This is a genomic window from Reichenbachiella sp. MALMAid0571 (genome assembly GCF_040151475.1).
Lineage (GTDB): Bacteria > Bacteroidota > Bacteroidia > Cytophagales > Cyclobacteriaceae > CAXBNB01.
Window position 1 is genome coordinate 1 of record NZ_JBDKWG010000138.1, and the last position, 115343, is coordinate 115343.

General features: G+C 39.0%; 88 protein-coding genes, 2 tRNA genes and 1 pseudogene (1 of these 91 running past the window's edge). 44 read left to right on the top strand and 47 right to left on the bottom strand.

The genetic code is table 11. From position 1 onward, the window contains the following. Window positions 1-358: 358 nt before the first annotated feature. From AAOP42_RS14460 to AAOP42_RS23790, 4 genes and pseudogenes are all read right to left on the bottom strand, one after another. Window positions 359-613 (bottom strand): type II TA system antitoxin, ParD family, encoded by a 255-nt coding sequence (locus tag AAOP42_RS14460; RefSeq protein ID WP_349529251.1) that lies wholly within the window; start codon window positions 611-613, stop codon window positions 359-361. A 63-nt stretch (window positions 614-676) separates the two neighbouring features. Beyond that, a complete protein-coding gene (locus AAOP42_RS14465; RefSeq protein ID WP_349529252.1) occupies window positions 677-1888 on the bottom strand; it encodes a phage integrase SAM-like domain-containing protein in 1212 nt (403 codons plus the stop codon). Window positions 1889-2597: 709 nt separating this feature from the next. Then, window positions 2598-2822: a hypothetical protein gene (locus tag AAOP42_RS14470; protein WP_349529253.1), complete on the bottom strand. Its 225-nt coding sequence runs from the start codon at window positions 2820-2822 to the stop codon at window positions 2598-2600. 43 nt (window positions 2823-2865) lie between these two features. Further along, window positions 2866-3081 (bottom strand): annotated as a pseudogene (locus AAOP42_RS23790) (response regulator); the annotation flags it as partial. A gap of 259 nt (window positions 3082-3340) precedes the next feature. Between AAOP42_RS23790 and AAOP42_RS14475 the strand changes: the two are divergent. The 11 genes from AAOP42_RS14475 (at window position 3341) to AAOP42_RS14525 (ending at window position 13935) form a co-directional block, all read left to right on the top strand. Further along, window positions 3341-3763 (top strand): Hsp20/alpha crystallin family protein, encoded by a 423-nt coding sequence (locus AAOP42_RS14475; RefSeq protein ID WP_349529254.1) that lies wholly within the window; start codon window positions 3341-3343, stop codon window positions 3761-3763. Between the two features lie 41 nt (window positions 3764-3804). Next, window positions 3805-3987 (top strand): hypothetical protein, encoded by a 183-nt coding sequence (locus tag AAOP42_RS14480; protein WP_349529255.1) that lies wholly within the window; start codon window positions 3805-3807, stop codon window positions 3985-3987. A 92-nt stretch (window positions 3988-4079) separates the two neighbouring features. Next, window positions 4080-5129, top strand: coding sequence for a glycoside hydrolase family 130 protein (locus AAOP42_RS14485; protein WP_349529256.1), 1050 nt, complete (start codon window positions 4080-4082; stop codon window positions 5127-5129). Beyond that, window positions 5126-7636 (top strand): glycosyltransferase, encoded by a 2511-nt coding sequence (locus AAOP42_RS14490; protein WP_349529257.1) that lies wholly within the window; start codon window positions 5126-5128, stop codon window positions 7634-7636. The genes AAOP42_RS14485 and AAOP42_RS14490 overlap by 4 nt, the downstream gene beginning before the upstream one ends. Window positions 7637-7700: 64 nt before the next feature. Then, a complete protein-coding gene (locus AAOP42_RS14495) occupies window positions 7701-8123 on the top strand; it encodes an Hsp20/alpha crystallin family protein (RefSeq protein WP_349529258.1) in 423 nt (140 codons plus the stop codon). 24 nt (window positions 8124-8147) lie between these two features. After that, window positions 8148-8582, top strand: a complete 435-nt coding sequence (locus AAOP42_RS14500) for a DUF2267 domain-containing protein (protein ID WP_349529259.1) — start codon at window positions 8148-8150, stop codon at window positions 8580-8582. Window positions 8583-8756: 174 nt separating this feature from the next. Next, window positions 8757-9722, top strand: a complete 966-nt coding sequence (locus tag AAOP42_RS14505; RefSeq protein WP_349529260.1) for a site-2 protease family protein — start codon at window positions 8757-8759, stop codon at window positions 9720-9722. Window positions 9723-9732: 10 nt separating this feature from the next. Beyond that, window positions 9733-12126, top strand: a complete 2394-nt coding sequence (gene ppsA / locus AAOP42_RS14510; RefSeq protein ID WP_349529261.1) for a phosphoenolpyruvate synthase — start codon at window positions 9733-9735, stop codon at window positions 12124-12126. A gap of 35 nt (window positions 12127-12161) precedes the next feature. Beyond that, window positions 12162-12629 carry a Dps family protein gene (locus AAOP42_RS14515; protein ID WP_349529262.1) on the top strand — a complete coding sequence of 156 codons (468 nt, stop codon included), beginning with the start codon at window positions 12162-12164 and terminating at the stop codon, window positions 12627-12629. 19 nt (window positions 12630-12648) lie between these two features. Then, entirely contained in the window at window positions 12649-13404 is a 756-nt protein-coding gene (locus AAOP42_RS14520) for an SDR family oxidoreductase (protein ID WP_349529263.1), read from the top strand. 15 nt (window positions 13405-13419) lie between these two features. Then, window positions 13420-13935 carry a hypothetical protein gene (locus tag AAOP42_RS14525; protein ID WP_349529264.1) on the top strand — a complete coding sequence of 172 codons (516 nt, stop codon included), beginning with the start codon at window positions 13420-13422 and terminating at the stop codon, window positions 13933-13935. 184 nt (window positions 13936-14119) lie between these two features. Here the strand turns inward: AAOP42_RS14525 and AAOP42_RS14530 are convergent, their stop codons facing one another. The 8 genes from AAOP42_RS14530 to AAOP42_RS14565 form a co-directional block, all read right to left on the bottom strand. Further along, window positions 14120-15334 carry a succinylglutamate desuccinylase/aspartoacylase family protein gene (locus AAOP42_RS14530; RefSeq protein WP_349529265.1) on the bottom strand — a complete coding sequence of 405 codons (1215 nt, stop codon included), beginning with the start codon at window positions 15332-15334 and terminating at the stop codon, window positions 14120-14122. Next, window positions 15276-17147, bottom strand: coding sequence for a CBS domain-containing protein (locus tag AAOP42_RS14535; RefSeq protein WP_502947666.1), 1872 nt, complete (start codon window positions 17145-17147; stop codon window positions 15276-15278). Before AAOP42_RS14535 ends, AAOP42_RS14530 begins: the two co-directional genes overlap by 59 nt. Window positions 17148-17382: 235 nt before the next feature. Beyond that, entirely contained in the window at window positions 17383-17991 is a 609-nt protein-coding gene (locus tag AAOP42_RS14540) for a hypothetical protein (protein ID WP_349529267.1), read from the bottom strand. 91 nt (window positions 17992-18082) lie between these two features. Further along, on the bottom strand, window positions 18083-18706 hold the full coding sequence (locus tag AAOP42_RS14545) for a CDP-alcohol phosphatidyltransferase family protein (protein ID WP_349529268.1): 624 nt from the start codon (window positions 18704-18706) through the stop codon (window positions 18083-18085). A gap of 63 nt (window positions 18707-18769) precedes the next feature. Continuing rightward, window positions 18770-19783, bottom strand: a complete 1014-nt coding sequence (locus AAOP42_RS14550; protein ID WP_349529269.1) for a hypothetical protein — start codon at window positions 19781-19783, stop codon at window positions 18770-18772. Continuing rightward, the gene (locus AAOP42_RS14555) at window positions 19765-20289 is read right to left on the bottom strand and encodes a P-loop nucleotide/nucleoside kinase family protein (RefSeq protein ID WP_349529270.1); all 525 of its coding nucleotides are present in this window, start codon (window positions 20287-20289) and stop codon (window positions 19765-19767) included. Before AAOP42_RS14555 ends, AAOP42_RS14550 begins: the two co-directional genes overlap by 19 nt. Further along, window positions 20274-22958 carry a cation-translocating P-type ATPase gene (locus AAOP42_RS14560; protein ID WP_349529271.1) on the bottom strand — a complete coding sequence of 895 codons (2685 nt, stop codon included), beginning with the start codon at window positions 22956-22958 and terminating at the stop codon, window positions 20274-20276. The genes AAOP42_RS14555 and AAOP42_RS14560 overlap by 16 nt, the downstream gene beginning before the upstream one ends. Further along, on the bottom strand, window positions 22955-23908 hold the full coding sequence (locus AAOP42_RS14565) for a calcium/sodium antiporter (RefSeq protein ID WP_349529272.1): 954 nt from the start codon (window positions 23906-23908) through the stop codon (window positions 22955-22957). The genes AAOP42_RS14560 and AAOP42_RS14565 overlap by 4 nt, the downstream gene beginning before the upstream one ends. 283 nt (window positions 23909-24191) lie before the next feature. Here AAOP42_RS14565 and AAOP42_RS14570 point away from each other — a divergent pair, with 283 nt between their 5' ends. Genes AAOP42_RS14570 through AAOP42_RS14580 form a run of 3 tightly spaced genes read left to right on the top strand, consistent with a single transcriptional unit; the run spans window position 24192 to window position 26699 of the window. Continuing rightward, window positions 24192-24953: an MlaE family ABC transporter permease gene (locus tag AAOP42_RS14570; protein WP_349529273.1), complete on the top strand. Its 762-nt coding sequence runs from the start codon at window positions 24192-24194 to the stop codon at window positions 24951-24953. Further along, window positions 24943-25728: an ABC transporter ATP-binding protein gene (locus AAOP42_RS14575; RefSeq protein ID WP_349529274.1), complete on the top strand. Its 786-nt coding sequence runs from the start codon at window positions 24943-24945 to the stop codon at window positions 25726-25728. The genes AAOP42_RS14570 and AAOP42_RS14575 overlap by 11 nt, the downstream gene beginning before the upstream one ends. Before the next feature lie 2 nt (window positions 25729-25730). Further along, window positions 25731-26699, top strand: coding sequence for an MlaD family protein (locus AAOP42_RS14580; protein WP_349529275.1), 969 nt, complete (start codon window positions 25731-25733; stop codon window positions 26697-26699). Window position 26700: 1 nt separating this feature from the next. On the opposite strand, the gene AAOP42_RS14585 is transcribed toward AAOP42_RS14580, so the two are convergent. From AAOP42_RS14585 to AAOP42_RS14595, 3 genes are all read right to left on the bottom strand, one after another. Then, the gene (locus AAOP42_RS14585) at window positions 26701-27060 is read right to left on the bottom strand and encodes a hypothetical protein (protein WP_349529276.1); all 360 of its coding nucleotides are present in this window, start codon (window positions 27058-27060) and stop codon (window positions 26701-26703) included. A 21-nt stretch (window positions 27061-27081) separates the two neighbouring features. Next, complete coding sequence (locus AAOP42_RS14590) at window positions 27082-27894, bottom strand: baeRF3 domain-containing protein (protein ID WP_349529277.1); 813 nt, start codon at window positions 27892-27894, stop codon at window positions 27082-27084. Window positions 27895-28466: 572 nt separating this feature from the next. Further along, window positions 28467-29750, bottom strand: coding sequence for a DEAD/DEAH box helicase (locus AAOP42_RS14595; RefSeq protein ID WP_349529278.1), 1284 nt, complete (start codon window positions 29748-29750; stop codon window positions 28467-28469). 74 nt (window positions 29751-29824) lie between these two features. Between AAOP42_RS14595 and AAOP42_RS14600 the strand changes: the two genes are divergently transcribed. Together AAOP42_RS14600 and AAOP42_RS14605 are read left to right on the top strand one after the other, a co-directional pair. Further along, on the top strand, window positions 29825-31162 hold the full coding sequence (locus AAOP42_RS14600; RefSeq protein WP_349529279.1) for a dihydroorotase: 1338 nt from the start codon (window positions 29825-29827) through the stop codon (window positions 31160-31162). 63 nt (window positions 31163-31225) lie between these two features. Further along, window positions 31226-31301: transfer RNA gene (locus tag AAOP42_RS14605), tRNA-His, on the top strand. Between the two features lie 95 nt (window positions 31302-31396). On the opposite strand, the gene AAOP42_RS14610 is transcribed toward AAOP42_RS14605, so the two are convergent. Both AAOP42_RS14610 and asnB read right to left on the bottom strand, forming a co-directional pair. Next, the gene (locus tag AAOP42_RS14610; RefSeq protein ID WP_349529280.1) at window positions 31397-32257 is read right to left on the bottom strand and encodes a universal stress protein; all 861 of its coding nucleotides are present in this window, start codon (window positions 32255-32257) and stop codon (window positions 31397-31399) included. A 121-nt stretch (window positions 32258-32378) separates the two neighbouring features. After that, window positions 32379-34271 carry an asparagine synthase (glutamine-hydrolyzing) gene (gene asnB / locus AAOP42_RS14615; RefSeq protein WP_349529281.1) on the bottom strand — a complete coding sequence of 631 codons (1893 nt, stop codon included), beginning with the start codon at window positions 34269-34271 and terminating at the stop codon, window positions 32379-32381. A gap of 180 nt (window positions 34272-34451) precedes the next feature. Here asnB and AAOP42_RS14620 point away from each other — a divergent pair. Then, a tRNA-Ala gene (locus tag AAOP42_RS14620) sits at window positions 34452-34517 on the top strand. Between the two features lie 377 nt (window positions 34518-34894). Here the strand turns inward: AAOP42_RS14620 and AAOP42_RS14625 are convergent. Both AAOP42_RS14625 and AAOP42_RS14630 read right to left on the bottom strand, forming a co-directional pair. Further along, on the bottom strand, window positions 34895-35086 hold the full coding sequence (locus tag AAOP42_RS14625) for a hypothetical protein (protein ID WP_349529282.1): 192 nt from the start codon (window positions 35084-35086) through the stop codon (window positions 34895-34897). Window positions 35087-35647: 561 nt separating this feature from the next. Beyond that, on the bottom strand, window positions 35648-36010 hold the full coding sequence (locus tag AAOP42_RS14630; protein WP_349529283.1) for a helix-turn-helix domain-containing protein: 363 nt from the start codon (window positions 36008-36010) through the stop codon (window positions 35648-35650). A 479-nt stretch (window positions 36011-36489) separates the two neighbouring features. Here AAOP42_RS14630 and AAOP42_RS14635 point away from each other — a divergent pair, with 479 nt between their 5' ends. Together AAOP42_RS14635 and AAOP42_RS14640 are read left to right on the top strand one after the other, a co-directional pair. Further along, window positions 36490-37611 carry a tetratricopeptide repeat protein gene (locus AAOP42_RS14635; protein WP_349529284.1) on the top strand — a complete coding sequence of 374 codons (1122 nt, stop codon included), beginning with the start codon at window positions 36490-36492 and terminating at the stop codon, window positions 37609-37611. A 170-nt stretch (window positions 37612-37781) separates the two neighbouring features. Next, on the top strand, window positions 37782-38342 hold the full coding sequence (locus AAOP42_RS14640) for a hypothetical protein (RefSeq protein WP_349529285.1): 561 nt from the start codon (window positions 37782-37784) through the stop codon (window positions 38340-38342). A 93-nt stretch (window positions 38343-38435) separates the two neighbouring features. On the opposite strand, the gene AAOP42_RS14645 is transcribed toward AAOP42_RS14640, so the two are convergent. The 4 genes from AAOP42_RS14645 to AAOP42_RS14660 all read right to left on the bottom strand — a co-directional run bounded on the left by AAOP42_RS14645 (window position 38436) and on the right by AAOP42_RS14660 (window position 44334). Beyond that, window positions 38436-39749: a TolC family protein gene (locus AAOP42_RS14645; RefSeq protein ID WP_349529286.1), complete on the bottom strand. Its 1314-nt coding sequence runs from the start codon at window positions 39747-39749 to the stop codon at window positions 38436-38438. Beyond that, window positions 39730-42807: an efflux RND transporter permease subunit gene (locus AAOP42_RS14650; RefSeq protein ID WP_349529287.1), complete on the bottom strand. Its 3078-nt coding sequence runs from the start codon at window positions 42805-42807 to the stop codon at window positions 39730-39732. Before AAOP42_RS14650 ends, AAOP42_RS14645 begins: the two co-directional genes overlap by 20 nt. Before the next feature lie 9 nt (window positions 42808-42816). Then, window positions 42817-43845, bottom strand: coding sequence for an efflux RND transporter periplasmic adaptor subunit (locus tag AAOP42_RS14655; protein WP_349529288.1), 1029 nt, complete (start codon window positions 43843-43845; stop codon window positions 42817-42819). Between the two features lie 231 nt (window positions 43846-44076). Then, entirely contained in the window at window positions 44077-44334 is a 258-nt protein-coding gene (locus tag AAOP42_RS14660) for a hypothetical protein (protein WP_349529289.1), read from the bottom strand. A gap of 132 nt (window positions 44335-44466) precedes the next feature. Between AAOP42_RS14660 and AAOP42_RS14665 the strand changes: the two genes are divergently transcribed. Continuing rightward, entirely contained in the window at window positions 44467-44655 is a 189-nt protein-coding gene (locus tag AAOP42_RS14665) for a hypothetical protein (RefSeq protein WP_349529290.1), read from the top strand. 105 nt (window positions 44656-44760) lie between these two features. On the opposite strand, the gene AAOP42_RS14670 is transcribed toward AAOP42_RS14665, so the two are convergent. From AAOP42_RS14670 to AAOP42_RS14680, 3 genes are all read right to left on the bottom strand, one after another. Beyond that, on the bottom strand, window positions 44761-54090 hold the full coding sequence (locus AAOP42_RS14670; RefSeq protein WP_349529291.1) for an SGBP N-terminal domain-containing protein: 9330 nt from the start codon (window positions 54088-54090) through the stop codon (window positions 44761-44763). Window positions 54091-54298: 208 nt separating this feature from the next. Further along, window positions 54299-54955: a response regulator transcription factor gene (locus tag AAOP42_RS14675; protein ID WP_349529292.1), complete on the bottom strand. Its 657-nt coding sequence runs from the start codon at window positions 54953-54955 to the stop codon at window positions 54299-54301. A 77-nt stretch (window positions 54956-55032) separates the two neighbouring features. After that, the gene (locus AAOP42_RS14680; protein WP_349529293.1) at window positions 55033-56913 is read right to left on the bottom strand and encodes an ATP-binding protein; all 1881 of its coding nucleotides are present in this window, start codon (window positions 56911-56913) and stop codon (window positions 55033-55035) included. A 455-nt stretch (window positions 56914-57368) separates the two neighbouring features. Between AAOP42_RS14680 and cmk the strand changes: the two genes are divergently transcribed. From cmk to dnaJ, 4 genes are all read left to right on the top strand, one after another. After that, a complete protein-coding gene (gene cmk, locus AAOP42_RS14685; protein ID WP_349529294.1) occupies window positions 57369-58052 on the top strand; it encodes a (d)CMP kinase in 684 nt (227 codons plus the stop codon). A 41-nt stretch (window positions 58053-58093) separates the two neighbouring features. Beyond that, window positions 58094-58984, top strand: coding sequence for a 4-hydroxy-3-methylbut-2-enyl diphosphate reductase (locus AAOP42_RS14690; protein ID WP_349529295.1), 891 nt, complete (start codon window positions 58094-58096; stop codon window positions 58982-58984). Between the two features lie 174 nt (window positions 58985-59158). Further along, the gene (locus tag AAOP42_RS14695; RefSeq protein WP_349529296.1) at window positions 59159-59710 is read left to right on the top strand and encodes a nucleotide exchange factor GrpE; all 552 of its coding nucleotides are present in this window, start codon (window positions 59159-59161) and stop codon (window positions 59708-59710) included. A gap of 2 nt (window positions 59711-59712) precedes the next feature. Beyond that, window positions 59713-60843, top strand: coding sequence for a molecular chaperone DnaJ (dnaJ, locus tag AAOP42_RS14700; protein ID WP_349529297.1), 1131 nt, complete (start codon window positions 59713-59715; stop codon window positions 60841-60843). A gap of 203 nt (window positions 60844-61046) precedes the next feature. On the opposite strand, the gene AAOP42_RS14705 is transcribed toward dnaJ, so the two are convergent. The 4 genes from AAOP42_RS14705 to hemH all read right to left on the bottom strand — a co-directional run bounded on the left by AAOP42_RS14705 (window position 61047) and on the right by hemH (window position 71248). Next, the gene (locus AAOP42_RS14705) at window positions 61047-62318 is read right to left on the bottom strand and encodes an amidohydrolase family protein (RefSeq protein ID WP_349529298.1); all 1272 of its coding nucleotides are present in this window, start codon (window positions 62316-62318) and stop codon (window positions 61047-61049) included. A 10-nt stretch (window positions 62319-62328) separates the two neighbouring features. Further along, a complete protein-coding gene (locus AAOP42_RS14710) occupies window positions 62329-65325 on the bottom strand; it encodes an amidohydrolase family protein (RefSeq protein ID WP_349529299.1) in 2997 nt (998 codons plus the stop codon). Between the two features lie 153 nt (window positions 65326-65478). Beyond that, window positions 65479-70101, bottom strand: coding sequence for a beta strand repeat-containing protein (locus tag AAOP42_RS14715; protein WP_349529300.1), 4623 nt, complete (start codon window positions 70099-70101; stop codon window positions 65479-65481). Window positions 70102-70228: 127 nt separating this feature from the next. Further along, on the bottom strand, window positions 70229-71248 hold the full coding sequence (gene hemH, locus AAOP42_RS14720) for a ferrochelatase (RefSeq protein WP_349529301.1): 1020 nt from the start codon (window positions 71246-71248) through the stop codon (window positions 70229-70231). 253 nt (window positions 71249-71501) lie between these two features. On the opposite strand from hemH, the gene AAOP42_RS14725 reads away from it, so the two are divergent. Both AAOP42_RS14725 and AAOP42_RS14730 read left to right on the top strand, forming a co-directional pair. Continuing rightward, window positions 71502-72125 (top strand): hypothetical protein, encoded by a 624-nt coding sequence (locus tag AAOP42_RS14725; RefSeq protein ID WP_349529302.1) that lies wholly within the window; start codon window positions 71502-71504, stop codon window positions 72123-72125. A gap of 18 nt (window positions 72126-72143) precedes the next feature. Beyond that, window positions 72144-72788 (top strand): hypothetical protein, encoded by a 645-nt coding sequence (locus AAOP42_RS14730; protein WP_349529303.1) that lies wholly within the window; start codon window positions 72144-72146, stop codon window positions 72786-72788. 14 nt (window positions 72789-72802) lie between these two features. Here the strand turns inward: AAOP42_RS14730 and can are convergent, their stop codons facing one another. The 4 genes from can to AAOP42_RS14750 all read right to left on the bottom strand — a co-directional run bounded on the left by can (window position 72803) and on the right by AAOP42_RS14750 (window position 78920). Further along, complete coding sequence (gene can, locus AAOP42_RS14735; protein WP_349529304.1) at window positions 72803-73435, bottom strand: carbonate dehydratase; 633 nt, start codon at window positions 73433-73435, stop codon at window positions 72803-72805. Window positions 73436-73551: 116 nt separating this feature from the next. Continuing rightward, complete coding sequence (locus tag AAOP42_RS14740) at window positions 73552-74424, bottom strand: YicC/YloC family endoribonuclease (RefSeq protein WP_349529305.1); 873 nt, start codon at window positions 74422-74424, stop codon at window positions 73552-73554. Window positions 74425-74465: 41 nt separating this feature from the next. Further along, window positions 74466-77807 (bottom strand): translocation protein TolB, encoded by a 3342-nt coding sequence (locus AAOP42_RS14745; RefSeq protein WP_349529306.1) that lies wholly within the window; start codon window positions 77805-77807, stop codon window positions 74466-74468. A gap of 63 nt (window positions 77808-77870) precedes the next feature. Continuing rightward, window positions 77871-78920 (bottom strand): NAD(P)/FAD-dependent oxidoreductase, encoded by a 1050-nt coding sequence (locus tag AAOP42_RS14750; protein WP_349529307.1) that lies wholly within the window; start codon window positions 78918-78920, stop codon window positions 77871-77873. Window positions 78921-79078: 158 nt separating this feature from the next. Between AAOP42_RS14750 and AAOP42_RS14755 the strand changes: the two genes are divergently transcribed. The 6 genes from AAOP42_RS14755 (at window position 79079) to AAOP42_RS14780 (ending at window position 88166) form a co-directional block, all read left to right on the top strand. Next, window positions 79079-79726, top strand: a complete 648-nt coding sequence (locus AAOP42_RS14755; protein WP_349529308.1) for an MBL fold metallo-hydrolase — start codon at window positions 79079-79081, stop codon at window positions 79724-79726. A 67-nt stretch (window positions 79727-79793) separates the two neighbouring features. Next, window positions 79794-80492, top strand: a complete 699-nt coding sequence (gene pssA, locus AAOP42_RS14760) for a CDP-diacylglycerol--serine O-phosphatidyltransferase (RefSeq protein ID WP_349529309.1) — start codon at window positions 79794-79796, stop codon at window positions 80490-80492. Window positions 80493-80598: 106 nt separating this feature from the next. After that, window positions 80599-84006, top strand: a complete 3408-nt coding sequence (gene porU, locus AAOP42_RS14765; protein WP_349529310.1) for a type IX secretion system sortase PorU — start codon at window positions 80599-80601, stop codon at window positions 84004-84006. 32 nt (window positions 84007-84038) lie between these two features. Then, window positions 84039-85232 (top strand): type IX secretion system outer membrane channel protein PorV, encoded by a 1194-nt coding sequence (gene porV, locus AAOP42_RS14770; RefSeq protein WP_349529311.1) that lies wholly within the window; start codon window positions 84039-84041, stop codon window positions 85230-85232. Next, the gene (locus AAOP42_RS14775; protein WP_349529312.1) at window positions 85232-86500 is read left to right on the top strand and encodes a M16 family metallopeptidase; all 1269 of its coding nucleotides are present in this window, start codon (window positions 85232-85234) and stop codon (window positions 86498-86500) included. Before porV ends, AAOP42_RS14775 begins: the two co-directional genes overlap by 1 nt. Window positions 86501-86561: 61 nt before the next feature. Continuing rightward, a complete protein-coding gene (locus tag AAOP42_RS14780) occupies window positions 86562-88166 on the top strand; it encodes a mechanosensitive ion channel family protein (RefSeq protein WP_349529313.1) in 1605 nt (534 codons plus the stop codon). Here AAOP42_RS14780 and AAOP42_RS14785 read toward each other — a convergent pair. From AAOP42_RS14785 to AAOP42_RS14800, 4 genes are all read right to left on the bottom strand, one after another. Further along, on the bottom strand, window positions 88148-88405 hold the full coding sequence (locus AAOP42_RS14785; RefSeq protein WP_349529314.1) for a hypothetical protein: 258 nt from the start codon (window positions 88403-88405) through the stop codon (window positions 88148-88150). The two genes, AAOP42_RS14780 and AAOP42_RS14785, sit on opposite strands and share 19 nt — an antisense overlap. A 375-nt stretch (window positions 88406-88780) precedes the next feature. After that, on the bottom strand, window positions 88781-89029 hold the full coding sequence (locus tag AAOP42_RS14790; RefSeq protein WP_349529315.1) for a hypothetical protein: 249 nt from the start codon (window positions 89027-89029) through the stop codon (window positions 88781-88783). 323 nt (window positions 89030-89352) lie between these two features. After that, window positions 89353-89682 carry a hypothetical protein gene (locus AAOP42_RS14795; protein ID WP_349529316.1) on the bottom strand — a complete coding sequence of 110 codons (330 nt, stop codon included), beginning with the start codon at window positions 89680-89682 and terminating at the stop codon, window positions 89353-89355. 540 nt (window positions 89683-90222) lie between these two features. After that, window positions 90223-90792 carry a hypothetical protein gene (locus AAOP42_RS14800; RefSeq protein WP_349529317.1) on the bottom strand — a complete coding sequence of 190 codons (570 nt, stop codon included), beginning with the start codon at window positions 90790-90792 and terminating at the stop codon, window positions 90223-90225. Window positions 90793-90846: 54 nt separating this feature from the next. Between AAOP42_RS14800 and lipB the strand changes: the two genes are divergently transcribed. Continuing rightward, a complete protein-coding gene (gene lipB / locus AAOP42_RS14805) occupies window positions 90847-91566 on the top strand; it encodes a lipoyl(octanoyl) transferase LipB (protein WP_349529318.1) in 720 nt (239 codons plus the stop codon). 75 nt (window positions 91567-91641) lie between these two features. On the opposite strand, the gene dnaK is transcribed toward lipB, so the two are convergent. The 6 genes from dnaK to folP all read right to left on the bottom strand — a co-directional run bounded on the left by dnaK (window position 91642) and on the right by folP (window position 99344). Further along, window positions 91642-93567: a molecular chaperone DnaK gene (gene dnaK / locus AAOP42_RS14810; protein WP_349529319.1), complete on the bottom strand. Its 1926-nt coding sequence runs from the start codon at window positions 93565-93567 to the stop codon at window positions 91642-91644. Between the two features lie 190 nt (window positions 93568-93757). Beyond that, window positions 93758-94588, bottom strand: a complete 831-nt coding sequence (locus AAOP42_RS14815) for a toxin-antitoxin system YwqK family antitoxin (protein ID WP_349529320.1) — start codon at window positions 94586-94588, stop codon at window positions 93758-93760. A 162-nt stretch (window positions 94589-94750) separates the two neighbouring features. Further along, window positions 94751-96661: a molecular chaperone HtpG gene (gene htpG, locus AAOP42_RS14820; RefSeq protein WP_349529321.1), complete on the bottom strand. Its 1911-nt coding sequence runs from the start codon at window positions 96659-96661 to the stop codon at window positions 94751-94753. Between the two features lie 207 nt (window positions 96662-96868). Continuing rightward, the gene (locus AAOP42_RS14825; protein ID WP_349529322.1) at window positions 96869-97360 is read right to left on the bottom strand and encodes a DUF4293 domain-containing protein; all 492 of its coding nucleotides are present in this window, start codon (window positions 97358-97360) and stop codon (window positions 96869-96871) included. 245 nt (window positions 97361-97605) lie between these two features. Further along, window positions 97606-98511 (bottom strand): diadenylate cyclase CdaA, encoded by a 906-nt coding sequence (gene cdaA, locus AAOP42_RS14830; RefSeq protein ID WP_349529323.1) that lies wholly within the window; start codon window positions 98509-98511, stop codon window positions 97606-97608. Next, window positions 98508-99344, bottom strand: a complete 837-nt coding sequence (gene folP / locus AAOP42_RS14835) for a dihydropteroate synthase (protein ID WP_349529324.1) — start codon at window positions 99342-99344, stop codon at window positions 98508-98510. The genes cdaA and folP overlap by 4 nt, the downstream gene beginning before the upstream one ends. A gap of 68 nt (window positions 99345-99412) precedes the next feature. On the opposite strand from folP, the gene AAOP42_RS14840 reads away from it, so the two are divergent. After that, complete coding sequence (locus AAOP42_RS14840; protein ID WP_349529325.1) at window positions 99413-99955, top strand: DUF1599 domain-containing protein; 543 nt, start codon at window positions 99413-99415, stop codon at window positions 99953-99955. Window positions 99956-100039: 84 nt separating this feature from the next. Beyond that, a complete protein-coding gene (locus tag AAOP42_RS14845) occupies window positions 100040-101134 on the top strand; it encodes a BT_3928 family protein (RefSeq protein WP_349529326.1) in 1095 nt (364 codons plus the stop codon). A 14-nt stretch (window positions 101135-101148) separates the two neighbouring features. Here the strand turns inward: AAOP42_RS14845 and AAOP42_RS14850 are convergent, their stop codons facing one another. From AAOP42_RS14850 to dusB, 3 genes are all read right to left on the bottom strand, one after another. Continuing rightward, entirely contained in the window at window positions 101149-101985 is an 837-nt protein-coding gene (locus AAOP42_RS14850; RefSeq protein ID WP_349529327.1) for an alpha/beta hydrolase, read from the bottom strand. 78 nt (window positions 101986-102063) lie between these two features. Further along, window positions 102064-102951: a DMT family transporter gene (locus tag AAOP42_RS14855; protein ID WP_349529328.1), complete on the bottom strand. Its 888-nt coding sequence runs from the start codon at window positions 102949-102951 to the stop codon at window positions 102064-102066. Next, the gene (gene dusB / locus AAOP42_RS14860; protein WP_349529329.1) at window positions 102948-103946 is read right to left on the bottom strand and encodes a tRNA dihydrouridine synthase DusB; all 999 of its coding nucleotides are present in this window, start codon (window positions 103944-103946) and stop codon (window positions 102948-102950) included. The genes AAOP42_RS14855 and dusB overlap by 4 nt, the downstream gene beginning before the upstream one ends. Window positions 103947-104002: 56 nt before the next feature. On the opposite strand from dusB, the gene AAOP42_RS14865 reads away from it, so the two are divergent. From AAOP42_RS14865 to AAOP42_RS14905, 9 genes are all read left to right on the top strand, one after another. After that, a complete protein-coding gene (locus AAOP42_RS14865) occupies window positions 104003-104926 on the top strand; it encodes a CPBP family intramembrane glutamic endopeptidase (protein WP_349529330.1) in 924 nt (307 codons plus the stop codon). Beyond that, window positions 104919-105122 (top strand): putative signal transducing protein, encoded by a 204-nt coding sequence (locus tag AAOP42_RS14870; RefSeq protein ID WP_349529331.1) that lies wholly within the window; start codon window positions 104919-104921, stop codon window positions 105120-105122. Before AAOP42_RS14865 ends, AAOP42_RS14870 begins: the two co-directional genes overlap by 8 nt. After that, a complete protein-coding gene (locus tag AAOP42_RS14875) occupies window positions 105106-105948 on the top strand; it encodes a phosphatidate cytidylyltransferase (protein WP_349529332.1) in 843 nt (280 codons plus the stop codon). Before AAOP42_RS14870 ends, AAOP42_RS14875 begins: the two co-directional genes overlap by 17 nt. Window positions 105949-106286: 338 nt before the next feature. Beyond that, window positions 106287-107378 carry a FecR family protein gene (locus AAOP42_RS14880; RefSeq protein WP_349529333.1) on the top strand — a complete coding sequence of 364 codons (1092 nt, stop codon included), beginning with the start codon at window positions 106287-106289 and terminating at the stop codon, window positions 107376-107378. A 207-nt stretch (window positions 107379-107585) separates the two neighbouring features. Continuing rightward, window positions 107586-110858, top strand: a complete 3273-nt coding sequence (locus AAOP42_RS14885; protein WP_349529334.1) for a SusC/RagA family TonB-linked outer membrane protein — start codon at window positions 107586-107588, stop codon at window positions 110856-110858. Between the two features lie 42 nt (window positions 110859-110900). Next, window positions 110901-112382, top strand: coding sequence for a RagB/SusD family nutrient uptake outer membrane protein (locus AAOP42_RS14890; RefSeq protein WP_349529335.1), 1482 nt, complete (start codon window positions 110901-110903; stop codon window positions 112380-112382). A 72-nt stretch (window positions 112383-112454) separates the two neighbouring features. After that, on the top strand, window positions 112455-113819 hold the full coding sequence (locus tag AAOP42_RS14895; protein WP_349529336.1) for an FAD-dependent oxidoreductase: 1365 nt from the start codon (window positions 112455-112457) through the stop codon (window positions 113817-113819). A gap of 12 nt (window positions 113820-113831) precedes the next feature. Continuing rightward, window positions 113832-114974 carry a hypothetical protein gene (locus AAOP42_RS14900; protein ID WP_349529337.1) on the top strand — a complete coding sequence of 381 codons (1143 nt, stop codon included), beginning with the start codon at window positions 113832-113834 and terminating at the stop codon, window positions 114972-114974. A 225-nt stretch (window positions 114975-115199) separates the two neighbouring features. After that, a protein-coding gene (locus tag AAOP42_RS14905) for a transposase family protein (protein WP_349529338.1) crosses the window boundary here: on the top strand, window positions 115200-115343 show its start. 579 nt of this gene lie beyond the right edge of the window; the window shows 144 of its 723 coding nt (coding positions 1-144); its start codon is at window positions 115200-115202; the stop codon falls past the right edge of the window.

Below are 115343 nucleotides of genomic sequence, written 5' to 3' on the forward strand. Positions count from 1 at the left end.
TTGCCAAGTGATCTTCAGGTAGCCAATCGTTAAGGTCATGTGGCATAAAAGAAACTTGTTCTCTATCCGCTCCAATAAATGATATCATGCCCCAAGATATAAATAATTGGGTGGTTTATTAAGTCCGACAGACTCCTAGGCTAAATATATAATGTTTTTGACAATGCTTAATGCGTATGGAGCGCCCCTTTATCTTGGTGTCTTTAAAATACCCTTTGCCGTTAGCCATTGCTTCAATGCAATCTATCAGACCTGATGTATATTTTTTGGTTTGGGCGACCCCATGATTGTCAAGTGTATATTCAACAATCTCCTGCCAATCCAGCAAAGCAAGATGGCTTTTTTCATATAGTACCATTTACTGTGGTTTCCGGCGTTGGATAATTTCTTCTGTTAATTGCTCAAAGGTTTTTTTGGCAGGGGGATTGTTTTCTGCATCCTGAATACGAGGCATTAAATGTTCGCTGAGTTCTTCCCAGGCCTCACCCGCTACATCATCATCAGGAAATATTTTATCCAGGACGTAGCTCTTAATCGTTTTGCCTTGTAAAGCTGCCAAAGTTTTTATTTTTCGGTGCTGTTCACCGGATACATCAATAATTAATCGACTCATTTTTATCCTTTCTTTTTAATTCTATCATACAAATGTATAAATATACAAAACAATATTTATACATCAGGAGTTCAATACGCTTTCCAGTGCTTCATCGACATCCCTAAACATGAAATTGGCTTGATAACTTATTGTAGTATTAATAGAGGTATGTCGATAGAGTTTTTGCAACATCTGAATGGGAATAATATCACCGGATAAGTTTCCAAAAGTATGCCTCGCAATGTGCATTTTTAAGGGCTTGCCAAGGTTGATCATTTCCGCAATTGCCTTTAGGTGTTTGTTGAATTTCTTATCCGCATTGTTGATAGCTTTCAAAGTGGCCTTCACATTTGTCGGCTCTATTTTTTTCAACTCAGGAAACACAAACTCACTTTCATCTTTTTGACCTATATATGAGTCGATTATCTTTTGCGCTTTTTCTGGCAATTTTAACGATCCCGCTTTGTTGTTCTTTCCCATGCTGTAGAATAGCCTTCCATTCTGAAAGTCAGACCATTTTAAACGCAAGACATCTGAAATCCTCATGCCAGCCAGGTAAAGGGAAAATAGCCAAATATTTAGTGCGTGTCTTTGTGGAAGGGTTAAATCTTCTGGTGATAAGCTTTCCAGTGTTTTGACTTCCGATTCTTCCAAGCCAATTTTTACACTTTGGGGGAACTTAATTACGATCTTACCCTTTCCAAAAGGATAAAACTTACGATCAACCAGGCCATCACGGATAGCCAGATTAAAGATAGTCCGAATAACCACAAGGTGATTGATAACTGTTCTTTGCGAAACCTGGCGCTTGCTCTTTAAATAAGATTGGTATTCTCGAAGCTTCAATTCACTTATGTCACGAAAGGTAATGTCCCCTTTAACGAATTCCTTGAAATGCTTAATCATTGGCTTTTCAGACGATATACGTGTGTGTTTATTCGCCTTTTCAAGTATGTCAATATATTTATCTGCCAGTTTGAAAAAGGAAGTACTTTTATACTCCTGTCGAATATAGCCTTTGACTGTGGCCGAGGAAATTTGTTTTTCAACTGTTTCTAGTTCTAAAAGTTTGTCGTTGGCCTCAGCCATCTTTTTTATGATTAGATTATTCAAGCGAGCTGCATTCGCATGGCTTTTTCTGACTCGATGATTTTTCTCATCCCAATCTTTCAGGTCAATATATTGGCCCGTAAGCATGTACGATGATTTTCTATTGTGCGTTATTCGAATAGCAATTGGATACTTCTTATCCTTATTGACTTTTTTTCTTAAAACAATTTTTACACTTCCCATTTTTTGTTTTGCTTATTACAAATGTAATCAAAACGGGTACAACATAGGTACAACATTTAGTGGTTTTGTATGTATTTATATGGAATTGTTTGATTCCAAAAACTGCCTAAAAACCCATATAAGGGCATTTTAGGCCAATTCAAATCAAAAAATGAAAAACTTAAAATCTTGTGACCTTCTGGTCGTGCGGGTTCAAGTCCCGCCTCTGGTACATTGAAAATCAGCTACTTACGTGGCTGATTTCTTTGTTTATAGAGCTTTGTGAATTTGCTGCTACAACAAATGAGTTGTTTTCTAATCATGAAAGGATTGAACCCCTTTATTAAATTTCAAAGCTCATAATTTGAAGGTTTGAGTTTTGTTTCCGATACTCTGAAAATCCGGTAGTTGCAATAAAGTGACTGATTTTTTTATGCATTCTGTACAACAAAAAAGGCTTTAAATTGATTTAATGAAGACTTCCCGTTTCTTCTGATTTACAGGAATGTGATCTTTTTCACTTCCCAAAAAAGCAGTAATCAATAGTTCAATGAAGGTCAATGGAAGGTGGCAATTCCGATAGTATGAATCTGTCGATCTATCCAAGGTTCTATAATCGCTCATACCAGTGCGATTATAGAAAATGACATCCCATACCCCATATCGGGATAGGTTCTTATTTCGCAATAATATCCACCTCTACCACCTGTATGAGTCAGGTAGTGTCCATTTAATTTTTCTTTAAACCAAGGTAGGAACATCCGGTGGTTTTTTCATTGTTTAGATGATTTTCCGTGAAAAGTAATTTCCGGTAATCATTCGAAATAAGCCTGCTATCTTCTTTTAGTAGTTCCCTGATATAAGACACAAAAGTCGTTGGATTACCGATAAGCCCGCCGTAAGCGGATCCGTTTACAAGACTGAATGATTTCCATCTGCCTTCAGAATTATCCATGAATTTTGACTTGTTAACAAACAGACCTAATAGAAGATTGATTTTATCTGTTTAAAAGCATTAGATATATTAATTCAATACTATCGTCGGTATAAGCAGATATGAATACTACAGGGATTGCGCTTGTTTTCGGGTCAGAGTTCAACCTATGATACACTTCATACCCATCCATTTCCGGCATTCCAATATCACATAAGATTAAGTCGGGGGTCACTTTCTCAGCAAGCTTTAGTCCTGTCCTACCATTAGTTGCTGAAACAACTCTGAAATATTTTCATTAATATCAGTGTTATCTTCGATAACAAGTATAGTATTTATTTTACCACGAACTAACTTCTTATTAAGGATAAAAATAATATTTGAGTATTCAAATTAATAACATACCAAAAGGATTTCATCTTCTAATAGTTTACTCATTGATTTCAATCACTTTTATGAATGCCAAATGTCATTTTTATCTTAAGTTATTTTAAGGAAATTTCCACATTCAATTTTCAATAATTTAAACTGTTAAAGCCATGAGTTTGATTAAAAGAACCTTGCCAACATGGCCCAGTCTGACAGACTTTTTTGATGATGACTGGGCCAGGGATTGGTTTATGAAGGAAAATGCCTCACCAGCTGTGAATGTGGTGAACAATGACAGCAGCTATGAGATTGATGTTGCTGCACCAGGTTTCAAGAAGACTGATTTCAAAATTGAAACCGAGAATGGCGTACTTACAATCAGCGGGAAATCAGAGAAAGAAGAGGAAGAAAAGAAAAAGAACTACACACGTCGTGAGTTCAGTTCAAGCTCTTTCTACAGGTCCTTTACGCTACCAGAAGACGTGGTGAAGGAAGGGATTTCTGCCAAGTATGATGATGGCGTCCTGAAATTGTCTTTGAAAAAAGAAGCAGGGAAAGCATCTGCAAAGAAGAAAGAGATCGCAGTAAAGTAACTAATGTGGGGAGCGAAAGCTCCCTCATTAAATTTAAGAAAATGAAAGAAGTAGTTCAAAAAAATGCCTCCCACAGCGCTGTTTATGGATTGGGGCTTATAGGATCGGCTATTTATTTTATTTCACAAGCGACAAGCTTTTGGACGGGGGTTTTTGGTTTTCTTAAGGCCTTGGTATGGCCGGCAATCCTTGTCTATGAAGCATTTAAGCATTTGGGTTCCTAAAGCAATTAGTTGAACACAAATGCTGGACCATGACGCACAAAAAGGCAAAAAATAGCCCCATTTTTTTTACCAAACCTATCTCATGATTAGCGATGATTAATCTAAAAAAACATGGAATCCTGTTGGAAAAAACCGAAAACGGTTTTGAAACGGAAGCCGTATTCAATCCTGCTGCTGTAAGAGTGGGGGACTTAGTCCACCTGTTTTACCGTGCAGTCCGTCCGGGCAATTACTCCACTATTGGTCATTGCATTCTGGATGGTCCCCTGAAAGTGATTGAGCGGAAAGATAAACCTGTTCTGTTTCCTGAGAAGAACTACGAATCCCAGGGAATAGAGGATCCCAGGATCACGGAGATCGAAGGCACTTACTACCTCACTTATTCCGCTTACGACAGGGTAAATGTATTTGGCACCTATGCGACTTCCACAGACCTGATAAATTTTAGAAAGCAAAAGATCATTACCCCCAAATTCACCTATAGGGAATACAAACACCTTATTGAGTGCTGTAGTGGCCTGGGCGATAAATACCTCTTCCACTATAAGCTGTTCAAAGAGCACGGGCTGGGGGCCGAATTGTATCGAAAACTTTTTGTATGGGACAAGAACATCATGTTTTTCCCAAAAAAAATTGACGGGAAATTCGCCCTGCTACACCGCATTCACCCCGGCATCCAGCTCGCACTTTTTGAAAACTTCCGTGACTTGACTGTGGATTTTTGGAAGGACCACCTTATGAACCTGGAAAAGCACATTGTGTTGAACCCTAAATTTCCTCACGAGTCCAGCCATATTGGGGCGGGATGCCCACCCATAGAAACGAAAGATGGGTGGCTGCTTATCTATCATGCAGCCGAGGATACCCCGAGGGGCTTTGTCTACCACGCTACCGCAGCGCTCCTCGACCTGAATGATCCGCGAAAGGAGTTGGCGAGATTGCAAGAACCCTTGATCTCCCCCACCTTCGACTGGGAAAAAGAAGGAGTGGTCAAAAACATCATTTTCCCGAGTGGGGCGGTACAATTTGATGATGAGCTATACATCTACTATGGCGCTGCGGATTCAAGGGTAGCTGTTGCCTCGGTGGGTATCCATGAGTTATTGAACGAATTAAAAAAATCAAAAAAACAAGAATTATGAAGAATCCAGCCAGCTATCCCATCAATGAAATCGACATTAAAAATCCCGCTTTGGGTTTTGCGCCAATAGAAGCTGGGGTTTTAATCAAAGATTCCATGTCTGTCATTGAAAACAAACATTATCCAGATGAGATTTTGTTCATCACCTCGTATCCGCCACGGGCCTGCGGAATCGCTACTTACAGCAAAGACCTGATGGATGCCATTGGCCATAGCTTTGATTCTTTTTCATTAAAAGTATGTGCGCTGGAAGAAGGGAAACAGCGAAGGGAATATCCGGATGAAGTCAGGTACACGCTCAATGCCAATGACCGTAATGCCTATGCTGACCTTGCCGGGAAAATAAACCGTGATCCGGCAATAAAAATGGTTTTTGTGCAGCATGAATTCGGCTTGTACGGTGGGGAGTACGGCGATTACCTGCTACAATTACTCTACTCCCTGGAAAAGCCCATAGCCATTACTTTCCATACGGTGTTGCCAAACCCCGATGACAATCGAAAAAAAGTAGTGCAGGCCATTGCCAGGGGGGTTGATCAAATCGTGGTGATGACGCGACGTTCGGCTGAACTCCTGCAAGGGGAGTATGGCATAAGCACTTCCAAAATATCATTGATACCGCATGGCACGCACATCGTGATGTGGCGAAACAAGCGACGGGCCAAGCAAATGCACCAATTGGAGGATCGTCTCATTTTGTCCACTTTTGGCCTCCTTGGCCGCAACAAGAGCATAGAGACCGCATTGGAAGCCCTTCCTAAAATAGTAGGGAAGTTTCCCAACGTTATGTACCTGGTGCTTGGAAAAACACACCCGGGAGTGGTCGACCATGAAGGGGAATCGTATCGGCGCTCCCTTGAAGGGATGGTGGAAAAACTGGGGCTAAAACAGAACGTCCGTTTTGTGGACCGCTACCTGGAGCTGTCCGAATTGCTGGAATTCCTCAGCCTCACTGACATTTATTTATTTACATCCAAAGATCCGAACCAGGCCGTGAGCGGCACATTCGCCTATGCGATGAGCAGCGCATGCCCGGTCATCTCAACGCCCATCCCCCATGCCACGGAAATGTTGCAAGAGAACTCAGGCATTTTGGTCGGTTTTCAGGATTCGAGCCAGTTGGCTGATGCAGCCATCCGCTTGCTGGAAAATGATGCGTTAAGAAAGGAGATGGGAAGGAATGCGTTTCACCAGACCCGGGGCACGGTTTGGGAAAATGCAGCCAACAAGCATGCCCGGCTGTTTCAGAAATACTTTAAGGATGAGGATCAGAAGTTCGTCCATCGCCTTCCCTCCATTAACCTTGCACACATCCACAGGCTCACGGATGGCAAGGGCATCATACAGTTTTCCGATATCTGCGACCCTGATATTGATTCCGGCTATACCCTGGATGACAATGCCAGGGCCATGATCGCAATGTGCCAGCATTTCAGCCTTACCGGCGATCCCGGGGATCTGGAGCTGATCCGGACTTATCTCGGCTTTATCGGGCATTGTCAGCAGGCGGATGGCACCTTTCTCAACTATGTGGATAGATATGGGGCCTTTCACATTAAAAACCACTACACAAACCTGGAAGACTCTACAGGCCGTGCTATATGGGCATTAGGTTTTTTGATCGGTCGCCAAGATATTCTCCCGGCCTCTTTGGGGCTTAGTGCCAAGACTATATTGAAGCAGTCTGTTCCGCTACTCTTAGAAATAGAATCACCCCGGGCAATGGCCTTTATAATCAAGGGCTTATATTTTGCTTATCGCAGTAGCGGGGAAAAAGAACTCCTCCGAATGATCGAAGTATTTGCCAACAGGATGGTGGACAAATACAATGCGGCTGCAGATGGGGACTGGAAATGGTTTGAGGACTACCTTACCTATGCCAACAGCGTCTTGCCGGAAGCGATGCTGTATGCGTACCTCGCCACCAATAAGCCGTTATTCAAAGGGATCGCCTACACCTCATTTGAGTTTCTGCTGTCACAAACGTTCAAAAATGGAAGGATAAAAGTGGTATCCAACCGGGGCTGGCATCATAAAGGGGATATTCCTGCTAAATATGGGGAGCAGCCTATAGATGTTAGCTATACCATTCAGGCCCTTGACCTATTCTACAGGGTGTTTAATGATCAAGGCTATCGTGAAAAGATGGATATCGCATACTCCTGGTTTTTGGGAAACAACCACCTACAGGAGATCATCTACAACCCTGTGTCAGGCGGGTGCTACGATGGATTGGAAGAACATAATGTGAACCTGAACCAGGGAGCCGAATCAACAGTATGCCATTTGATGGCTCGCTTGACAATGGAAAAAATGATAAATTTTGAGCGTAACAGAAAATCCAAAACCCCGGATCTTAAATACAATTTGAGCACCCCAGCTTCGTCAAGGGCCTACAGGGCGAATAATAACATTCCCAAATCTTTTCACAAGGCGGATAAACTGGCACAACAAAGTCCGGCCAAAAGGATTACCGTGCAATTTGATAAGAGTCATTTTAAAGCCTGACAGTCATCACAGTTTTTTCCTTCTGGAAATGCTACTTTCAAGTTTCAAATCAAAACAAAGAGCCATGATACGAAAGACATTAAAAAACAGCCCCTTCCATCGAATAGGCAACAAATATGGCCACCTTATTGATACCGATCACTTTTTAGGAAGGGACATTTTCCAGGATACATGGATCGCACCATCCGATGTGGTCAAAGAAGGATCCCGATACGATTTGGAGATCGCATTTCCGGGATTTTCCAAAGATGAAATCAAAATGGAAATAGATGGCCCTTTTCTCAGGATAAAAGCCGGGAAAAAGTCAAACGGGAATAGAAGTTACCTAAGGGAAGCAATACCTAAAGTAATTGAAAAGACCATAGGACTGGATAATTCCATTGATACGGAGAAGATCGAAGCAAAACTGGAAAAGGGTATTTTGAAGGTATTGCTTCCTATTAAAGAAAACAAGAAGCAAGGGGTTGAACAAATTGAGGTACAATAGGCCTTAAACTTAAATTATAAAGCTATGGCACTAAATTTTGAAAAATTCGCAATGCAGGGGAATAAGTTCCTCAAAGAACTTGCCCAAAAATTAGGATACGATGAAGATACTGAACGTGCAGGCCGCATTCTGCGGGCTGTCCTGCATGTATTGCGGGACCAACTGACCCTTGAAGAATCCATACAGATGTTGGCGCAACTCCCGATGTTTTTGAAAGCGGTCTATGTAGAAGGCTGGACTTTGCGCAAAAACAAGAAGAAGATCCGGAACCTGGATGATTTCCGTGATGAAGTCAGGGCCATCGACAAGGCAATTTCTCTTGACATGTATCCTGATCCTCACTTAGAGAAAGCCATTTCGGTGGTGTTTAGGCAATTGGCCAAATACGTATCTCCTGGTGAACTGGAGGATATGAAGGCCGTGCTGCCGAAGGGGCTGAAATCGATCATTAAGGCCTGATTTACATTTTAATAAATACACGGGGTTATGAAAGGAGCGATTTTTCTTGGAAAATATGCAGATATAAAGGTTTTTCTTCACTGGACCTTTTTTATTCTTCCGGTCTGGATAGGTGTATCAGCCTTTAGGCAAGGGTATACAGCAGATGCTATTTTCTGGAACATCTTCCTGATTTTGGCAATTTTCCTATGTATCACCCTGCACGAATTCGGTCATGCACTGGTTGCCCGGAAGTACAACTGTAAGACCAGGAGTATCACCCTGCTTCCCATAGGCGGGGTGGCCAGCATGGAAGCGATCCCGGAAAACCCGAAGGAAGAACTGCATGTAGCCCTGGCGGGACCATTGGTGAACCTGGTGATTGCTTCATTCCTATACTTGGGATTCTTAGTTTTCGGCAACACCATGCCTGCTTTTGATGATGTGTTGGTCATAGGCAGTCATAATTTTCTTTTTGTCCTGATGTATGCCAATTTCTTTATTGCGTTGTTCAATATGATTCCGGCATTTCCAATGGATGGCGGCCGGGTCTTAAGGGCGGTGCTGGCAACCAGGCTCTCCAGGACAAAGGCGACCAGGATCACATCTGTTTTTGCCCAGGTGATTGCCGTTCTTTTTATTCTCCTGGGTTTTATTGCTAATTTTTTCCTGATCATCATAGGCCTATTTATATTGATAACGGCACGTTCGGAATGGTTTCTGGAACATTCCAGGTTCATGTTGCAAGAACATACGGTGAAGGACATTCTAATTCGTCATTTCAAAAAAATGGATGCCAGTACATCCCTGGATGATGCCATCAAGTATCTACTCAATGCTACGGAAGATCATTTTCTCGTGATGGAAGATGCGAAGGTGGTGGGCAGCATAAACAGGGATATACTGCTCAAAGCTTTGGAGGACAATGACCCGGGTATCCCAATTAAGGAAATTATGGATAAGTCGCCCAGGATATTACATCCGGATGACAGGCTGTCTGATGTTTATAACCCTCAAAAAGGGTCGTTAAAATCCGGCTATCTGATGCCAGTTATGAAAAACGAAGAGTTGTTGGGGGTGCTGGACTTTGAGAATATTTCAGAGTTTATCCAAGTGAAGACCAGCTTGCTCAAACGGAAAGAAGTGAGTATAGGAAATTGAAAAAAAAGGCATGAATACCAAAGCATACACCATCCCATTTAATAAAGTTAGGCTGAGCGATATAGCACTGGTCGGAGGAAAAAATGCCTCCCTGGGAGAGATGACCCAACAGCTTGGCAAAAGTGGGATCCGTGTACCGGAGGGTTTTGCCATTACATCCCAGGCCTATTGGGATTTGCTTGATGAAAATAACATCAGGGAGAACCTAAACAAAATGCTGGAAAAACTGGATCTTCAAAATTTCAGTAACCTGGCTGAAATTAGTCGTAGTGCAAGACAACTTGTTCTAAGTACAAAAATATCACCCGCAATTCAGGATGCTATTAAAAGAGCATACCAGAAACTAGTTAAGAACTCAAAGCAACCAATAGAAGTGGCTGTAAGGAGCAGTGCCACAGCTGAAGACCTACCGTCGGCCAGCTTTGCAGGTCAGCAGGAGACCTACCTGAATATTTCGGGGGAACAAGCGCTATTGGAAGCATGTCAGAAATGCTTTGCTTCCCTATTTACAGAGCGGGCCATCAAATACAGGACCGATCATGGCTTTGATCACATGAAAGTCGCTTTGTCAGTTGGTGTGCAGCGGATGGTAAGGTCTGACAAGGGGTGTTCAGGGGTTGCCTTTACGCTTGAACCCGAAACAGGTTTCAAAGACGTAATCGTAATAGACGGAATCTGGGGGCTGGGGGAAAACATTGTACAAGGTATAGTAGATCCCGATGAATTTATTGTTTTCAAGCCATCGCTTAAAAAGCAGAAAAGAAGCATCATTTCCAAAAAAACTGGCAAAAAACACCTGACCATGGTGTACGCCAGTGAAAAGGATGGCTCTTCTATCGTCAATCTGGATACATCTGTGGAAAGGCAAAAACAGCTGGTGCTTGGTGATGAAGAAGTGACCGAGCTTGCCAAATGGTGTCAGCTGATTGAAGATCATTATAAGACCCCTATGGACATTGAGTGGGCGAAGGATGGATTGACCAATGAATTGTACATTGTTCAGGCTCGCCCGGAGACCGTTCATACCATAAAAGACCCTCATATTATCTACTCCTATCATTTGAAAGAAAAAGGAAAAGTTCTTACCAAAGGAGTTGGTCTTGGTAACAAAATAGCCTTCGGAAAAGCCAGAATTTTAAATGACCCAAGTGAAGCTGATAAACTTCAATCTGGTGACGTACTGGTGACAGATATTACCAATCCGGACTGGGATCCGATCATGAAAAAAGTAGCTGCCATCGTGACCAACAAAGGCGGACGCACCAGTCACGCTGCAATTGTGGCCAGGGAACTGGGTGTAGTGGCCGTAGTGGGAACCGGGAATGCCACGACAGCCATTCAGGATGGACAGATTGCCACCGTTTCTTGTGCGGAAGGGAAAGAGGGGATTATTTATGATGGCAAACTCAATTGGGAAGAACATACCATTGATACACGAAAAGTAAAGCTCCCTAAAACGGAGGCCATGTTCATTTTGGCTGATCCGGGCAAGGCCTTCCAATATTCCTTTTTGCCCAACAATGGGATAGGACTGATGAGGATGGAATTTGTGATCAACAACATCATCCGGGTGCATCCCATGGCCCTGGTTCATTTTGACAAAGTAGAAGATAAAGCAGACAGGAAAAAGATCGAAGAGTTGACGGAAGGATATGAGAACAAGGAACATTATTTCATCGATCAGTTGTCACAGGCGGTGGCCACAGCAGCCGCAGCTTTTTATCCGAAGGATGTGATTGTGAGGATGAGCGATTTCAAATCCAACGAGTACGCAAACCTTATCGGAGGAAGGCCATTTGAGCCGGAAGAAGAAAACCCCATGATCGGGCTGAGAGGGGCTTCCCGGTATTATAGTCCGCTATACAAGGAAGGCTTTCGCCTGGAATGCGAAGCGATGAAGATCGTTCAGGACGAGATGGGCTTGACCAATGTTAAGTTGATGATCCCATTTTGCCGCACGGTGGAAGAAGGGAAAAAGGTGGTTGACCTGATGGCCCAATATGGATTGGCGAGGGGGGAAAATGGCCTGGAGATCTACACCATGATCGAGATACCGAGCAATGTGCTGCTTGCAGAAAAATTTGCAGAGGTCTTTGACGGCTTTTCTATTGGTTCGAATGACCTGACCCAACTGACCCTGGGTCTTGACCGGGATTCCGGGTTGGTAAGCGGGCTTTTTGATGAAAACAATGAAGCCGTGAAACAGCTGATTTCCGGCGTGATCCGATCAGCCAAAAAAACCGGGACGAAAATTGGCCTGTGCGGCCAGGCCCCAAGTGATTTTCCTGAATTTGCCAGCTTCCTTGTGGAGGAAGGGATTGATAGTATTTCCTTCAACCCGGATGCAATGATCAAGGGGATCAACAATATACAGGTGGCAGAACTCAAACATAAAGAAAAATAAAGATACTAAAAGGTATAACCAAAAACGGAAAAACAATGAATTACCTCAGTATTGAACAATCAAAAGTCCCGGAAATAGTGGAAAACCTGAACAAGATTTTGGCCAATTATCAAATCCACTACCAGAAGCTAAGGGCTTTTCACTGGAACGTTAATGGAAAGCATTTTTTTGAGCTTCACATGAAGTTTGAGGAATTATATAAAGATGCAATCCTAAAGATAGATGAGGTCGCTGAACGTATTCTGACATTGCAACAACAACCTGTCAGCACACTGAAACAATACCTTGAAATATCCACTATTAAGGAAGTACACGATTTTAGCTCGGAACTAAAGATGGTTGAAGAGGTAGTGAATGACTTCAACCTCCTGCTTAGTATGGAAAGGGCCTGTATGAAACTGACCTCAAATGCCGACGATGAAGGAACAACAGAGATGTTGAGCAGGTTCATCGCACACAAGGAAAAGTTGAGCTGGATGTTTTTTGCCTGGCTTAAAAATTAATTAAAACAAACTTATTATTATGGAAGCTGTATTTAAAGATAAAGTAGCCCTGGTGACCGGAGGGAGTTTCGGTATCGGGAGGGCCACAGCCATCGCTTTTGCGCAACGCGGGGCGAAGGTGGTGATCGTGGATTGGGTGAAGGATGAGGAAACGCTCAATGCCATTAAAAAGGAAGGCGGGAAAGCCATTTTCATCAAATGCGATGTTTCCAGTGAAAAGGACGTGAAGAAGATGGTTGAGAAAGCTGTCAGTGCCTATGGACAAATCGATTTTGCATTTAACAATGCGGGCATTGAAGGAGGACAGGGAATTACTGCCGATTGTACAAGGGAAAACTGGGACAAGGTGATTGGAGTGAACCTGACAGGGGTCTGGCTTTGCATGAAGTACGAAATACCCCAAATGTTAAAGTCGGGGAAAGGCGTTATCGTCAATACTGCCTCGGTGGCCGGATTGGTGGGCTTCCAGGGGATACCTGCCTATGTAGCTTCCAAACACGGTATTGTGGGATTGACCAAAACAACGGCTTTAGAGTATGCGAAACAAGGCATCCGGGTCAATGTTGTTTGTCCCGGAGTGATCAAAACCCCGATGATTGACCGCTTCACCGGGAACGACAAAGTAGTCGAGCAGCAATTTATGGATATGGAGCCTGTAGGAAGGTTAGGTGATCCCGAAGAAGTGGCCAAAGCGGTACTATGGCTCTGCTCCGATGCGGCCTCATTTGTGACCGGGATCGCTATGCCGGTAGACGGTGGCTGGGTTGCCCAGTAATAAAATTTTACTACTATGAGGATTTTAAAAGCAATAGGAATGGGACTGGGTGTCTTTTTCCTCACATTTATTGTATTCACCAGCTGGTATATCTGGAGATACGCCATGGAACCAGTGGCGACTTATGAGATTAATGATCCTTCCCTGGAAAATAAGGTATTGATCATAACACAGGGTAGCGAGTATAAAGATGCGGTAACCGATGAAATTATTGATTATCTCAGCCCTCATGAAGTCTATGTGAAGGTGATGGATATTTCGTTTTTGCCTGGTCAGGATGTAGATGAATGGAGTGCACTTGTACTCATTCACACATGGGAATACTCCAAGCCGCCATCTGAAGTGAAAGAATTCATGGATTCAGATTACGATCCCTCAAAGGTCTTCGTCATCACCACTTCAGGATCAGGTGAAGAAGGAATGGAAGGAATAGATGCGGTCACAGGAGCTTCGAAAATGGAAGATGTCCAGGAGAATGTTGATAAGGTGATCGTATGGTTAGAGGGGGTTTTGGAACCTACAAAATTATAGGGAGTAAATCCAGGGCAATCGCATTTAAAAACAATAGCACCTTACCGCACCTGTTGCGGTATCTTTTAAAAGCAACAGTCTATCCCGAGAGACCCCTGAACTGGTCAGGGGATAGTAGAAGTTTTAAATGCGATTACCTTGGGAGTAAACTTTGAGTCAAAGTCAAATCACAGAAATTTAATAGTTACTCCGGGGCTTCCAGGTCATACTTCCTTTTGGTCATAATAATTCGGTTACCTTCTTTCATTTCTTTTCGGTAACCCAGCAGGTGAAAAATCTCGATCACGTACCAGCGGGCGATCCTATTATTAATCACAAGGGAGTTTCTTTCGGATTGATACCATTTAATTCCAGGTAAAAGGGGAAGGAAGAAATCAATCTTCCATTTTCGCATGATCTCGGATACTTTCAGCCAGAATTTCCTGATTTCCCTGACCATGAAGAACCCGTCATTTCCCTGAACCTGGTATTTCGGCATAAAGATTCGCCCTGTTTCGGGAGATCTTACGTTCCCATGTATGTTGGTGGCCAAGGTTTGGCCCTTTTTTACTTTCTGGAAATTCAGGAATCCGGGAAGCATAGCGAAACCCTCACCTACGTCAATATTATGCCGATAGCGGATTTCAAATACTTTTTTCCCATCCACAGTTGTTTTGGCCAGATGTTCATATTGGCTGGTAAAATCATCGAGATCAGTCAGATCAATGACTCCTGCAAACACCAGCGATTGCCATACAATGGCTGTGTGATTTTCAATCGAAGAGAGACTATCATGCTGTCCGGATTCTACTCCAATGCATATATGCCCAAGCTCATTGATATAGTTTAGCACTGTACTGTTCAGTTGCTCTTCTATACCTACAATGACCGGGAGAGGGAATTTCAACGCAAACGCACGATTCCTGAGGGTATCTCCTATGGTAAGAAAAGGTACGGTCTCCGAAGAAGTGGTGTGAAGGTCGATCAGGTAGAAAGGGCCCTTATTTTTTGCTAAAACGCTGTGTATTTGTTCAGACAGTTCCGGAAGTTCTTTGTTGAACTCTACGGATCCATTGTCAAGCAAAGCACTTTCACTACCGGAAATGATTTGCTCACTCCACAAGCGATTTAGGTCCATATCTATGTAGCGCTTCCCTTCACGGAGCGCCGACAGGTTTCCGGCAAAAGCATACATGTTTCCTTTGAATGGAATATCCGATCCTTTAAGTTTTTTCAATACCTCCAGGAGTGCGAATATTCCTGAGGGTTCATTGCCATGAATACCGGCGGTAAATATAACGCTAGGGCCATCCTCATGGCCTTCGAAATCTCCAAGGTTACGCCTTATTTCAATTGACCGATCAAGAGCCTTGCTCCAAATCTTTGTTTTGGCCTTCGGTATTGCAGTTATTAAGCTCATTTAGTAATCGTTCTGAGATGTTTACAAAATCATGTTCGGTGACGATACCTACCAGCTTCTTTTGTTTCACTACCGGCAGGCACCCCACACTATACTTTCTCATCTTGTCGATGGCTTCTATGGTTGTTGTTTCCGGGCTTACGAATACCGGTTTTTTGACCATAATATCCTGTACACTTAGATCTTTCTTTTTGTCAGGCGGTAGATTGAGGTAGTGCACCATCAATCCCGAGGTGATCAATCCTTTTAGTTCTCCTTTGGTATTTTCTACTGGAACATGGCGGATGTGACGCCAGTCCATGATGCTCGCAACAAGTGTAAGTTGATCGTCCTCCTGAGCCGTAAATAGATCCGTAGACATGATCTGCTCAATAGTTGAATACCTGTTCATCCAATTTCCTGCATCTTCAATCGATGCGGGATCCCACTTATGTACAGGCCTGTTCGTATTTTGCTGCTGGTAAATCCCCGCTGTTAGTGCTACTAGCGCTTCATCTTTGGTGCCTTCTTTTTTCAATTTGGCGAATGAGTCGAGTATCCATTGCGAACCGGTTTTTTCAGTGGTTACCCGTTCTTTGATAATCGTGAGATATTTATCAATGTCAGATTTCCGGACATTGGCTTTACGCAATCCTTCGCAGGCAATCGGAAGAAGTTCTTCCAGGATAAGTTTATGAGAGGATATCATCCTTTTCCCCGTCCATTTGAACTGCGCGCCCATACCCGTCCGCGCTGCTTTCAGGAAATTCGTTTTTGCATCATCGAAATCTATTAATCGGGAGATTTCTTTGTATTCTTCAGGTAGCCCGTTCATAAGCCCCAGCCAGAAAGCAGCATTGGCCACCTGATCCACAATGCTGGGCCCGGCAGGAATATACCGGTTCTCGATGCGTAGGTGCGGCTTACCATTGTCAGAAATGCCATAGCATGCCCGGTTCCACTTGTAGATGGTTCCATTGTGGACACGCAGGGCTTTTAGTTGTGGGATTTTACCTTCCCGTAGCGTTGAAAGCGCATCTTCCTCTATGGGCGCACCTACCAATACCCGGTAGCGTGCCACGTCTTCCCTATAGATGTCGAGCAAAGACTCTTTCAGCCACCGATTCCCGAAGGTGACCCGTGCGCTTTGCTCCCTGATCGCATCAGATGGACGCCTGGTATCCACCGATTGCTGAAACAGGGCAATCCTTGTTTCTCTCCAGAGCCTCTTGCCCAGAAGCAATGGGGAATTGGTGCAACAGGCCAGCACTGGCCCGGCGATCGCCTGAGCCCAGTTATATTTTTCCACAAAGTTGTCTGCATTTACCTGCAAATGGACTTGGAAGCTGGTATTACACCCTTCAAACATGGTGGAAATATGCCTGGTGATCAGTTCGTCTGCCCCGACTATCCGAAATTCGAAGGATTCTCCCCTCAATTTTGCCATAGTCTCGCTTAATGCCTGGTGTCGAGGAGAAGGAGTCAGGTTGCTGTCATCCAAATCCACCCTTCGGATTGTGGGCAGTATTCCGGTCAGGATGGGTTTTGCTTCAAAAGGTGATAGGACTTGCTGAAGATGTTGAAGGTGGGTTCCAATCTGCTTCTCAAGTTGGTATAAACAATCGTTTTTGAAGACGATGGGGTCAATGTTGATCTCCATATTGAAACGGGCATGTTCGGTGGTGAAATGTCCATCATTGATTGCATCCAGTACCTCCATGATAATGGGGGCGGGCCTCCAGTTGTTATTTACCAGGCAAAGCTCCTGTTCTGCACCTATACGCTGTATTCCCTGCTCAATCTGAGCCCTGTTCGAGCATTTCTTCGAGTGCAGTAATGTCGTTCAGCAGATGGTCAATAAAATCCCGTTGTTGCTGTTTTTCCAGAATCGATGAAACGATTTTTTCTCCCATATAGCAAAATAAGCAATACAATTATGGTTATGGAATGACCTGTGTCAAGAAAAATTATTACTTTTATCAATAGGGATATGATTGTCGGTGAGACCTTCATCTAATGGCTATCATCATATCACAAAGACATGAACTATGTTTCATGTTAAATGAAAATTATTGAAGGTCCTTTTTTGCCCGTCTAAGTGTATAAGGTTTTATGAATGCTTCATTGGAAGTGGCAAATTCCTTAATAAATCGCTGAATATGATGTGTTTCATCAGTTAATATGACTCCATCTTCCGTTCTGATATGATCAATTAACCCGGGACGTTCCTCCAGTAGATCAGCAAACCACATGTAATCCGGAAATTGAATGGACAGGTTGTTTTCATCCTTAAAAGTGATCCTTGCGAAAGAATGAGTCCTTCTGATGTGAAACTGCAAAAACAAGTTTTCAGAATTCATGAAGTTATCCGGGTAAAAATCTATGAAATAGTCATTATCTAACTTCAAAAGATGGACTTCAAATTCCGCAAATGTGCAGGAAGAATAATCCTGTAAATTTTCGCCTTCCCAATAGGTAAGTAAATAGGAATTATTACTTCCTTTTTCGAACGTCCAGATGGACTGGACGCCATCCCATTGTCCAATCAACCGATCTTCAAAAAGCACATCTGATTGATAATAAATGGGATTAATACTTGGCAAAGCGCACCCGCTCAATAATGATAAAATCAGAATGGCAAGTACTTTCAATGTGGAGTTTTTGATGAGTGACTTCATGGCAATATGTTCATTGATTCATATCTCAATTTGGTCACTTATCGGCATTATAACTATGATATAAATCAGTCCAATTGGCCATATTCCTCACTTATTTAGAGGCATCCATTCTTGTAGGAGGGAGGTTTTGACGTTTACGTTCAATCATAACCCAAATCAACCCTTTTACATCAGATTTCCATTTCGGAAAAAGAATGATCAGGATAATTTCTTCGATCGTTTCCAACACGCTGAATGCCAGTACCAGATAGAACAACCATAGTTCAACTCCAAAGTAGAACACCCAGATCATGAATACTCCCTGAATTAAGGCTGATAGTTTGGCCAGGTAGGTGTGGAAGCTGCTTGGCATTCCATAGCGGATGTAGGCTGCCAGCAACTGCACAATGTAAAAGCTAAAAGCAGCAATGATCAGTTCGATTTGGTCAATAAAGAATGTTCTTTCAAAATGAAAAACACCAACCAGACCTACAGTGAAGGCAATTGCATCACCCACACTATCAAGCTGGGCTCCACGTTGCGATACAATATTCCATCTCCTGGCTAAAAATCCATCCAGCGAATCAGTGAGAAAGCTGATGAGCAGGAAGGTTCCGAAAAGTAATCGTTCATCCAAAAATATGAATACCAGGAGTACCGGAACAGAAAGAATACGGTAAAGAGACAACCAATCAGGTATGCTTAGCTTCTTTTTTGGGGTTTTTAACCACAACATAATTATGATGATTTTTGGGTCAAATCTACTTGGGAAGCAAAGCATTGACACTGACAAAAGCAATCAAGGGCTATGATTTAAGTCAATCTTGTACTTCTCCATCAAATCCAGGTATTTCATTGCTTCTTTGGCATATTCCTCCGAATCTTCTTCTGAAGCCTGCATAGCCCGTAGTACATTAACCTTTGCCCGTACATTTGCCCGGTAAAATTTATAATAAACAAACAGTTGTTCATCTTTTGAACTGTTCATGCATGGGAATAAAGCAACATACTTTTCCATAAAAATCTCACTTAAATCCCAGCGTCCGAAGGCCTCCAGATCCATACAGAAAAAAGCTACTTCATTAAGCACATCAATCTGTCGGTAGCTGTCATTGAATTCGATGCAGTCAAAGATGATCGGGTCCTTGTAGAGAAAAATGTTTTTGGCATGCAGGTCGCCATGACCATCCCGCTTAAATCCGTTTTGGATCCGTCTTTGAATGTGATGCTTGAACTGCTCAAGGAATGAATTACTGAATGAAACTGCCTCTTTGATACGGGAAGTGTAGCGACTGTCCATGTGCTCGCTCGTCCAGTCTGTAACGTCAAGGATGTCATTGAAGATCTGTTTGGATTGACCCAGGTCAAATGGTCTGGTTTTAACGTTCGCCGTTTTATGGAAATCGGAAATCTTTTGAGCTAGTTTGTTGATATGAGAAGCTTTGATCCGATTGCTTCGAATCATTTCATCCATCTTTTTGGGGGCTTGCAGCCTTTTCATCCGGACGGCATAGTCGATGATCTGACCTTCAATTTCCCCCAGAAAAAATCCGTCCTTGTACCTGATGGAGATCACATCCAGGTAGATGTTAGTCAGACGTCTGTTTAGGTACAGTTCTCTTTCACAATAGAACTTACGCTTTTCCAACGTGGAAAAGTCCAGGAACGGGTATTTGATCGGTTTCTTGATCTTGAAGGCCAGATTTCTGGTTAGGATCACCCAGGAAATGTGCGTCTCAATGAGCTTACCTTTTATCGGCGCTCCGTCATATCTTCCTGATTTCAGGAGCTCGCTTACCTGTTCAGCTTCCATTGCTTTTCTCGAATATGATCTAGTGCCTTTTTCAACATCTCATCAATGTTGTCCTGAGTCGATTGCAGTATCAGATGATCCTGCTTCAATGGCTCAAATGATGCTTTCACTTTTAGGTAAGTCGAATAGTCTGCTTCACTATATTCCCTCTTCTTGCTCAGCCGTTCCCTGATGATCGCTTCATCGGCCTGCACCTCAATGAAGTGGATCGCCTGCTGGTAAACTTTGGCTGATTCGATGAACATTTTGCGAATACCTTCTTTGTAAAAAGTAGCGTCTAGTACAATGCTTTCCCCTTTCGTCATTGCCTTTTCCATTTCCTTAACCATCTCCTCGTATACCTTCTCTTTTTCCTCTTCCGAATAGCTCCGTACCGGAAACATCCTGAGACGAAGTTCATCGCTATTTATATACTTTCCCTCTAACTTTTCTGCCAATCTGGAGGCGAAAAAACTTTTTCCTGATCCCGGTAATCCAAAAACGATAACAATCATTTTGTACTCCATTTTTTTATGAATTTATAAAATTCACCGACCCATAGCACTGACGAAGAAAGGGCAAACAAAATGATGAAATCAAGTATTCTCAGCGATTGAAAATGGAAAATGGAGGCTAAACCCGGCACTTCGGTGACCATTATTAAAAGGATAACAGAAAGCCCTACCGCCAGATTAATATACCTGTTTGAGAACATCCCAATTGCAAATATGGACCGATCTATGGAACGCAGGTTGAAGACATTGAAGAGCTGTGTAAAAGCCATAATAGAAAACACACCGGTACGGGCAATTTCTACTCCCTCGTCCAGGTAGTAATAAAAGGTGGCGAGCGACAACCCGGCCATGATCACTACATTGATGACAAGGAAGGGCAAAACGGATCTGTTCAGAATGTTTTCATTTCGTTTCAAAGGTGTTGATTGCATAATTTTCCCGTGTCCGGGCTCTGTGGCCAGGGCCATATCTGTTACCCCATCGGTGACAAGGTTGAGCCAGAGTATTTGAGTAGCCAGGAGTGGGAGGGGCAGGCCTAAAGCAATTGCCAGTACTAAGGTGACACTTTCCGCTATGTTGGTGGTGACCAGGAAGAAGCTCGTTTGTCGGGAATTAGTGAAAACGATCCGGCCTTCTTCCACCGCATTTACAATGGTGGCAAAATTGTCGTCTGAAAGGACCACATCTGAACTGTCCCTTGCAACATCCGTCCCCATGATCCCCATGGAAACTCCCACATCTGCTTGCTTCAGCGCAGGCGCATCATTTACGCCATCACCGGTCATGGCGATGAGGTGACCCATTGCCTGGAGCCGTCCGGCAATTCTCAGCTTCATTCGGGGCGTGAGACGAGCGAAAACAGAAATATTGTTGATCGCATCATCAAACTCATCTTCATCCAGGTTTAACAGTTGCTGCTCGGTCAGCGCTTTTACCGCGTCTTGATTTTTTTCTTCAATGATTCCTGTTGATTTGGCAATAGCCACGGCCGTATTGATATGATCGCCGGTAACCATAATCACACGTATACCAGCTTCTTTGCATTTGTGTACGGCCTCACGGGCATCCGGGCGTGGTGGATCAAGCATTCCTACAAGTCCCAAAAAGACCAATTGATTAATCTGATCCGGATCAATTTTTTTGGTATTTTGTTGTCGGTGCGCCAGGGCAATTACCCGCATCGCGCTATCAGACCATTCCGCTATTTTGGCCTGTATTTCTTCTATTTCATCTTCCGTAATCGGTTGCTCGCCTTCAGGCATTAATATCGATTCGGATCTTGATAATACTACTTCCGGCGCTCCGACCACATACAGCTCCGGGTTATTCCCCTCATCCACCAGGGTAGCTCTTAGCTTATCCTTAGAATCGAATGGCAGGTCGTCCAGCTTGAATTGCCTGAACTTTTCAGGTCGCATACCGCCCTTTTTAGCCAAAACCAACAAGGCTCCTTCCGTAGGGTCGCCTACCAGCTCATGTGTGTCGGTTTTATGATTGTGGGTGATCTCCGAATTATTTGAAAGTGCGGCGACCTTCAGCAGTTGTTGAAGTTGAGCATCTGTTTCGGAATCTATGATCCTCTCTTGTCGGTGGAAGTTTCCTGCGGGAAACCACCCTTCACCGGTGACCATCAGATCAGGTTTGCCAGGGGTATATACCTTTCTTACGGTGAGGGAATTTTGGGTAAGCGTTCCTGTTTTGTCGGTGAGTATGGCAGTCACGGACCCAAGGGTTTCCGTAGCGGTAAACTCCCGGATGATGGCTTTTTTCTTAGCCATCCGGTTAGCACCGATAGCCAGTACAATGGAGATCACAGCAGGCAACCCCTCGGGAATAGCTGCTACCAACGCGGCGATAGATACAAGGAGGATTTCCCTGATTTCAAAGTCCCGGATGAAGTAGCCTACCAACAAAAGTGTGACCGCACTTACTACGGCAATAATGGCCATTTGCCGGGCCAGTATGTCGGTCTTTTTCATGAAATTGGACCGACTCGTTTTAATCTCACCCAGGCTTTGCGAAATGTCACCGATCGCAGTGTGTATTCCCGTATCGGTTACCAATGCTTTGCCATAGCCGCCCACCACGAAGGTGCCCTTGAAAGCCATATTTTCCTGATCGATCAGTGGGGTGTTTTCAGGAAATGGTTCAGTCGATTTGGAAACAGGCAGGGACTCTCCGGTGAGTGCTGCTTCCACTACTCTCAGGTTGTTGGAATGAAACACACGGGCATCTGCCGGGATGCTGTCGCCTTCTTCCAGCACGATCACATCGCCTGGCACCAATTGGGAGGTGGGTACTGTGAGCAAATGACCACCCCGAATTACTTTGGCCACTTTTACGATCATTTTTCGCAGTGAGGCGATTGCTTTTTCGGCTCGTAGTTCATGAAAGAACCCAATGGCTGCATTCACAACAATCACGGCGAGGATTACCCAGGTATCTATCATTTCTCCTGCTTGCCATGAGATAATGGCTGCCAGAATAAGAACAATAACCAGCCAGCTTCGAAATTGCTTGAGTATCAACAGCCAGAGCGATGCGGTTTTTGTTTCGGGTAGTTCATTCGGCCCATAGATTGCCAGTCGCTTGTTTGCCTCTGTTTCATTCAGCCCCAATTGATTACTATCCAATTTGGTAAATGCTTGATCGATATTCAATGAATATGCCTTGGTGATCATACTGTAATGAGTTTAAAAATAAATAATATATAGAACAGCAAGAACAAGGCGCCTTCCCATGCAGTGATGACCTTGTCTCTCGTCAGCATATAAAACAGAAAGGTGGCGATGAGCATCACCGGCATGATTAGGGTTATGATCACATCAGGCACGACTATCACTCCGAAAAGCGATGAAAATCCAATAACCCAAAAGGAATTGAAAATGGAAGAACCCATAATATTGCCGAGAGCATAATCGCTTTTTCCTTTTTTGACTGCATCCAGGCTCACTACCAACTCTGGAATGGAAGTGCCCAGGGCAAGTACACCAGCAGCAACGATGGACGTGCCCACATCATAGTAGTCTGAAGTGAATACCACCGCATTGATCACAATGTGGGCAGCTATATATATAAGGATACTGCTAAACAGGAACTGTAGATAATCTTTGTAAGTCGATCTTTGTCCGGGTTCTGGTTCTTTTCGCAGGAGACGTGTTCGTTTGGTGCTGGTAATGAGGTAATGAAAATAAATACCGAAACCCGCAAGGCACAAAATTCCTTCCAGTGAACTGATTTTATTATCGATAAAAGCAAGGGAAATGAAAAGGGCAGAACCGATCAGGAATTGGAGATCGACCATGATAAATTCCGAAAACAGGTGAATGGGTTTTTGATGAACAATGGCCACAATCCCGATGATCAGGAATATGTTGGTAATGTTTGAGCCCGCCACATTGCCGGGAACGATCTCGGAGACGCCTTGTGCGACAGCCACTGCAGATGTAATCAATTCTGGTAGGGAAGTACCGACTGCAGTAATCAATACACCAATAATAAACGGTGACATGCCGAACGATAAGCCGATCTTTTCTGCGGCTTTATTAAAATAATCTGCTGCTTTGACCAGAACAAACAGTCCAAGGAAAAGGATTAGAATCCATAAATATATGTTGTTGATATCAGGCATATTAGTAATTCCAATTTTGATACCTGATGGATATATTTCGCTGGAAAAGACAACCTATAGATTCTGTTTGTATGATGACCATGATCTCATAGCTTTTGAATTTGAGTTGAAAGGTATTTCTCAAATAATGCTTAAAGAAGGATATTGATCAATGAGAGATATGATTGAAATCATGTGCTCTGATTAAGACAAACCTGTTTGACGAAAGTCATCAGACACCCTGACTTCTATCACTAATCAGAGAAAACTTATCTTATAATTTCACGGTGTGGAATCTCGAAGTATGTCCAAAATATATCAATTTCTATCAGAAACAACCGATGTTAGCCGATTCGCAATTCGCTTTTTCAAGGATGGACTGAAGCCACCGTTTGAGACGGAGGAAATTATCAAGCAATCCTTTGTTATTGGCTATAAGTCATTGCCTTTGGTAGGGATTACCTCTTTCATTATGGGGTTAGTTTTGACTATTCAATCCCGGCCAACGCTGGTTGAATTCGGAGCTGAATCCTGGCTGCCCAGCATGGTTGCTATTTCTATCATTCGGGAAATAGGTCCGGTGATAACTGCATTGATTTGTGCAGGAAAAATCGGTTCAAGCATTGGTGCGGAATTGGGTTCGATGAAGGTCACCGAACAAATTGATGCCATGGAGGTTTCGGGCACTAATCCATTCAAATTTCTTGTCGCAACCAGAATTATAGCTACTACATTAATGCTGCCGCTATTGGTCATCCTGTCAGATGCTATAGGGATATTCGGATCATACCTGGCTGTTAATATCAAGGACACCGTGAGCTTCACTTTATTCTTCAATCAGGTCTTCGATTCGCTTTCATTTAGTGACGTTATCCCGGCTATCATTAAAACCTTCTTTTTTGGTTTTGCAATAGGGCTCATTGGTTGTTATAAAGGGTATCACTCTGATAAAGGAACGCAGGGCGTAGGACGATCCGCTAATTCAGCAGTTGTTGTAGCTTCCTTGCTGGTTTTTGTTCTTGATTTGATTGCCGTTCAAATAGCAGACTTATTTTATGAATTATAAGGAAACCGATATTGAAACTGCAACTCAGGAAAATGCTGATGGATGGCAAGTTCCGGCTGTTGAGATCATTGACCTTAAAAAGTCATTCGGGAATAATCACGTACTGAAAGGATTTAACCTTTCCATTAAGCAAGGTGAAAATGTAGCGGTACTCGGCAAATCCGGAAGTGGCAAATCCGTACTCATCAAATGCATTGTAGGTTTGATTAAACCTGATTCGGGTCAAATCAAGGTTTTTGGCAGGGATGTGGTCAACCTGAATCGGCAGGAACTGGATGAGGTGAGAAGCAAGATCGGATTTCTTTTCCAAAGCAATGCATTGTATGATTCGCTGACCGTAAGAGAAAATCTTGAGTTTCCGATGAGACGGTTGAGAATCAAAAAAACCAAAGCAGAAGTAGATCAGATGGTGCATGAAGCTTTAACAAGCGTTGGTTTACCCGATGTGCAGGAGCTTATGCCAGCATCACTGTCGGGAGGCATGAAGAAGCGAGTGGGAGTTGCACGCACACTAATTCTGCAGCCTGATATCATATTATATGATGAGCCGACCTCCGGTTTAGACCCCATTACAAGCAGGGAAATAGCAAATTTGATGAACGATGTGCATCGGAAATACAAAACATCTTCCATTATCATTTCGCACGACATGAGCTGCATTAAGCGTACTGCTCAGCGAATCGTTTTGTTAAATGATGGAATTGATTACCTGCATGGAAACTATGAGGAATTGAAAAACTCAACAGATGAAATAGTAAATTCATTCTTTTTATAGACATGGAACAAAATTTTAAAAATATTCGACTTGGTGTATTTGTAATTATCGGGACCTTGTTCCTTGTAATGGCTTTATATTTTATTGGAAACAATCAGAATTTGTTTGGTTCCAATTTTACCGTTCATGCAGTCTTTAAAAATGTGAGCGGGCTTCAAAAGGGAAATAACGTTCGCTTTTCAGGGATCAATGTTGGCACGGTTCGGGACATAGAAATGATCAATGACACTTCCATATTGGTGAGTTTTATTCTAAAAGAAGAAATGAACCAATTTATACGGCGAGATGCCATTGCATCACTCGGGACGGATGGCCTCCTGGGCAACCGGATAATAAATATTATTCCCGGAGATGGCGGTGATCGGCTTATAAATGGCGGTGACACCCTGAAGGTATACCATGGAATTGATGAGGATGAAATGTTTAGCCTGCTGGAACGAACCAACTACAACGTAGCTGTGATTACCAATAGTTTAGTTGATATTTTGAAAGACGTACAAGAGGGGAAAGGTACGGTTGGCCGCCTGATTTCCGATTCCACCCTGGCAAATGACATCAATGAGACAGTCAGCAATCTCAATACATCAAGCAAGCGGGCCGTTGAAATACTGGATGAACTAGATAAGAATATTGCCAATGTGAGTGAAGGAAAAGGGACTGTGGGTATGCTCTTGAATGATACAACACTGGCCAACAACATCAACCGGATTTTTGAAGAAATACATGCAAGCACAAGTAATGTTGAGGAGATATCCCGGGATATCAGGGAGTTAGTCACTCAAGTCCAAAGTGGCCCTGGTCTGACCGGAAGTATTATAACTGATTCTACCATGGTATATAGCCTGGAGGAAAGCCTTGAAAACATAAGGCAAGGTACAGAGTCATTCAACGAAAACATGGAAGCAATGAAGCATCACTTCTTGTTCAGAGGTTACTTTAAAAAGTTAGAGAAAGAAGAGAAGAAGAATTAACCTATCCCGATAGAGCTACACGCCAAAGCACTAGAAGCAAGCCGATCATAAAGATGGCGGTGAAGATGAGTTTATTATGGCGGGCAAGCCAAAGTGGCAAATAGATATCAAAGTTCGCTTTTTCCGAACTCGAATACTTCCTGGCTAAAACAGTAAGCGGGCAAAACATTTTGAAAAGCAAGAGAACCAGTCCTTCTGCCAGAACTGCAGCTATGCATATCCAGGTGATTATATTAACTTTATCCACCAAGCCACTGTAAACCACATAGAAAATCACTGCGACAAAGAAGAACCATATGATAGTATGAACACCTTTGATGATTTGCAATTTCCTATTCTTTAGGGTTTGAATATGACTCATTTCAATTTTGTATGGCTCAGGTCATTCATGACTGGAGAGCCTCAAGCTGTTTTTCATTTCTTCCATATTGCTTTCAAGTTTCGGCCATACGAGTTGCTCAATATCTCTTTCTGAATGCCGATCGAAATTCCCATGCATTTCGATAATTATATGACTGGCATACTGACTTACTGATTTGAAATCACCGAGGTTCTCTTTTACCCCGAGTAAGATTAGGGATTCGGATTTTAAATATTTACCAAGCTGCACGTCCACTTTTCGAAGGAAACTTTCCATTCGTGCCTGATCGATTTTGGATTCTTCATCGTTGTAAAAGGAGTGAGGGGCTTTTCTACTCACCTGAAATTCATCTTCCATCTTCAATGGAAAATGGGAGTCTTTTATCTCCAGCACTGAATTATCCATACCTTTGAATAGTCTTGTTTCGTTTTTGCTCAATGCAAGTACATAGTACCGGATCATCTTTTCATAGGTCTCCAATATTTCTGAAACTTCAAATGAGGTGGCCACTCTAACTTTATCACTGACAGGAAAAGGGAATGACACGATTTCATGAAAACTTTCTGTTACGTATATCCCCACTCCGAGTGATGAGTGATTTAGATCAATTTGTTGAATAAGCTCCTTTATTTTGTTAATCAGTTTTTTGCTCTTTATTTCATCGTAGTTTTTCCGAAGTGTATCCGAGACTTCTTTGATAGCATTTTTGATCTTAAGCTGAATTTGCTCCTTAGCTGCGAAGGATTTCACGTCTGTCCCAAGGACAATGGTAATAGAGGGAGATCCGGTTTGAGCTTCCAGTTTTTTAAGGGTGGCTTTGTTAAGTTTTTTCATAATTTATAGCATTCAAAGAATACCAAAAGTACGAGGTATTGAAACTTTATAAAAGGCAAATAATCAGTTATTCCCATGACAGAAGTCATTTGATCTGGGTCAAACAGCAGGCATATCTGACAATTAGTTAAACACTATGGATTCAAATCCATAGGTTGATTTCCGACTAAAGTCTTGGGTATGGCTAAAGCCTCATTCCAAAATAAAATTATCTGACACATTGGGCTCACTGCCATGATATGACAAATATTCATCAACTATTTCTTATGTCAGAGTCCCTGTGCTTCACCCACTATATCCAATTGACCAAAGAATTTTGTCCATGTGAAGAATGAAAAAGGTACTAATGATTCTGTAAAATAGAGGATTGGAATACTTAAAGGAAGGTCGATGCTTGTGGGACTAGGTACAAGTACCTAGTCCCCACAAGATCTTTTCAACCAGCTATGGAAAGAAAGACTTATTATCAATCTTTCTTAAACAATTATAATGTGATTATTTGAACAACTCAATTAATTTGGACGAATAAATCAAATTATTCGATTAACAAGCTCAATTGATAGACGAGTGAATTACCTGCGTTTCTTGAAGTTGCCAGGTTTACTCTTTTGTTTCTTATCATGAAACGCTCCTTTGTAGGTAGGGTCTTCTTTTTTCTTTCGATAGTCTATTTCTCGTAGCATTGTTTGCTTTTCCTCGAATGGAGTTTTTTCTATTGTAACCCCATCAGGGATTGCATTGAAAGTTATACTTTTTCCAATTATTTTTTCTATTTCTCCTATATGATATTTTTCTGCCTCATTTACGAAGGTTAGTGCTATGCCATTATTTTTAGCCCTGCCTGTTCTGCCAATTCTATGTACATAATCTTCATAGATAAGCGGAACATCAAAATTAATCACATGACTTATCAGGCTAACGTCTATTCCTCTCGCCACTACATCAGTAGCCACTAATATTTTAACTTCCCCATTTTTAAAAGCATTGATAGAATTTAGTCGGGTATTTTGTGCTTTGTTACCATGAATTACTTTCACAGAGTGAGTGATTTTTCTATCTATAAATTTATATACATTGTCCGCAGTAGTTTTTGTTTTCACAAAAATCATCACTCTGGAAAATTCTTCTTTGGCTAAAAGAAACCCAAGTAAATTGATTTTACTTTTAAAATTAGGCACCTCATACATCTTTTGGTCTATTGCTTCCACCGTGGAAGCCTGGGGTGATACTTCTGCTGTCATCGGAAATTCCAAAAACTCTTCTGAAAGCTTTAGCACAGGTTCAGGCATGGTGGCAGAAAACAGCAGGTTTTGTCTTTTTACCGGAATGATTTCCAAAATTTGCCTGATTTGAGGCATAAAACCCATATCCATCATCTTATCAGCTTCATCTATTATTAGTGTGTTGATCTGCTTGGTATGAATGATGCCCCTTTTATAGATGTCCATAAACCGACCTGGAGTTGCTGTTAAGATATCTATACCCTTTTCGATTTCCTCTATTTGTATTTTGGCACCAGTCCCGCCATAAATTACTGCATGTCTGATATCGGTATAAGAAGTGTATTTTTCAATGTTTTGGTCTATTTGTATTGCCAATTCACGAGTAGGAGCCAAAATAAGTGCCCTCAGGCTATTCCCCTGTGCATATTTCAATTTCATGAGTAGCGGCAAAACAAATGCAGCGGTTTTACCAGTACCTGTTTGAGCGATTCCGAGTACATCATGGCCTGCTAATACTAAAGGGATGGCTTTTTTTTGGATTGGAGTAGGATCATCATAGCCAGCATCATTAATAGCGTTTAAAATTTGCTTGTTTAGTTTCAATTCTTGAAAACTATTGATGATATCAGCCATAAGGTGTTGAAGATAATTTTTGGCAAGTTAGATTTGCATACAATATAATCCAATTTTATTGCAAGCAAGAAAATATGAAGCCGATCCTAATTAAGAATGCCAGACTAGTAAATGAAGGAAAAATAGTTGAATCTGATGTGCTTATCTCAGGACAATTTATTCACAAAATTGGTCGTGATATATCCATTGAAACAGCTATAGTGATTGATGCCAATGGAAAATTTCTGATACCCGGAGCAATAGACGATCAGGTGCATTTCCGTGAACCTGGGCTCACTCATAAGGCAGAAATTTATACAGAAAGCAAAGCCGCTGTAGCAGGGGGCATCACTTCTTTTATGGAAATGCCAAATACAATTCCTAATACTCTCACCCAAGAATTACTGGAAAATAAATATCAGATTGCGACACGCAATTCTTTGGCTAATTATTCATTCTACATGGGTGTGTCAAATAATAATCTGGAAGAAGTATTGAAAACGGATAAAAATAATGTCTGTGGAATAAAGGTATTTATGGGATCATCAACAGGTAATATGTTGGTGGATGATGAGTCCACGATCGAAAACCTGTTTTCCAGGGCAGAGATGTTGGTAGCTGCTCATTGTGAGGATGAAAGCACTATCAAGGCCAATATTGAAAAATACAAAGAAAAATATGGCGAGGACATTCCATTTAACATGCATCCGCAGATCAGGAGTGATGAAGCTTGTTATATTTCATCATCCAGAGCAGTATCATTGGCTAAAAAACATGGAACAAAATTTCATGTGTTGCACATTTCTACTGAGATTGAGACGGGTCTTTTTGACAATAGCATTGCATTAAAGGACAAAAAAGTAACTGCCGAAGCTTGTATCCATCACCTTTGGTTTTCTGATGAGGATTATGATGAAAAAGGCTCGTTTATTAAATGGAATCCTGCTGTCAAGAAGCCAAACGATCGCACGGCTGTTTTGAAGGCAGTGCTGGATGATCGAATTGATGTGATTGCTACAGACCATGCTCCACATACATTATCAGAGAAACAAAACAAATATCTGACAGCTCCGTCAGGAGGACCACTTGTTCAGCATGCTATTCCCGCTATGATGGAATTCTATCTGGATGGAAAGATTTCCATTGAGAAAATAGTGGAGAAAATGAGTCACAATCCTGCCATTTTATTTGAAATAGAAAAAAGAGGCTACATCAGAGAAGGCTATTATGCTGATCTGGTGCTAATTGACATTAATGATCCGTGGACTGTTACTAAGGAAAATATTTACTACAAATGTGGATGGAGCCCATTTGAAAATCAACGATTCAGAAGTACAATTACCGATACTTTTGTTTCAGGTCACCATGCATATCATGCAGGAGAATTTGACGAGTCTTTGAAGGGAAAACGCCTGATGTTTGATAGAAAATAATTTAAGGTTTTAGTTTGAATTATAATTAAGTACTTTCTAAATTTGCACTCCATTTGGAAATATGGTGATTGTAGTTCAGTTGGTTAGAACGCCTGATTGTGGTTCAGGAGGTCGCCGGTTCGAGTCCGGTCTTTCACCCAAACAAAAGATAAGGTGTTTCAAGTTAATTGAGATACCTTTTTGTTTTTTAGCCCATTCTGATTGTGAGTACACAAAATAGATCCCCTTTAGAAATCAAATTTTCATTAGGGCTTCCCAGAATCCCATGCGTTCCCCTTCGTCTTTTACGATGAAAAATGGCACATCATCATCGTATTTAATCAGATCAAGCGCAGTACTACCTTTTATGAAAGCGGCAGCTGGAGTTCTGCCTCTGGCACCAAGGAAAATCAAATCCGCACCGTTTTCTTTAGCGGTTTCGTAAATGTTGTCAAAGGGCTTGCTGTCATCATCCAGGGTGAATATTATTTCAAATTGAGAGGCATCAAACCCGTGTTCTCTAAGGAACATTTTATATTCCTTTTCTGCATTTTTATGTAGGATTGCGCCAAACTCTTCATAGGTTTTGCCAGAGGTTGAGTATCCGGTATGTACATAAAAGACATGTTGTAAAATTATCTGTGCATCAGATTTTCCTTTTATGGTAAGAGCCTGCTTGATGGACATTTTAGACCCAATAGAAAAGTCAATGGGTACAAGTAATTTCTTGAAAGCATAGTCTTCCATTGCAGGTACCAGTAAAACCGAACAAAGTGCTTTGTTGGTAATTGCCATTGCATTTTTTGCTGATGACAGGGATTTTTTCTTTTTGCCCAGAATAATCAACTCCATACGGTGTAGTCCAGCCCAGCTAATGGTAGTATCTACAACATTTCCACTTTCAATATTTACGGTAGTTTCCGCTTTGGCGGTAAAACTTTCTTGAACTTCCTGCTCAATTTTTGCCTTTTTAGAGTCGATATCTGAATCTGATATGTGAAGAAAATCTACCTTTATACTTTCCATTATTTCTGCCAAAAGGGAAGCATACTTTATCACTGATTTATCCATTTCGGTTAAATCAACACAGACCAAAATTCTTTTCAACTCTTGCATTTAGTAACTGGTTTTATTGGGGCATCAAGGTAGAAAAAATAATTGTATTTCCCTACAAAAATAATTTGAATGGATTGAATATGTCTTTTGCTTAGAAAGAAATTACACTGATTTTCTTTATTTAAGACAAATACCTTTTATGCCATTTTTGAAAAACATAAAGAGCCCAAACTTTAGCATGTGCATCTCCCGGATTTATAGAATGAAGCTTTTTTCGGAGTTGCGATAAGGTTTCAGGATTGAAAATATTTTGCGCTATCAAATAATCCTGATCAAATACATATTTGTCCACTTCTGATTTTAGCCCTTTTTTTAACCAATCAAGTAGCGGTACTTCAAACCCTTTTTTGGGACGTTTGTAGAGCTGCTTAGGTAAAATGTGTCTGAAGGCATCTTGCAGTATTTTTTTGCGCATGCTCTGATTTATTTTTTGCTCAGGGGGTATGTGAAACGCAAAATCAACCACATTATGATCGAGAAATGGAACCCTCACTTCCAGGCTATTGGCCATAGACATCAGGTCAACTTTTTGGAGCATGTCATTGGGTAGCACAAGTCTGGTATCGGTTCGTAAAAAGTCGTTGAAATCCCTATAGGAAACCATGTCTCTAAGCCAATCATTTATGGTTTCTTGTCTGAATTTGTGGAAGTCTGAATGATCGAATTTCAGCAACCTGTTTACTTCTGATTGGTTAGAAATGGTTGCCCAAAACCAATACCTTTCGGCTGGAGTCATTTTTATCCCTTCACCAAATTTTACAATCTGTCGCATTAAGTTACTTAGCTTGCCAGAGCGAGACTTGGGCATAGCTTTTGCCAAAGGATAGAGAACAGGGATCAACTGATTTAGCATTCCAGTTTCCTGAGACCTGAGCCACGCACTGTGTTTGTTGTACCCCGAAAAGATCTCGTCAGCACCATCTCCGGAGAGCGCAACAGTTACATGCTTTCTGGTTTCGTTACACAATATATACACAGGTATAGCTGAGGAGTCAGCAAATGGCTCGTCGATGTAGTCGATGATCTCTCCAATATTGGCATACAGATCATCTTGAGAAAGGGAAAATACCGTGTGGTTGGTTTTGAATTTATCTGCTACCAATTGAGCATAACTGGTCTCATCAAAATAGGGAGCATCTTTATACCCAATCGAAAAAGTATTCAAAGAAGGCACATGGCTGCTGGCAAGCGCAGTGATGACAGAAGAATCTATGCCACCACTTAAAAATGCACCAATGGGCACATCAGATACCAACCTGTTTTGTACCGATTGATCCAGTAATTTTACCAGTTCATTTTTGTTGACTTCAAAATCGGGCTTGTATGCCTGATGGTCAGGCTTTGGAATCTCGTAGTATTTTTCAAAAGTTGCTTTACCATCTTTAATGTGAACGGATTCTCCCGGTATCAATTTTTTCACACCCTTCAAAATCGACAAAGGAGCAGGGATATAATTGAGCTGAAGATAAATGTTCAGGGCGGAGTAGTCCAACTGCCAATCGCTGCTGTATTTCATCAGAGACTTAAGCTCAGATGAAAACAAAAACTTGTCTTCATCCTGATAGTACAACAAGGGCTTGATGCCTAGTCTGTCACGGACGATAAAAGTGGACTTGTCACGGGTATCATAAATGGCAAAAGCAAAAAAACCATTCAGCTTATTGAGACAGGATTTTCCTTCGTGGGTATAAAGCTGCAACAGCACTTCAGTATCGGTATTCGAATAGAATTTCACTCCTTTGGCTTCCAGCCCCTGCCGCAATTCTTTGTAGTTATAAATTTCCCCATTAAATGAAATGACAAAACGACCTTCGGGTACTTTCATGGGCTGATGTCCCATTGGGCTGGTGTCGATAATGGACAACCTCCGATGGCCCAGTCCTGTAAAGTAGTCGTCGTAAGTGCCGTGATCGTCCGGCCCTCTTTTTGAAAGTGCAACAGTAGCACTCTCCAGGTTGGTCATATTGAACCTACCAATTTCATTAAATGCTACTATTCCTGTTATCCCACACACGGCGATATGCTATTGCGTTTTACAATGTTTTTTGCAAGATAACAACACCTTGCTGTTCTCTTGATTTTGATAAGCGAAATAAATGGAAATTTCTGCACATGTAAGTTCAATTAGTGAACCTGCTACACTTGACTGGACAGTAAGTGTAACTACGGGGAATTAATCTGCCTGCTGAAGTCAGGCTCAGTTGGCTAGAGCGCTTGGCTGGCAGCCAGGAGGTCATCGGTTCGAATCCGATATTCTCCACTAAACCAATCACATAAATACTACAGTGTTTATGTGATTGGTTTTTTTAATGTACATCTTCTTCAGGAAGGAAAATTGTAATTTTCAAAGAACTTTTATTCGACTTGTCCCCAATTCTGTCAAAACACAATTTTCTTGTCTGGAGATTTTATACAAAAGCTTTCTTGTAATCTAAAATTTCTACTGTAGTTTGTATTATTCAAAGAAGGGCAAAGCAATAGGCACTTTAAACACATTGTTGTTTGCACCTGATTTGCCATCAGGTTGTTTAAGAATTAAGCAATTTCTACCAAAATAATGTTCGAATATTAATGGAACGAATAGTAATATTTGGGAAATTGGATGCGTTAGATGAAAAAAAGTAATTTGGCTAGACTCTAAATGTATCTCTGTCTGGTGTCCAACCCTGCCTCTGCCAATACGTCCTCAGTAAACATCAAAAACTGACAAATTATATTGTAACTATTGAAAATACCGTCCAGATCAATAGTATCAATATCATTAAAAGATGGTACTCCATCATTATTTTCAGGATAACGAAATGCCTGTGCCTTACTATCTAAATCCATTAACTTATGTTTAAGATTATTTGTGGACTTTAAATATTTCTCAACCTCCTTTTTAATATGTGGTGAGACAAAGTCAAAGCTTACAATTTGATTTAATTGACTACTGAATATTTCAAATAAGGAATCAAGATTGTGCCTTTTTTCGGAGGATAGCTTTTCATACTTTCGATTAACGCCATTAATTTTTTCGAAGTAGAAAATGTTCATCTTGAGCCCAAGTTCAATTGAGTGTCTCAGTAAATTAAGCAATGGAAATACAACTAATGTGAGTTCCATTTTATTAGAGTTCACACTGCTAATTAAAAAGTCAACAGTTACCTTATACTTATAGAAATATTTAGGCCAACTCACTTCGTTTCTGATATCTAACCGTAATTCCTTTGTAATCATAATTTCTATGTAGTTAATAGACATTATCACGGTTGATTGTGCATAGAGAGATTACAAGATTTTTTTCTCCAAAATTAGCAATGAATTGGCGGTTTTTTTAAGAGCAAAATTCTCCATAATAAATCAACCGTGATAATGTCTAATGTATAAAAATGGAGTAAAGCTCCCGAATTACTCCTTCTTGTTTCTATTTGCCTCATATGCCACCCCATCAATAAATCCATTTCGATATCCTTGCCCACTTTTTTCATATTTAGCAGAATTTTGATCTGCATATTTTTCTGCTGTTTCGACAATTTCAGTAGTAGACTTCCTATATATGCCATGATCAATTGAAAGAAAAGCGCCAAGACTTAGCACGTACTTCAATAGTGATTCTATCCTATAATCGCTTCGAGCTTTTTCAATATCAATAATAGTAGATCTATTAGTAATGCCCGCCTCATGCATTATTTTGTCTTGACTTCTACCTAATTTTTTGCGAAACGACAACAATTCTTTTGCTATCTGTAATTTTTGTTCTTGTATATTCATGCTCAAATATACATATAGCATGTTAAACGTTTGTTATCTTACACGTGTATTCAGTTAAATGCTTAAATCCTCCCAATATTCATTGCCTTGTTTATCAATATCCCCAAATTTTCATTCTTGTTCCTACATCATTCTTTTTATTTTATTCTTCAATAAAAATTGTAGCTCATTTGGTGCTTTGTATTAAAGACTATATTATCTAATTTTATATAGCCAATATAAGCCATGACGAATTATTCTCATACTCTTATTTTACCTTTAAAAATTGCTATGAAAAATTTCATGTTTTTGTTTTTTATATTTCTACAATCATGTAGTGTTTTAAAATTTGATGCAGCAAGATATGCTGGCGTTTGGATATTCACTTTAGTCTTAGGATTAATCGGATTACTTTTCATGATGTTTAAAAAGAAGAATTAACAGATAATAATCATATTCAATTTTCCTTGAACTACTTCATTTTTAAAATCTATATATAAATGAGTTATAAAATTCTGACAGCATTTCTAATTCTTAGTGTGATATTAAACTCATGCACACAAACTGCTCAGGAGTATTATGATAGAGGAAAGGAAAAATCCAACTTAAAAAATTACGAAGGTGCAATAGCTGACTACAATAAAGCAATCGAGATTGATACCATGTATGGAAAAGCTTACAATAATAGAGGAGCGGCTAAATCTAAGCTGCAAGATTATAAAGGAGCAATCGCTGACCACAATAAAGCTATAGAGATTAATCCCAAACATTGGCAAGCTTATTTCAATATGGGAATGGTCAAATCTGATCTACAAGACTACAATGGTGCTATTGTTGACTACAGTAAAGCAATCGAGATCGATTCAATGTACAGTGATGCTTATTTAAACAGAGGAAATGCAAAATATGATTTACAAGATTACAATAATGCGATAGCTGATTTCACTAAAGTAATCGAGATTGATCCTCAAGATGCGAGGGCATATTTTAACATTGGAACGATTAGGTCTGACCTCCAAGATTACAAAAGTGCAATAGTTGAGTATAGCAGAGCAATCGAGATTGATCCCAAGTTTAGAGATGCTTATTTCAATAGAGGTATTGCTAAATATAACTTAAAAAATTACATTGATGCTACAGCTGATTATGACATGGCTCTAGGGGTTGACCCTGAGTTTAAAAATGCTTATCTCAATAGAGGTCTTGTGAAATACTATCTGCAAGATTATAAAGGTGCTATAATTGATTATAACAATGCTATAAAAATTGATTCTAAGTATGGAGATGCTTACATTAATAGAGGTATTGCTAAGATGGGTCTATCAGATGACAGAGGTTCTATAATCGATTTCAGTAAAGCCATTGAGCTTGATCCACAGTCAGGTATGGCTTATTATCATAGAGGAGTTGCAAAGGGTTACATAAAAGATTTCAGAGGAGCAATAACTGATTGCACTAAAACCATTGAACTTCTATCAAAATTTCAATACGCATATTATTATAGGGGTATATCAAAAATATTTTTAAAGCAACAAGAAAGTGGTTGTTTAGATTTATATAAAGCTCTAGAACTGGGAGATACAGATGCCTATGACGCCATTCAAGAATATTGTAAGAAATAGCAGTTTATTTTGGGTTCGATTCTAATTTGTTTATAAAAAATTCGAAACAAAAATATTAAATGTGAAATTGTAAGAATAGAACAATTCTTACAATTTCTTTTTCTCTGAATTGATCTTATTTCATTGTATATATATGGAAAATAGAAGTGAATGTTCTACAATTACCAAGCATGAAAATACGAACGGATTATTTGCCATATTCATTATTGCAAGAAGGACTTGATGTACTCATTGACAAAACCAATACTGTGTATGAATCTGAATATTGGGTTGAGTTTAAAGAGCGCCATAAGGATTATTGTGTAGGTGTAGTAGACCAACCAAATGACATAATTCATAACCAAGAAATAAAATTTACACTTGATGAGATATTAACTGTGCGAGGTTCAATGGAATGGAACATTGAGCACCTATATGTATCCTGTTCAAAAGAAGTGTATGACGGATTAGAGATTGGTTACTTCCGCAATCAAGTTACAGTAGCACCTTTTCACTATGGCCGTTTCTTTTACTCCGTTAATGAAATAGATAAGATTAAACACAAAATTGAGACTGTTGAAATATCATTGAAGTCTTTGCTGGAATTGGATAGAACACCTGAGTCCTATTTAGAGCTTTTTGGTTATTGTGGCTTTCTAAGGAATACTTCTGGTGGCTTTGATGAATTAACCGATGAGGACATTATTCATAAGGATAGAAGTGTTTTTCCTTGTTTTTATGAATTGGAATAGTATCAACCAGATTTCATTATAATAGGTACTGAATCGCGATGGATGATCGCTAAATCACTCCTAAGCAACCCCAAACACCCCCATCATTTTCTACTACATATAAGACGCCAAGACATTACCCGAAAGCCTATTCAAATTAATTTCAATGGCTTTTAGGGCAAATTGTAGCTGCATCAAAGTCAATTCGCTATTGAGTAAGCTGGTTTGAGTCAATCTAAAATCATACCCATTGATGGCCCCTTTTTTTAATTGCACCCGGGCAGTTTCATACACTTTGGTCATTTCTTCTACATTGCTTTTGGCCAAGGCTATTTGAGTACCAATAGAGTTGAATTCATTATAAAAATTCAGCACATCAGCATTAATTTGTTGGTTAACCTGTTGTTTGGTAAGTGTTGTGTTTTCAGTAACGATTTCAGTATTTTTTATTTCACGATTAATGGCACCACCGTTGTACAAATTAAAACTGATGCTGACACCTATGGTTGGTCCGTAATTTTGATTGGAGTTGGAAAACCCCACTGCAGCAGTAGATTTTGAGTATTGATACCCCGTAAACAGATCAATTTTTGGATAGCGATTTGCTTTTATCATTCGCAATTCTGTTTCGGCAATGAGTTCTTGTAGGCGCTGTTGCGCCAATTGATTGTTTGCTTCATCCACTTGTTGTAGCAAGGCTTCTTTTGTGGGAATCTCTAATATCTCAAACTCATTGTCTGCCATAGAAATTTCCTTTTCCAACTCATTGTTTAAAACATAGTTGAGGTCAATTTTAAGTGCTTGTATCGTGTTTTGTTGCGCCAATAATCGAATGCTATCTGTTTGGTAATCGACCAATGCCTGACCATAATCCATTGCTTTTCCTACACCAACATCTTTTCGTTTCTTCTCCAACGTCAACCGGAATAATGAAATGGACAGGGACTGCTGATAATTTTTCAGTAGTTGTTGCTCATACATCAGTTGATGATAAGCTGTAACAATATCAGAAACGGTCTGTTCTATGTAAAACTTAGAGTTGAGCTGACCCAATTCCTCCAAATAAGCCAATTGATTGCGTCTGGCGTAAACGTAGAACCCATTAAAAACCGTCCAATTCACCAAAGCTGATAAATTAAGATTTGTATTTTTAGCGTTGTTTCCCTGACGTATCGTTCCGTCAGCAAATTTTTGTTTGGTATTGTTTAAGGAGTTGGAATAAGTTCCATTTAAATCAACTGTGGGCAATATTCCTGTATTGCCTGTTACATTGTTGTTGGTGGCAATTTGCGCTTCATTTTTTACAATTCTGATTTGGTAATTGTTAACCAATGCGGTATTTATCATCTCTTCGAGAGATTGAGCCGAACCAGTGTTCACAGTAAAAACCGTAATTATTGCTATTATATTAATTGAAATCCGCTTCATCTATTATTTTGTTCTCCTTACTTGCGATGTATGAGTATAATGCTGGTATTACGTAGAGCGTAAGAATTAAAGAAAGCAACAGTCCTCCAATAATGGACAGCCCCATAGGGATTCTACTGGTCGAAGAATCTCCCAACGCCAATGCGATGGGCAATGCTCCTAAAACAGTAGATAAACTGGTCATTAAAATTGGCCTGAACCGTTGTGATGCTGCTTGAAAAGCGGCTTCCTTTAACGACATACCTGCATCTCTTTTTTGGTTGGCAAATTCTACTATTAAAATCCCATTTTTAGTAACAATCCCAATTAGTACTATCATTCCAATTTGACTGAAAATATTCAGGGTTTGATCAAAAGCCCAAAGTGTAATAATGGCTCCTGCCAAAGCCAGAGGTACTGTAATCATAATGGTTAACGGATCTTTGAAACTTTCAAACTGAGCAGCCAGCGTTAAGTAAACCAAAATCAATGCGAAAATAAAAATGAGCAGTGTGCTGTTCGAGCTTTCTGCAAAATCAGAAGCACTTCCTGTGAGTTCGGTGCTAAACGATTCGTCTAAAACGGATGCTGCTATTGCCCTCATTTCATCGATTCCATCGCCAATGGTGTAGCCGGGTGTCATAGCAGCCTGCACGGTTGCGGATGTATATCTGTTGTATCTAAGTAATGATGGGGGACGACTTTGAAAACCAATGTCAATCAGGTTTTCAAGTGTTACCATTTCGTTGTTTTTATTGCGGACAGCAATGTTGTTTAAGTCCAATGGTTCATTTTTTCTGTCTTTTTTTGCTTCTACGATCACATAGTATTGTTTGCCGTCTTTCATAAAATATCCCAATCGTTGCTCGCTTAAAAATGTTTGCAGTGTTTGGGCAATATCATCAATGCTAACCCCCATTAGCAATGCTTTGTTTCGGTTGATGGATACCGTTATTTCGGGTTTGTTGAATTTCAAATCTACCTGAGAAACAGAAAAGACAGGGCTGTTTTGTACGCTATCCATAAATATGGGAAGCACTGCTTTTAAGCGTTCTAAATCCGGAGCTTGCAATACAAATTGCACAGGTAAACTACTACTGCTTCCTCCTCCTGTTTTTATTGTTTGTTCCTGGACTACATACGATTTGGCAAAAGTCAAAGCGTTTAATCTCTGTGTAATTTCGTTGGCCAAATCATCTTGCGATTTCTCTCTTTTGCCTGGTTCAGACAGGGTTATTCTGATATAGGATGAGTTTACAGCTGTAGAAGCCCTAAAGGTTGGCGCAGTTACTCCTAATAAAAAAGTCTTTTCAGTAACAGTATCCATCATTTGCATTAATTCTAATGCATAATTATCCATCGCTTCATAAGAAGTTCCTTCCGGTGCAGTAGAAAGTATTCTTAACTGGCTCTTATCTTCTAAAGGGGCAAGCTCCGATTTTAATTCATTGCCCACCAAAAATATGCTTCCTAACATTAAGAAAAAGATAGGGAATGCCAGCCATCTTTTATCCATGAAGCTTTTTAAAGAACGGGTATAACCTTCAATAGATAAGTTGACAATTCTACCAAAAACACGCATCAAAGCGTTTTCTCTCCTACTTTTCTTCAACATTCTGGAGCTCATCATTGGCGTTAATGATAAGGTGATAAAAGTAGAAATAACAATAGCTCCTACTACAACCATTGCAAATTCCTGAAACAATTGGCCTGTCAAACCCGGCATAAAGAAGATGGGCAAAAACACACAAACCAAAGTGATAGATGTCGCTAAAACAGCAAAAAACACTTCTCTTGAGCCTTCAAAAGCAGCTTTCATTGGGTGCATTCCGTTTTCTACTTTGTTGTAAATGTTTTCCATGACAACAATGGCATCATCTACCACCAAGCCTGTGGCCAATACCAATCCTAAAAGGGATAAAATGTTGATTGAAAAACCTGCTGCATACAATATACCAAAGCTTCCTATCAATGCGATGGGGATTAAAACGATAGGGATGAGGGTTGTTCGCCAGTTTCTTAAAAAGAAGAAAATAACCATCAGCACGAGTATAAAGGCTAACAAAATAGTTGTTTTTACTTCACTGATGGCTTTGCGAATGGAAACAGTTTTATCCAGTGCTACATTCAATTGAATGTCTTCCGGTAAATCCTTTTTCATTAGTTCTATTCTTCTAAAGGCCTCATCAATGATGTCAATATAATTGGAGCCAGGCTGTGGTTGTAAGGCAATCCCAACCATTGGTATTATACCGTTTCCTCTTAATATTGTTCTCTCTGCTTCTGCTCCTAAATGGGCTGTTCCTATATCCTTTAAGCGAATTAGCGTGTTGTTTTCTTCTCGAATAATTAAATTTTCAAATTCTTCCGGAGTATATAATCGACCAATGGTACGAACGGTTAATTCTGTTTCTGTTCCTTCAACTAATCCAGAAGGTAATTCCACGTTTTGTATATTTAGTGCGGTTTGTATATCGATAGGAGTGATTTTTAGCTCACGCATTTTTGTAGGATCTAATTCTAAACGCATGGCATATTTTTTTTCTCCCCAAATACGAATACTACTCACTCCGGAAATCGTTTGCAATCGCTCTTTAAAAATATTGTTGCCAATTTGAGTCAGTTCCAACAATCCTCTTTTATCACTCTGAACTGTAATGGATAATATGGTTTCAGCGTTTGCATCAGCCTTATTTACTGTTGGTGGGTCAGCATCCGGTGGCAAAGATTTTATTGCCTTTGATACTTTGTCACGTACATCATTAGCAGCATTGTTCAAATCTATTTGAGGTAAAAACTCAACCGTAATGGTACTTCTGCCATCTGTACTGTTTGACGTTAAAGTTTTAACTCCATCAATACTATTGATTTGTTCTTCTAAAGGTTCGGTAATCTGAGACTCAATAATTTCGGCATTGGCTCCTACATAATTGGTTTCAACAGTAACTACCGGTGGGTCAACACTTGGATATTCCCTAACACTGAGTGAGGAATAACCAACAGCACCGAATAATACGATGACAATAGCAAATACTGTAGCTAAAACAGGTCTTTTTATACTTATTTCTGATAAAGTCATTTGCTACAATTATTTAATTGACTGGATTTCCAAATCCATTCCATCTTTAACAGCCAATAATCCAGTTGTTAAAACTGTGTCTCCGTCAAAAATACCCGATACAATATGCACCTTGTCAGCAGTTCTGTCGCCAATGACGACTACTTTTCTAACAGCTTTTCCGTTTTTATATACATATACGGTTTGTTCTGCAATAGAAGGAACAACAGCTTGTGTAGGGATCAATAAGGCATCATCAATCAAGTTGGTTGTAATCAATACTTCAGCAAAAGCACCGGGCATTATTGAGTTATTTTCTTTTCGCTCTAATAGTGCCCGCACATTAATAGTTCTGGTTTGAACATCTACTACTGGATTAACGGCATAAATTTTTGCTTCTAGTGTATCTTGTCCTACCAATACCAAAACAGTCTTTCCAATTTCTATGCTTTTGGAATGGGTTTGGGCTAAGTTGAAATCTACTTTGAGTTGCTTGTTTGCTGAAAGAGTAGTAATTAAATCGCCTTGTTTTAAAAAAGCCCCTTCGCTAAAGTCTCTCATGCCTAGTTGTCCGGAAAACGGAGCAGAAACGTTGGCCAAGCTGATATTAATTTGCAATTGTTGTAATTGAGATTTGAGTATTTCTATTTGAGACAGGGCATTGTCCACCTCTTCCTGACTACTTCCTTCAACAGACAACAACTCCTTTTTTCTGTCATAATCTTTTTGTGCAGCATCTAGTTCAGCATTCACTCCAACAAGCTGTGCTTTCCAACTCCTATCATCCAGACGAATTAACTTTTGTCCTTTCGCCACTTTTTCGCCTTCTTTAAAATAAATAGTTAATACCTGACCTGCCATTGGTGCCATTAATTCAACTTGCTCTTCAGCCATTAATTGGGCTGTAGTGAGCAACTCATTGGAAAAAGGCTGTGCTATTACTCTATAAGCTTCCACTTGTAAAGCACTGGCTACACCAGCTTTTGTTGCTGCCTCATTATTGTTACAAGATGTAGTGGCTAGGGTAATGGCAATAATGAAGGGTATGATTTTTTTCATTTAGTATTCCTTTTTAAATCTTTTAATTACGTACTCTGTTAGACGTTTATTGTTTATCCCTACTTGTCTTAAACTGTTTTTTCTGTACGTAAAATGTGAAACAGTAATCAATTATTCCTTAGCAAATTCCATATTGCGTTTCAATCCCGAAAATTCCTGTCGTTTTGTGCCACATATAAGATGCCAATAAACTACCGAAACCTGAATTTAGAATAAATTTAGTTGATTTTATCAGTTACTATGAATCCGTAATCTTCCATTGTTTTCTATTGCTGTGGTGCTAATTCCGATCTTTTTTGACATTGAGGTGATTGTTATCTCTGGATCATGAGCTAACAACTTCATTATTTTCTGTTCACTTACACCCAACTCTGTCCCAACCCTCCACTTAAACACCACAGTAAACAACCTATCCAAAAGAAATTCAAGTTTGGGTTTTCCAGTCAGGCATAGTTCATCTTTTATCCTACCAATGCCCGGCTCTACCATCTGTATGCGCTCAAATAGTCCGAATATTAAAAGATTTCGGTTATAGTTTTTGGTTATAAATTCTGAGAAGGGAATTGCACTGACCAGGCCGCCAGAAATACTCTAAAACCCGCTTTTGACAAAACTGAAGAATTGGCGAGTGCAATACTGAAAGCCAGGCATAGTTTTTCACAAACAGATCTTCTCTCAAGAGAGCTTCCTGATATTACAAGAAAACAGGCATTCGACATCCAACTGAAAATGTTGGATAAGGAGTTGGCTGATAATTTTCCGGGAGGAGATGTAATGGTGGAAGCAGAAATTGGTTTTAAAATAAAATAGGAATCTAAAATTGGTAAAATAAGTGCAATAACCTCATTTATTTATCATCAAAAAGGTGCCCTTTCGAGGCACCTTCTTGATTCAAACAAAATACTACGAGATATCTTATCTGTTGATAAGAATCCTTGTTGTTGTGGAATATTGTTTGGTACTTAATGATAAAAGGTACATGCCATTGTTTAGGCTACTAATATCAAGATTGTTGTGAATTAATGTCAGGTTATCAGATAACAAAAGCTGGCCATCCAGATTATACATTCTTATGGTCAACTCCTCATATCCTGGATTTTCTATTTTCAGCCAGTTTTTTGCCGGATTAGGATACACCTTGTATTCCAATGCGAAATCTTCTAATCCAGTCGCTATTCCATTGATAGTAAAACTTGCTGTCCGCTCCCCTTCATAATTGTCTTCATCAATAGTGACAACTACGCTATAAGTGCCAGCCTCTGAGGGTGCATCCACTAAACCATCGTAAGTGATGGTGTGGCTTAATCCGGCAGGATCGGTAGTTACTGTTGGCGTTTTGACAGACCCGTCTGCATCCTGTTCCAAGTCCGAAAGCGCAATCGTAGCAGTCGCTTTTGAAATGGTGAGTACACCATTTGCGGGCTGTATTTCATAATTAGCATCCGAACCTCCGGTCACCTCAATGGCATATTCTCCTACATTGCTGGTTGGCACAGCACTGGTACTAGCGATAGGTTTTTCAGCTAAATCAGCCTGCACATCACCATTAACAAAACCAGAATATTGAATAGTTAATTCAGGATTTTCTCCTCCAAAAACTCTCGACTTGTTATCAGCTGTAGCCGTCAATAGTGCTTTCTGGATGCTAAAAGTTTGCTGAACTGACTGTTCTTCGTATTCAGCATTGCCTGACTGAGATGCCTTCACAATAAAGCTTCCGGCTCCTCTCACTGTAATCATACTTCCCTGAAGAGTTACTGCATTACCTCCATCAATCAATTCAAAACTAACCTCTAGTTGGGATGTAGCTTCAGCTTGTAATGCAAACGATGAACTACCATAAGTTTTTTCTCCAATTGACTGAATAGTAATAGTCTGGCTCTTCATCTGATCAACTGTTACAGTCCAGTCTTGGGTATCTCCATTTTCTGCGGTTACCGTATAGACAACTGCAGAAGAAAAATCTCGTGCTACTCCTGAAACAGGGCTAACTGTAGATAGATCTGAAAGTGAAAGCTCAGGAGTCAAATTAGAAATGTTGGCTGATGAGCTGACCGTCAAAATTATGGTGTGATTGATTTCATCAATAACCGATTCCCCTATCTGCCCTACTACAGAGAATGTAACTATATCATTAGCTGTGCTAGGTGCTTTACTCACGGTAATAATAAACTCATCAGAAACAGAGCCTCCTCTACCGTCATTGGCAGTGAGTGTAATGGTACTTGTTCCCAAGCCTACTTCATCGATGTGAATTTGATTATTAGCAATCAATCCCACTGTCACAACTCCTGGATCACTACTGGATACCGTTATAGTAAGTTCATCTCCGTCTCCATCAGAAAACACACCTGTGTAATTTATTTGTGCATCTTCAAAACCCTCTATCACGCTGGGAAGATCCTCTATTGGATTCACAACTACCGGAGCTTCATTGACATCATTCACTACCACGCTGAACTCATCAGAAGTAGTAACACCTGACCCGTCATCGGCTGTAACAGTCACAATGGAAGTGCCAATGCCAACCTCTGTAATAGTAAGTATCGCCCCAGTATTGCTAACTGTCACAGCAGCGGTATTCGTGCTGGATACTTCATAGGTAAGTGCGTCACTATCCTGATCCACAAATACGGTACTTAAATCAATTTCTGTGATTTCAAAACCTTCATCCAATGACTGATCTGCAATTGGATTGGCAACTATTATACTTTCGTTTTCATTGAGAATAGTAACTGTAAAGGCTTTTTGGTATGTACCTCCATTACCATCATTCGTTTCAACTCTTATGGAATAACTTGACTGTGCTTCAAAGTCATAAACTGCTGCTGCTTTTAGCTCATTTTCATTGATGGAAAATGAGGCATTATCTGTATCCCCATCTCCGGTTGTCAGTACGTAGGTATAACTTTCTCCAGCATCCTGGTCAGTGGTTGTAAATAGCCCAATAATTTCACCAATATCATTGTTTTCAGCCACTTCATTAACACTCAGAAGTATATCAGTAGGTGCTTCAGGCACATCAGTCACTGATATGGTAAACTCTTGTTCATCTGCCAAATTACCATCGTCACTCATTACCACAATAGTATAACTGTCTTTCGTTTCGAAATCAAAATTTGAATCTACCAGCAATTGATCTCCCGAGATTGTAAATGACGTATGGTCATTATCACCTGATCCTGGTATTATGTCATAGGTGAAATTTCCTGACAATCCTTCTCCAAAAGTTGCAAAAGTTCCAACAAGCGTTCCAATACCTGTATTTTCGCTTACCTGTGTGCTACTTAATTCAATAGAAGTGATCTGAGCAGGCAAGTCATTTACATTTATGACAAATGCTTTTTCATGGGTCAACCCTCCCTGGTCGGTAGTTATTAGCTCCAGATTGTAAACTGATTTTGTTTCAAAATCTAACACCTCGGCAGTAACTAACTGATCACCATCAATGTCAAATGCATCATTATCTGTATTTCCTGCCTTAAGTGAGTATACATAAGCATCACCTGAATCTTCATCAATGGTAGTAAGTGATCCTACCACAGTACCTGTAGAAGAACTCTCATTAACAGTATTATTAGAAAGCTGGATATCCGTAGGAATTTCATTGACATCATTGAGGTTAATAGTTAGTTGCTTGGTAAATGTCCCTCCATTACCATCGTCAGTCATCACGTCCACCAACCACTCAGGTGAGTTCTCATAGTCGAGTGATTCTGTGGTCACTAATTCGTTTCCATTGATGATATCAAACAACTCATTATCGTTTGTTCCGGATACAAAGGTGTAAGTATGTGCATCAGCGAAGCTGGCATCTATCGTTGATAAAGTACCTACCAAAATACCTGAAGAGGCGTTTTCATCAATTATATTGTTTGATAAAAGAATATCAGTTGGTACGACCAATTTTTCAGTAATTGACACCTCCCAATCTTGCTCAGTACCATCTTCAGCGGTGACAGTATAAATAACTGCAGAGGTAAAATCCTGTTCTACTCCGGTATCAGGTGAAATAGATGCTTCTCTGGATATAGTTATTGTTGGCGTTATGGCAGAAAGGTCTGTTCCTGCTACTGCCTCTGCTGTCACTTTGTGTGTCCCAGTGAAAATCAACTCAGGTCCGTTGATTTCCACAAAAGTGAATGTACTGATATCATTCTCTGTGTAAGGCAAGTAATCTATCCCAATATTAGTGGTATAGTTGGTAGCGTTATCGACTTCATTTGCAGAATAGTTGCTAAAAGCAGAATTTTGGAAATGAAACTGTAATCCAGGAATATCATTTATATCACCATGAACATTGCTATTGCCAGTTAAGGTGACTGTAGCAGAATAGCCGTCTGCTGCCACATCTAATGTTGCAGTCAAACCTGAAGGAAGATTATTAATGTTATAGTCCACCCCATGAGTTAATACTCCCCCGGCATTAACAAAAGTGTCGTCCACAAGATATATCTTCGCAGCACCCTCTACTGAACCATTATTTGAGCTAGTTTCGGTAAAGCTTCCTAAATCCATTTCGTACTGATGAACACTAGCATCATTGCCTTCACCTCCACTAACTACAAACAGTCTATTACCGTTAGGGTGAATGACTAGGCTTGATGCGTAACCGATTTCACCACTCAGGTTTACAGGTGTGCCATTGATCGAAAGACCATTTGAAATGTCGAAAGGAGTATTAAGAATGTAGCTTACCGCAAATCCACTGGAGAGAATGAGTAAGTAACGTCCATCGGGAGAAATTACACCATCTGTAAGCCCTTCCAGTTCATCGGGACTATACGTAGTTTCAAAGGTGGCATTGGTGACGTCAAATGGTGTAGAGAGAGCAAACTGATGTATACCATCTCCTATTAGGTACATTTTTGTGCCATCAGAGCTTAATGTCATCCCATATCCACCATTGTAAGCATTCACATCCAACGAATTGCCAGTATAAGAAACTCCAGTGGTAATCTCGAAAGCAGTACTCAGGTTATATTCATATATGACATAAGAATCATCTCCCATCACATACATTTTTGAACCATCTCCAGAAAAAACAATGTCTTCCGGATATTCATCTTCTGGGGAAACATCAAAAGATCCATCAAAAGTAACTCCGGAAGTAATTTGGTATGGAGTAGAAAGACTGTACTGATGGATAGCCGAATTATCTCCACCGACAATGAACATTTTTGTTCCATTATTATTGAAGGCCATGCCAGCAGGATAGAATTCTTCATTGCTCACATCCAATGGGTCACCTGCGTTTTTAGCATATTCCATATTTAATCCATTGCCATAAAACAGGATCGGATGATTATCTCTAAAATCAACACTTCTTTCGCTACTTGCATTAATTGCATTGGCTACACTTACTGCTTCGCTAGTTACAAATGCCGAATTGTTAAAAGTAAATTCCAGTACCACATCATCAGCATCTTGATGATCAGCAGCATTTCCTGCTAGAGAAACTATGGCTGAATAACCATCTTCTGCAACATTCATTGTAGCAGTAAGTCCTGTAGGTAAGTTGCTAATTGAGTAGTCGGATCCGTAAGTCATTGTTCCGCCTGAGTTGGTGAACTGATCATCTGTTATTTCTACAGAGAGCATCCCTTCAACTTCCCCATTATTTAGACTAATTTCATTGAAACCATCTATTGATAAATCAAACTGGTAAACAAGATCATATTGCGCACCCAGCACCAACAGTCTCTTCCTATCCGGGCTTACAGCAAAATCCGTTGGCCCATAGTCAATATCATGAAAGTAGAAATTACCACTTTGTGAAATTCCTCCCGAAATATCATATGGAATGGATAGATCATATTGTGAAATGTAAGAAGCCCCAGGAAACGCACTATTTGATATAAAGATTTTTTTACCATCCTCAGACAACTGGATATCCGAATAGTTCCTGCCAGGTACAGCGGCTTCTATACCGTCATATGACACATCGGAAGTAACATCAAATGGTATTGCCAGCGTGTATTGAAAGATTTTGTCATTCGATGAGCCAATCATGTACATTTTTTTTCCATTGGGGCTGAAAGTGATTGCTGAAGGCTGGATGTCTTGTGCATTTAGCTGGTATTTTCCCTGATGCACTACTGTTGACGAAATATCAAACTCTGCGGACAAGCTGTATTGCTCTATTTCGTCTCCACTACCGTCCACAACATACATCACGGTTCCGTCCAGGTTAAAAACAAGATCACTTGGGGAACTCACCTCCTCTGATATATCAAAGGAATTGCCACTGTAGGTCACCCCTGATGACACATCAAAAGCAGTAACAAGATGGTATTCGAAAACCTGGCTATTTTCATAGCCAACATAGAACATTTTCATTCCATCATTGCTAAAAGCCATGCCTCCGGGGCTATCATCCTGCGAGGAAATATCGAATGATGCTACCATTGATGGTTTATTACCAGCAAGATCGAACGTGCTTCCATAAGTGATAGAAGGGCTGTTGTCTTTAAAGTCAATACCAATTGCGTTGCTGTAATTGATTGCATTGAAAACATCTGAAGCGGCACTTATGGTGAAAGCGGAGTTTTCAAACGTGAAAACTAAATCTGCAACATCATTGATATTTTGGTGAGCACTAACAGAACCAGAAAAAGTGAGTACTGCTGACAGACCATCTCCGGCAACCACAAGCTCAGGAGTCAACCCGGAAGGAACACCTGCAATTGAATAATCCACGCCGCTGGTAAGTGTGCTTCCGGCATTGGTAAATGTTTCATTGGTTATTGTGATCTCGATAGATCCACCGACCGAACCGTCATTATTGTATGATTCAAATAAACGGCCATCGTAAACTAGTGTACCATTGTCAACGAAGTTGATTCCTGTATTAATTACGAAGTTGCCATTGATAATGGTAGATGCATCACTGGAAGCGAATGCGCCATCGAGGAAGTTGATGACTAAGCTTGAAACGTCATCTGCATTTTGATGATCGTCAGCATTTCCGGAAAAAGACAAAGTACCTGTAAGACCATCGGAAGAGATATTAATGACTGAAGATAATCCTGAAGGCAATCCAGTAATGCTATAGTCACTATCCTGAGTTAAACTTCCATTTGCATGGGTGAACACATCACCATTCAGGTTGAAGGCAAAAGATCCACTTACTGAGCCGTCATTGGTAGCAGATTCTGTAAAACCGTTCAAACTGATTTCGTACTGGTTAATCTCATCACTTGCTCCCACAACAAACATTCGTGAACCATCAGGGCTGAAAACTAAATCGAGTGGTTGCAACTCTTGAGATCCTACATAAAATGAAGTACTGTTACTTACACCTCCAGTTATATCAAATGGAGATGTCAGGATTTGTTTATAAATACGGTCGTTTTGACCATAGATAGCAAAAAGTGTATTTCCGTCTGGAGAAAAAGCAATTCCTCCAGGAATGCTTAAGGAATGAAATGTACTTCCGGTTTCTGCTATCTCAGCAGTTATATCAAATGGCGTTGTTAGCTCATATTGAAAGTACTGAGAAGTTGTCATTTTAATTAGTCTGCTCCCATCAGGGCTGAAAGCTATTTTATAGGCGGAAGCCAAAGCCTTAGATCCATCCAGACTTACATCTGTGGAAAGATCGAAAGGATTAGTTAGTGAATACTGAAATATAATGCCAGAACCAACGATATACATTTTGGTTCCATCCGAATTGAACGCAATATCATAAGCATTTGTGGTTTCAGAAGAAACGTCATAGACTCCAGCCAAAGTGACTGCCGAAACATCAAATGGCGTATTTAGATCATATATGGTAATATCCTCGCCATCCTGGCCGCAAATAAAGAGCTTTGATCCATCGTTGCTAAATGCTAGTCCTGTAGCAGTGGCTTCATCGGATGAAATATCAAAAGTCGTCCCAGAATATGACAGTTGCGAGAGATCATAACCGCCTGGTGTAGAAATGATACCATTGACTTCTCGGAAGGCTATGGCAAAATAGCTGTTTGCTCCAATGGCGTTGGTTACCTGACTTGCGCTGGAATTGACGAATGCATTGTCATTGAAAGTAAACTGAATATCATAAACATTATCAACACGATCATTATTTGTCGCTTGTCCCGATAAAGAGAAGTCCGCACTAAGCCCATCAGAATCGACATTTAATATTGAAGTAAGACCTGCTGGAAGTCCAATAAGTGTATAATGTACACCCTCTTGCAATGTGCCACCAGCATTGGTAAATAAATCATCTACAATAGTTAAGGAAATAGTGCCTGTCAGCGAACCATCATCTACAAATGTTTCAGAGAAGGTTTCAACCGGTAGATTAACTTGAGTAATGTCATCGCCTGTATTACCTAGAAGCAATAAGTGCGATCTATCTGGGCTTATGAAAAAAGCTGACACCTGATTTTCTACTGAATTGTGTGGAGCATAATCCACCTCACTCACTCCATAACCAATGAAATAAGGAATCTCTAGTTCAAAAACTGTTATTCCACTACCATTATTCAAATACAACTCTTCTCCACCTACACTGAATATAAGATCCCTTCCACCTCTATCAAAAGATACATCGTAAATAACGCCAGAGGTTACGTCAAATGGGCTTGAAAGTCTATACATATAAGTATTTGAATAGTCTGCAACATACATGTTCTCACCATTCGGACTGAAATACAATCCTTCAGGTGCAGAGGTTTGAGAAGAAATACTGTAACTACCCTGATGAGCGACTATACTGGTAATATCATAGGGACTGGAAAGGCTGTATTGATTGACATCATCACCACTTGCCCCTAAAACAAACATCTTAGTTCCGTTGCTATTGAATTGGATTCCCTGAGGTTGTGTCTCTTCCGCACTTACATCATAAGTATTACCGCTTGGACTCACGCCAGAAGTAATTTCATAAGGAGTAGTAAGGTTATACTCGTAGATAGTTGAATTATCATATCCCGCTACAAATAGTTTTGTCCCTGTATTATCGAATGCCATTGCTGAAGGTGTTGTTTCTTGACCCGCAACACTAAACGTGGTAGTTTGGATATTATCAACCGAAATTATAGGTCTGCCATATGCAACAATGGGGGTTTGATTTTCTCTAAAATCAAGAGATATGCCTGTGCTCGCACTTTGTGCTCCAGATACAGCGGAAGCATCTCCACCTGTGAATGCAGAATTCAAAAAGTTAAAGGTTAAACTAGATACATCATCGCTGTTTTGATTATTGGTAGCTGATCCAGTGAAACTAAGCGTGGCGTTTATGCCGTCAGAAGCAACCTCCAGAACTGGCGTTAGTCCTGTTGGAAGATTTGATACCTGATAGTCTGTGTTGAAAGTTAAGGTACTAGCTTGATTGGTAAATGTTTCCCCGGTGAGCGTGAAACTGGTAACAGATCCAATAATTACACCGTCATTTGCTATAGACTCTCTAAATAGTGGCGGATTTAAATCATATTGGACAATATTTTTTGAATTGTTTGAAATAAACAACTTCGTTCCATCAGGACTAAACACTATTCCATTCGGATCTGTAAGACTAAGCACTACTTCATTTGAAGTAATTTCGGAAAGCACATCATAGGGAACACTAAGTGAATGTTGAGTGATCTTATCAGTTCCTGATGTTACTGCAAATAATTTGGTTCCATCTGCATTGAATGAAATCCCAGTGGGGTAACTCAGAAAAATTTCAGAGTTACCATCAAGTGTAACAGCACCTACATCATACGCTGAGGTTAAGCTATACTGAGAAATATTTCCTGTCGATTTTGCAACAAATAGCTTCTTCCCATCGGAAGAAAATGTTATGGCGTATGTTCCCGATCCGGTCGTTATAGCAGTTATGAAATTGACCGTTTGCGTAATGTCAAAAGCAGAAGTCAGGGCAAATTGTTCAACCGTTTTAGAATCTATCGTAAACATGGTCATGCCATCACTACTGAATACAATATCTGAAGGCTGAGTGGCCTGAGCAGCGACACTAAATGCTCCCTGATGGGTAATTGTAGAGTTTAGGTCAAAGGCTGTTGATAAGCTGTATTGATTGATCTCGTCATCCGATGATCCTACAGTATACATCTTCATCCCATTTGGACTGAATGTCACTCCTTGTAAAAGAGGTTGCTCGTCAATTACATTGTAACTAGTATTCAAAGTAAATCCTGCCGAAAGATCAAAGGAAGAGCTATATGAAATTGATTGGGCACTTGCGAAGTGAATCAATGCGACCATTATGGTGGCAAAGAGCAAGAATTTGTTTTGTAAGGCTGTCTTCATGGTTTATTATTATTTTGTTGAATCCACTTTTGTAATTTTCTTAGATTTTATTGCACTAAATAAGATGATTCTGCTGTGTCAATCCATAGGGGGTTTTCCTGATTTTTGACATGGAAAATCCCTAAAGCCTTATTTTGAGGTATAAAGAGACCTTTTCATCGGTCAAAAAAGAGAATTTGGAATAAAAAAATGCCTAAGAAGTGGTGTCTTAGAGTTCTATAATGTGGTGCTTGATCGCATATTTGATCAAATCAGCATTTGTTTTGAAATGTAGTTTTTCGAAAATATTCTTCTTGTGAGATTCTATGGTCTTTTTAGAAATGTTGAGCTGATCGGCTATTTCGTTATAAGTGAGTCCGTTGGCAAAACCTGTTAATATTTCTACTTCACGGGAGGTCAATTCCTCTTCTTCGGTATAGTGCAGCCGATTGATGTAGTTTTCCAACACTACTTGTTCCAGATTTTTTCCAATGTATATGTTTTTATAAAAAACCTGCTTGATTGCGGTGATTAGCTCTTCACGTGAACAGTCTTTGGGCAAGAATCCTTTTGCACCAGCTTTGAATGCATTCTCAATATAGGCCTTTCCTGTGCTGGCAGACAACATCAGAATTTTCATTTTGCTATTTTCCTTTATTAACTGACGAGTAAGCTCTATTCCTGAGACATTGGGTAATGAGATATCGAGAATGAGTACATCGAAAAAAGATGGATGCTCCTTTAGGTAGGCAGAAAATTCGCTGGCATTGGGAAAGCTTGCAGTCAATCGGATTTCAGTATTGCCCATTAGCAAGGCTCTGATCCCATCTCTTACAATCTCATGGTCATCAACTAACCCTATATTAATCATCTTATCCTTATTCATAATTGCAATTTATACACTGACAAGCCTTAGATGCAATCGGGATTTACCCCAATTATTTAAAGGAAAACTCCTGTTGTCTATACCAGCACACTAGTCTCAATGTGTAAGGCTTTGGCAAACTTTATTGTAAATGTACTTCCTTCACCTAGTTGGCTTTCTACTGAAATATCTCCTGATTGCCTATCAATCAGTTCCTTGCATAATACCAGTCCCAATCCAGTTCCTTTCTCGCTGCTACTCCCTATTTGGTTATAATTTGTACCATGGTGAAATATTTTTTCCAAATCGTGATTGTCTATTCCTATTCCAGAATCACTCACCTTTATCACTACATCCTCGTCTTTTTCATACGCTTTCACCGTTATGTTACCACCCAAAGGTGTAAATTTAATCGCATTTGAAAGCAGGTTCCGCAAGATTGTCAAAGTCATCTTTTGATCGGCTGTTATGTACAGGTTTTGATCCACTTCCTTTGAAAAATGGATTTGCTTTATATCTAAATTAAGCTTAAGTGGCTCTATAGCTGCATCAATCAAGTGTTTTACTTGCAACGTTTTAGGTTGAAAAGACAGATCTCCCGACTGTGACATGGACCACTCCAGTAAATTTTGCAAAAGTCCGTTGAGCTCTTTGGATGACTTAAAGAGCTTTTCTAAAAAATACTTTAAATCCTCCTCGCTTATGGATGCTTGATTGTCAATCAGCGACTGAGTAATACTGTTAAACGCCGACAATGGATTTTTCAAATCATGTGCTACTACTCCAAAGAGCCTGTCTTTGGTTGCATTTAGTTGAGACAGCTGGGTATTTTTTTGGGCAAGCAATTGATTAGCTTTGTTTCTTTGTTGATATACGATAAACAAACTACCTGCAACTATAAAAATCAAAATAGCAATAATCAAGTAATACATTTTTTCTTTATTGGCCGCTTCCAGTTCTGTACTGGCCAACTGATTTTTTTGGTTGAGTAATTCTATTTCCTGTTCTTTCGTTTCTGTATCATATTTCAATTCCAAATCTACTATCTGATTGCTTTTTTCTTCATTGAAGATCTGCTCTGACAATTGATGATACTTCTCCATATAAATATAGGCATGTTCAAAATCCTTTTTTCTCGCATATATTTTTGTTAGCAACTCATAGCAATATACAATATCCATCTTGTTGTCATTGGCTAGAAAGATTCGGAGTGCCTCTTCTGATCGTTTAAGAGCCTCAGCATAATTGCCTTGTTCCAAATAATTTTCAGAAAGACTTTGGATTACATTGCCATAAGCCGTTTTATAACCTATTTCACTGAAAATGGTAAGTGCCTGTAGATATAATTTCTCTGCTTTGGTATATCTACCCATCACTGTATAGACAGTTCCAATATTTAATAAAGCATTTCCTATTCCTTCTTTATCATCTATTTCTTTAAACAATGTCAAGGCTTCTTCATAAAGCCTAAGTTCCTCATCTTTATTACCCAGGTAATAAGCTACAAGCCCCAGGTTATTGACGCTATGTGCTATTCTTTCAGGTTCATTTATTTGCGTTGCAATGGTTTTTGCTTTTTCAAAATAACCTTTGGATTTCACATAATCTTCTCTGTACATAAAATCAATACCAAGATTGGCATAGGCGTCATAAACCACAATTTGGTCTTTAAATGCTTGTCCATTCTTCAGGGCTTTTAAAGCGTATTCTACAGACTCATCATATTCACCCTTGTAGCTGTACGCTGAGGAGATCAAAACATAGGCTTTTCCCTTAGGCAAACTGTCAAATTGCAAAGAATCGATCAAAAACAAACTACGATTTGCGAAAAGAAGAGCACTATCAGGATTAGATTCTGCATACTCTTTACCAATATCCAGCAATAAATTAATTTTTTGTTCTGGAGAGGTCGCCTGAATTAAAAGCCAAGCCAAGCTATCTTTTGTGGTAGATTGAGCCTGCATGGTATACCCCAACATGGTGAACAATAAAATTGTGTATGCTGTTTTAATAAACATAATAATCAACCCTGATAGTTAGTTGGCTTGTTAATTTTGTGTTGATAGCCGGTAGGGTAAACAGACTTTAATTTGTAACATCCGAAATTGATGAATTTCAAGTTTGCACTAAATATCGATAAGTTACAAATACTGTTATTATAATTTTAAACCTCTGACGAAAATAAACTAATTTATTAAATCGGTACTTGTCAGTTTTAATATAAAATAATAAAGCCCTGAAGTAGTTATCTTTGTACAAAAGCAAATAAATGAAAAAACAAATCATATATCTGGCATTAACCTTTTTCCTCTTGGGGTTTGGATTGGAATCATGTCGTTCAAGTCGTTTTAAAGAAAGAAAACCAAGAACTTTGAAGCAAGGAAAACCTATCCCTTGTCCTGTAAAAGATTGCTAACCCTGAAAACAGTTGTAAATGAAAAAAATAATCATTGCTATTGATGGATACTCTGCCTGTGGAAAAAGTACTACGGCCAAAGTTGTAGCTACGCTGTTGAATTACGCTTATATAGATTCTGGTGCAATGTATAGAGCCGTAACGCTTTATTTTCTTGACCACTATGTCGATATTACCAATCCAAAATCTGTGGCAAAAGCTCTGGCGAACATCAATATTCAATTTCACCTCAACCCAAAAAACAAGGAAAATGAAACTTTCTTAAATGGACTCAACGTAGAAAAAGACATTAGGGAAATGAGAGTGGCTGAGAAGGTGAGTGAAGTAAGTGCAATCAAAGATGTAAGAGTAGCGATGGTAGCCCAACAACAAAAACTTGGTAAAAGCAAAGGAGTGGTAATGGATGGCCGTGATATTGGAACTGTGGTATTTCCTTCCGCAGAATTGAAAATATTTATGACTGCTGATTTTGACATAAGGGCAGAAAGAAGACAAAAAGAACTTCTCGAAAAAGGAGAGCTAATAGAATTGGATGTTGTAAAAGAAAACCTGGCAAAAAGAGACCAAATTGACACCAGCAGAAAAGAAAGCCCTTTGCTTAAAGATAAAGAAGCTGTAGAGATTGATACCACTCATGTGACATTTGATGAGCAGGTAGAGCAAATCATTCATTTGGCTCAAAATGCAATGATCACAACTTAATTACTAATTTTGCGCTTTATACTGAGCGTAAAAATTGTATCATGGAAATTGAAATAGATAAAAATTCCGGTTACTGCTTCGGGGTGGAATTTGCCATAGAAATGGCCGAAGATGAAATGAAGGATTCAGGACACTTGTACTGTCTGGGAGATATCGTTCATAACAGTATGGAAGTGGAAAGACTTGAAGCCAAAGGACTGAAAATTATCTCAAGAGAAGAGTTGGAAGAAATTCATGATGCCAAAGTATTGATCCGTGCTCATGGCGAACCACCGGAAACATATAAACTGGCTCTGAAAAATAATATAGAGTTGATAGATGCTTCATGTCCGGTGGTACTAAAGCTGCAAAACAGGGTGAAGAATTCTTACGATCAAATGGAGGCCAACAACGGTCAGATTGTGATATATGGCAAGCCAGGTCATGCCGAAGTAATAGGACTCACTGGTCAAACCAAAGAAAATGCCATTGTTGTGATGGAAGACAAAGATTTAGAACAAATTGATTTTTCAAGGCCTGTTACTTTATACAGCCAAACCACAAAAAGTACCAAGGGGTTCTATCGTATCAAATCCCTGATAGAAGAAAGGATAAAAGAGGCGAAAGGTGAACTTGCGGTACTGGATTTCAAAGCCAACGATAGTATCTGCCGCCAGGTATCAAACAGGGAACCAAGCATGGAAAAATTCTCAAGTAAACACGATGTAGTCCTATTTGTGAGTGGCAAAAAAAGCTCAAATGGCAAGGCTCTATATGGTGTTTGTAAGAAAAACAACGAACGCAGCTATTTTATTGAAAGTGAAAAAGAAATAGACCTCTTCTGGATCAATCCCTCAGACAGCATTGGCATTTGTGGTGCAACTTCCACCCCTATGTGGCTCATGCAGCAGGTGAAAGACTATCTGGAAAACGCATTTTTGGTAAAAGCCTGACAGAATTGTTTCGGTTTAATCAAACCTGTAATAAATTCTATTTTCAACTGAAGCTTTTTTCAAAAACTGACACCCATTCTCTTCTGTTACAACTTTTTGTGTCAATATGTCACAATTCAAGGAATGGCAAAATAATTGACGTGTAGCTTTGCTAAATAAAAAGTGCAATACAACATGGCAAAAGCGAAAATCGACGAACAAGAAAAAGATAATTCTCCTGAAGAAGTGAGCGAGAAAGAACAACCTGCTAAAAAAGAGGCAAAAAAGAAAAAGTCTCAACAGGATGAATTAAAGATAGAGCTGGCTGAAGCTAAAGACAAATATTTGAGACTATACTCTGAATTTGAAAATTTTAGGAGGAGAACTGCCAAAGAAAAACTAGAACTAGTTGGTACTGCCAATGAAGGTTTGATGCATTCATTGCTACCTATCCTTGATGATTTTGAAAGAGCCGATAAATCATACTCTGAAGAAATGGAAGTAAAGGCAATGAAAGAGGGCATAGATTTAATACATTCCAAATTCAAAAATGTGCTGGAACAAAAAGGCATCAAAAAAATAGAAGTAGAAGCAGGGGCAGATTTTGACACTGAACTGCACGAAGCGATAACTCAAATCCCTGCACCAGAGGAAAAGCTAAAAGGAAAAATTGTTGATGTTATAGAAAATGGCTACTTACTTAGTGACAAAGTTGTCAGGTTTGCTAAAGTTGTAACCGGAGCATAATTATGGCTAAAAGAGATTATTACGAAATATTAGGACTAAGTAAAGGCGCATCGGCTGATGAAATAAAGAAAGCGTACCGCAAAACTGCCATCAAATTTCATCCTGATAAAAATCCGGACGACCCTACTGCTGAAGACAAATTTAAGGAAGCAGCGGAGGCTTACGAAATACTAAGCAATCCGGAGAAAAAACAACGCTACGATCAGTTTGGTCATCAGGGAGTTGGTGGAGCAAGAGGTTTCGGTGGAGGAGGAATGAATATGGATGACATATTCTCACAATTCGGCGACATCTTTGGCGGAGGTGGTGGCGGAGGCAGCCCATTCGATAGTTTCTTTGGAGGCGGAGGAGGACGCTCTCGTCAAAAAAAAGGTACTAACCTTCGGATTAAATTGAAAATGACTCTTGAGGACATTGCCAACGGAGTAGAGAAAAAAATAAAAGTTAACCGGCTTATCACAGCTGAAGGTGTTACTTTTAAAAGTTGCTCAAGTTGTGGTGGATCAGGTCAGGTGAGAAAAGCAGTAAATACAATGCTTGGACAGATGGTGACAGCCTCTACATGCCCTACATGTAACGGTGCTGGAAAAACCATAGACCACAAACCTCCGGGTGTAGATAATTCGGGCCTAATCTACCAGGAAGAGATTTTACCTGTAAAAATTCCACCTGGGGTGGTAGATGGCATGCAATTGTCAATGACTGGCAAAGGAAATGAAGCCCCGGGAGGAGGGATTCCGGGAGACCTCCTGATTGTAGTGGAGGAAATAGAAGATCCGATCTTGAAAAGAGATGGCAACAACATCATTTATGAATTGTATCTGAGTTTCGTTGATGCCACCATAGGAACGTCAGTAGAGGTACCTACAATCGATGGGAAAGTAAAAATTAAAATTGATAGTGGTACCCAAAGTGGAAAAGTACTCAGACTAAGAGGCAAAGGCATCAGAGACATCAACGGATATGGCAAGGGAGATCAGTTGGTTTCTGTAAATATCTGGACACCAAAACATTTGACAAAGGATGAAAAGAATATGTTAGAGAGCCTTCGGGATTCAGAAAATTTCATTCCTAGCCCAGGTTCTAAAGAAAAAGGTTTCTTTGCTAAAATGAAGGATTACATCATGGATTAATTCCTTAGAACTGGAAAACATTGAAAAGAGGCTGTCTCAAAAGTCAGATAATTCCCAGATTCTGACTGTCGTCAGACAGGTATTCTGGAATCTGTTCTGGAAACAGCTATTGCTACGTTTCCAAAGGGATGCCGGAACAACTTGCCTAACGGCAGTCAGGAGCCCGGCAACTGTTTAACCCTTTGAGACAGCCTCTTTTTTGTTTACTGATCATATTTCGTTTTGTACTTCTGATACAACTCTTGCTGCATTGCATCAAGGGTTACTTTTCTACCTTGAATGTAAGCTGATTCTATCTTGTTAGTACGCATATCCAGCGCATCTCCTTCACTCACAAATAATGTAGCTTGCTTGCCCACTTCCAATGAACCAACCATATTGTCAATATTTAGAATTTTGGCAGTATTTAAAGTAATGCTTTTCAGGGCTTCCTCCTTGTCCATTCCGTAGGCTACAGAAGTTCCGGCATAAAATGGCAGGTTTCTGGTTCTCATTACTTCGTTGCTATATCCCAGACAAAATAATATACCAGATTTATTAAGAAGGTATGGTAGTTTATAAGCTTCATCGACATCTCCATCAGGGCTGGAAGGCATGCCATGCACATCATTCAAAATGACGGGAATATTATTTTCTTGTATATAATCTTTGACCAACAATACATCTGTAGCATCTACCAAAACGATTTTCTTTACACCATATTCTTTGGCAAATTCAATGCTCCTGATAATGTCTTTGGCTTTTGTCACGTTGATAAACAACTGCTTACTACCATCAAACAAGCCTCTCATAGCTTCTAACTTCAGATTACTTTTCTTTCCAGTACTGTTGACATAACTTTTCGCCTCTTGAAATACATCGTGAAGCGAGTTGATCGTCGCTTCATATTTGGCAACAACGTCCGGTTTAAGGGGTTCTTGTGAAATTGCTTTTCTTGGCCAAAACAGATGAACTGCATCGTTTTCCGCAATTAATGCATCTTCCCAGTTCCATGCATCCAATTGCACTATGGAAGAGGTACCTGAAATCAATCCTCCTTTGGGAGCAATCTGAGCAGTCAATATTCCATTGAATCGTAATGTAGGAATGATCTCAGAGTCTGTATTGTAAGCTATGATTGACCTGACATTTGGTTTGAGGCTTCCCGTCTCAGCCTTGTCTTGTGTCGCTCTCACCGCAGACACTTCGCTCAACCCAAGGTCTGTAGCAGGGAGTATAAAACCAGGATAAACATGTTTTCCTTTAATGTCAACAACCTTGTACTTTTCTTGTGGCACATTGCTGCTCGCAACAACGGTGATAATACCATTTTCAAAACCAATCGCTGCATTCTCTATTACTTCACCATTTCCCAAATGAGCTGTTCCATTTACCAATAAGATTGGTTCAGTCTGCTTTTCTCCCGGTGCAGGCACCTGAGCACACAACCCATATCCAAAAGTGATCAATGCTAATATTGTTAATATCTTCTTCATCTTATTATATTTAATACCCTGATTCCATATCGTCGCAATGGAAATTATAGCTTTTCTCAGGTTTAGGTTCTTGAGTTGACTTGCCTTTAGATTTAGAATCCTTCATTTTCTTTATCAACCTGGCTCGTTCGGTTTTAATGGATTCTCTCAACTGGGCATCTTTTTTCATGTCGTAGTAAACCGTACCCTCTATTATGGTTTTTTCTGCTTTCGCATAAACTGATAAAGGATTATCACTCCAAATGACAAGATCGGCATCCTTTCCTTCTTTGATGCTTCCCATTCGGTCGTCAAGATGAAGTAACTTCGCCGGATTGAGGGTGACCATTTTCAAAGCCTCTTCCTCCGTCATATCACCATATTTCACAGATTTTGCAGCTTCTTGATTTAGCCTTCTTCCCATCTCTGCATCATCCGAATTGATGGCTACCGTAATTCCCTCATTGTGCATGAGTGCAGCATTGTAAGGAATGGCATAGCGCACCTCCCATTTGTATGCCCACCAATCAGAGAAAGTACTGGCACCTGCTCCATGAGCTTTCATTTTGTCTGCTACTTTATAGCCCTCTAAAATATGAGTGAAAGTATTGATGTTGAAATCATATTTTTCAGCCACTTTCATCAGCATATTTATTTCTGATTGCACGTAAGAGTGACAGGTGATAAATCTCCTTTTGCGGATAATTTCCAACATAGTCTCATGCACCAAATCCTTTCTTGGAGCCTGAGTTTTAACCTTTTCTTTGCCGGATAATTTATTGTAATCATTCCACTCTTTTTCGTATTCCAACGCATTAGAAAATGCATTGAGATAAACCTGTTCTACACCCATTCTGGTTTGCGGATATCGGGTGGTATGGTCACTCCCCCAGTTGGTTTGTTTCACATTTTCACCCAGAGCAAATTTGATAAATGGATCAGCATTTTCGATTAACATATTGTTTGCAGATTCTCCCCACTTCAGCTTGATAATGGCTGACTGCCCTCCAATAGGATTTGCAGAACCATGCAACAGTTGTGATGTAGTAACACCACCGGACAACTGTCTGTAAATATTAATGTCCTCAGGGTTGACAACATCCTTCATTCTCACCATACCAGAATTAGTCGCTACATCGTTGACACTAAACAATGCAATATGAGAGTGCTCATCAATTATTCCGGGAGTAAGGTGTTTCTCTGACCCATCTATTTCTATTGCATCTTTAAAAGAAAGCCCCTTGCCAATTTTTTTAATCTTTCCATCCTGAACCAATACATCAAAATTTTCTACTATCCCCTGATTCTCATTGGTCCAGACAGTAATATTTTTGATCAAAAGGGTTTGTTGCTTTGGAATGGTTTTCTGACCATAGGCCGAAAACGGATAAACAATGTCTCCTGGCTCTTCTGTTTCTACAGGTTCTTCCTTTTCAGTTTTTAATGTATCTGATGTTGGCTTTTCAGGCATATTCTTAAATGTCAGCTGCCAATCAACCCAATCCTTATAGGCAATCTGACCATTGCCATTCCATCCGTTTTCTGTTTTCCATCCCGACAACATCACTTTTTCTTTTGTGCCAGGCATGTCATAGTTTAAGGTAATAAGGTTATTGTCAAACTTATGAGTAAGAGAAGTTTTGGTAGAATCGTTGACAATGATTTGAAATTTAGATTTTTTAGCTTCCACCTTATAAGTGCTGGTGTCCACTTTCAATTCGTAGATCCCTTCTTTTGGATCCGGTTTATCTTTTTTGACTTCATATCTATTTCCTTTCACCCAGTTTTCCAGTATAATAGACTCCTCTTCAAAAATATCTTTACTGGTAATAATGAAGTTAGCCAAATAGCCTTTTTTCAAACTACCAATTTTATCGACAGCCTTCACAAGATTAGCGGGAGTGTAAGTAAGAGATTTAAGAGCCTCTTTTTTAGATAACCCGACAGAAACAGCTTCTCTCAGGTTTTTCAAAAAATCATCTTTGGTTTTTAATCCGCTGGAAGTGACAGCAAAATCGACATTGTTTTCAACCAGTATTTTCAGGTTGTAGGGCGCAAGCTCCCAATGCTTCATTTGTTTAAGTGAAACCTCTTTTGCCTCATAAGGATCATCCAAATTATAAGCTTTAGGGAAATTAACTTGAGTAATGAGGGTTGCATTAGTGTTTTTAACCTCTTTAATATTTTGATACTCACTTCCGTTTGAATTGATAATATATTGTATTCCAAATTCATCACCAATTTTATCAGCTCGCAAAATTCCATGCTTATTACCCCCATCAAAAAACTGTGGTATCTTTTGGCTCTCGATCCAGGCCTGCAATGACAGATCTGTATAGGTTTTCGTTTCCGCATACCATTTAGCATCTAAATAAGTTTGCCTCAAAAGTGCCACAGATCCCATAAGCGAAGAAGGATAAGCCTGAGTAGAAGTACCCTTGTTGAACGAATAGTGAGCCGCAGCTTTTTCGATCAGAATCGATTCATTCTCGTTTTCATCCAATAATAAAACCAACGTAGAAGTACCTCTCGCTATTCCATCGGGGTTTAAGCTCAACACCGTTCCAAATCCTGATTTTCTAAAAACTGAAGCTTGTTTTTTGTCAGCTGCAAAATGCTCAGACACATTGATGTAAGACTTGATGGCATCATTGGCATTGTAAGCTCCGGGAGTTTCCGGTTTGACCTGGCTAGGATTTCCACTTCCTTTGCCTGGTTTGGGTTTAGAAAAACCATAGTTGGTATTTAAGTCAATAAATGACGGGTATATGTACTTGCCTCCACAATCTACCACAGTATATTCCTTTGAAAAATTTATGTCTTTGCCAACGTTTACCACTTTCCCCTCTTTAATCAATAGTGTGGCAGAATCGATAGATGTTTGATAATCTATAAATATTTTGGCATTTATAAATGCGTAAGACTTCTGATGATAATCTCTAACTCCATTGTAAGGGAAATTATCCTGAGAAAAAGCAACAGCCATACCAACCAAGCACAGTGCTATCAGTAGAAATATTTTTTTCATAGGGCAAAATTAAAGCTACAATATACTCTAAAACTGATTTGTAAGGAATGGTAAATTACATGAATGGTGGTATTATATTTTTTTATGAAAAGGTATAAAAAAAGGTGCCTTCAAAAGACACCTTCAAAAATCAAAATGATATTACGCTATTTCTTATCTCTCAATAAGAATCCTTGTTGTTGTGGAGCGTAGATTTGATTCCAATTTTAATAGATAAATTCCTGTCTTGAGGTTGCTTATATCTAATTGTTTGTTTTCACCCAATATAGATTTGGACAATATTTTTATGCCACGTAAATCATATACACCAGCATTTATACTTTCATAACCAGTTGCCTCTATATTGATAAATTCATAAGCAGGGTTTGGATAAATATTCACACCCATCAATTCATCTTCAATACTGGCAGGTACAGCTACTTCGAAAGATGTGGATTCTGTTGCTTCATTGTAGTTTTCATTTCCGGCTTGTGATACAGTAACCGTTACAGTACCTACCGTTCCATCCAAAGTAATCGTAGTTCCCGACAATGTTGCCGGACCTGTTATCGAATAGGTCAATTCCAGACCAGAATTTACAGAAGCCACCACATCAAAATCTATATCAGAGGTGATCTTAGTAGGAATCTGATTGATGGTAATGGTCTGATCTCCTTTCAAAACATTGAATGTTTGTTCCACATCAGGTGCAGCAAAATAATCCGCATCTCCAGATTGAGTCGCCCTGATAGTTATACTTCCTGTGCCATTTATTTTCAATGTATTTCCTGTAACTGTAGCCAAACCGGATACTACCTCAAAACTTACTGCAAGACTACTAGAAGCTGTTGCTACCAAATCAAAATCAGGATCACCGAAATTCTTATCCTCTAAAGCATTGAAGGTAATTGTCTGATCAAGTTTATCTTCTTCTACTGTGACAATAGCTGAAGCCGTAGCACTATTGCCATGTCCATCCTGAACAGTAAGGATAACCGTATTCTCGCCAAGATTTATGTCGTTAAATGATGAAACATTCAGGCTTAAGGTTACATTTCCACAGTTGTCATACGAGCCATTATCCACTTCTGTCGCCGAAATTGTTGCATTGTTGTTATCATCCAAATACACTGTTATGCTTTGAGCAACTGCTACTGGTGGCAAATTATCTTCTACAGTAACAATAGCTGTAGTGGTTGAGCTGTTGCCGCTTTCATCTGTCACGGTCAAAATCACCTGATTATCAGGTGCTTCGTTGATTGGCTCAGCAATCACCACACTTGAGGGCTTAATCGATGATGGCCCGACTATGAGGCTGTTGCAACTAAAGCTTGTTTTATTCAAACTTAAGGTCAAATTGGATTGGGAAGTACAATTGTCTGTAGAACCATTGTTGATATCTGATGCAGAAACAGTAGCATTTCCATCTTCATCCAACTCCACCGTGATGTCTTTTGCAATTGCTACCGGAGCTATATTATCAAGAACTGTAACAATGGCAGTTGCAGTTGCAATATTGCCACTCTCATCCGTTACTGTTAATATTACCGTATTGTCAGGGGCATCTATAACTACCGCAGTTTCTCCTATTACAAGCCCTCCATCATTATTAGATGATTTTGAAAGATCGGTAATATCATCACATGTGAATACTGATTTATCAATGCTTAAAGTCAAATTAGCAGCCTGAGTACAGTTGTCAAAGGAATTGTTATTGACAGAAGCTGGAGTAATAGTGACAGAACCATTGTCGTCAAGATAAACAGTAATGTTTCTGGCAACAGCAGTTGGTGAAATTACATCCTGTACAGTAATTGAAGCTGGTACTGAAGATTGATTTCCACTTGCATCAGTTGCTGTAAAAGTCACAGTATTTACCCCAACATCAGCGCAAGAAAAAGTAGTTCTATTGAGCGAATAAGTCAATCCACCTGAACAGTTGTCAGACGAGCCATTGTCAAGTGCTGAGGGGATAACCGTAGCATTTCCGTTTTCATCCAGTTGCAGTGTTACGTTTTGAGCAACTGCCACTGGATCAATGGTGTCTTCTATTGTTACTGATGCTGTAGCAGTAGCTGTATTTCCCAGTACATCTTCAACTGTTAAACTCACAGTATTGACACCAAGATCAGCACATGTAAAGGATGTTTTATCCAGACTTAGCACTAATTCTCCTACTGAAGTACAATTGTCTGTCGAACCATTATTTACATCAGAAGTTGAAATGGTGGCATTACCCGTAGCATCTAACTGCACTACAATGTCTTGTGCAACAGCCTGCACAGAATTGTCTATTACTGTCACTGTAGCAGCGGAACTGTATTGAGCTCCTCCATTTGTCACTGTAGCTGTTAATGTCACCGTATTTGCTCCTAAATCAGTACAAGAAAAGGTGGTTTTATCAAGACTCCACTCAAATGCTGCACCGCACTCAACTACGGTAGCATTATCTATTTCTTCAGGGGTCAAAGTATAATTTCCTGTTGCATCCAATGCAACAGTAATATCTTGAGTAAGCACATCTATGGCAGTAGGAACAACATAAAATTCAAATGCACCCATATCCAAAGTTGTGTTAACACGGGCTGCACCGGACAAATCATTACCTGGCAATAAAAGTCCTTCTGCTGATCCTGCATCGACCGCAGGAGATGAGCAGGTAAGTGTAAAATCATCATTATCAGCATCAGTAAACAATGGATCTGAATCGATACCATTTTGCTGTCCTCCTTCAACTATGCTATTAGTAACCGTTGAACCAGAAGAAGTGACTGCAAAGGGAGTCGCACTTCCATTGCCATAGATTATCGAATTTCTAATTTTGCTATTCCCTGCATTCAACATGGTAATGGCATTTCCATTTGCCCCTGTGTTTTTTGTCATGGTTGTATTTACCATTTCAAAATCCAAACCTGTAGTGTTTCCACCATTTGCTGTACTTGCTCCAAGGTATAAACATGAAGCTGCTGTTGCTGACGTATTGTTGTAAAACAAACTATTGGAAATAGATCCTTTCCCATAGATGGTATAACCACTGGAGCCTGAAAAAATCATAGCTGTCAATTCCTTAGAATAATTGTTTCGGATAATGCATGATTCAAAATCTACATCAGCCGCAAGATTCAGTACCCCACAAGGTGTAAATGGGGAAAACACAGCTACACTGGAACCTGTGTTTTTTTCCAAAATACAATTTCTAACAGTGGCTGTTAACATGTGTGAAGAAGCATAAGGATTGACATATATCGCTCCTCCCCTGGTATCGTAATACTGACTGGCTGCTGCTGTCGCACAGTTGTTGCTGGTACTGCCATTGGCATTTCCACCAGATATGGTAAAGCCATCAATTCCAATATTTTGTGCATTACCCCTGATGCTAACCACATGATAAGAATTGTCCTGACGGGTTGATTCAATATCAGTAATTACGTCATTGTCATTTCCTAGTAAATCGCCACTAAGAATGGTGACATTTGTTTTTACATCTCTTTCCGAAAGATTCGTTTCCGTGCCATCAAAACCGCCATACAGCACTACATTGTTTGGAATGTTAAAAGTACCTTTTCGATCCGAAACATGGGGAGTATAAGTGCCAGCTGCCACCCAAATAGGTTTTGTACCAGTAGCTAACGGCAAGGCTGTTTGCAAATCCGTATAGGCATCCGCCCATGAAGAACCGTCGTTGGCACCAGTAGCACTTTTATCTACGTATAGTATGCCTTCCAAAGTAGTGAATGTTCCTTTTGGCGACCAGTCAGTAACTGTATTGCCACAGTTGCTCCTGATATATACATCATAGGTAGTGTTGGCAGTAAGACCAGTAATGGTGTGATTGTTTGTCGCTATACCAGAAATGGTTGTTCCATTAACCACATTATCACCCGTAGCTACATAAGCCAAATCCCAGGATGAAGATAATGGATCATCGTACCAGGATGCAGTACCCGAAGCACTTCCGGTACTTACTATTTCTACTGACAATGGAGGAGAGCATACACCCTCTCTTGCAAGTACCTGTATTTCACTGGCACTTAGCAACTTTCCATACAAACGGATATCATCCAGAGATTCTAAGTATCTCTCTGTAGAATTTAGCCCTCTGCTGTTACCAAAGGTAATGTAACCTGATGGTGTAAGATCCCAATAAAGACCTGTACGGCTTCCGATTGGAGTACTCACAGTTTGTGCATTTTCCTGAATTCCGTCTATATATATCTTATAATCATAATTGACGAAGTAATCATACCTCTGATAGGGCCCGTTAAAAAAACTATATTGATATCCATGTGCAGAAAATGTTACATGATGCCATTGACCATCGGCTATTGTGGTTGAACTTAATACATCATTGTAACCGGAATAACCTGTAGTACCAGCTGCGGTATTGCTCCAGTGATTGTACAGATAATTGGCAGCCAAACCTACCTTGCCATTTTTTAGAAAAGTGTACCAACCAATCTGACTAGAGTTTTCAGCCGATGTAGTTCTTGAACTTTGGTCGATGATCACTCTTTTTGCTCCATCGTTAGTGCTTGTTTTCACCCAAAAACTAATGGTAATGTCCGTATCTGCTATACCCGTAGTACGCAATATATCCCCATTTAGGCTGATGGCATTGGACGGATCGGACAAACGATCAGTCTCTACAGTTAATGCTGAACCTACATGTGTCAATTGGGTTGTTCCGGTAAGGCTTCCTCCGGTAAACTTATATTCACCTTTAAGTTCCTCTGTAGGTATTTGTCCATAAACTATGGTGCTTATGAACATACTTAAAATTAGTATTGATTTTTTCATGGTATATTGATTGATATAAAATCCATATCAAACATACACATGAGACCAATCGGAATTTTTTGGTTTTGAAAATTCGTAAGCCCTTACCGAGAATTCGTTACAAACTATTTAAAGTTCGTATTTGTTGTTAATTCTTTTTCCTTATTATATCCACCAAACATTTGACCCAGGTAGGATGGGTATTCAGGCTTTCTACCAAATCCCATGAATCGCCACCTGCCTCAATAAATTGCTCTTTGTACGTTTCTCCAACTTCAAGAGTTGTTTCAAGACAATCAGAAATAAATGCAGGAGAAAATACAAGTACATTCTTTACTCCGCCTGTAGCCAATTCAGCAATTAGGTGATCCGTGTATGGTTTTATCCATGGTGTTTTGCCCAGCCTTGATTGAAATGACACTGTATATTTTTCCTGAGGAATATTCAACCTTTGAGCTAATAACTTTGACGTTTCGAAACATTGTGCCCTGTAACAATACTTGTTGTGAGCACCATAGTTGTTACAGCATTCTCCAAGCTTACAGGTTTTGATTTCTGCTTTGAGGATTTGTCTTTCCGGCAAACCATGATAACTAAATACATAATGGTCGTATTCTTTCTCTTTCATGAACACTGAAGCCCTTTCTTCAATGGTCTTCAAGAATAAATCGTTATCAAAAAAATTGTTTACATAATTCAACTCTGGAATGACCTGCCATTGACCGACTACTCTATTCACTTCTTCAATAACAGATCCGGTACTTGCAGAAGCATATTGAGGAAATAGAGGAATTATCAAGATGCTATTCACTCCTTGTTTTTTCAAACGATCCAGAGCACTCTCCACTGAAGGGTTTTGATACCTCATAGCCAATTCCACAGCATATTCATCACCCACAGATTCTTGCACCAGTTGAGTTAAATCCTCTCCATAATACTTCAATGGTGAGCCTCGTTCATCCCAAAGCCTCTGGTATTCTTTTGCCGATTTAGGCCCTCTGATCGGAGCAATGATCAAATTGATGAGCATCCAACGATTCAAATAAGGAATATCGATAACTCGTCCATCCATTAAAAATTCTCTTAGATATCTTCTGACAGAAGATGTGCCAGGATCATCCGGTGTACCCAGATTGACAAGAAGTACTCCCTTTTTGGATTTAGTCATATGCTTAAATTAAGATTCCAAAATTAATTGGTAGTACTTAATTATTCGATGAATACGCAAAAAACGTCTTAAAATTAAAAATCCGATTTTATCAAGCCAAAGTTTCACCATATAGCTGCCTGTTAAACAAGCCACCTGATCAAGATTATCTCTTTATTCTTTTTCTCCAAAAAAGTGACAAAACACCCTTCAAACCCTTTTCAACAGATTTTATTCAGAATTAGACTCTTATTTTATTAAAAAATTAAATCTTATGAAAAAGAATAATTCATTTTACTACCGTCTTGCCATTGTGTTTTCTCTCGCTTTTTTATGTGTAGTGTTGTATTCAACAGTCAGCTATACCGACTTGATGAAAGATGCAAAATCTAAAATGTTTGATAAATATTATGAAGGAGTCACTTTGGCTTATGGTAAACATGATTATGACCTTAGCAAAAATCAGCTCAACAGTGCTATTGATGCTATGAAAATAATTGAATCCAATATGGACAGTTCTTCACTTTTGCAAATAAATCAGTCCATTGAGGAACTTAAATTGCTTCAGAATACTATGGAAAGTGACCTGATCACAGATGAGATTTTGAAAGTAATCTTATCCCGATCCTTGCATACCCTCACTTATGGAGAAATCAGACTCGCAAGGGCAGAAATATTAGAAAACCACGTGGACGAGGGAATAGCTTGTCTTGATAGAGCCAAAGCACATTTATTGACTAGTTTGGACTACATCAAACCCCATAAAAAAGAGGACAACAAAAAAATCATTGGCCTGATAGAGTCATTGAGTAATTCTCTAAAGCAAAACGAAAATTACTCGGAAAAGCTTGAGATGCTTTCACTGAATTCGAAAAAGTTATCAATTGGGCGATATTAGTATTAAACACAATTTCTAATGAGCAAAAAACTAGATAACATCGCTATTTGGGGTGTGCTAATTGTGGTAGCAGGCATAGGCACACTGACTTATCTGAGCCATTTGAGTGCACAAAAGCACATTGGAGAATGGACAGCAACATCACCTATTCGTTTTTTATCAAAAGCACAGCAACACCTCAATGAACATGAACCATATGAATGTGTGGAAAATATCCAAAAAGCCATTAAAATAGTAAAATCAATAGAATACTATGGTGATAATAATGTCAACAAGTATCTTGAAAAATCAATAAATGATTTGAACAAAATTGTGGATGAGATTGAAGAAGACCACATTTCTACTACAGACGTAAATATGGCATTATTTGAAGCACTCAATGCTGTAGCCTATGCCGAATTGATGATTTCTGAGCACGATCTGGAAAATAACGATCACCATAAAGCTATTTTTTTGTTGAAAACAACCCTTAGTGCGCTAGAAAAATCAACGAGATATATCCAAGCCAAAGATGAGCTTAAGGAGGAAAAACTCATCTCTGAAGTGAAGTCAGCTATTGATTATTTAGACTCTCCCAATCAGACTTCTCATTATGATTTCACTAAAATTAATGAGGAAATAGAAGAACTGCTTAAAGATGCATACTTGAAGCAGTCCCTATAGGTTTTTAAAAATTATCAATCGTATTTATAAACTTTACCCAATTGCTTAGAAGAATTGGTGCTTACCTTTAAGTCTTTGATCAAACCATCTTTTAAGCTGTAAACCCAACCATGAATATGGGGAAATTCTCCATTTCTCCACTCTTCCTGAATAAAAGAAACCTTCATAAGATCATGAACCTGTTCTTGCACATTCAATTCGACAAATCTGTCAAATCTCCTGGTTTCATCTTTTATGGCATCAAGCTCTTTCTCATGCATTCTATATACGTCCTTGATATGAAGTAGCCAGTTGTTTAAAAAACCATAATCCTCATTGCCCATAGCAGCATGTACACCACCACAGCCATAGTGTCCACAAACGATGATATGCTTAACTTTCAACACTTTAACGGCATAGTACACCACAGATAGTAAATTAGCATCGGTGTGCACAACCATATTGGCTATATTTCTTTGCACAAATATGGAACCAGGCAGGGCATTCGTTATTTCTGTAGCCGGAACCCGGCTATCCGAACAACCAATCCATAAAAATTGTGGTTTTTGTGCCTCAGATAATTCGTCAAAAAATCCCGGCGTATGTTTTAGGATATTTTTGACCCATAATTTATTACCTTCAATTAAAGACTCTATTTTATCTGACATATTTATGTTTGTTTATTTTCTACTAAAAAAAATATTAAATAAGGTGAAAAACAAGCTTCCTCAGGAGATTATTAGAAAAGAAGAAAGGAGCCGTTGTTTGCCTTTTTTATCTCTTATTAAAGAATGTTCAAAATCTGTTCTTTTATCTTTTCCAGTTCGTCTTTCATTTCCACAACCAATCGTTGAATGGCAACATCGTTGGCTTTAGAGCCAATAGTATTGATCTCTCTACCAAGTTCCTGACTGATAAATCCTAATTTTTTTCCCTGAGATTCGGGAAGCGAAAGGGTTTCAACAAAATACTCCAGATGATTCTTTAGGCGAACAAATTCTTCATTTATGTCCAATTTTTCGATATAATAGATGAGTTCTTGTTCGAAACGATTTTCATCGACTTTATCTTTTTCTATAATTTCATAAACACTGTCAGATATTTTTTTTCTGATGGCCTCAGTCCGGGCAGGTTCTATTTTTTTAATCTCCAGCAACCGATCATCAATAGCAGTGATACTATCGGTTAAAGCTTTTTCAAGAGATTTCCCTTCCTGTAATCTAAACTCATTGCATTTTTCTACCAGGGATTTTATTAATTCAAGAGCAGATTTTTCATCAATTATTTCCACAGCAACATTCGATTGTCTGAGTACTTCAGGCATTTTTAAGACATTGTTGAAAATGTCAGAATCACTGACATCATGTCCTTCTGAAACCACTTTGAGTTCCTTAAAAAGCTTTTGAAAAATCTCATTGTTATAAACCGAATTTTGAATTCCTTCTTTCAAGGTCATTTCCAATGAAAATACTGCTTTACCTCTGACAAGACCTTTTGTAAGTATATCTCTGAATTGATATTCGAATTCAGAAAGCTCTTTTGGGAGTCTTAGTGATAAATCCAGAAATTTGGAGTTCAGGGTTTTGAGTTCGGCTTGGAGGGTATAAAATTCAGTTTCAAATTGCACCAAACCATAACCAGTCATTGATTTTATCATATACAAAAATGACAATAAATAATTTGGAAAAGCAAGGTTTATTAAAAATCGTATCCCAGAGTGAGATAAAATTTCATGTCCCCAACCGCATAGTCTTCAATCGGTTTGGCAAAATCAAACCTCATGTAGTATCCCAACATCACAGTTCTCAATCCAAATCCATAACTCGCCAACCATGGGCTTCTGGATGTTCGGATGGTGGCTTCAAAAACCGATTTAGAATCCTCTCCTCCTCCCGGCTTGATTACTTTTAGACCTACATCATTTTCATCGCTAAAAGGAGAGCTACCTGTCCAGGATGACCCTATGTCATAAAACCCTATCATTTGGAGGTTTCTTAAAAAGTTGGAAGTAATGGATCCTCGGTGGAATATTTTCACAATCGGAACCCGTAACTCATTGCTCAAGGTAAGTACATTGTTTCCGTTTAATCGATTGTAATTAAACCCTCTAAGGTTTACATATTCCACAAACAACACATCACTGTTGTCTCTTTCGTTGTTAAAATTTAACGGGCTATTACCACTCAACGGAACTTCGATTGACTGTCCTGTGTTTAAAGCATCCAATACTCCAGAGCTCAAACTACTTTCATCTGTTTTATTAAACAGCCAATTATCCAATCCGCCAAGCAAGTATTTTTTTGGATTGTTTCCAAATGACTTACCATAATATAAGCGAGAGGCGAATATTAATTCTCTGTATATTTTTTGGTAATGTCTGATATCAACAGTCAGATTGCTAAAACTCTTTTTACTATCAGTGATTCCACCATAGCTTTGAAAGCCAATTTTTGCTCTGGTTCCTTCGTATAAATTCAACCCATTGACCAAGGCATTGTCATAAATCAATTCTGTTTTGATGCCAGCAAAAGAACGCTTAGAATCATCCACAAAATCAGCTACGGAAGTAGAGTTACTAATATTGGCTGCATTCAAATTGTAGAAAGAAGTGAATGCAACAAATGGACTCACACTAAGTCTGGTGTGAGGACTAAATGGGAGAGATGCCCCCACGGTGTAAGTATTCAGAATATATTTTTGTGCAACATCATTATAGAGTGCATTATTTTGATTCACAAGGTTATTTTCAATTAAAAAAGATTTTCTGTCAAACCGTGTATGGAAATCAATCTTGTATTTAATGTACTGATATTCAGCAAAAAAATCTCCACTTCTTAGATTCGTGATCGACAAAAATCCTCCGTAAAACTTATGATTTTCGAGAACATCATTCATTTCGGTTTCAAAAAGAATTCCAAATCCCCTGATAGGATCTATAACGAATGATGTGATTACATTGTCAGCAGAAATAGCCGTTTCATATGGCAGTGGTCCTGTAACTGTTGGCGTTTTTTGAACCTTCCTGTAATTGGAAAGAAACGAAAAAGATTTAGTATCCGATGCTTCGTCTTCAAATTCATAACTATCCGTATCAATTACACCTCCATCATCCAAATTTTCTTCAAAAACATAATGATCCGTATCAATCAGCTTCTCGCCATTTTCATCCAACTCTTCCGGATCTGGTTCTTGAGGAGCTTCAATGATCTCTATAATCGTTTGCTCTTCACGCCTTTTCCTCAAAAATTCTATCTGACTCAGTTGATTGCGAAGGGTTTGTGGTGAAAAAGAGTTCTTATCCAATAAGAAACTTCTCGTAAGAAAAAGCCTCTTTTTGCCTTGATAAAGCATCAGGTATGTAATGTCATTCGATTTAGGATCAATGTCGTAATCGAGAATACTATTGCTGAAGTTGGAAACCTGATAATTGATTTGATTCCTTAAATCATACCTGTATAAATTTGCTATCCCTTTTTGATCACTGAGAAAATATATAGTGTTGGCATCAAGTGCCATAGGTTTAGAATCATTACTCAATGTATTGGTGATTCGTTTTACAACCCTCTTTGTGGTATCAAGATCAAATACGAATAAATTAAAAATATTTTTGACCTCCTTGATGTCTGTCATTTTGTTATCCAGCGAATCAGTCGGTCGGTTGGAGCTGAATACAATGGCATCTGTATCCGGCACAAAACTGGGATCCAAATCATCCCATTGATCTCTGGTCAATCTTTTGATAGCATTTCTGGACATACTTATCAGATACAAATCATTTTGCGCTTCCACATCTGCACTAATTACCGCCAGCTTACCATTTCTGTGAAAGTTTATTGATTTGATCTGATTAAATTTTTGCAGCGACTTTCGTTGTTTTTGCTTTGTTTCAAGATCATAGGTCAGTAGATAGTTAAATCCGTACCAATTTTGAACCATACCAATTTTGGTATCACTAATCCACTCCACTAGTGGCAGATCAAAATCAACTTTTTGATTGATCACATTATTACCAGTAGTCAAAATCTTTTCCTCATTTCCGGTTTCAAGATTTTGTATTTTGAGTTTGTATCGGCCATTTAAATTTTCGGAATAAACAACCCTCTTGCCATCAGGGCTAAATTTTACATTTTTAAAATTGATTTTTTTTCTGCCTTCTCCATTAATTATTTCCGATTCGCTCGGGGATATATAGCCATTAGCAACCATCTCATTTGATTTACTATAATAAGCTATCCATTCAGTCATAAACTGGCTAAAAGGAACTCCCAACGTACTACTAATACTATTTTCGACGTTTCGGATAATTCTGGTGAGGTTAAGAATATTGGAGATATTGCTCTTCCCATATTTTAAAGCAATAAAATTCCACATAGACTGCCCAATCATCTCAGCTTTATCACCCTCAAGATTTTTTATTTTGTTCAGTTTTTTATCTTTTGAGTTTTTAAAGTAATCTCTTATGTAATCGTCCATTTCGACACTCCAACCATGAGCAATGTACTTTGATGCTCCTTCTACAAACCACTCCGGAAGATTGAGCAAATAAGCACTCTGAAACATCTCAGCCAAGCTACCTCCAAACATCATATCTTCTATGAGCATTTTAGCCATTTGGTAATGAAGCTCTTCTTTAAAAGCAGATACACTCCCGGGGTATGCTATTTCTACCTGAAGTTTCACAAAGCTCGTCTGTCCCGCAATAGAGAATGTGGCTCCATCTACTCCAATATTACTTTGAAGCAAATCAGAAGGAGAATTGTACAGAAAGATTTTAGATTTGGCATAAGGAGCATAGCCAAGAATATCGGTCAGATTATCATATTCCTTTTCGAGGTATTCCAGAGCCAGTTTGGCATACTCCTGACCATTGTTGTAATAATGGACATCAAAGTTATCGGTACTGTAGTAAAACCAATCAAACCTTTTAAACTGTAATCGATTTTGCCCAAAAGACTTTCTGTGCTCCTGGGCCTGAGTCATTAAACCTGAAAAAACAAATACCAGGAGAAAAAACACCCACTTCAAATTCCAATTATTCAACTTCAATATTTTCAATTTGGTATTGCTAATTATAGTTAGTTTTAAGTCCAGTACTATAGAAATCTAAGATAAAGAAAAATAGCGATAAACATCAACCTCTGCATCCAACTCACCTCCTTTTTCAAGATATTCAACAAAGTTTTTAGCATAAAAAGGAATTAATGAAACCCCCTTAGACCCAAACCCATTAAATATTCCAATATGCTCGTTTTCCGGATGAAGACCCATGAATGGTCTCCTGTCCTTGGTGGCAGGTCTGATACCTGCGTCTGCATCTGCTATTTTATAATTTCCCTTATACAACTTTTTTAGTTTATCCTCTATTTCATTCTTACCTTCCTCCGAAGGCAAGTTGTCAATTTTCCTCCAATTGTAAGTAGAACCTATTCTACAGTATTTTTCATTTAATGGTAATATAAATATTCCCCGATTTAAAATGGTGTCAATTTTATTTTCAACCTCCACCCTCAAAATTTCTCCCTTCACCGGCCTGAAAGGAAGCCAGTCAAACCATGTATTGCCTTGCTGATTAAATCCATTGCAGAAAATCAGCTTTTTAAACTCCAACCCTTCGTATCTACAATAACCGACCTCCTCTTCCAGCAAGTGATTCTTAAACATTGACTCAAGGTAATTCCCCTTATTCATCAGGAATTTTTTATTGGCGTTAATGAGCACCTTAGTGTCAACATATCCTGCGTTTTTCAACAGTAGCCCGCCATGCTCATCGTGAAGCAGATATTCTTTTCTGGAAGAAGTGAATATGCGCTCAACATATGGAATATATTCTTTAGTTGCCACTTTACCCTGCCATTCATTTTGTTCTTCAACTGAAAGAAAAGGGCGGTAAATACCTATCGGATGGAAAAAATTGGCATTGATTTGCTTTTCCAAGGAAGAATAAAACGGCTCAATTTCTGGAAATAGTTTGTCAGCATTCCAGGTTTTTACCATTTTTCGTCCTGTGACAGGATTGTAAAGACCTGCCGCTACCTCTGATGCTGAACTTATTGAAGGGTCATCTAGTACCATTACCGTTTTACCCGCTTTCAACAATTCCTGAGACAAAACAGCTCCTGCCAGCCCGTGTCCTACAATGAGATAATCAATCAAAATATTTTATTAAACAATACCGAAAAATCAGATAACCCAAACTTATTCATTTGGTTTTGTCGTCAATTGAAAGTTTTTAAGAAGGTTTTATCTCACCCAGTCTCTTAAATTTGCAATTGATTGATAAACATACAAATTTGCATTTTTAGATATTGAATATGATTCAAATAAAAAAATTTGTTTTCAACCCGTTCATGGAAAACACCTATGTGGTGTACGATGAGTCGCTAGAAGCAATAGTCATAGATCCGGGGTGTTACGAGAGAGAAGAACAGGAAGAGTTATCCGAATTTATCGAAACAGAGAAGCTCAAAGTAGTAAAGTTGCTCAATACGCATTGTCATATTGATCATGTTTTAGGCAATCAATACATAAAGGATAGATATGGTGTAGGACTGTACATTCATCCCAAAGATGAAGAAACACTTTTGGCTGTAAAGGTTTATGCTCCGGCTTATGGATTTGCTAAATATAACGAAGCAACATTAGATGGGTTTTTCGAAGAAGGTGATACTATTCCATTTGGAAATTCAAGCTTTGAAGTGATTTTTGTTCCCGGTCATGCTCCTGGCCATGTTGCTTTTGTGAACAAAGAGCAGAAGGTATGCATAGGTGGAGACGTGCTATTTGATGGTAGCATAGGCAGAACGGATTTGCCTGGTGGAAATTTTGAAGTTCTCATCAACAGCATCCATGAAAAGATGTTCACTTTAGATGATAGCATGGTGGTGTACCCTGGACATGGGGGTGAAACTACCATTGGAAAGGAAAAAACATCAAATCCTTTTTGTGCCATTAAAAAGTAAAATTTGGATAGGTTGCGGGTATATTTGGATGAAATAAAGAAAAAACAGTAAACGTATCAATACATTGATGAGCAGAAAAGGCTACATACCTAATATTTTTACCAGCATCAATTTAATTATTGGCTGTCTGGCAATAATTGAAATCTTTGAAGGTAAGCTCGAAAATGTGCCTTATTATGTTTGGCTGGCCGGTGTGGTGGATTTTCTTGATGGATTTTCTGCAAGACTCACAGATACGACCTCTTCTATAGGCAAGGACCTGGACTCACTCGCAGATTTGGTTTCATTCGGAATAGTCCCATCACTGTTGGTATATTCCATGCTCAAACAATATTCTGATCACCCCTTGTTGCCATACATTGCCATTTTCATTGCGGTATTCTCAGCATTGCGGTTAGCCAAATTCAACAATGATGAAAGGCAATCGACTGTCTTTTATGGGCTAAATACTCCGGCAAATGCTTTGTTTTTCACCTCTATCCCACTTTTGATCAGCGAAGGGATATTTTTACCCCTTTTGCAGAATGCCACTTTCTTATCGATAGTAACAGTGATATTTTCTCTGCTACTTGTTTCAGAAATAAAATTTATGGCATTTAAATTCAAGAAATTTAGATGGAAAGGAAATGAAGTAAAATTTCTATTTTTATTTACCTCACTTTGCTTTATGGCTACCTGTCAGTTTTTAGCCATTCCTATTGTTGTGGTTTTGTACATAGTAGTTTCCATCACTCAAAATGTATTTTCCTCAAAAATAAGTGACTAATATATTGGGTCTCTAAATAGACAAAAACTCCTAATAATCTCAATATGTCCACAATTGAATCGTTTTTTGTTGGAACTTTAAATACCAAAACTTCTGTTTTTCTAAAATGAGGCTAAAAATAATATTTTCAGCTTTTTTACTTATACATGCTTTTGCAAGCAGGAGTCAGGTTGCCAATTCTGTACTTTCAACAGGCGAATGGTATAAAATAGGCGTAACCGAAAAAGGTGTTTATAAAATTGACCGCTCCCTTCTCGAAAATATGGGTGTCAATATTAGCTCAATAAACCCTAAAAAAATTGCCATTTACGGAAATGGGGGAAATGGAATGCTTCCTCAATCCAACGCTACTCCCCGGGCAGACGACCTTATCGAAAATACCATTTTCGTTGCGGGGCAAAATGACGAAATATTTGACAACACCGACTACATCCTTTTTTATGGAAATTCTCCTGACTTCATAAAATATGATACCTCAGAGGATATGTTTCAATATGAAAATAATTTGTACAGCGATACAACATTCTACTTTTTTACCATAAAAGAGACAGATGGATTGCGAATGTCAAATCGAGAAAATGCAGGAAATGATTTTCAAAAAGTCACCAGTTTCAAAGATGTTTTCATCCATGAAACAGACGAAACAAATTTAATCAAAGGAGGACGAATGTGGTTTGGAGAAACATTTTCTTCCAGCCAACCAAATCATGGTTTTACTTTCAATACTCAAAATGTTTTAGCAGGAGGAGAAATCAAGATTAGAGTATCAGCCATGGCACAGGCATTTGTAAATACTTCCTTCGATTTGTCTTTGAATCAGTTTTCTCTTGGAAATATAATCATTGAAGATGTCCCAAATAGCACTTATGGAAATAAAGGAAGGATACAGCAAGGCGATTTTCAAGTCAATTCCTCATCTCTCAACAATATCAGTGCTGGTTTAACACTGGATTTGCACTATAATGTAGCATCGTCTGGTCCATCCACAGGATTTCTTGACTATTGCATCATACAGGCAGAAAGTGAACTGAGCATGACCGACAATACATTTCATTTTTATAACACATCCGGATTGTCAAATGCGACATTTGAAATATCCACTTCCAATTCTGACATTATAATTTGGGATGTATCTCAACCCTATCAGGTTGTAAACCAATTGTATGACTCTCAAAACAGCAAAATAACTTTTGGGATAAGTAATGAAACCACAGAGTTAATTGCATTTTCAGGATCGGATTTTCCCACTCCCATATTTACATCTACAGTAGAAAACCAAAACCTCCATAGCTTGTCAGCGGCTGATGCTGTGTTCATCACACATCCAAAGTTTTTGTCTCAGGCAAACGATCTGAAAAAACATCGAGAAAAAAACAATGGTTTTTCTATCCATTTGGTCACAGTAGATCAGGTTTACAACGAGTTTTCCTCCGGCATGCAAGACATTTCAGCGATCAGAGATTTTATCAAACATATTTATGATAAAAAACCTGAAAAATTAAAATACACATTGCTTTTCGGAGATTGTTCTTACGATTACAAAAATCGGTCAATCACGCAAACCAACTATGTTCCGGTCTATGAAGCGAGAAACTCTCTTCACCCATTATATGATTTTTCTTCTGATGATTATTTTGGTTTTATGGAAAATCATGAAGGAGAATGGATCGAAGATGAATCGGGCGATCATACTATGGAAATCGGAGTAGGCAGATTGCCGGTAAAGACACAACAAGAAGCAGCAGATGTGGTTAGCAAGATAATCCGGTATGAAACCAGTACAAATGCTTTTGGAAAATGGAGAAACGAATTGCTGTTTATCGCAGACGATGGAGACAACAATATCCACCAAAGAGATGCAAACTATCTGGCAACTTATGTGGAAGAAACCAGATCAGAGTTTAATACCAATAAGCTGTTCCTTGATGCTTACGAGCAGATACCAAGCCCTTCCGGCCAAACCTCTCCTACAGCAAGAGACGCTTTTGAAAAAGCCATAGCTGAAGGTAAACTCATGGTGAATTATACAGGTCACGGGAATGAATCTCAATTGACCGTTGAAAAAATCATTGATGAAAATCAAATATCAGAATTGAAAAATCGAAGCAAGTTACCCTTTTTTATTACTGCTACCTGCGAATTTGGAAACTATGACAACCCAGACAGGGTGTCTGGCGGAGAAAAAACCCTTTTGAACCCAAATGGAGGGGCAATTGCACTGCTGACCTCTACCAGACCAGTATTTTCCAATACCAATTTCATTTTAAATGAGGCCTATTACTATGCCGCTATGGAGAAGGTAGATGGAGAATTTCCGAGACTGGGAGACATCATCAAAAATACCAAAAACAGAAGTTTGGAAGGAGCCAAAAACAGAAACTTTGCACTGCTTGGAGACCCTACTATGCGACTCGCATTTCCTAAGTATGAATTGGTTATTACAAGCATAAATGGAAAAGTGATTGATAAAGCCGACACGTTGAAGGCTCTGAGCAAGATCAGAATGCAAGGAGAAGTACGCAGGGGAGACCAGTCTGTTGTGACTGATTTTTCAGGCAAAATGTCTATGACAGTTTATGACAAACCCACTCAGTTTTCCACTTTAGGAAATGAAAATACTGTTCCTCAAAAATTTAACCGGAGAGACGCCCTCATATTCAAAGGAGAAGCATCGGTAACCAACGGTGATTTTTCAATTGAATTTGTTGTCCCCAAAAACATTTCTTACGTTTTTGGAGAGGGAAAAATCAGTATGTATGCCGTCACTTCCGGTGACCTACCTATAGATGCAAATGGTTCAAATGTTGACTTTAAAGTAGGCGGATCAAACCCTGATGCTCCGGAGGATATCACTCCTCCAAAAATCAGCTTATACATGAATGATTCCCTATTTGTATCTGGACAAACTACAGGATCGGATCCTTTATTCCTAGCCAAATTATTTGACGAAAGTGGCATTAACATTTCAAATGAAGGATTTGGCCAGGACGTCAGTATGTCCATCAACGGTGGGGAAGAAATACAATTGAATGACTTTTATTCAGCCTCCTTAGACAGTTACCAGGAAGGCTGGGTCAGTTACCCATTAAAAAACTTAGAACCGGGAAAACACTCCATTAAATTTAAAGCTTATGACACCTATAACAATGCGTCACAAACAGAAATCAATTTTATAGTTACTAATAATACTGCACTGAAGTTAGGAGATATCTCTGTTTACCCAAACCCGTTCTTTTCCGAAAAAGAACCAAATGTCACTTTCACATTTTCACATGATAGGGAAGGAGAAGAGTTGGTTGTTTTACTTAAAATTATAAATTTACAAGGGAGGGTAATATCAGAAAGCAGTTACCGTTTTGATGATAGCTTTGCAGGAATCAACTCAATAGAATGGAATGGAAAAGATGCCCAGGGAAACCGTCCTGACAAAGGGATTTATATATATAGATTAAATATTCAAAGCACTTTAGATGGTGCTAAAAATCAAGTACATAGAAAACTTGTTATCTATTAATTAGTTAGCTTTGTGTTCGCAAAATTCAAAACATGATAAAAAGACTAAATTATGCGATTTTAGCTTTTGCAATAACATTGTTGAATATAACAATTGCAAAGGCACAAACGTCGGGTGTGCTGTATGGACAGGATACATCCCGTAGAGTTATCACTACAGCCGTTCCATTTCTCAATTTCGCACCAGACTCCAGGGCTTCTGGCATGGGTGATGTTGGGGTAGCTACTTCTCCTGATGCCAATTCTGCTCATTGGAATAATGGGAAATTAGCTTTTATAGACCAAGATTACGGATTTTCAGCCTCTTACACTCCATGGCTGGGGAAAATAGTAGATGACATGTCCATTTCATATTTGTCGGGATTTTATAAAATCGACAGGGTCCAGACTATTGGCACCTCATTGCGCTATTTTGACTTAGGAGAAATTCAATTGACAAATGAACAAGGGATTAGTTTGGGACTTGAAAATCCAAGAGAATTGGCCTTTGATATGACCTACTCCCGAAAACTTAGTGAATATATAGGTGTTGGTGTAACAGGCAGATACATCTGGTCGAATTTATCAGGCAGCTATTCAGGAAACAATGGAGCTAAGTCTGGAAAAAGTGTTGCAGTCGATTTAGGTTTCTATTTCGATAAAAAATACATAGTAGGTGGAAAAGACACTGAAGTTTCTTTTGGAGCTCATATTTCTAACATTGGTCAAAAAATCACATACAGTAACGAAACTAATGCCGATTTCATTCCAACAAACCTGAGATTGGGCAGTGCCTACAAAACAAGTCTTGATCCATACAACACAATCACTTTCGCTCTGGATTTTAACAAATTACTAGTTCCCACCCCTCCACTGGTGGATTCTAATGGTAACATTGTAAGAGGAAGAGATGCAAATAGAAATCTATTAAGTGGGATTTTTGGTTCATTCAGTGATGCACCTGATGGATTTTCTGAAGAACTCAGGGAAATTACTATTTCAGCAGGAGCAGAATATTGGTACAGGGATGTATTCGCCGCACGTGCCGGATATTTCCATGAAACAGCAAATAAAGGAGGCAGAAAATACATTACAGTAGGACTTGGATTCAGGTATCAAAAGTTCGGTGTTGATTTTTCATATTTAATCCCACCAGAACAGAATCACCCATTGGCCGAAACCATCCGCTTTTCAATATTGTTTAATTTCGATAGAGGAATTGATGACTCTGAATCCATTTCGAATTAATGCTTGAAAGAACAATAGCTCCTCCCTTTGGAGAAATAACAAACCCGGGAATTCAACAAGCTGAAGTCATTTCATTTGCAAATGGAAGTTGGCTGTCCACTATAAACGCCGGAGATCAGCCGGTAATTAAGTGTGAAATCACCCTCGATTCAGGAATATGGTATGAGAATTTGTCAGGACTATCCTGGATCACCGCAAAAATTCTTCCCGAAGGAACCAAAAACAAATCTGCAAATCAAATAGCTGAGCTATTCGAGTTTTATGGTTCTTTCATAGAGATTAACCCGAGTTTTGACAATACATCTATCGCCGTATATACTCCAAAAAAGCATTTTGAACATGTAATGGCTCTATTGGCTGAGGTTCTCTTTCAGCCCGCTTTCAATAAGGACGAAATAGAGATTTTAAAGACCAATAAAATTCAGCAGCTAAAGGTAAATGGTGAAAAGACCAATTTTGTAGCCTCTCGGAAAATAAGAGAATCACTTTTTGGGTTAAAACACTCATACGGTCAGTTCTTATCTGAAGACGATGTTACCAATTTGCATAAAAGCGATATTGAAAAATATTATAATTCTTCTTTTCTCAAAGCTCAGAAATTCTTTTTGAGCGGGCTGGTGGATGACAAGGAAATTGAAATAGTGAAACAGTATTTTGACATAAATCAAACCAACCCGGATTCTTATAATAAGGAAAACGTTTTATCTATAAGCTCAAAAAACATTTTTGTCGAAAAACCGGGAAGCCTTCAATCATCTATAAGACTAGGCTGGCAGATCCCTGATAAAAGCCATCCGGATCATTTCAAATTGGTTTTACTCAACGAAATTCTAGGCGGATATTTTAGCTCTAGGTTGATGAAAAACTTGCGAGAAGACAAAGGATATACTTATGGAGTTAACTCGTATCCGGTATTTTTAAAACAAGCCTCTTTTTTGATCATAAGTGCCGATGTAATCGCAGAAAGCACACAGGATGCAATCAATGAAATCCACAAGGAACTGGATGTTTTGAAAAACGAAAAAGTTTCTGCAACGGAACTGGAAACGGTAAGAAACTACATGGCAGGCTCATTTTTGTCCAGTGTTTCTTCCCCTTTTCAACTGATGGAAAAATTCAAATCCATCAACAATCATGGATTAGACTATTCTTATTACGACAATTTTTTTTACAGTCTGAAAAATATCTCTTCCTCCGATATCCTGGAAACCGCCAACGAATACCTTAAAACTGACGGCCTGCATACTGTAGTAGTTGGAAAAAAATAATTAGATTAGTTGTCCAATTTTTATCCAGTAGGATGTCTTTTATATTCAAATAATCAAACTAATGTTAAAGCATTTTCTAGTTGTAATTTTATTATTCCCAATTCTTTGTTTCGGACAAGGCCCTAAACCCGATTCTCTGGATATTTACCTAAAGTCTCCTTATCAGAGTGTTTATACCCTGCTTTACTATCTCAATGAAGAGGGATATAACCCACAAAAAGCTGCTTTACCCATTTCTGATGCGGATTTGACCGAGGATGAGCGGATAGAAGTGGCCAACAGCCTAAAACAAGTACTTGATGGAGAAGGCATCTATATATATATGGATGAAGTGCCGAAAAACCCAAATTATGTGGACTCTACTACAAACAAAGCACAATATGTTTTGACTCCCAGATACCCCAACATATACCTGACCAAACGTGATAACAAATGGCAATTTCAATCCAGATCAATAGACGCCATTAACATCGCTCATGAATCGGTATTCAAATTTGGAACTGACAAGCTGTTAAAAATCTTGCCCAAAGTAGGTACAAAGAAGATTATGGGGCTAGCCATGTGGCAACACTTTGGCATTTTGATACTGGCATTTTTAAGTTTTTTAATTCATAAAATCTTCACTTTAATATTTGAAAAACTCATCTTGCGTGTATTAATATCTTCCGGATATGAAAAAATAGCTGCAGAATATATCCTTCCGGTAGCCCGTCCTCTCAGTTTGTTGTTTGTCACTATGCTGCTTGTTCTCTTCGTGCCAGTGCTACAATTGCCCGTGGTTTCTACCAAATATATAGATCCAATACTAAAAGCACTGTTGCCATTGTTTGCCGTTATCGTTTTCTACAAAATGGCAGACATACTTGCGCTCTATCTGCAAAAACTTGCCAGCAAAACAGAAAGTACTCTGGATGATCAGTTGGTGCCGTTGTTTAGAAAAACACTAAAAACGTTTATCGTCACCATTGGAGCCTTGTTTATTTTAGAAAACTTAAACGTGCCCATTCTTCCATTATTAACAGGTTTGTCCATTGGAGGCCTGGCATTTGCCCTGGCAGCACAAGATACCATCAAGAATTTCTTTGGTTCCTTAATGATTTTCATAGACAAACCTTTTCAAATTGGTGATTGGATTACCTCAGGAGATATTGACGGATCAGTAGAGGAAGTTGGCTTTCGATCTACCCGGGTAAGGACTTTTCGGAATTCGGTAGTCTATGTGCCCAATGGTAGATTAGCTGACAGTACTATTGATAATCATGGTTTAAGAAAATACCGAAGATTCTACACCCAAATTGCCCTTACTTACGACACCCCTGCCGAGCTGATTGAAATATTCGTAGAGGGACTCAAAGAGATAGTAAAACAACACCCGAAAACCAGAAAAGATTTTTTTGAAGTCCATTTCAACGAAATGGCTGATTTCTCCCTCAATATAATGTTTTACATATTCTTTGAAGTACCTACCTGGTCGGAAGAACTAAGAGCCAGGCATGAGGTGTTGATAGAAGTTGTGAAACTGGCAGAAAAACTGGGAGTAAACTTTGCCTTCCCAACACAAACACTGCATGTGGAAAACTTACCTGGTCAGAAGTCTTTGTCTCCAAGTTACGAATCACGAGATACGCTGAAGAAAAAACTAGAAGCTTATTTTTCGGAGAAATAATTAGCCTCAGCGGTATCCTTTTCAACATAGAATTTGTCGTAAGCCAAGCCTTGTTTCTGGTATTCTTTCTTTCGTTGATCTACCAGTGTCATGGTTTCATTATAAAGGGCTTCTCCTTCATCAATGTAGGCAATATCAATTCCCATAAAATCAAGAAGGGCAGCCACTTCCGTATCCCGACTATTGAAAATCAGGACACGGGAAGATTCGAGTTTGTCTGTGAGTGTTTTTGCCACCATAGCAGTAAAATTTAAAAGGTTAAACAAAAATAATAAAATTCAGATAATAGCTTGAGTTTTTAGTTTTAGACTCTAACTGGTAGAAGTAAGTGTGAGTTGAGGAAAATTGAGTATCTGTTCTGAACTGTAAAATATGGGTGAGGAGCATTGTAAGCCTACTCTCGGATTTCTAAAGTATTGGCTTGAAAATAATAAGCCCACCTTAAAACGAGTATATATGATCTGGGGAAACCAAAGTTCGCTTTCAGATGACTGAAGTATAGGTTCGTATTTTGAAGTATGGATTGGGGTAAATTAAACATGTATTTCGCATATGAAGTGTACATCAGATGTACCTGTTAAAGCAAAAGAGGGGGATATGAAGCCCCTCCATTTTTATCCATAACTGGTCTTGGCAATGCTTTGAATCACATCCTCTAGTGACCTGTAATCATTCATGACATATATGGTTGTCTTTTTATCCGGCGTGTGATGTACATCCTTGACCTGATATATTTTTGGATCACCATTTGATAACGACAGGATTATTCTTTCATCGGTACGTGGTAAATATTCAAATTGGTATTCTCTAAGAGGTGCCACCTGACCCTCATAGTCTATTTCTATTACGTTGACTGTCTCCATTTTTTTAATTTTTTCGCATTGATTTTATTAATATTTCATGCAACCTCAGGGTTTAGGCTTATGTTTTAATCCTATCAAAATGCCGATTAGAATAATCAGCAGGGAAAAGAGAACGAGTTTTATCATTGGAATTGCGGATTTTCACAAGCAAAGCCGGATTTACTTCAACCTTATGGAATTGAGGCAATGGGCCTCAATTCCTTGATTATAATAGTCCATCAAAAGGGATTGGATTATAAAAGTAGCCCTTTAAAAGTTGCTTACATTTAAAAACTAGTTTGAGGGGAATGTGAAGGCCTGAATTATTAGCCTCTTCCGAAATCCTAAGTGAATAGGAATGTTTGGGTACCGGATTTAGGTGGTGGGGATTTAGAAGCTAAGAAAGGATCTGTATAGCTCAACAAGACGAAACCAGTTGCTTTGTGAAAGCAATATTGCAATGAAGCTTCCAATTGAAAGGGGTTAGGGGGAACGATGTAGTATAAGCCCGGAAAACAGGTTTCCGTTTCCGGATCAGGCTCATCATGTTCAGGCAAAATATCCCCCTTGTCCATAACAACCTCCAGAACCAATTCGAAAACAGATTCAATCTCATTTACGGTGGGGTCAAACCTACCTTCCATATCCGCAGCATCTATAGAGAGATTGATCATGTAAATGCTCAACAAGATACTGAACGGTTTGGCGATATGGTATGTAATGAAACGGATCACAGGATAAAGTAAAGTAATGTTCTCGTCAACTCAAAACAATGCTTTAGTTTTTAGAAGTACCTTATAATTATGTTAAGTAAAATCACCAATAAGAAAGACGAGCAGATAAAAGAAAGACAACCTGTGAGCTATTCTAATTCTGCTAGATGAGATTCCGGATATCCGCTACGCTACTTCCGAAATGACACTCAAGAGATGACGCTACGGACAGGGAACGTTGGGTAAAGTAAGTGTATCACAGACAATTGCGCAGATGAATTATTCCTGTACAAATGAATATAGTAAAATAGCGTATCACAATTGCCTGGGATTCTCTTGCTGTTGAATGACCAATATGGAAGCAGGTTGGGAGAAAACCGTTAAGTCGTTTGGTCAGAGTAAGCCTTGCGGATGGATCAGTACGCTGGCCAAGCGGCTATTTATACTGATTGGTCATTAGACAATAGAACTTCAATCTCCAGAAAAGAACATATAGTTTTCTCAAAGAAACTTTCCCTTAATATCAAAAAACACCGTATCGTTAAATATTAGTTTTTGATACCCTGAAAATTGGTAACTGCGGATCGACGAAGAAGAGTTGTCAAATTCAAGACGGTATTTTCTGAAAGAATCGAATACCATATTTGATTCATTATATTGTCCTTCTATCGAGACAATTTGAGCAACGTTGTTTCTGGTAACAGTTACTTTTTGAGGTCCTTTTTCTCCTTTACGTTGAAAAGTCGTAGTGTTTCCTGAATTGGCGATATCATATTCACCATTGTATTTTGCCTGATCAAGGTTGAGGTCTGAAAACACTTTCAAATCAGAAGCCAGGTCAGTAGAATCAGGAACCAAAAGCAACTTCTCTTCTTTTCCTTTAATAGATACCTTCTTTTCCAATTTTTTCCCGTTAAGTACCTTTACCTGAGATTTTAGAAGGGAATCCAGGTCAACAAACTGAAAATCATTTTTTATACCAGTCGTTTTTTGCATCACTAAATCCTCGCATGAAACGAATACATGCAATGTAATAACCGACAATATTATTATAAAGGTTGATTTCCTCATGGGCAGCAATTTAGTTTGATTTTTTAACTCTACCTTTGTGGTAGTTGGATTAATATGGATTTGAAAATTAATAAGAAAACGAAATTTATCGACCTTGGTTTGATTGATTACAAAGAAGGTTGGGATTATCAGGAAAAACTATTTCTCGAAGTAGTAAACCTGAAAATAGCAAACAGATCGCTAAACCCTGAAGATCAAAAAGAGACTCCCAACTACCTTATTTTTTGTTCTCATCCACACGTCTATACACTCGGTAAAAGTGGTGACCAAAACCATTTACTCCTGGATGATTCAGAGCTTTCAGAAAAAGAAGCTACCTTTTACAAGATCAATCGAGGGGGAGACATAACTTATCACGGACCGGGACAAATTGTAGGATACCCTATTTTAGACCTGGATAACTTTTTCACGGACATTCATAAATACCTTCGATACCTGGAAGAAGCCGTGATCCTGACTTTGGCCGATTATGGTATTGAGGGGGGACGAATAGACGGGCTTACCGGAGTATGGATTGATTTTGAAGACAAAGTAAATGCACGAAAAATATGTGCGCTGGGAGTAAAAACCAGTAGATGGGTGACCATGCATGGTTTTGCATTTAATGTGCTCACTGACCTGACCTATTTCAACAACATTATTCCTTGTGGCATTGACGACAAAGCGGTGACTTCATTGGAAAAAGAACTAGGTGAAAAACCAGACCTGGCAGAAGTAGAAAAAAGGCTCAAGCAGCATCTTGCTAAACTATTTAAGATGGAACTATTGTTTTAAGTTCCACTTTTGACAAAATAAAAAAAGCCTTCCGGTTTCCCGAAAAGCTTTAGTTTATCTATGTAAAAGGGCAGATTACTTTTTGTCCTCTACCTCCTCGAATTCCACATCCGATACATCTGCATCAGTTGTTTGATCCGCACCAGCAGCACCTGCATCAGATCCCGACTCACCACCCTGAGCACCAGCAGCTTGCGAAGCAGCATACATTTCCTGACTAGCTCCTTCCCATGCCTTATTCATACCTTCCATTGCAGCATCAATTGCAGCCAGGTCAGCACTTTTATGGGCTTCTTTCAATTTCTCAAGAGCAGCTTCGATTCCGGATTTATTTGCTTCAGACAATTTATCTCCGAATTCTTTCAACTGTTTTTCAGTCTGGAAGATCATAGAGTCAGCAGCATTCAGCTTCTCTATTTTCTCTTTTTCAGCTTTGTCAGCATCCGCATTTGCTTCTGCTTCCTGCTTCATCTTTTCTATTTCCTCATCAGTCAATCCAGAAGAAGCTTCAATTCTGATTTTTTGCTCTTTGTTGGTACCCTTGTCTTTTGCAGATACATTCATGATACCATTCGCATCAATGTCAAATGTTACTTCGATCTGAGGAATTCCCCTTGGAGATGGTGGAATACCATCCAAATGAAATCTTCCGATTGTCCTGTTGTGAGCAGCCATAGGTCTTTCTCCCTGCAAAACATGAATCTCCACAGAAGGCTGATTGTCGGCAGCAGTTGAGAAGGTTTCTGATTTTTTAGTTGGAATGGTTGTGTTCGACTCGATCAATTTGGTGAACACACCGCCCATGGTTTCAATACCCAATGATAATGGCGTTACATCAAGAAGCAATACATCTTTAACTTCTCCAGTTAATACACCACCCTGAATAGCAGCTCCAATAGCAACCACTTCATCGGGGTTTACACCTTTAGATGGCTTTTTGCCAAAGAATTTTTCTACTTCTTCCTGAATGATTGGAATCCTTGTAGATCCACCCACCAATATTACTTCATCAATATCTGACAAAGAAAGTCCGGAATCCTTGAGTGCTTTTTTCACTGGCTCCATAGACCTTTTCACAAGGCTATCAGCCAATTGCTCAAATTTAGCTCTGGTCAACTTCCTTACCAAGTGCTTAGGCACACCATCAACAGGCATGATATAAGGCAAATTAACTTCTGTCTCCGTAGAACTTGACAATTCTATTTTAGCTTTTTCAGCAGCTTCCTTCAATCTCTGAAGAGCCATAGGGTCTTTTCTCAAATCAATATTTTCATCAGAAAGAAATTCCTCAGCCAACCAGTTGATGATTACAGTATCAAAATCGTCTCCACCAAGGTGTACATCACCATTAGTGGATTTTACTTCGAATACCCCGTCACCCAATTCTAGTATGGAAATATCGAATGTACCACCACCAAGGTCATACACTGCGATTTTCATGTCTTTGTTTTTCTTATCAAGGCCGTATGCCAATGCCGCAGCAGTAGGCTCATTAATGATCCTTTTTACTTCAAGGCCGGCTATAGCACCTGCTTCTTTTGTAGCTTGTCTTTCTGCATCGTTGAAGTATGCAGGAACAGTAATTACTGCTTCTTTTACTTCAGTTCCCAGATAGTCTTCAGCAGTTGACTTCATTTTTTGAAGGATCATAGCAGAAAGTTCCTGAGCCGTATATTTTCTGTCTCCAATAACTATTCTTATGGTATCATTGTTTCCACTTTCAACCTTATAAGAAACGCCCTTCTTTTCTTCAGAAATTTCTTTGAATTTCTTTCCCATAAACCTTTTTACAGAGCTTATAGTATTTTGTGGGTTAGTGATGGCCTGACGCTTTGCAGGATCTCCCACCTTTCTCTCTCCTTTTCCTCCATCTAAAAATGCTACGATGGATGGAGTTGTTCTCCTCCCTTCACTGTTGGGGATAACTACAGGCTCGTTACCTTCCATCACAGCTACGCAGGAATTGGTTGTACCCAAATCGATTCCTATTATTTTTCCCATGATAATTGTTTATACTTTTTTTAATTAAATTTCTCTTCTGCAAAGCTTTTATCAATGCTTGTGCCAATCGATATTACGGCTTTATTCTGTGACATATTGTCAGAATGTCAGAACTGATTTGATATAAATGAAAAAATTGGCTGAATTTATAGCACCGGAGAATGTAGTTAGCTGATGCTTTTTCTAAAGGTTATTTCTTAGAAACGTCATAAATGGGCTTTCCCCGTTCATCCCATTCCCGGATAATAGAAGGCCGGAATGATTCATCAAAAGGATCATCACCATATTGTATCTGTCTCTTTTTCCTGTTTCTAATGTCGTAGTACTCTGTCCATATACCAACCTTCCCGTCAAAATGATACTCACCTCTTACGGCTACATTTCCACTTTCATAAAAAGCATAGTAGTTTCCTTCCTTCTCTCCAAAATGGACAGGAATAATTTCCTTTATTTGTTTTCTCCCACGATCATAGTATTGCACTCTTGATTCCTTGGGCCATCCTTTGTAATATTTCTCCTTGCTTTGCAGGATATCATATTTATTCCACTCAGACCATCGGGCATGCTTTGTGCCTTTATAATACACCCCCTCTTCCAACAACTGATCTCCTAACATCTTCTTATAAGGTCCATGAAGAATACCTGCATTATCCTTATCAATTTTTCTCGAATTGACAATTTTCCTTTTCTTAAAGTCATACCAATATATGTCCCTGACATATTGATCCGGCTCTTCGTATTCTTTTAAGTAGTGAAATAATTCTAAAACCACTTTGTCTCCAAATCCGGTACGGACAAATCCCTTTTTAGTCCTTACTCCATAGAAAGTTCCCTTTTTTACTTTCTTTTCCTTGGGCGATTTAATTTCAACTTCACTTTCTGCTTCCATATCCAGAGTCAGAGGGGTATCATAATTGATTTCAAACAAATCGACTTCCTCTTCCTGTGCATAGGTTTCCATTACTCCCAAAAAAGTAACAGAACAGGTAAACAATATGTATTTAATAAAATCTGGTTTCATGGTAAATTCGCTAACGAATAAATCACTCAATTATTTCTGAAAAATAAAATTACATGGAATCCATGAGATAAGTACACAAAAAACAGCTATTATAAGGATTACAAAATATAAAAGCCGGAAATATTCCGGCTTTTAGAAATTTACCTTTTAATGTCTGTTATGTTATTCCGCAGACAGCTCAACAGACCTTTTAATGAAATTGGTCAATTTAGCTCCTGACAACAAGTTTTGTGACAGCAATGCAAGATCGTATGCTTGTCTGGCCAATTGTTCTTTAGCTTCGTCATTGTCTGCCTTCAGAATTTTAGCAATCAAATTATGATTGGCATTGATAGCCACATTGTATTGATCCGGCATGTCTCCTCCCATCATGAACATACCTCCACCACCACCGGTTTTGGCCATGTCTTTCATTCTTCTCATAAACTCCGGCATAGTTACAATTACGGGCATTTCATCACTCGGTAATGACTCCACAGATACTGTATTGTTTTTATCATTGATTGCTTTGTCAAACAACTCTTTAAGAGCAGTCTTTTCGTCTTCTGATAAAACAGATTCTACCTTCTCATCCTTGTCAATCAACTTATCAACTGTATCGGCATCTACTCTTTTCAAGCTGACGCCTTCCACTTTTTGCTCCAGGTGATTGATAAAATGACTGTCAAGCTGACCATCAAGTTTCAACACATCATAAGCCCTGTTTTTTGCCGATGAAATGAAAGTATCCTGTTTTGCAGGCTCGGTAGCATATAGCATTACCAGCTTTTTGTCTTTATCTTCCTGATTGGTTTTGATAAGCTCTTTGTATTCTTCAATGGTAAAGAATTTGTCTTCAGTGTTTTGAAGTAAGACAAAATCTTTTGCCTTATCATTGAATTTCTCTTCACTCAACATGCCATATTTCACAAAAAGTCCAATATCAGACCATTTGTCTTCAAACGCTTTTCTGTCATTTTTGAAAAGTTCTGAAAGCTTATCAGCTACTTTTTTGGTAATGTACGAGTTGATTTTCTTCACATTACCATCGGCTTGCAAAAAGCTTCTTGATACATTCAGAGGAATATCAGGAGAATCGATCACACCATGAAGCAACATTAAAAACTCAGGAACAACATCCTTCACTTCATCGGTAATAAACACCTGACGTGAATACAATTGGATTTTGTTTTTCTGAATTTCAAAGTCATTCTTAATTTTTGGGAAGTACAAAATCCCTGTGAGGTTAAATGGATAATCTACGTTCAAATGGATCCAGAACAACGGATCTTCTGAGAATGGATACAACTCCTTATAAAATGCTAGGTAATCTTCGTCCTTTAGTTCCGAAGGAGCTTTAGTCCAAAGCGGTATAGGGTTGTTTATGATGTTATCCTTCTTAACAGTTTTCCACTTCGTTTTGCCCTCTTTGTCTTTTCCGTCTTCTACGCTTTCATCTTTTTCTCCAAACCTGATTTCTACGGGTAAAAACTTACAATACTTATCAAGGATTCCCTGGATGCGTTGTTTATCCAAAAATTCTTTAGAGTCCTCATTGATATGAAGAATAATATCCGTTCCCCTGTTTTTTCTTTTTCCCTTAGAAATCTCAAATTCCGTAGAACCATCACAAACCCACTTGGCTGGTTCTGATCCTTCCACATACGATAGTGAATTGATTTCAACTTTGTCAGAAACCATAAATGCTGAGTAGAAACCCAATCCGAAATGCCCAATGATTTGCTGAGCATCTTCTTTATCTTTATATTTTTCTACAAACTCCGTAGCACCGGAAAAAGCAATTTGATTAATGTATTTTTTAATATCATCAGCTGTCATCCCAATACCATTATCGCTGACAGTGATGGTTTTTTTCTTTTCGTCAAAGCTCACATCAATTTTAAGATCACCCAGTTCTCCGGCATACTCTCCCAGAGAAGAAAGCCTTTTTATCTTTTGTGATGCATCTACAGCATTCGAAACCAACTCCCTCAGGAAAATTTCATGATCCGAATACAAGAATTTTTTGATGATTGGAAAAATGTTCTCCGTGTGAATGGAAATGTTGCCTTTCTCTTTCGTTTTAGTACTCATTTTTATCTCTAATTATTTTGAATAGATTTTATCAGAACCCCGGGAAGCCCCAAAGAACTCTTTTACCAGACAGCTTGGATTACAAAAGCTGTTCCAATCCTAAAAATTCGGCTTTAAGTGACATGTTGACATAATAGTAGGAGAATTTTGACAGACTTATGCCATCTGCTACTCAAAATATGTTCTGGACAATAACTGTGATTTGAATTACCTGATCCTGTCCGCCGAGCGTACCAGATTTTCGTCTCTGCGAATAAATCTATTGGCCAGGGCATTAAAAAACAAAGCTGTAGCAGAAAAGTAAAAACCCGGCAAATAAGCTGCCGGAGCTAATGGTGGCAACACTTTTTCTGCATCAAAAATAAAATAAACAGCAAAACCCAAACAAGCTCCTATTACTAAGGAATTGAGGGCTCCAAGTTTCATTTGCATTAATCTGTTTTCATATTTGAAAATAGAAAAAACGGCAATAATTGCCGCTAATACCGCCAATCCTGCTACCGGATAAACGGGAGATTTACTTATTATTTCAGCTTCTTGTGTTTCCGCATTGGCTTTATCATGAACAACTTCCCAGGCAGTCAGTGTAATTTTTTCTTTATTGTCAGTATCTACTTTTTGCCACAGTGGAAAAAACAACATCGTTATCATTGTTACGGCTACCAGCAAAAGAAATATGGATTGAATTCTTTGGATCATCTTCTAATTTTTTGGCAAAAGTAAAAAAGATGCAATTAGATTTGGTGAAAAATTTGCTATTTATCAGGGTAAGCGCATTTAAAAATTCTTACTATTCCCTGAACCCCTGCCTCATCGGCAGACGGGTATTCAGGGGTCTCTTAGGGTTGACTGTGACTTTAAAAGATACCGCAACTGGTAGGGTAAGGAGGTTTTATTTTTAAATGCGTTTACCCTGAAGGTTTGACTCAGAAAACACTCTTTTGTTAAGTAGCAACCTTAATCTTGTCTTCTGCTGCTTTGTTTTTGGATTTCAACTTTTCAAGAACAGACGCATCTTTGTTTTTAGTGTCTTTATCCTGCTCTGTTTCTTTGTTGTAAAGGTATTCATTGATACGGTTTCTCACTTCCTGAGTAGAAAGATTAAATTCCATAAATCCGGCACGGGCACACGACAACTGACCTGTCTCCTCTGAGACAATAATTGTCAAACTATCTGTTGCCTCCGACATTCCAAGAGCAGCCCTGTGACGCAATCCGTAAATTGCCGGAAGGTTGTCTTGCTCGGAAACAGGCAAGATACACCTTGCTGCAATGATATTATTATTATTGATAATTACAGCACCATCATGCAAAGGACTATGGCGGTTGAATATAGAAAGTAATAATCTTTTTGAAACCAAAGCATCCAGTCTGTCTCCGGAATTGGCATAAAATTTCAATTCTGAGTTTCTGGAGAAAACTATTAATGCACCTGTATTTGATCCTCCCATAGATTTGATCGCTTCAATTACGGGAGTAACATTCAGGTGCTCATTGTCATATTTATCTCTCCAGAGCTGCTTGAGGCTTTTGATGATATTTCCTTCATCAAACAAAGTAGTTTTACCTAAAAGCAATAAAAACTTCCTTATTTCCTGCTGGAAAAGAACAATGACTGCTATCACACCAACACCCATAAACTGACCCAAAATACTACTGAGCAACTCCATGTTAGCGGCTTTCACCACAAGAAATAATAAATAGAGAAATAAGAAACCAAGAAAGATTTTGATGGCTACACTTCCCTTCATCAGTTTGTAGATCTGATAAAGCAAAATACTCACCATGCCGATATCAATTAAATCGACCCAGCTTATTTCTAAAAACCCTATTTGAAATCCTAAAATCAATTGCTTATAGTTAGTTTATACAATTCAATGGTTTCCATAGCTTCCTTAACATCGTGCACACGCAAAATTGATGCCCCTTTCATGAGGCAGGTATTGTTCAATGCGGTAGTCCCGTTGAGTGCCTCATCGGCAGTTATCCCCAGCGACTTCCATATCATCGACTTTCTGGATACACCACATAGAATTGGTTTGTCCAAAAAGTTTAATAATTCCAACTTGTTTAATAATTCAAAATTTTGATCGAGGGTCTTTGCAAATCCGAAACCGGGATCTATGATGACATCCGATACACCCTGGGCATTTAACAATTTTATTCGGGCATTAAAATAATCAATTATTTCTGAAATCAGGTTATCATATACGGTTAATTTTGACATTGTCTGAGGATTTCCTCTCATATGCATCATAATGTATGGTACTTTGAGGTCAGCAACAGTTTCAAACATCTTATCATCAAGTCCTCCGGCGGAAATGTCATTGACAATTGATACGCCATTTTCTATAGTTTGTTTAGCAACCTCGGAACGGAATGTATCTATTGAAATTACCGCTTCGGGAAATTCTTTAAGTATAGATTCTACCCCATGAATGGCATTATTTGCTTCTGTTTCTACTGGAATATCCACCGCTCCAGGTCTGCTCGAATATGCCCCTACATCCAAAATAGCAGCTCCTTCAGACAGCATTTTTTCAGCTTTACCCAACAGGTCTTGGTCGTTTTTTATTTTTCCACCATCATAAAACGAATCAGCTGTAAGGTTGATAATTCCCATTACGACAGGGCTTGAAATATCCAATAGAGATCCATTTATATTTAAAGATGATTTTGGCATGGGTAGTCTGGTAATTGAATCCGATTTGGTTAATTTTGGATGATTTTTTTATGAAAAAGATTTAGAAAGTGGAAGAAACTACAATTGGCGAATATACTCAAGTTATAAAGGCTTGTAAAGATATTTTTGAAAAGAAAACCAAGGATTATGGTACCGCCTGGAGGATACTGAGACTTCCATCTATCACAGACCAGATTTATATAAAAGCCCAAAGAATCAGGTCAATACAGGAAAAGGGCACACAAAAAGTGGATGAAGGAATCTCCGGAGAATTTGTTGCCATCATCAATTACTGCATCATGGCGGTGATCCAGACAAAACTGGAATCAAACACTGAACTGGAAATAGAATATTCCAAACTGGAACCGCTCTATGATGAAATTGCTGAGGACACTCTAAACCTGCTCAAGAACAAAAACCATGATTACGGGGAAGCCTGGAGGGAAATGAGGGTATCTTCCATCACAGACATCATCCTGATGAAGCTCTTGAGGACTAAGCAAATAGAAGACAACAATGGACGAACGTTGATTTCGGAAGGAGTTGTGGCTAACTACCAAGACATGATCAACTATTCGGTGTTTGCCTTGATAAAAATGGGGTTTGTGTGATTGTTAAAACCTTGTTAACAAAATTAGATTTTAACTGAAACAAACAGGAAAAGATTAATTTTCCAAAACGAAAACTATATTAATATGAATGTAATCGCAGCAATTGTAAGGTTTTTAGTCGGAGGACTTTTTATTTTTTCAGGTTTAATCAAAATAAATGACCCTGTGGGTACAGCCATAAAAATGGAGGAGTACTTTGAGGTATTTAGTTCAGACTTTGGCTCTTTCTTTCACATTTTTGTTCCTTACGCCCTGCCAATTGCTATATTTTTATGTGTGTTGGAGGTAGTACTGGGTCTGGCCATCATTCTGAATTACAGAACCAGCATTTCATTTATCGTGCTGATTGTATTGATATTCTTCTTTACGTTCCTCACTTTTTATTCTGCATATTTCAACAAAGTAACCGATTGTGGATGCTTTGGTGATGCTATAAAACTTACCCCCTGGCAGTCTTTTTATAAAGACATCATACTGGTGGTTATGAGTATCTTTTTGTTCATCTTCAGTACTACCCAGCAATCACTCAAAGCCCAGAAAACATCCGATTATGTGCTTCTTATTTTTACAGCATTGAATATCGGACTTGCAGTATATGCAGTAAAACACCTTCCTTATATTGACTTTCGGGCTTACAAAATAGGAAACAATATTCCTGCGAATATGCAATCCTCTTCCGAGTTGATTTATGAATACATTATGGAAAAAGACGGGAAGGAATTTAAGTTTGAAACTTATCCCACAGATACCACTTACAAATACAAGGAAATGGTACTGACCAACCCTGAGGTACTTCCTAAAATCACAGACTTTGCTATATGGAATGATGACGGTGACTATACAGAAGATATGTTTGTTGGCAAAAAGCTGTTCCTTGTTATTTACGATGTATCCAAAACCAATAAGGAAAGCTTTTCCGAAGTAGTAAATCTTCAAACATCACTAGGAGATCAGGTAGAGGTAATTGCTCTTACTGCTTCCGATGCTGAAACATTCAAACTATTTCAAGACGAAACAGGCTTCAGTTCTCCCTTCTACTATACGGATGCAACAGTACTCAAAACCATCACCAGATCCAATCCCGGACTTTGGTTGCTTGATAATGGTACAGTGGTAGGAAAATGGCATTACAATGATGTCCCTGAATCCTCCACGGTACTTGGATTAGTTGGTCTTTAAATCCAGACCAGAAATCAGGATTTCATTGTCATTAAAATCCATTCAAGAAGGTAATTCAAAACTTCCTCTTTTTCCAGGTCGTTATGCGGTTCGTGTTTTACGCCTTCCCATAATTTGAATGATGCCGAACTACCGGCATTTTCTGCGAATTGTTTCGAGCCTTCAGAAGAAGTGATTTCATCCTCAGACCCATGCCATACCAATGTCGGTATTTTAAGCCGTGATGCATTCTTTATAGCCCAACGGCCAGCATCATACGATTCCAATCCAAGCCTCACGGACATCTTTCTATGTACCAATGGATCGTTTTCATAAGCATCGTTGCAGGCAGCATCCTTAGTGAGCATAGAAGACGAAAACCTACTTCCTTGGGTAAAGGAAGGAAAAATCTTATTTATTATTTTAGCTACTTTAAACTCTAAAGCAGAAGGCTGAATTTGAGCTTTCAGCCAGGAAGAAGACAGGATGGCACCAGATAGTTCGTTTGTGTTTCTTATGAGTGTATAATTAGCGACAATATTTCCTCCGAAACTATGTCCATATAAAAACAAAGGCAAATCATTGTATTCCGCTCTTGCTGCTTTTAAAATTTCCTCCACATCATCCAACAAGATTTCATGTGATGGAGTATGTCCTCTTTTTCCTTCAGACTTACCATGTCCACGTAAATCAAAAGCAAAAACAGAAATATTATTTTCAACAAAAAACTCCGCTACATGCTGGTACCTGCCACTATGCTCTCCCAATCCATGTACAATACATAAGACGGCCTTTGGATCGGGGCTACTCCAAGCAATGGCTTTAAGCTCAGCACCATCTTTTGCAGTTAAATTGAAATAATCTGTTTCCATACTCTTATTAAATGTGATGCTAATTTAGAAGAATATTTACATTCAAAAACAGGCATCTTTGATCTATTGGCTTTTGCATTACTTCCTATTGGCCATCCAAACCCCACCCAAAACAACTCCCATTCCAATAAATTGATAGAAATTAAGGTGCTCGCCATCTAAAAGCCCCCACGCAATCGCAACCATCGGAATGAGGTAGGTGACAGAACTGGCAAATATGGGACTGGAAATTTGAATTAATCGGTTGAACAATATAAGAGCCCCTGCGGTACCAACTATTCCCAGTATGGAAACATAAGAAAAAGCAGTTAAAAACTCTGACTCTAAGCTTATTTTTCCAAGAAAATCAGTAAATCCAAACAGATATAAAAAACAAAAAGGACTGGTCAGAAACAACGAAATGGCGGTAATGTCAATTGCCCTCATATCAGGTGTATATTGTTTGATCAGGTTGATGTTGGTTCCGTAGAGCAATGTGGCTAAAACCACGAAAAGTGCGTAGTAATTGATGCCGGACAAATTGAAATAAGATGCACCCAAGAGAAGAATCACCGTTCCGGAAAAACCAAAAAGAATACCAACAATATTCATCCATTTGACTTTGTGTCTAAAAAGTAAAAAGCCTATAAGTATGACAAAAATCGGTGTAATAGCATTAATTACCCCGGCAATAGAACTGTTGATTTTTGTTTGAGCTATGGCAAAAAGAAATGCCGGAATAAAGCTTCCATTCATTCCTAAGAGGAATAGAAGTGGTAGTTTACCTTTTGGTAATTTTGGAATATTGCGAATAGCCACAGGCAGTAATGCCAAAAATGCCATTGTAATTCTCAGTGCTCCCAATTCTCCGGGAGTAAATACCAAAAGGCTTTTTTTGATTAAAATAAACGATGTTCCCCAAATAAGAGAAATAGAAGCAAGCATTATCCAAGCCAGTAATTTACCGGATTGAGCATTGGCTGTCATTCAGAAAAAACGTTAACCATGCCAAATACTTCTTCCACTTCGTCGAGTATGGCAACAGTGTCTTCATAGGTAGGTGATTCAACCAGACGTGATCTAAAAGGTTTGAAATTTGGAATGCCTCTAAAATAGTTGGTGTAGTGCCTTCTCATTTCAAAAATACCTGTTTTTTCACCTTTCCACTCTACTGAAAACTGAAGGTGTTTTTTAGCAACATCCACTCTTTCCTTTAAGTCTGGGGATGGGAGTTTTCTTCCAGTCAAAAGGTATTCTTTGATCTCATTAAATATCCACGGATAACCAATAGCTGCCCTTCCGATCATTATACCATCCACTCCATATTTATTTTTATACTCCAGAGCCTTCTCCGGAGAGTCAATATCGCCATTACCAAAAATAGGAATATGAATATCCTGATGGTTTTTTACTTCTGCAATGTAATTCCAATTGGCTTCTCCCTTGTACATTTGCTGGCGGGTTCGGCCATGTATGGTCAGTGCCTGGATACCTACATCTTGCAGCCGTTTAGCTACTTCGATGATTTTTATGGTACTGTCATCCCATCCAAGCCTTGTTTTTACGGTGACTGGTTTATCCACTCGCTTCACAATCTCTGCTGTCATGGATTGCATCTTTGGCAAGTCAAGCAAAATACCTGCTCCTGCTCCTTTGCAAGCCACTTTTTTTACCGGACAACCATAATTAATGTCTATGATTTCCGGATTGGCAGCTTCTGCAACAGCAGCAGCCTCTCTCATTGATTCTATTTTATCACCAAAAATCTGAATACCAATCGGACGCTCGTAATCATAAATATCCAGTTTTGCCACGCTTTTAGTTGCATCCCGGATGAGTCCTTCGGCTGAAATAAATTCGGTGTACATCAAATCCGCTCCATTTTCTTTGCAAACAGCACGAAAAGGGGGGTCACTCACATCCTCCATAGGGGCAAGCAACAACGGGAATTCACCCAATTCAAGATCACCAATTTTTACCATTCTGTATTACTTTATCCAAGTGATAAGTATATTTTTGTCGCAAATTTACGTCAATTATGCTCAATTCACCACAAACGGAAAAAAATCCCTGGGTATCTTTATTGATCATAGTCTTGCTTTCATTTGGCACTGCTTTGGTTTCTCCTCTTTTATTTTCATATCTGGTTTCGCTTGCCGTAGGAGCAGATTACTCTGATGTTACATCGGCCTTTAGTCAGCCTGACTTATTCCCTCATCTTAAAGGAGCCCTGCTCACCGTTCAATTCCTTACCTCCCTCTCTGCCTTCGTATTGGTACCGCTCTATTTCATTTGGCAGTATGAAGACAGAATGTTTCAGCTCTATTTTCGATTCGATAATATTAATCCGGTAGCAGCATTGACAACAAGCCTTCTTGTATTGGCTTTTATGGTTGTCAATAGTGTGTTTATAGAATGGAATATGAATATAGAATTTCCGGAAAGCATTGCGACTATAGCCAGAGAAATGGAAGACCGGGGAAAAGTCTTAACAGACTATTTTACAGATTTCGATACCATCCCATATTTCCTTTTTTCAATAATAGTGATTGCCATAGTACCGGCTATTGGTGAAGAATTACTTTTTAGGGGAGTAATCCAAAGACAGGTATTAAGGATATCGGGAAATGTGCATGTAGCAGTATGGTTGGCAGCTATCTTTTTTAGTACTTTCCATTTTCAGTTTTTTGGTTTTGTTCCCAGAATGCTATTGGGTGCTCTGTTTGGTTATTTATTTGTGTACTCAGGCAATTTGGTTTATTCAATAATCGCCCACTTTGTCAACAACGGATTTACCCTTCTGATGATTTATTTACACCAAAATGATATGGTATCATACGACATTGAAAATACAGAAACTGTACCTTTGGAATCTGTTGGAATATTTGCTATTATAGGGGCAGTGCTCTTTGTGTATTTTTACAAACAAATGAATCCCGTAGGCAACCCAGCGAATGAGTAAATGGCAAAAAGTGTTTTCCGACAATCAGGAGTACCGTGCAGAAATCGTAAAATCAGTATTGGAAGATAAAGGGCTAAAACCAGTTTTGGTAAACAAAAAAGATTCAACTTATCACTTTGGTCAATATGAAGTTCATGTCGAAACCAACGACGTTTTATTGGCTATTAAAATCATAACGGATGACATCAACTTCTGAAAAAAAATTTTCCGAACTGGCCAAAAGGTTGGTGACGGGTATTATCGGTGCAGCACTTATGATTTGGCTCATTGCCATAAGTGAATGGGGATTCTTTGCCATCTTTCTCTTTGGCACACTCATCACGCAGTTGGAATTTTATAAGCTTTTGATACAAGGCGGTTACATTCCATTAAAAACATATGGAGCAATAGTCGGAGGCATTCTTTTTACTATTGCTTTTTGTATCGAAGCAGGTAAAATCAAAGGTGAGTGGCTCTTCCTTCTCTTTCCACTTACTTCCATCATCTACTTTATAAAGCTTTATAAAAAGGGGGAAATGTACCCTTTCAGAAATATCGCTTTTACCTTTCTGGGCATTTTTTATGTGGCTTTGCCATTCTCTCTGCTTGGAGCGGCGGCATATACTCTTGGGGTTTATAACCCGAAAATCATTATCGGAATATTCCTGATTCTGTGGGCAAGTGATACCGGGGCTTACTTTGCAGGCACATTGTTTGGAAAAAGAAAATTGTTTGAGAGTGTATCTCCTAAAAAATCCTGGGAAGGAAGTCTGGGTGGTGCTATCCTCTCCTTAGCTTTTGCTGTAGGCATCTCCTATTTTTTCGTAGATTTACAGCTTTGGAAATGGATAGTAATATCCGTCCTTACGATAGTGGGAGGCACATATGGCGATCTCGTAGAGTCACTCTTTAAAAGAAGCATGGACATCAAAGATTCCGGCACAAAACTACCTGGACATGGTGGCTTTCTGGACAGGTTCGATGGCTTATTGCTCGCCATTCCTTTTATAGTAATATTTCTTAAGTTTTTTGCGAAGCATTAGGTTTTATCTACAAAAACAGCTTTGGATTTATCTGCTTTGCTTACTTTCTGGCAAAAGTTTCTGTAGTCTTCACAGAGTTCTTTTCATACCGTCTTTAAAGTATGTTTTGATAAATTGGAAAAGGTTTCCCACAGGATAATTTCATAATAAATATCCCCGTAGCAAGCTGACGGGGTATTCAGAGGAGTGTTTTTTTGATGAAAAATCTAACGTTTTTCAAACTTTCCGCAATTTACCCCGATGCAAACATCGGAGAATTCTATTGATTAAAAAAAAATTCCGTTTTGAAGGATAACTTTTCGACTCAGCCTTCCTTAGGGTATGTAAAGCAGTAAGAAATGTCATACACATCATATACTACGGAAGATTTTGTTTTAGATAAGGAGTTTAGGGATTGGGTGATCAACCCTGAAAAAGAATCTAACCTCTACTGGAAGGAGTGGATGGTAAACCATCCTGATAAAGTAGAAACTATAAAATCAGCCATTGCACTCATCCATAATTTACCTGTAGAAAAGCATCAGTTGAGCAAAGAGGAAATGCATCAGATGGGACTCAATATTGAATCTGCTATAGATGCAACTGAGGCGGGTGACGATTCGGAAATTGACAATATAATCCCGATCAATCCATACACCCTTGCCGCAAAAGAAAGTGACAAAAAGAAACGTAGAAATTATTTTGGCTTGTTAAAAATAGCCGCATCTGTGGCAATATTAGTGGCTTTGTCTGTATTCATTTACAATAGAATACAGTCTGAAGAAACACTAAGCAGCTTTGATATAATCACCAAAGAAAACCCTAAAGGACAAAAATCTACTATCTACCTCAACGACGGGTCTAAAGTAACACTCAATGCTAACAGCAAACTCAGTTATTCCAAGCCTTTCAGTTCTGACAAAAGAGAATTGATATTAGAAGGAGAAGCATTTTTTGAAGTAGCTAAAGATGCTAAAAGACCTTTTATAGTTAAAACCGGAAATATTAGCACAACAGCTCTTGGTACTTCTTTTAATATACTGGCATTTTCCAATACAAAACAGGTGAAGGTCTCTCTAACTACGGGTAAAGTAAGGATTGATGAATTGAGTAAAGATGATGGCACTTCTGATGCACACCTGCTAGAGCCGGGAGAAGAACTGACCTACAGCCCTATCAGCGGATATACCAAAACACTCTTCGACATAGAAGAAGTAACAGCCTGGTCGAAAGGTATTATTTACTTTAAAAACGCAGATACGGAAATGGTGATTTCCAAATTGGAAAGGTGGTATGGTGTAGATATTGACACTGCAAACGAAAACTCCAGAAACTGGAATATTACGGCAAAATTTGACAATGAATCTCTGGAAAATGTGTTGCGCTCTTTGAGTTATTCCGAAAAATTTCAGTACTCTATCGATGAAAAAAATATTTTAATCAAATACTAAAAAACTATATAATGAAAATGATCAATTCCACATAAAAAAACAGCAATGCTCCAGGAGCACTGCTGGTTAAATTCTTTCCTACTGAAATGCGAAGTTTCGAAGCAAGACATTTCAAATGGAAGGAAACGTTCCAATGTATTTTTCTTCACATTAAAACATATCAAAATTATGAAATTTAGACGATTACTCCTATTTAAAAAAGTTGTAATGTACTCATTCTACGGTTTATCCCTTCAGTTTCTTCTTTATGGGCTGCTTTTGGCAGCTGGTGAAAGCAATGCACAAAAAGCTACAAGTGTAAAAGAAGTAAATGTAAGTATTGATTTTTCTGACGATAATCTGATTACCGTATTTGAAAAAATAGAAAAGCTTTCAGATTACAACTTTGTATTCGATAAAAAAGACCTTGACAAAAGAGTCAGGGTGAATGGCAACTATAAAGAAGATGCTTTGTACAATGTGTTAATGGATATTTCTAAAAAATCCGGCCTCACATTCAAACAGGTCAATAAGAATATCAATGTACAGAAACAAAACAACCATTTTTCACTTGCAAAAGAGGAGGAGCTGATTCAAGTCCTTACAGATATTGAGGTGTCAGGAAAAATCACAGATGAAAACGGAGATGGACTGCCTGGAGCATCTATAGTTATTAAGGGCACTGCTCAGGGAACTACGAGTGACATAGATGGTAATTTTAAAGTGACTACTTCGGATGAATCCATACTTACCATTTCCTTTGTTGGGTACATTACTCAGGAGGTAATTGTTGGAGGCAGAAGTACCATCGATACTCAATTGGTATTGGATGCAGAACAGTTGGAGGAGATTGTTGTCGTAGGCTATGGTGTTGTGAAAAAGAGTGATCTGACAGGGTCTGTGGGACAAGTGAAATCCAAAGAGATTAATTCTTATCCGGCAAGTTCTATGATGCAGGCAATGGCAGGTAGAGTGGCAGGAGTGCAGGTGATTCAATCTACTGGTGCTCCTGGTGCTGGTGTCAGCGTAAGAATCAGAGGAACCAATTCCATACAAGGAGGCAATGAGCCATTGTACGTGGTTGATGGATTTCCATATTCCGGAAACCCAACGAATATTAATAACTCTGATATTGAAAGTATTGAAATATTAAAAGATGCATCCGCAACGGCAATTTATGGCTCTCGTGGAGCCAATGGTGTGGTATTAGTTACGACCAAAAGAGGCAAAGCCGGAATAACAAAAGTAGATATTGAGTCCAGCTATAGTGTACAAACTCTAAGGTCAAAATTAGATTTGATGAATGGAGAAGAATATGCTACCGTAGCAAATCTTCAGGCCGAAAATGATAATGTAGCACCATATTTTACCCAACAGGAAATAGATGCTTTTGGCGAAGGTTTTGATTGGCAGGATTTGGTTTTCCAAAAAGCACCAATTAAATCCTCTTCGATCAATATAAATGGAGGCAGTGAAAGTACTCAGTATTCTATAGGAGGTAGTGTTTTTGGTCAGGAAGGCATCATAAAGGGAAGCGATTACAACAGGTATTCACTCAGCACCAATTTCAATCATAAAATAAGCAAAAAAATTAGCTTACAGTTGTCCAATTCTTTATCATACCTGAATACAAAGAGAAAAGACAGTGGTGGTGGATCCAGAGGAAACTCACTTATAGGTGCTGCTATTGCAGCTGCTCCTATTTCCAAACCATACAATGAAGACGGCTCATATACTGTTTTGGGAAATGCATATCCCTTTGTTCCTGTTGATGTCTTAAATCCATTGAATTTTATCAACGAACAGCAACGAGAAGTTAAAGCCAATGTAGTGCTCACCAATGCTTCTCTTTTCTACAAAATCACTCCCGATTTGACCCTAAAGGTATCTGGAGGTATTGAAAACAGAGATGATCGTACTGATGCTTATACTACTCGTAATTTTCACAACTCTTCCGGATCAGCTAGTGTGAGCACAAGTCAATTCAGAAGTTTGTTAAGTGAGAATACCCTAAGCTACAGCAAAACCCTCAACGAAAAACATCAAATTTCTGTAGTAGCAGGATTTACATATCAGGACTTTGTATCCACATCACTTGCAGCCAGTGGAACAGGTTTCTTGAGTGATGTATTTCAATCACATAGCCTGGAGTCGTCTGAAACACCGGGAATTCCATCAACAGGATATTCAAAATCCGTATTGAGCTCGTATTTGGGGCGGGTAAATTATGCCTTCAACAACAAGTACCTAATGACTTTGAGCTTCCGTACCGATGGTTCATCGAGATATAGCAAAGACAACAAATGGGGGTATTTTCCATCGGCTGCTCTGGCTTGGAGACTTGGTGATGAGGAATTCATGAAGGGCATAAACCTTATTTCTGATTTAAAAATCCGTACAAGCTGGGGACGAACAGGTAGTCAGGCAATCAGCCCTTATACCACGCTAAACCTGCTGTCTTCCGGCCTTACAGTTCTCAATGACCAACTATACAACACCTTCGCTCCAGGCACCAGATTGCCAGGGGATCTTCGATGGGAAACAACAGAACAATTCGACTTTGGATTTGATTTAAGCTTGTTGGAGAATAGGATTTTCATTACCGCAGATTATTATATTAAGAATACCAGTGATCTGCTCAACACGGTACTACTCCCTAGTTCATTAGGTTATACTTCTACCATTCAAAATATAGGTTCTGTACAAAACAAAGGGGTTGAGCTGGGTGTTACTGCGAAAATTCTGACAGGTGATTTTAACTGGGAACTGTATTCCAACATTTCGATCAACAGAAACAAGGTAACCAAACTGCATAATGGAGAAGACATCTTTACTTCAAGTGTATCTGTTCTGGCTATCAATGATAGGGTTCAGATTCTCAAAGAAGGATATCCGATAGGACAGTTTTGGGGTTTTAAGGAAGATGGATATGATGACGAAGGGTATATTAAAATAGTAGATACAAATGAAGATGAAATTATCAACTCTGATGACAAAACTTTTATTGGAGATGCTAATCCTGACTTTATTTATGGATTCAATTCAAATATGTCTTATAAAAACTTTGAACTTTCATTGTTCATTCAAGGTTCTCAAGGCAATGACATTTTCAATGCCAGTTTGATTCCTTTGACGAATGATTTTGGTCAGGGCTTAAATGCACCAAGAGGAGTGTTCCTGGATCATTGGACTCCACAAAACACGAATGCCAGGTATCCTCTGATTAGCAGGAATACGGATGCCTATGCATCAGACCGATGGATTGAGGACGGTTCTTATTTACGTTTGAGGAACATCGAATTGGCCTATACCCTTCCAATTGAAAGCAATTGGCTAAGAAAGGCTCAATTTTATTTGAGTGGACAAAATTTGTTGACTCTTACCAAGTATTCCTGGTGGGATCCTGAAGTTAATTCGAGAGGAGCAAGCCAGCCGGGGATTGATCATTTTACTTACCCTATTCCAAAAACGTTGACCATCGGAGTTAGGGTTGGATTGTAGTAAATGGTGATTTTAACATCAGATCAACTAAAAACAAATGACATGAAAAATATTAAAACAATAAATAAATACTTTTATAGCCCACTTAGAACCAAAATTCTCAGTATTCTGAGTCTGGTTATGGTTGCTTTGTGCATCTCATGCGAAGACATGCTGGAAGAAGAACCTAAGGCAGTAGCGGCAGAATTGTTCTATAATACAGCAGAAGAATTAGAAGCCGGAGTAAATGCAATTTACTCTCCAATGCGAGGAGGCAGAGCAGAATTTATTGCAGTATTAGATGCCCACACCGACTGGGGTTATGGCAGAGGAAGCCGTGCCAATTACAACAGTTTTTCAGGGTTTAACTCTGGCAATATCAATGTTGCAGCAGGAAGGTGGAACGAGTTTTATTTAAGCATAAGAAATGCCAACTTTATTATTAAAAATGCGCCGGAAGCTTCTTCAGTAGCACAAACAGACATAGATAAGATTGTAGGGGAAGCTAAATTTTTGAGGGGAATGGCTTATTTTGATTTGGTAAGGGGCTGGGACGGAGTACCTCTGAGAACAGAGCTAAACATGAACGATATTGATGCCAAAAAGAGTACGTCTGCAGAAGTGTATGATTTTGTCATAAGTGATTTGCTCGAAGCAGAAAAGCACCTTCCTGAGGATCCAAAAGACATAGGAAGACCAACAGTGTATGCAGCCAAAATGCTTTTGGCAGATGTTTATTTAAACCTTGGGATGTATGCTGAAGCTCGTGATAAAGCTGATGAAGTTATCAAATCCAATAAATTTAATTTGGTGCCAACTTCGGATATTGAGGATATACAAAACAATCTTTTTGGCCCTGAATTGCTTACTTCTTCTGAAGAAATTTTCTCTTTCAAATACACCCGTCAGCCAGGCTTTGGCAACTGGATACTTTTTGTATTAAACCATCCAAGTACTGGACTATTTAATTTTGGAGGAGCTTATGCACATTATAGTGATGCCAGTAATAAGTTCTATGAAACATGGGACGATGATGACCTTCGCAAATCACTTTGGGATCAGATCAGCTTTGGCTTGGGAGCAACTACATTGGTTTCAAAAAAATATATAGATAACCAGGCTGCAGACAGAACAGGAGCAGGGAATGATCTCCCAATATACCGTTATGCAGAAGCACTATTAATATATGCAGAAGCGGCTACCAGAGCCTCAAACAACTTGACTACTGAAGCCATGGAGGTACTTAACAAAGTACATAGACGAAGTTTTGGTTACGATCCTGAAGTTCCTTCTGTTGTAGATTTCAATACCGCCGATTATGATGCCAGTTCTTTTGTCGATCTTGTGCTGCAAGAAAGGGCGTATGAATTTATTTTTGAAGGTAAAAGGTGGTTTGACCTCAAAAGAACCGGTAAAGCAGCTGCAACTATTCTGGATGTTAAAGGGATTAATATTGAAGAAAAGCACTATTTATGGCCAATTCCTACGGTGGAGTTGGAATTGAATGGAGCCATGAGACCCGAGGATCAAAACCCTGGTTATTAAAAACAAAATAATAAGTCAAGAACCTATCGTCCAAAGCTCAAGACGATAGGTTCTTTTTTTGATAGAAAAAGAATGGAAAAGATAGAAAGAAGAAAGATGATCAAATCGTTGGGAGCATTATCTCTTGGCATTGCAACTCCTTCGTTTTCAAAAGCGGAGAAATTAGTTGCTCCCTACGAAATCAAAAGGAACGGACTGGTTACTGATATTTTGGTAGTAGGTGGTGGAACCGCCGGAACGATAGCAGCCATTCAGTCGGGTAGAGCTGGTGCTCAAACCATTCTCATCGAAAGTGGAAGTCAACTTGGTGGAACCACCACAACTGGTGGTGTTGCATTTCCCGGAATATTCCATGCCTGGGGCAAACAGATCATAGGTGGAATCGGCTGGGAACTGGTAATGGATTGTGTTCAACTCAATGGAGATAAATTACCAAATTTTTCTATTTTACCTGATCGGCACTGGAAACATCAGGTGACGGTAAATGCCCCTTTGTACACTCTACTGGCTGAAGAAAAATGCCTGGAAGCTGGTGTCAATATCCGGTATTATGAAACGCCAACATCCATTGAGTTTAAAAAAGGAAAGTGGATCGTAGAAACCGTTGGAAAAGGGACTTCAACTCAAATCACTTGTAATCAAATAATAGATTGTACGGGCAATGCTTTGATTGCCTCAATGGCGGGTTTTGATGTGCTAAGAGAAGCGGACACTCAGCCAGGTTCACTTATCTTTCGAATAGGTGGGTATGACTATGACTCTCTTGATTTAACAAAAATTCCAAAACAATACCACGGTGTGCTTAGGCAAAACATGCTTGTAAACCAAACCAGAACAAGTAGGGAACATACATTTGTCCCCTACGGATACGTATATGTACCGGGTGCAGATTCTACTACATCTGAATTCCATACCGCAGCAAATCATCAGGGAAGAGCTACTTTTCTAGAATTGGTGCGTACCCTACGGACTTTTCCTGGATGTGAAAATGTAAGAATACTGGATTTAAAAACCGAAACGGCTGTAAGGGAAACCTATCGTATTGATGGTGTTTATAAAATGACACATCTGGATTATGTGGAAGGGAAAGTCTTTGAAGACTCTATATCTCATTCCTTCTACCCTATAGACCTTCATCGAGAGGGAAAATCCATCTATCAGGAATTTCTAAAACCTGATGTGGTGGCAAGCATCCCATTAAGAGCCCTTATACCTAAAAACAGCAAAAACTTTCTTGTGGCTGGCCGTTGTGTAAGTAGCGACAGGTTGTCCAATTCCGCATTGCGGGTACAGGCATCCTGCATGGGAATGGGGCAAGCAGCAGCGGTAGCAGCGGTTTTAGCAAGTAAAAATGGAACCACTCCTGCTGAAGTTCCTATTGAGGATGTCAAAAAAATGCTCAAAGAACATGGAGCGATTGTTCCTGATCAGGCTTAAATATTATTGAAGTTGCTTAAAATCAATCATTTTTTTATTTCAGGGAGTCTCATTTTAGTGCTTGTCATTTTGAGTGCTTTTTTGGAAGAAAAAAAAATAAAATACACACAAAATCCTACAATCAGTTATGACGGAAAGGCTCAAACTATTGTTACCGCTTATAAAGATACTTTAAACAATGATTCCCTTTATTTAGTCAGAACAGAACAGAATATTCCGTTAAATTATTTCAAAAAAATAATCACAGAGGTTTGTTTTGACAATGAATGTCGCCTGTTGGATATTACAGTTTTTTGGAACATAACAGGACGGTATTTGGGCTTTGAATTGGTCAATAACGAATTTTTAAGTAAGCACGACCATGAGCCATTTGTTGCGAGTGAATATGAAAGATTGAATGAATTACTTGCTGATCCCACTTTACCGTTAGGTGATACTTCTTTTGAAAAACTGATAGAACTCCCAGAAAACGAAGATGATTCGGTAGATGGAGTTTCAGGTGCTACATCTGTAGAAGTCTCAAAAATGGTAGTCAAGGGAGCTGCCTATACTACTTACACATTATGGAATATTGTACATGGTTCAACAAAGGATTTGATCTCTAATCTCACTGAAAAACAGTTAACACCTGATTTGATTCACTTGATTTTAAAAAGTGGGGATGTTAGTGATAAAGTTTGGGCTTTGAATAGAATAGATCAATTCACGGTTTTAAACTCAAAGTTGGCAACCTCACTTTTAGATATTATTGCTTCAAAAGACTTTTTTCTGTCCTATTCAGCACTCAACGCCATTAAAACATCGCATCTCAATTCTGATACTTTACAAGATGCGCTGTTTTCAATTTACCCGGAAGCTGACCACAGTATCAAAAATATGATTGTTAAGAAGCTGATGGAAGCACCTTATTTGAATTCGGAGGTTGTAGATTCATCGAGAAAATTGTTGATTAATTTGAATGGACAACAATTAAACAGTTTCTTAAAATTATATACAAAGTTCAAAGTAAATGATTTGCAAACGTGTTTGAGTATATCAGAGATTTTACAAAACGATAATAGATTCATTGCCCGGCAAGCATATAACTTTTTAAGATCATCTCATGTCACAGATCAGAGGATACAGGATAGAATCATTAAGTACTATCCAAAATAATTTGTATCTAGATTAGACATTATCACGGTGATTGATTAAGGGGGAAATTTGGTTGGCATAAGTTTGTTTTGTGCTGCTGTGAAACAAGATAAAAACCGACCTAGGCCAACCGAGGGTAAACTTAGGTCACTGCTTAGTTTAAATCAAATAGAATATGATAATTTGTTTTCCGTTTTTGATCCTTTGATCACAAAGAAGTTATCGATTTGTACATTGAAAGGTCAGATGCGGCTATTTCCTCTTGAAGAGGAATCATCGCTGAGTAGCTTGTATGGGAGTAAGTCAAAACTGGATTTCATTCTGATGTACTTAAAAGAAAACCCCAACCAGTATTACCATGGAGAGATGTTTGATATGAGCCAGAGCAAA

What these genes read in the sequence shown, in the direction of transcription:
- AAOP42_RS14460 (WP_349529251.1), bottom strand. Translation starts at nt 613, where the DNA reads ATGAGTCGATTAATTATTGATGTATCCGGTGAACAGCACCGAAAAATA.
- AAOP42_RS14465 (WP_349529252.1), bottom strand. Translation starts at nt 1,888, where the DNA reads ATGGGAAGTGTAAAAATTGTTTTAAGAAAAAAAGTCAATAAGGATAAG.
- AAOP42_RS14470 (WP_349529253.1), bottom strand. Translation starts at nt 2,822, where the DNA reads ATGGATAATTCTGAAGGCAGATGGAAATCATTCAGTCTTGTAAACGGA.
- AAOP42_RS14475 (WP_349529254.1), top strand. Translation starts at nt 3,341, where the DNA reads ATGAGTTTGATTAAAAGAACCTTGCCAACATGGCCCAGTCTGACAGAC.
- AAOP42_RS14480 (WP_349529255.1), top strand. Translation starts at nt 3,805, where the DNA reads ATGAAAGAAGTAGTTCAAAAAAATGCCTCCCACAGCGCTGTTTATGGA.
- AAOP42_RS14485 (WP_349529256.1), top strand. Translation starts at nt 4,080, where the DNA reads ATGATTAATCTAAAAAAACATGGAATCCTGTTGGAAAAAACCGAAAAC.
- AAOP42_RS14490 (WP_349529257.1), top strand. Translation starts at nt 5,126, where the DNA reads ATGAAGAATCCAGCCAGCTATCCCATCAATGAAATCGACATTAAAAAT.
- AAOP42_RS14495 (WP_349529258.1), top strand. Translation starts at nt 7,701, where the DNA reads ATGATACGAAAGACATTAAAAAACAGCCCCTTCCATCGAATAGGCAAC.
- AAOP42_RS14500 (WP_349529259.1), top strand. Translation starts at nt 8,148, where the DNA reads ATGGCACTAAATTTTGAAAAATTCGCAATGCAGGGGAATAAGTTCCTC.
- ppsA (WP_349529261.1), top strand. Translation starts at nt 9,733, where the DNA reads ATGAATACCAAAGCATACACCATCCCATTTAATAAAGTTAGGCTGAGC.
- AAOP42_RS14515 (WP_349529262.1), top strand. Translation starts at nt 12,162, where the DNA reads ATGAATTACCTCAGTATTGAACAATCAAAAGTCCCGGAAATAGTGGAA.
- AAOP42_RS14520 (WP_349529263.1), top strand. Translation starts at nt 12,649, where the DNA reads ATGGAAGCTGTATTTAAAGATAAAGTAGCCCTGGTGACCGGAGGGAGT.
- AAOP42_RS14525 (WP_349529264.1), top strand. Translation starts at nt 13,420, where the DNA reads ATGAGGATTTTAAAAGCAATAGGAATGGGACTGGGTGTCTTTTTCCTC.
- AAOP42_RS14530 (WP_349529265.1), bottom strand. Translation starts at nt 15,334, where the DNA reads ATGAGCTTAATAACTGCAATACCGAAGGCCAAAACAAAGATTTGGAGC.
- AAOP42_RS14540 (WP_349529267.1), bottom strand. Translation starts at nt 17,991, where the DNA reads ATGAAGTCACTCATCAAAAACTCCACATTGAAAGTACTTGCCATTCTG.
- AAOP42_RS14545 (WP_349529268.1), bottom strand. Translation starts at nt 18,706, where the DNA reads ATGTTGTGGTTAAAAACCCCAAAAAAGAAGCTAAGCATACCTGATTGG.
- AAOP42_RS14550 (WP_349529269.1), bottom strand. Translation starts at nt 19,783, where the DNA reads ATGGAAGCTGAACAGGTAAGCGAGCTCCTGAAATCAGGAAGATATGAC.
- AAOP42_RS14555 (WP_349529270.1), bottom strand. Translation starts at nt 20,289, where the DNA reads ATGGAGTACAAAATGATTGTTATCGTTTTTGGATTACCGGGATCAGGA.
- AAOP42_RS14560 (WP_349529271.1), bottom strand. Translation starts at nt 22,958, where the DNA reads ATGATCACCAAGGCATATTCATTGAATATCGATCAAGCATTTACCAAA.
- AAOP42_RS14565 (WP_349529272.1), bottom strand. Translation starts at nt 23,908, where the DNA reads ATGCCTGATATCAACAACATATATTTATGGATTCTAATCCTTTTCCTT.
- AAOP42_RS14570 (WP_349529273.1), top strand. Translation starts at nt 24,192, where the DNA reads ATGTCCAAAATATATCAATTTCTATCAGAAACAACCGATGTTAGCCGA.
- AAOP42_RS14575 (WP_349529274.1), top strand. Translation starts at nt 24,943, where the DNA reads ATGAATTATAAGGAAACCGATATTGAAACTGCAACTCAGGAAAATGCT.
- AAOP42_RS14580 (WP_349529275.1), top strand. Translation starts at nt 25,731, where the DNA reads ATGGAACAAAATTTTAAAAATATTCGACTTGGTGTATTTGTAATTATC.
- AAOP42_RS14585 (WP_349529276.1), bottom strand. Translation starts at nt 27,060, where the DNA reads ATGAGTCATATTCAAACCCTAAAGAATAGGAAATTGCAAATCATCAAA.
- AAOP42_RS14590 (WP_349529277.1), bottom strand. Translation starts at nt 27,894, where the DNA reads ATGAAAAAACTTAACAAAGCCACCCTTAAAAAACTGGAAGCTCAAACC.
- AAOP42_RS14595 (WP_349529278.1), bottom strand. Translation starts at nt 29,750, where the DNA reads ATGGCTGATATCATCAATAGTTTTCAAGAATTGAAACTAAACAAGCAA.
- AAOP42_RS14600 (WP_349529279.1), top strand. Translation starts at nt 29,825, where the DNA reads ATGAAGCCGATCCTAATTAAGAATGCCAGACTAGTAAATGAAGGAAAA.
- AAOP42_RS14610 (WP_349529280.1), bottom strand. Translation starts at nt 32,257, where the DNA reads ATGCAAGAGTTGAAAAGAATTTTGGTCTGTGTTGATTTAACCGAAATG.
- AAOP42_RS14625 (WP_349529282.1), bottom strand. Translation starts at nt 35,086, where the DNA reads ATGGATTTAGATAGTAAGGCACAGGCATTTCGTTATCCTGAAAATAAT.
- AAOP42_RS14630 (WP_349529283.1), bottom strand. Translation starts at nt 36,010, where the DNA reads ATGAATATACAAGAACAAAAATTACAGATAGCAAAAGAATTGTTGTCG.
- AAOP42_RS14635 (WP_349529284.1), top strand. Translation starts at nt 36,490, where the DNA reads ATGAGTTATAAAATTCTGACAGCATTTCTAATTCTTAGTGTGATATTA.
- AAOP42_RS14640 (WP_349529285.1), top strand. Translation starts at nt 37,782, where the DNA reads ATGAAAATACGAACGGATTATTTGCCATATTCATTATTGCAAGAAGGA.
- AAOP42_RS14645 (WP_349529286.1), bottom strand. Translation starts at nt 39,749, where the DNA reads ATGAAGCGGATTTCAATTAATATAATAGCAATAATTACGGTTTTTACT.
- AAOP42_RS14650 (WP_349529287.1), bottom strand. Translation starts at nt 42,807, where the DNA reads ATGACTTTATCAGAAATAAGTATAAAAAGACCTGTTTTAGCTACAGTA.
- AAOP42_RS14655 (WP_349529288.1), bottom strand. Translation starts at nt 43,845, where the DNA reads ATGAAAAAAATCATACCCTTCATTATTGCCATTACCCTAGCCACTACA.
- AAOP42_RS14660 (WP_349529289.1), bottom strand. Translation starts at nt 44,334, where the DNA reads ATGGTAGAGCCGGGCATTGGTAGGATAAAAGATGAACTATGCCTGACT.
- AAOP42_RS14670 (WP_349529291.1), bottom strand. Translation starts at nt 54,090, where the DNA reads ATGAAGACAGCCTTACAAAACAAATTCTTGCTCTTTGCCACCATAATG.
- AAOP42_RS14675 (WP_349529292.1), bottom strand. Translation starts at nt 54,955, where the DNA reads ATGAATAAGGATAAGATGATTAATATAGGGTTAGTTGATGACCATGAG.
- AAOP42_RS14680 (WP_349529293.1), bottom strand. Translation starts at nt 56,913, where the DNA reads ATGTTGGGGTATACCATGCAGGCTCAATCTACCACAAAAGATAGCTTG.
- cmk (WP_349529294.1), top strand. Translation starts at nt 57,369, where the DNA reads ATGAAAAAAATAATCATTGCTATTGATGGATACTCTGCCTGTGGAAAA.
- AAOP42_RS14690 (WP_349529295.1), top strand. Translation starts at nt 58,094, where the DNA reads ATGGAAATTGAAATAGATAAAAATTCCGGTTACTGCTTCGGGGTGGAA.
- AAOP42_RS14695 (WP_349529296.1), top strand. Translation starts at nt 59,159, where the DNA reads ATGGCAAAAGCGAAAATCGACGAACAAGAAAAAGATAATTCTCCTGAA.
- dnaJ (WP_349529297.1), top strand. Translation starts at nt 59,713, where the DNA reads ATGGCTAAAAGAGATTATTACGAAATATTAGGACTAAGTAAAGGCGCA.
- AAOP42_RS14705 (WP_349529298.1), bottom strand. Translation starts at nt 62,318, where the DNA reads ATGAAGAAGATATTAACAATATTAGCATTGATCACTTTTGGATATGGG.
- AAOP42_RS14710 (WP_349529299.1), bottom strand. Translation starts at nt 65,325, where the DNA reads ATGAAAAAAATATTTCTACTGATAGCACTGTGCTTGGTTGGTATGGCT.
- AAOP42_RS14715 (WP_349529300.1), bottom strand. Translation starts at nt 70,101, where the DNA reads ATGAAAAAATCAATACTAATTTTAAGTATGTTCATAAGCACCATAGTT.
- hemH (WP_349529301.1), bottom strand. Translation starts at nt 71,248, where the DNA reads ATGACTAAATCCAAAAAGGGAGTACTTCTTGTCAATCTGGGTACACCG.
- AAOP42_RS14725 (WP_349529302.1), top strand. Translation starts at nt 71,502, where the DNA reads ATGAAAAAGAATAATTCATTTTACTACCGTCTTGCCATTGTGTTTTCT.
- AAOP42_RS14730 (WP_349529303.1), top strand. Translation starts at nt 72,144, where the DNA reads ATGAGCAAAAAACTAGATAACATCGCTATTTGGGGTGTGCTAATTGTG.
- can (WP_349529304.1), bottom strand. Translation starts at nt 73,435, where the DNA reads ATGTCAGATAAAATAGAGTCTTTAATTGAAGGTAATAAATTATGGGTC.
- AAOP42_RS14740 (WP_349529305.1), bottom strand. Translation starts at nt 74,424, where the DNA reads ATGATAAAATCAATGACTGGTTATGGTTTGGTGCAATTTGAAACTGAA.
- AAOP42_RS14755 (WP_349529308.1), top strand. Translation starts at nt 79,079, where the DNA reads ATGATTCAAATAAAAAAATTTGTTTTCAACCCGTTCATGGAAAACACC.
- pssA (WP_349529309.1), top strand. Translation starts at nt 79,794, where the DNA reads ATGAGCAGAAAAGGCTACATACCTAATATTTTTACCAGCATCAATTTA.
- porU (WP_349529310.1), top strand. Translation starts at nt 80,599, where the DNA reads ATGAGGCTAAAAATAATATTTTCAGCTTTTTTACTTATACATGCTTTT.
- porV (WP_349529311.1), top strand. Translation starts at nt 84,039, where the DNA reads ATGATAAAAAGACTAAATTATGCGATTTTAGCTTTTGCAATAACATTG.
- AAOP42_RS14775 (WP_349529312.1), top strand. Translation starts at nt 85,232, where the DNA reads ATGCTTGAAAGAACAATAGCTCCTCCCTTTGGAGAAATAACAAACCCG.
- AAOP42_RS14780 (WP_349529313.1), top strand. Translation starts at nt 86,562, where the DNA reads ATGTTAAAGCATTTTCTAGTTGTAATTTTATTATTCCCAATTCTTTGT.
- AAOP42_RS14785 (WP_349529314.1), bottom strand. Translation starts at nt 88,405, where the DNA reads ATGGTGGCAAAAACACTCACAGACAAACTCGAATCTTCCCGTGTCCTG.
- AAOP42_RS14790 (WP_349529315.1), bottom strand. Translation starts at nt 89,029, where the DNA reads ATGGAGACAGTCAACGTAATAGAAATAGACTATGAGGGTCAGGTGGCA.
- AAOP42_RS14795 (WP_349529316.1), bottom strand. Translation starts at nt 89,682, where the DNA reads ATGATCAATCTCTCTATAGATGCTGCGGATATGGAAGGTAGGTTTGAC.
- AAOP42_RS14800 (WP_349529317.1), bottom strand. Translation starts at nt 90,792, where the DNA reads ATGAGGAAATCAACCTTTATAATAATATTGTCGGTTATTACATTGCAT.
- lipB (WP_349529318.1), top strand. Translation starts at nt 90,847, where the DNA reads ATGGATTTGAAAATTAATAAGAAAACGAAATTTATCGACCTTGGTTTG.
- dnaK (WP_349529319.1), bottom strand. Translation starts at nt 93,567, where the DNA reads ATGGGAAAAATAATAGGAATCGATTTGGGTACAACCAATTCCTGCGTA.
- AAOP42_RS14815 (WP_349529320.1), bottom strand. Translation starts at nt 94,588, where the DNA reads ATGAAACCAGATTTTATTAAATACATATTGTTTACCTGTTCTGTTACT.
- htpG (WP_349529321.1), bottom strand. Translation starts at nt 96,661, where the DNA reads ATGAGTACTAAAACGAAAGAGAAAGGCAACATTTCCATTCACACGGAG.
- AAOP42_RS14825 (WP_349529322.1), bottom strand. Translation starts at nt 97,360, where the DNA reads ATGATCCAAAGAATTCAATCCATATTTCTTTTGCTGGTAGCCGTAACA.
- folP (WP_349529324.1), bottom strand. Translation starts at nt 99,344, where the DNA reads ATGCCAAAATCATCTTTAAATATAAATGGATCTCTATTGGATATTTCA.
- AAOP42_RS14845 (WP_349529326.1), top strand. Translation starts at nt 100,040, where the DNA reads ATGAATGTAATCGCAGCAATTGTAAGGTTTTTAGTCGGAGGACTTTTT.
- AAOP42_RS14850 (WP_349529327.1), bottom strand. Translation starts at nt 101,985, where the DNA reads ATGGAAACAGATTATTTCAATTTAACTGCAAAAGATGGTGCTGAGCTT.
- AAOP42_RS14855 (WP_349529328.1), bottom strand. Translation starts at nt 102,951, where the DNA reads ATGACAGCCAATGCTCAATCCGGTAAATTACTGGCTTGGATAATGCTT.
- dusB (WP_349529329.1), bottom strand. Translation starts at nt 103,946, where the DNA reads ATGGTAAAAATTGGTGATCTTGAATTGGGTGAATTCCCGTTGTTGCTT.
- AAOP42_RS14865 (WP_349529330.1), top strand. Translation starts at nt 104,003, where the DNA reads ATGCTCAATTCACCACAAACGGAAAAAAATCCCTGGGTATCTTTATTG.
- AAOP42_RS14870 (WP_349529331.1), top strand. Translation starts at nt 104,919, where the DNA reads ATGAGTAAATGGCAAAAAGTGTTTTCCGACAATCAGGAGTACCGTGCA.
- AAOP42_RS14875 (WP_349529332.1), top strand. Translation starts at nt 105,106, where the DNA reads ATGACATCAACTTCTGAAAAAAAATTTTCCGAACTGGCCAAAAGGTTG.
- AAOP42_RS14880 (WP_349529333.1), top strand. Translation starts at nt 106,287, where the DNA reads ATGTCATACACATCATATACTACGGAAGATTTTGTTTTAGATAAGGAG.
- AAOP42_RS14885 (WP_349529334.1), top strand. Translation starts at nt 107,586, where the DNA reads ATGTACTCATTCTACGGTTTATCCCTTCAGTTTCTTCTTTATGGGCTG.
- AAOP42_RS14890 (WP_349529335.1), top strand. Translation starts at nt 110,901, where the DNA reads ATGAAAAATATTAAAACAATAAATAAATACTTTTATAGCCCACTTAGA.
- AAOP42_RS14895 (WP_349529336.1), top strand. Translation starts at nt 112,455, where the DNA reads ATGGAAAAGATAGAAAGAAGAAAGATGATCAAATCGTTGGGAGCATTA.